A 115,343-nucleotide genomic window follows, 5' to 3' on the forward strand; every position below is an offset into this window, starting at 1 on the left:
CTGTCGTGCAGCCGTCGCAAGGCTTGTTGCTCAGCGCTCAGCTCTTCTGGCCATTCGTCTTCTGGGCCTCTCGCAGCGTGAGCTGCTTCTCCTGAGCGGCCTTCAGCTTGCGGAATTCCTTCACGACCTTGGCGGGGTAGCCGGCCATGAACTTCGTGCGCGCTTCCTTCTTGGCCAGGATGCGGCGGGCCAGCCCGGGGCCGGCGTTGTAGGCGACCAGGGCCTTCTCCACGGTGCCGAAGCGCTGGATGAGGTCCGCCAGGTACGCGGTCCCCAGCTCCACGTTGGTCTCCGAGTCGAAGAGGTTGCTGGCGCGGCCCAGCCGCAGGCCGGCCTTGTCCGCCAGCCAGGTGCCGGTGTCCGGCATCACCTGCATCAGGCCCATGGCCCCGACGTGGGACACCGCGTAGTTGTTGAAGGAGCTCTCGCAGCGGATCACCGCCACCACCAGGAGCGGGTCGATGTTGTTGCGAGCCGCCTCCCGGACGATGGCCACCGCCAGCCGGCGCTGCTGCCGGGCGGGGAGGCCAGAGGCCTTCACCATCTCCGTGATGCCCAGGGCCTCGGCCTCGGCGTAGTGGGCCTCATCCTCGTAGAGGTGCAGCTTCGCAAGGGTCGCCTTCAGCTCGGCGTCGCGCTCGGCCAGCTTCGCGCGCAGCTCCGTCACCTCCGACCCCTCGCCCTGGGCGCCTTCCGGCACCTGCACCGGAAACGCGACCGCCCCCGTCCCCACCATCCAAGCCGCCACCGCCACCGTCCAGCCCCTCATCCCACCCCTCCCGGCGCCGCAGTGCCGCTCGCGCCCCGTGCACTCCTACGGATGTACTGACCTGCCGACGGAGCAACGCCTAAGCAGCCCGCGTGCCAGAGGTCGCACGTGGCGTGTTTCTCCTTAAGAGCGCCAACGAAATTGCCGTTGCTGGCGCGCGGGATTCCCCGGTGGAGCTGAAAAAATGCCCGGGTGGGGAAGTGCCGTTCCCAACGGGAGACTGTGAAAAGGACCGGGTTGCCCGTCCGGGTTCCTGTTCCTAGGTTTGCCCGCGCCAGGCTGTGGTGCGTGGGGAGGTGCGGCGTGTACTGGACGATGGGAATCATCCTGTTGGTGTTGTGGGGGCTGGGGCTGACCACCGGCTCCACCGAGGGCTACTGGGTCCATCTGCTGCTGCTGTTCGCGATGGTGGCGCTCCTGCTGGCGGTGGTGTCTCAGGGCCGCCGGGCGGCCTCGGCGTGAGGCGCGGGGCGCCCGAGGTGACGGGGGTGGAGCTGCCCCGGGACTCCGTGGGCTTCACGCGCCGCGAGTGCCCGGAGTGTCAGCGGCCCTTCAAGACGCGTCCGGGGCCCATGGACTCGCGCGCGGTCCTGCACAAGCTCCTGGGCTTCTACCCCTTCGAGAACGCCCACGAGTGCGTGGAGGGCATTCCCGTCTGGGGCTGCCCGTACTGCGGCTACCGTGCGGAAGCGGACGCCTTTCTCACGCCCGCCCAGCAGGGGCACCTGGAGGCCGTGGCGCGCGGCTGGGCCAACCACGTGCGGTACGAGCAGCTGGCGCACGTGGCGCGCACGCTGTCCGTCAACCCCAGGCCGACGTTCGTGGCGGTGGAGCCGGAGGCCCTGCCGGGCCCCATGGAGCCAGAGCCGGACGAGCTGCTGCGCGTCATGCCCATGCTCTGCTGTGGCGAAGAGGTGAAGGTCATCTGGGAGTGGGACCAGGCACTCCACTGCTTCTCCTGCGGCGCGCGGCATGATCCGATGAGCGGCCGCCAGCAGGTGGAGCTGCGCTTCGTCTCGGAGTAGCGCCCGGGGTGGACGCGGGCGGGCGGTGACGGCAGGCTGGAGGGGACATGACGTGGGTCTCCCCCCGGGCCATGCTCGCGTGCCTGCTCCTGGCCGCGGGCGCCGCCGCCGCGCACGACGCCGACATCCTCTATATCGAAGCGCACCGCGCCCGGCCCGAAGCGCCCGAGGTCCGTCAGATCCTGACGATGACGCCGGAGACGCTGGCCCTGCTCCTGGGCGACGCGGATGGGGATTCGCTCCTCACGCGGACTGGACTGGACGCGCGGCGTGACGCCATCGCCACGGGCATCTGGGATGCGATGCCGCTGGCTTCTGGAGCCTTGCCGTGCGTGCGGACCGCGCACGCCGCGGCGCCGAGGCAGGCCTTCGTGGAGCTGTCCGCCACCTTCACGTGCCCGCCGGGTGGAATGCGCCAGCGCTTCCTGCTGCTGACGCGGCTGCCGCCAGAGTACCGGGTGATCCTGGGCAGTGTGAGGGAAGGGGAGGTTCCAGGTTCCGTGTTCGCGGATGCCACGCGGCCGGAAGTGGACGTCCCGGAGGGCGGACGCGGCACGCCGCTGCTGAGCCGCTTCGCGGGCTGGGTGGGCCTGGGCGTGCGCCACATCTTCGAGGGCGTGGACCACCTGGCCTTCCTGCTGGCCGTGCTGCTGGTGGGGGGCGGCTGGAGGCGGGTGTTGCTGCTGGTGACGTCCTTCACGGTGGCGCACTCGCTCACGCTGGGGGCCGCCGCGCTGGGCTGGGTGGTGTTGGACGGAGTCCAGGCCCGGTGGGTGGAGGCCGCCATCGCCGCGTCCATCATCTATGTGGCGGTGGAGAACCTGGTGCTGCGCGAGCACCGGCACCGGGTGCTCGTCACCTTCCTCTTCGGGCTGATCCACGGCTTCGGCTTCGCGGGCGTGCTGGCCGGCTACGGCCTGGGCGAGTCCGTGGTGACGGCGCTGCTGGGCTTCAACGTCGGCGTGGAATTGGGCCAGGCGGTGGTGGTGGCGGTGTTGCTGCCCATCCTCCGCATGGTCCAGCGCCGTCCGGCTTTGCACACGAGGGCCGTGAGGGGACTGTCCATCGGAATCCTCGCGGCTGGTGGGTACTGGATGGTTGAACGCGCCCTCGGTTGAATCCCGCGCTCGGCGTTCCTACGTTGGCGACTTGAAGGTAGGGAACAGGGGGACGTCAATGGGTGCGAGGCATACCCGGTTGGCCGCGGCGCTGGCCGCCGCGTGGGAGGCGGAGGTCGTCTCCGCCCGGCGGATGACGGCGCTGGCGGAGCGAATCGCGGATGCGAGGGTCCGGGCACGGCTGATGGTGTTGGCCGCGTTCTGCCGGGCTCACGCGTCGCGATTGCTCGCACGGCTGGCCGCGCTGGGCCGAGGTCCACTGCCGGTTCCTCCCGAGGACATCGAGCTGGATTCGGATACGTTGCTGGAACTGCGCCGCGAGGGGGCCTTCGCCCGCGCGTCGGCCGCCCGCTATGAGACGACCGCGGAGCTGGCCCGTCAGCAGGCGGATCTCTCCTCCGCGTGGGTCTGCGAGCTGAACCGCACCGAGGAGCAGGACCGCTCCCGGGAGCTGCTGTCCCTGGCCGAAGGGGCCCTGGGGCCCGTGGTCCACACCGACGCGCCGGCCAGCGCCGCCCCGGGTGACTCATGAGGGAATGACATGGGTTTCTCGCTCTGCCGGTGACAGTTACCGTGCATTGGGCGTAGAAATCCGTTCATGGCGAAGGAGAGCTACAACGACCTCATCTTCCAGCTGGGCGATCTGGCTCGGGACAGGTTGCCGGGCAAGCCCACCTGTCCCCGTTCCATGGACCGCGTCTACCGCGCCGAAGAGGCGGTGGTGGCGCGCCGGGATGAACTGGCGGCGCTCGAGCAGGAGATGAACGACGAGGACGCGGCGTATTCGGACTTTCTCGCCGAGCAGGGCGAGGAGCGGGCGAAGCACGCCGTCATCGTCAAGAAGTGGAAGAAGGCGGTGGACGCCATCGACGGCAAGGTGAAGGAGCTGCGCAAGACGCTCGCGTCTCGCAAGGCCGAACAGCGCTACGCCGAGGATGGTCTGGTCAAGCTCGAGAAGAAGATCAGCGACATGGAGCTGACCGGCGAGCCGCCCGACAAGATCGAACTGGCCCGCGGCAACCTCAAGAAGAACCGGCTCCAGCAGATGCGGCTCGGTCGGCAACTGGAGGATCTGGAGTCCAGCCTGGCCACCGCCCTCACGCCCGTGCCCGGTCAGCCCGGCGCGGCCGGCATCCTGGCGCACAAGCGCATGCTGGAGATGGAGGACGAGGCGGAGGAGCGGAAGCTCGACCACGAGCACCGCATGGCGGAGCTCGACCAGGCCATCGCCGCCAAGGAGGAACAGGTCCAGGCGGCGGAGGATTATCTGGATCAAGCACTGTTCCTCCTGGGCGAAGACGTGTATGCACAGCGCATCAACGATGCGCAGCTCGCACCGTTCTACCCGCGGTTGGATCGCGCGCAGTGAGAGAGGCACCCGCCCGTAGTGCTTGACGGCGGGGACCTGTCTGCTACATTGCGCCGCTTCCTGGCGACCGCGGGGACGCGTGCAGTCCAGGTCATTGAACTTATTGGGTTTTTCCGCGCCACCAGCGCGCTGGCAGTGAGGACGACGTGAAGGGTCTGATTGGCAAGAAGATCGGCATGACCCAGGTGTTCAACGATGAGGGCAACCTCGTCCCGGTCACGGTGATCGACGTGGGCACCTGCCAGGTCGTTGGCAAGCGCACCCCGGAGAAGGACAGCTACTCTGCGGTGACTCTGGGCTTTGGTGAGATCCGCGAGAAGATTCTCAACCTGGCCGAGCGCGGCTTCTTCAAGAAGGCCAACGCGCCTTACCGCCGCCACCTGAAGGAATTCCGCGTCACGCCGGAGGAGGCTGCCTCCTTCAACGTGGGTGACGCCGTCAAGGCGGACATGTTCGCCAAGGGCGAGCTGGTCGACGTGACCGGCATCACCAAGGGCCGCGGTTTCTCCGGCGTCATGCGCCGCTGGAACTTCAAGGGCTCGCAGACGAAGACGCACGGTACGCACGAGTACCAGCGTCACCCGGGCGCCATCGGTCAGCGTAAGACGCCGGGCCGCGTGTACCCGAACAAGAAGATGCCCGGTCACTACGGCGTGGATCAGGTCACCACCCAGAACCTGACCGTGGTGGACGTGGACGTGGAGAAGGGCCTGGTGCTCGTGAAGGGTGCCGTCGCCGGCCACAACAACGGCGTCGTCTACATCCGCCCCAGCATCAAGGCGGCCATGCGCGCGCAGCACAAGGCCGCGCGCGGCGCGTAGTTCGCTGCTGAGCGTCTGAACGCTCGAAGCGCCCCGCTTCCGGGCCCGATTCGTCGGGCATCCGGGCGGGGCGTTTGTCTTGCGGGGCAGGGTGCGTGCGGTTTCCGCAGGTGGGCAGGTGTCTGCCCCGCGTGACGACCCGGCTGCCTGCTTCATCACGTCCCGTGCCGTGGGATGCCCCGGAAACGTTGACCGGTGGGCGTCCGGTGGGGACGACCGTGAAAAGAATTCCGACTCCAGGCCACCTCGGCTTGTCGGTCGTGGAAGCCGTGCGCACATCCAGGCCCCACGGAGGAGTCTGAGCGTCAGGTGACGCGGACTCCGTGGCTCGGGGAGTTCCTTGCACTCCCGCTCATGGCGGCCCACCTCACGGGCCGGGCAGGATTATGATCGCACGCACGCTCTGCGCCTTTGCTTCGTTGACCGTCTCGCTGGCGGCGCCGGTTGCCGCGGCACAGGACGACGAGAACGTCCTGGACAACGTCGTCGTCCGCAACCGGCTGTACGAGCCGGGCGGCAAGTTGGAGCTGTCCTTCGGGGTCGGGCTGCCGCTCCAGACACACCTGACGGCGCACTACGTCTTCAACGCCGGGGTGGCCTACAACCTCTTCAACACCTTCGCGGTGGAGGCTCGGGCCGGCTACGCGGCCAGCCGTCACACGGGCCTGGCGCGCTCCATCTCCGAGAGCTTCCTCAACCGCGAGGACAAGCGCGTCACCGACGAACTCGAAGACCTCTGGCAGATGAACCTGCACGGGGTGGCCGGTGTCCGCTGGGCGCCCATCTACGGGAAGCTCAGCCTGCTGTCGGACCTGCCGGTCCACTTCCAGACCTACGTCTGGGGGGGCGGGGGCCTCGCCTCGTTCAAGCGCAACTCCGTGATCCAGTGCACGCAGGTGGTGAACCGCGAGCTGGGCATCTGCGACAACCGCACGTCGGTGGATGATCGCGGGTCGGCCACCCAGAACTTCTGGGTGAATGAGTCGCGGGTCGCCCCGGTGGTGTCGGCGGCGGTGGGCTTCCGCTTCTTCATCCTGGATACGCACGGCGTGCGCCTGGAGCTGCGCGACTGGGTCTTCCGGGACAACTACCGCGTCAACCTGGAGCGCGACGCGTGGGAGGCGGGGCAGGCGACGGGTGAGCCCGCGCGCAGCCCTGGCCTCACGCACCTGGTGCAGTTCGACCTTGGCTACACCTTCTCCTTCTAGGTCCACCTGACTATGCGACCGTTCCTGTCCCTCGCGCTCCTTGTCGCCACGGCCACGCAGGCCGCGCCACGCGTCCCGGCTCCGGCCTTCGCGTTGGCGCAGGTCCAGCAAGTGCCCGCGCCCGGTGCGGAGACGTCCGTGCCGCCACCGTCCATGCAGCCTCAGTCGCTCCCGGAGGCCCCTGTCGGGCCCGCGACCCGGCCTGAGCCGCTGGTGCCCGCCGAAGCCTCGGAAGCGTCCGCGCCGCCCGCGGGTGTCCGCCCCAACGCGGCCCCGGCACAGGGCACCGACGAGGTGCCCGTGAGCGAGCCTTCCCGTGTTGACGACACCGCGCCGGTGCCCGCCGCCGAGCCCGCGCCCACCGTGGAGACGGACTCCGCTCCCGCGACGACAGACATGGCGGGGCAGGAGGCGCCGCCGGTTCCCGATGATGCGCCGGTGCTGGCGTCCGACCTGGGCTCCGATGCGCCGCGCACCACGGATGCGCAGCAGCAGCGGCTGGTGAACGGAGCGCCGCTCTACAACCCCAACGTGTCGGTGCACATCGTCCAGAAGAAGCGCTTCGCGGACGAGGGCCGCCACGAGCTGACGGTGTACCCGGCCACGCTGCAGGTGAACGGGAAGTACACCCGCCACGCGGGCACGGCGGCGCACTACACCTACCACCTGCAGGAGAACTTCGCCCTCCAGGTGATGGGCCAGTACAACTGGTACTCGAACGAGAGCGACTTCAACCTGGAGCTCATCGACAAGGTCCGTGAGCAGGCGCAGGCGGCCTCGTCGCTGCTCCTGGTGTGGGGCGCCCACGCGGGCGTGGAGGTGACGCCGCTCTACGGCAAGTTCGCCTTCCTCAACAACTCGCTCGCGCAGTTCAGCGTGGTGCTCAGCGGCGGCGCGGGCATCGGCTCCACGCGCCACCTCATCCGCCCCGCGGTGACGAATGATGTGGAGGGCGAGTCGTTCCAGGTGCCCGCGCGCTTCGGTGACACGGGCACCAAGTTCATGGGCTCGGTGGGTGGGGGTTTCCGGCTCCAGTTCGGCGAGTCGTACGCGCTGCGCGTGGAGGTGCGGGACCTCATCTACACCGCGCGCGTGGACCGGGTGGACGGCTGCAACCTGGCGGACTTCGAGGCGCTCGAAGCGGCGCGTTCCACCAACCAGGACTTCGCCTCGCTGAACCTGAGCGGCAGCTGCCGCTACGAGAAGTTCGACGGCGTCGACCCGAAGACGAAGAAGAACTACCGCGAGGACATCATCCTGGGCCGGGACCTGGTGGCCGAGCCGTCCTCGGACGTCCTCAACAACGTGAGCTTCTACGCCGGCTTCTCAGTCCTCTTCTGATGCTCAGGAAGGCCCGAACCGCCATGAAACGACTGCTCAGTCTCTTCGTCGCCCTGGCGCCGCTCGCGGTGTCCGCCCAGCCTGATTCGGGTGGCTACAACCGCGCGCTGGCCGCCTTCAACGCCGGTGACATGGACACCGCCGCGCCCCTCTTCTTCGAACTCGCGGAGAGCGCCTCCGACGCGGAGGTGAAGGGCAAGGCGGAGTACTTCCTCGGACAGGCCCTGGCCCAGAAGGGCCTGCCCGTGGCCGCCTTCATCGCCTATGCGGCCATCGTCAATGCCGGACCCTCGCACCCCTCGTATCTCAAGGCGGTGGAGGGATTGGTGGACATGCAGCAGCAGCTGGATGAGCACAACCTCATCCCCAGCATCCTCAACCAGGCCTACACCGACGAGGTGCGCGACCGCTGGGTGACGCTGCCCAAGGAAGTGCTCGCGCGCATCAACTACCTGGTGGGCACGGTGAGCCAGCGCAAGAGCCGCTTCGAGGAAGCGCGCTCGCTGCTGGAGGCGGTCCCCCAGGACAGCCGCGTGTATGCGAAGTCCCGCTACTTGCTCGGCGTGGTGCTGGCGGACCCGCGCTTCCCGGGCCGTCCCGGCGAGTCCTCCGTGTTGGACAAGGACGCGCTGGCCGCCTTCAACGCGGTGCTGGCCGCGAAGGAGGGGCAACTGGACTTGCGCGCCACGCAGCACCTGGCGCTCATCGCCCTGGGCCGGCTCCACTACCGCCGCGGTGAGTACACCGACGCCAGCGCCGCTTATGAGCGGGTGCCGCGCTACTCGCGCTATTGGGACCAGGCCCTCTTCGAGAACGGCTTCGCGCGCTTTCAGAACGAGGACTTCGGCGGGGCGCTCGGCAGCCTCCAGGCGCTGCATGCGCCGCAGTTCGCCGGGGCCTTCCAGCCCGAGTCGTGGATTCTCAAGGCGACCGTCTATTACTACTCGTGCCTCTACGACGAGGTGAAGACGACGCTGGCGGCCTTCGACGAAATCTACGGGCCCATGGAGCGGCAACTGGAGCCTTTCACCGGGGAGGACGTGCCGCTGGTGCAGTCCTTCAACCTGGTGGCGGCGGAGAACCGCCGGTTGCCGCGCCCGGTATACCTGTGGCTGCGCAACAACGAGCGCATCCGCGAGGTGATGCGGATGCTGGAGCGCGTGGACAACGAGAAGCGTGCGCTGACGAACGGACGCTGGCGCGGCACGCCGCTGGCGGCGCAGTCCACCGCGTCGCTCGAGGAGGTGCGCGGGACGCTGCTTCAGGTGGGCGGCACGCTGGCGCAGAGCCGCATCCGTGAGGCAGCGGACAATCTGCGGACCTTCTCCGACCAGGCGGAAATCATCCGCGTGCAGACGGCATTGGATGAGAAGGACTTGCTGCAGGCCGGCGTGGACCAGAAGGCGCTGCTGACGCGGCAGTCGCTGTATCGCCCGAAGATGCCGGGCGCGGCCTGGAACTACTGGAAGTTCCAGGGCGAGTTCTGGATCGACGAGATTGGTTATTACCAATACACGCTGAAGCGTGGCTGCCCGGCGAAGACCGCTGAACAGCAGCCGTAGGTTCACGAGCGCCGCCGTCACGCATGCACGTACCTTGAGGGGCCGGCTCCACGCGACACCGCGTGGAAGCGGCCCCTCTGTCGTTGTTGACAGTGCGCAAGCACCATTCCACCGCCACTTCTCAATCCAGAAGTGCGCATCTACTTTCCGTCGTCCCTCGTCAGTGGGTGCTGGATTGCCCGCATGCCGGGGCGGCTTCACGGCAGGAGCTCGCATGAAGGTGGTTCTTCGTTTCGGTGCGCTGGCGGTGGGCGCGGTGCTCATCACTGGCGGGGTGGGAGAGGCGGCGGAAACGCAGGCCCGCAAGGGGGGGAAGAAGCCCGCCGCGGCGTCCGCGTCGAAGACCTCCGGTGCGTCCAGCAAGGCGGGCGGGAAGAAGAAGTCCGCGAAGGCCCAGGTCGACCGCAAGGCAGAGGAGAAGGCTCCGCCGCCGGGGGTTGCGCCGGAGGATGTGCGGCAGGGGCCGGCGCGCGTTCAGCCTGCGTCGGCGAAGTTCGCGGAGCTGCCCCGCATCCCGGACGCCAAGCGGGACGCGCTGGCGGACAAGAAGCGCGACGAGGCCATCGCCGCCTTCAAGCGCCTCATCCCCAAGCTGCGGGACGGCAATCCGCAGAAGGCGGAGATGCTCTACCGCCTGTCGGAGCTCTACTGGGAGAAGTCCAAGTACCTCTACCAGCTGGAGATGACGCGCTTCCTCGCGGCGGAGAAGGACTACGACGCGGCCGTGGCGCGCGGCGAGAAGGTGGAGCCGCCCAAGAAGAACCACGCGGACAGCGAGCGCTACCGCACCGAAACGATGGGCATCTACGAGGACATCCTCCGCGCGTACCCGGACTATCCGCAGCGCGACGAGGTCCTCTTCTCCATGGGGTACAACTACTACGAGCTGGGACGCCGCGAGGACGCGGTGGCCCGCTACGAGGAGTTGATCCGCGACTTCCCGAAGTCGCAGTTCGTGCCGGACGCGTACATCCAGCTCGGCAACCACTACTTCGAGAACAACAAGCTCATCCCCGCCAAGGAGAACTATGAGAAGGCGCGGGACTCGGGCGTGCCGAAGATCTACGGCTACGCCGTCTACAAGCTGTCCTGGTGCGACTACAACACCGGCGACTACGAGCTGGGGCTGAAGAAGCTCCACGAGGTGGTGGACTACGCCGCGAAGAGCCCCGAGCTGGGTGATCTGCGCACCGAGGCGCTCAACGACCTGACCGTCTTCTACGTCCAGTTGGACCAGCCGAAGGAAGCCATCGCCTACTTCAAGGCGAAGGCGCCGGCGCAGCGCGTGGGCCGCCTGCTGGCCAAGACGGCCGCGGGCCTGGTGGACGCGGGCCACTTCGACAGCGCCATCCTCACGTACCGCACGCTCGTGGACGACGAGCCCATGGGCGCCAGCGCGCCGGAGTACCAGCAGGCCATCGTCCGCGCCCACGAGGGGCTCCGCCAGCGCCAGCTGGTCCGCAAGGAAATGAAGCGGATGGTGGACCTCTACAGCCCCGGTGGCGAGTGGTGGAAGGCCAACGAGGGCAAGACGACCGTCCTCCGCAACGCCTTCAACGTCACCGAAGAGGCCATGCGCGTCATGGTCACCGAGTACCACCAGGAGGCGCAGAAGACGCGCCAGGTGGAGACCTACCGGCTGGCGCGTGACATCTACAAGCAGTACGTGGACGCGTTCGCCTCCAACGCGAACCCGGACTTCGTGGCGGACTCCGCCTTCAACCTCCGCTTCTTCTACGCGGAAATCCTCTGGGCCCTGGAGGAGTGGGAAGCGGCGGCGGCCGAGTACGACGCCGTGGTGGCCTTCAAGATTCCGGACCGCGACACCGCGCGCGAGGTCTCCAACGAGACGTACCGCAAGAGCGCTGGGTACAACGCCATCCTCGCCTACGACAAGTTGGTGAAGATCGAGCGCGGCCAGCTCGCCAGGAGCGACCTGCGCGACGGCCAGAAGGTTGACGAGAAGAAGGACAAGGGCGACGTCGCCAAGCAGAAGATCGTCAAGCGCGACGCGAAGGACCGCGAGGAAGAGGCGCTCACGAAGTTCGAGGACCGGCTGGTCGCCGCGTGCGACGTCTACGTGAAGCTGTATCCGAACACGCAGGACGAAATCGACCTGCGCTACCAGGCCGCCGTCATCCTCTATGACCGCAGCCACTTCGTGGACGCGGCCCGGCGCTTCGGCGAAATCATCGAGAAGTTCCCCGAGGAGCGCCGCTCGCGCGACGCGGCCGACCTCACCATGTACGTGCTGGAGAGCCGCGAGGAGTGGCTCGAGCTGAACACGCTGTCGAAGAAGTTCCTGGAGAACAAGAAGCTGGCCAAGCCCGGAACGGACTTCGCCGTGCGCGTCAGCCGCGTCGTCGAAGGCAGCCAGTACAAGTGGGTGGACGAGGTCGTCTACAAGAAGGAGAAGAACCCGAAGAAGGCCGCCGAGGAGTTCCTCCGCTTCGTGTCCGACTTCCCCAAGTCAGAGAACGCGGACCGTGCGCTCACCTACGCGATGGTCATCGCGCAGGAGGCGGGCGAAATCGACAAGGGCCTGGCCGCGGGTGAGCGCTTCCTCAAGGAGTACCCGCGCAGCCCCTTCGAGCTGAAGGCGCGTTACTCGCTGGCGGGCCTCTACGAGAAGGTCGCTGAGTACCGGAAGGCCGCCGTCATGGCGGAGTCCTTCGTGGCCAGCTACGACGCCGCGATGAAGGCGGACGATGCCAACGGCAAGCGCAAGGCGACCAAGACGGCCGCCAAGGCGAATGTCGCGCCGGGCGCCGAGGACGCGGAGTCCAAGCGCGAGCGGAAGGCCGCCGAGCGCAAGGCGCTGCTGGAGGAGGCCGGAGGCTGGCTGGCGGATGCGCAGTTCAATGCGGGCGTCTGGTGGGAAGGCGCGGGTGAGCCGCAGAAGGCCGTGGCCGCCTACAACACGTATGTCTCCCGCTTCAAGGACCGCAAGGACGTGCCGCAGGTGGCCTTCGCGGCGGCGCTCGCGTGGGAGAAGGAGAAGAAGTGGAGCGAGGCGGCCCGGGCGTTCGGCGCCTTCGCGGAGACGTACGGCCGTGACTCGCGCTCCAGCTCCGCGCAGGTGTACCAGGCGCGCTACCACGAGCTGCTGGCGTACGAGCAGCTGAAGAACGTACGCGAGCAGGAGCGCGTGCAGGGCGAGCTGGTGCGGGCGTGGAACCGGCTGCCGGAGAGCGCTCGCAAGGACGCGGCGGTGCTCAATGCCTACGGCCATGCGCGCTTCCTGTCGCTGGAGCCGGCGTGGAAGCGCTACGTGGGCATCCGCTTCTCGCGGGTGAGCACCATCCGACGGGACCTGGCGGCGAAGCAGAAGGAGATTCAACGGCTGGAGAAGGAGTACCTCGCCGTCCTGTCCACCGGCTCCGGTGACTGGGGCATCGCGGCGCTCACGCGCATCGGCCTGGCCTATGCCGACTTCGCGCGCAACATCATGGACTCGCCGGACCCATCCGGGCTCGATGAGGAGCAGCTCGCCATGTACCGCAGCGAGCTGGAGAACCTGGCGTTGCCGCTGGAGGACAAGGCCGCCGAGGCCCTGGAGAAGGCGCTGGAGAAGGCCTACGAGCTGGGCGTCTACAGCCCGTGGACCCTGGCCGCGCAGGACCAGGTGAACCGCCTGCGTCCGGGGGCCTACGCGCAGGTGCGACAGGTGAACTACCGCGGCAGCGACACACTCGTCCGCTCGGACCTGGTGCGCGTGCTGGAAGGCGCCACCGCGACGACGCCGGTCCCGGAGGATTCCTCGATGCCCTCGGATGACGAGGCGCAGGCACCCACGGCGGCGCGCGGGGAGGTGCTGCGATGAAGCCGTTTCGCATCGATTCCTTTCAGGTTGGGGCGGGGAAGACGCAGATGACCTGGTTCCGTTCGCTCCTCGTCGGCTCGCTGGCCTTGACGGCGGCGTGCGCCTCGGGGCCTCAGAAGAAGCAGACCGCCGCGCCGGAGGTGACGCCGCCCGCGGCGCAGCAGCCCGCGCCCGAGCAGAAGCCGGTGCCGCCTCCCGCGCAGAAGTCCGGCAGCGCGCAGTCCGCCTTCGCGGCGGCGCTCCAGTCCTATGAAGCAGGGGACCTGGACGGCGCGCGCAAGGGCTTCGAGGCGGTGGTGGATGAACTGCCGCAGAGCCTCAACGCGCAGTTCAACCTGGGCGTCATCGCGGAGCGCCAGGGCCGTCCGGATGACGCGCGCGTGGCCTACGAGAAGGTCCTCCTGCTGGACCCGGCGCACGTGCCCGCGGTGGTCAACCTGGGCGTCATGTACCGGGAGCAGGGGCGGCTGGACGAAGCCATCGCGTTGTTCCAGCGGGCGCTGAAGACGCCGGGGCGCGAGTACGACGCGTCGCTGCTCAACAGCCTGTCCGTCACCTATCGCGTCGCCGGAAAGCTGGACGAGTCCGAGGCCGCCGCGCGCCGCGTGCTGGTGCGCAACAAGGACAACCCGGGGGCGTACAAGAACCTGGCGCACGTGGCCTACGCACGGGAGAAGTACCGGCTGGCGGAGCTGCTGGCCGGCAACGCGCGCAAGCACTCGGAGAACGACCCGGCGCTCTACAACCTGCTGGGCATGGTCTACCTGAAGCTGGACGACCGGGCGCGCGCGCTGGTGCAGTTCCAGAAGGCCATCTCCCTGGATGCGAAGTTCACCCCGGGCTACCTCAACCTGGGCGCCCTGGCGCTGAGCTACCGCGACTACGTGGGCGCCGAGCGCTCCTTCGGCAAGGCCGTGGAGCTGGAGCCGGGTTCGCCGGACGCGACGCTGTACCTGGCCTGGGCGCTGGACGGGCAGAAGGGGCGCGACCCGAAGAAGGGCCTGGCCGCGGGCGAGGCGTTCGAGAAGGTGCTGGCCACGCGCTCGGACCTGCCGGAGGCCGTGTGCGGCGCGGGCTGGGCGTATGCGTCGGACCGCGCGGGCTGGCAGAAGGCCATCGCGTTCCTCGACCGCTGCAAGGGCCTGGAGACGACGACCGACAATGACAAGCAGATGATCACCGCCAAGGTCCAGGGCCTGCAGAACATGCTCAAGGCCCCACCGCCCGAGGCCGCGCCCGCCACCGCGGAAGGCGAAGGGGGTGGCGCTCCAGCGGATGAGGCCATTGGCGGCGGTGGTGCGCAGCCCGCGCAGGGCGCCGAGGGCGTGGCGCCTGGACAGGGCTCGGATGTGGCGCCGGCAGGCAACGCCACGGGCGGCGCGGGCGCCCAGCCTGGGCAGGGCACGGATGCGATGCCCGCGGACGGCGCGACCGGTGGCGCGGCCACCCAGCCCGAGCAAGGCATTGGCACGACGCCAGAGGATGACGCCACGGGGGGCTCGGGTTCCGAGCCCACTCCGGACGATGTTCCGCAGGGTGATGCCTCCAGTGGCAGTGGGGCGCCGATTGCTCCCGCTGGGGAAGGTACGCCCGCAGGCAAGTGAAGCGGCTTTCCTGGGGGCGCGGCGCTCGTCGCTCGCACAGTGGGCGGGGGCTGGGTTGGACAGGCGGGCTGGAGTTTTGACGAAGAGGGACGGAACTTTTTTCCCCTCTCCAGGCAGCAGTACCCGGATGAGCAGGCGAGCTCCTCTGGATTCAAGGACTTGAGGTTGGATCGCGCTGTGCATTGGGAGGTTGAGCATGAGGCGACTGGTATCAGCGGTGGTGGTGCTGGGCCTGTGGGCGGCACCCTCGGTGGCGATGTCACAGGAGCCGAGAGACACGGTGAAGGTCGTCCAGGAGGAGGACCGCACCGTCTTCCGGAAGAAGACGGTCATCGACTTCACGGATGTAGCGGTGGAAGGCGAGCTCACGAAGCCTGAGGGCTCGTACGTCCTCCACCGGAAGAAGACGGACTTCCAGAGCCTCATCAAGGTCCGGGACAACTTCGATCCAGAGCTACAGAAGTCAGTCGACAACCTCTAGCGGCAGCGGGCGGCGGCAGTCGTTCTAAGGGCGGAAGGGAAGAGGGAAAATCCTCATGGCGGCGGCGAAGAACAACGGCTTGACGCTTCGGATCACCGGGCCGGATGGCTCCACGGCGGAAGCCGTGTCGGAGGCCGAGAGCGTCATTGTGGGGTCGGGCGCTCAGGCGGCAGTGAAGATTCAGGACCCGCGGGTCTCGAATCTCCATGTGATGCTGAAGGTGGACAAGGATGGCTCGGTCACAGCCATCGACCTGGGCAGTGAGGGTGGCACGGAGGTGCGGGGACAGCGGCTCGTCCTCCCCACGGCGCTCAACCCCGGGGACGTGTTGATGGTGGGCGGCAGCCGGGTGGAGGTGCTCTTCGGAGCGACCCAGCCCGAGCGTCCACATCCCGCGGGGGCGCGCGTGGCGGGGCCGGTGTTCCAGGGGCCGGTGGCCACGCCACCGCCGCCGCCGCCGCGTGGCATGCAGCTGCAGACGCAGACGCAGACGCGCGCGGACCTGCCGAAACTGGTTCCCACGCCGCCGCCGCCCATGCGCCAGGTGTCCACGGCGCTGGGCAACCGCGTGGAGCGAGTGGCCTCTCCCGGTGTGATGCCGGTCGAGCCGCCCCGGCAGACGCCTCCGGGGCTCCAGCCTCGCACGACGCCCTCCACGGCGCGGATGCCCACGCCGAATGCGGCGAACACGGCCACGCCGCGGCGGACGGTGGCGCCGCACCTCCAGGAGCCGCTGCCTCCCGAGGCCATGCCCACGCCCGAGGCGCGCGTCCTCCAGGTCGCGCTGCTGTGGGGCGACACCCTGCTGGAGGTCCAGCACTTCAAGGACGGCGTGCCCGTCACCATCGGCGAGGCGAAGCAGAACTTCTTCAACGTCTTCGCGCCGTCAGTGGGCAAGAGCCACGTGCTGGCCGTCAGCAAGAAGGATGTGCTGGAGGTGCGCGCTCCCGCGGGCTCGCGCGCCTTCGTCACCAACCAGGGCAACGTGCGCACCAAGGACGCGCTGCGGGCCGCGGGCGCGCTCTCCGGCCAGGCCGGTGACGCCGCCGAGCAGCGCTTCACCCTGGGCCTGCACGACCGGGTGGAGGTGTCGCTGGGCACGGTGTCCTTCGTCGCGCGCTACGTGAAGCCGTCTCCGGTCATCACCGCCGCGTCGCTGAAGGACTCCGATTTCACGTTCTTCAAGATCACCAGCATCTGCATGCTGGCGGGCCTGGCGGTGGTGTTGGCCATGGTGCTGACGCCGCGCCAGGAGCTGCCGCAGAGCGCGGACATCTTCGAGTCCCAGCAGCGCGTGGCGAAGTTCCTCATCACCCCGGAGAAGCGGCTGGAGGCGAAGAAGCTCCAGCTGTCCGCGCCGGAAGAGGGCGCCAAGGCGAAGGACGAGGAAGGTAAGTTCGGCAAGGAGGATGCGAAGCAGCAGGAAGCGGCGCCCTCCAAGCCCGGCACGCCCGTGGTGGACAAGAGCAAGAAGGAGAAGGACCGCCAGGCGGTGGGCAAGGCCGGCCTGCTGGGCGCCTTCAAGGGCATGAAGGGTGGGGCATCCGACGTGTTCGGTCCCGGCGGCTTCGGCACCGGCATCAACGACGCGCTGGGCGGCCTCAAGGGCGGCGCGGCCATGGGTGACGCGCAGGGCGTGGGCGGCGTGGGCTCGCGTGGCACGGGCAAGGGCGGTGGTGGCACCGCGCTGGGCATCGGTGGGCTCGGGACGCAGGGCACCGGCCGTGGCACGGGCGGGTCGGGCGGCATCGACCTGGGCGGCCGTGGCAAGTCCATCACCAAGGTCATCCCCGGCAAGACGACGGTGGTGGGCGGCCTGGACAAGGACGTCATCGCCAAGGTCATCCGGCGGCACCAGGGGGAGATCAAGTACTGCTACGAGTCGGAGCTGAACAAGGACCCGAGCCTCGCCGGCAAGGTGGCGGTGGCCTTCGTCATCGACCCCACGGGCGCGGTGTCCGACGCGAGTGTCGCCGAGACGACGCTGAACAACGCCGCGGCGGAGCGCTGCATGCTGTCGCGAATCCGCCGCTGGAAGTTCCCGGAGCCCAAGGGCGGCGGCGTGGTGTCGGTGACGTACCCCTGGCTCTTCTCGCCCGCGGGCACGGGAGGGTGAGCGGCGGTCGCGGCCTGTGAAGGACCCAAGTGGCGTGGACGAAACGGTCCACGCCACTTTCGTTTTTCCCCCACTGCCGGTTCTGGGGGGCCGTCATTAACGTCTGCGGCGCTCCCGCGTTGCGCTGGGAGGGCACGTCTGTCGGGAGGACCCGTGAAGAAGTCTCAGTTGATTGCCGCGCTCGCGCTGCTGTCGTCTCCGGTTCTCGCGGCCACACCGCCGGAAGGGGTGGCGTTCGAGCCGCGCCGTGGTTTCTTCACCGAGACGGACATCGGCGTGTTCTTCACCGTGGGCGGAGAGAACGTCTACTCCAACGCCCAGACGTACCTTCAGCTCGGGGTGGGGTACGACCTCACGGAGAAGATGTCGCTGGGGGCGCACTTCGGGCTCGGCTCGTCCGCGCAGAACTGCTTCGCGGGCTACCTGCCCGGCACGGAGACGTGCGCGCTGTCGGACAACTTCACCATGGCCTTCTTCAACCTGTCGGCGGCCTACCACGTGCGTGTCATGGACCGGCTGTTCCTCACGCCCAAGGTGGTTGCGGGCTACACGCGGCTGGATCCGGCGCCCGTGGACCCCGACGAGGGCGACCCGGGACGCGCCGTCAGCGCGCCCAACGCGGGCCTGGGCTTCGGCGTGGAGTACGCCACGGGCATGGACCACTTCTCCGTCGGCGCGGACCTGCTGGCCCGCTACATCATCGGGCCCAACATCACCTCCTTCGCCATCTTCCCGAAGGTGAAGTACACGTTCTGAAGCCCGCATACACGAAGGGCCCGCCCCCAACGCAGTGGGAACGGGCCCTGGTGATGCGGAGCGCCCCGTGAGCGCTCCAGCAGAGCGAAGGCCTACTCGCCTTCGGCCGCGCGCTCCTCGCGCTTGCGGTCACGCTCGGCGCGGTAGCGCTCGCCCACCGCCAGCGCCTTCTTGCGCATGCGGATGGACTTGGGCGTCACCTCGACCAGCTCGTCGTCGGCGATCCACTCCAGCGCCTTCTCCAGGCTGATTTCCCGCGGCGGGGTGAGGATGACGTTCTCGTCGCGGCCGGCGGCGCGGATGTTGGTGAGCTTCTTCTCACGGCAGCAGTTCACGTTCAGCTCGGACGCGTGCGAGTGCTCGCCGATGATCATGCCCTCGTACACCGTGGTGCCGGCGCCGATGAAGAGCGAGCCACGCTCCTGGATGCTGAAGAGCGCGTAGGGCACGGTGTCGCCCAGGCGGTCGGAGACGATGGCGCCATTCTGCCGCTTGGGGATGTAGCCGAACCACGGCTCGTAGCCATCGAACTGGCTGCTCATGATGCCTTCGCCACGGGTGATGGTGAGGAACTCCGAGCGGAAGCCGATGAGGCCGCGCGCGGGGATGCGGAACTGGAGCCGCGTGCGGCCCGAGCCCAGGGTGCCCATGTCCACCATGCGGCCCTTGCGGGGCCCCAGGCGCTCCGTCACCGCGCCCACGCTGTTCTCCGGCACGTCGCAGAAGAGCAGCTCCATGGGCTCGTGGACCTGGCCGTCGATCTCCTTGGTGATCGGCTCCGGGTTGGAGGCCGTCAGCTCGTAGCCCTCGCGGCGCATGTTCTCGATGATGACGGCCAGGGCGAGCTCGCCGCGGCCCACCACGCGGAACGCGTCCGGCGTGTCGGTGTCCTCCACGCGGACGCCCACGTTGCGGTAGGCCTCGCGGTAGAGGCGCTCGCGCAGGTTGCGGGAGGTGACGAACTTGCCTTCCTTGCCCGCCAGCGGCCCGTCATTGACCTTGAAGACCATCATCATCGTGGGCTCGTCCACGGTGATGCGGGGCAGGGGCACCGGCTTCTCCGCGTCGGCGATGGTGTCGCCGATGGAGATCTCCTCGATGCCGGCGATGGAGACGATTTCACCCGGACCTGCGTCCGGAATCTCCACGCGCTTCAGGCCGGAGAAGCCGTACAGCTTGACGATTTTACCCGGCTGCACCTTGCCGCCCTCGCGGCAGACGGAGACGGGCATGTTGGCGGTGATGCGGCCGGACTGCACGCGGCCCACGGCCAGACGGCCGACGTAGTCGTCGTAGTCCAGGTTGGCGACGAGCAGCTGCAGCGACGTCTCCTCCGACTTCGGCGGAGGCGGGATGTGGTTGATGATGGCGTCGTACAGGGGCTCCAGCGTCTTGCCGGGGACCTCCAGCTGCGTGGACGCCTGACCCTGGCGGGCGATGGTGTAGAGGACGGGCATCTCCAGCTGCTGCTCGTCCGCGCCCAGGTCGATGTAGAGCGAGTACACTAGGTCCAGCACGTCCTTCGCGCGGGCGTCCTGGCGGTCGATCTTGTTGATGACCAGCACCGTCTTCAGGCCCATGGCCAGGGCCTTGCTGAGCACGAAGCGCGTCTGGGGCAGGGGGCCTTCGGCGGCGTCCACCAGCAGGATGACGCCCTCAACGAGGCGCAGACCCCGCTCCACCTCACCACCGAAGTCGGCGTGACCCGGGGTGTCGATGATGTTGATCTGCATGCCCTTGTAATTGACCGCGGTGTTCTTCGCGAGAATGGTGATGCCCTTCTCGCGCTCGAGGTCGTTCGAGTCCATCACCCGTTCGGCGACGTGCTCGTTGCTACGGAAAGTGCCCGCCTGGCGAAGCAGGTGATCGACGAGCGTGGTCTTGCCATGGTCGACGTGAGCGACAATGGCGACGTTACGAATATTTTCGCGAGGAATCATACGAACCGAACTGTGATGGCAGGTGGGGAACGCCCGAGGACGCCGGGGCTTCCGAACCCCACCGGAACCCGGGAGGTCGGCGCTTATATGCCGCGAGTGCGTCCCCTGCAATGCAGCCGGAAGCCCAGCGTTCGTGCGAGCGGGTTTTCACTCCTGTCACCCATGAACAACGGCAGGGGGCCGGCCCCTTCCGGAGGGCTCAGGGGCCAGCGGGAGGGCTCACCACCGGTGTAGGCGGGGGGGAGGGGGCGCCGGTACGCACGTTCAGTCGCTCCCGGAGGAAGCGCTCGACGCGGGCCTCCACCCGCCCGGGGGCTTCGAGTGGGGTGGTGTGGGTGCCTTCGGGGATGAGCTCCAGCTCGGCGCCGGGGATCCGGTCGGCCATTTCCTCGGAGATCCAACCCGGCGTGAACTTGTCCTGGCCGCCCGCCACCACCAGCGTGGGGACGTCCACATGAGGCAGGTGGTCCCACGCGTTGTGCTCCGCCATGGACTCCAGGGTGCGGACGAAGACGACGGGGTCCATCCGGGCCAGGTGGTCGAAGTAGGGGGCCAGGTCGTTGCGGGCGATGCGCTCCCGGTTCATCTCCAGGGTGATGGCCAGCTGCACGGCCAGCTCCGTGCGCAGCACCGTGTGGATGATGCGGGCGGACTGCTCCGGGTAGCGCTCCACCACGCCGCGGATGAGCGGGAACGCCCGCTTGAGCACGGTGGAGTCGTGGAAGGTGTCCAGCGGGTTGCCGTAGCTGCCGCACACCAGGACGAGCCCGCATACGCGCTGGGCGTAGCGGCGCTGGAACTCCAGCGCCACCTGGACGCCCATGGAGTGGCCGAAGAGGACGACGCGCTCCATCCCCACGGCGTCGAGCATCCGCCGCAGGTCATCGCAGGTGTACAGCATGCCGATGCGAGAGCGGTCCTCGGGGACGGTGGAGCGGCCGTGGCCCCGGTAGTGCCAGCGCAGCACGCGGTGGTTCCGGACCAGGTAGGGCGCCAGGTACTTCCAGGCGAAGCCGTCACAGCCCAGGCCGTCACAGAAGACCATGCCCGGAAGGCCGTCTCCCTGGACCTGGTAATACAGCTGCGCGCCATCCGGGACGCGCAGGCGGTCCTGGTGGAAGTACCGCGTGCCGGGGCTCATGCGTCGCCCATCTCCGCCTCGTCCTCGGGCAGGCCCTTGTCCAGGCCGTAGCGTGAAATCTTCAAGATGAGGTTGGAGCGGCTGATGCCCAGCTCGCGCGCCAGCCGGCTCTTGTTGTAGCGCGTGCGCATCAGTCCCTGCTGAATCATCTCCCGCTCCAGGGCTTCCACGGCCTCGTGCAGCTTGCCGTGGGCGCGCGGAGAGATGAAGGGGCCTCCTCCGGGCAACACGGCGTCGCGGATGCGGCTGGAGATGAGCTCTGCGGGGATGGTCTCCAAGTCGCCCCCCAGCACGAGCAGGCGTTCGATTTCGTTCTCCAACTCGCGGATGTTCCCCGGCCACGCGTACGCGCCCAGGATGGCCAGGGCCTCCGCGTCCAGCCCCCGCGCGCGCTGGCCCTCGCGGTGGTGCTTGCGCAGGAAGTGGTCGATGAGGACGGGCATGTCGTCGCGCCGCTCCCGCAGGGGCGGCAGCTGCACGCGGATGACGTTGATGCGGTAGTAGAGGTCCTCGCGGAACTCGCCCCGCTTCACCAGCTCGCTCAGGTCCTTGTGGGTGGCGGCGATGACGCGGACGTTGACCTCCTTGAGCTGCGTGCCGCCCACGGGCAGGAAGGTTCCCTCTTGGAGCACGCGCAGGAGCTTCACCTGCAGCGCGGCGGACATGTCGCCCACTTCATCCAGGAAGAACGTGCCGCTGTCGGCGACCTCGAAGAGGCCCTTCTTGTCGCGCAGCGCGCCGGTGAAGGCGCCGCGGGTGTGGCCGAAGAGGGCGCTCTCCAGCAGGTTGTCGTTGAAGGCGGAGCAGTTCTGCACCACGAAGGGCTGCTGCGCGCGCGGGCCGCTGAGGTGGATGGCGCGGGCCACCAGCTCCTTGCCGGTGCCGGACTCGCCATTGATGAGGACGGTGGAGTCGGAGTTGGCCACCTTCTCCATCAACCGGAACACCTCCATCATGGGCCCGGAGCGCCCGATGATCTTCTCGAAGCGGTAGCGGTCGCTCAGCTCACGGGACGACCCGGGCGTGCCGTCCTCCTGCCGGGAGGCCTCCGCCGCTTCGTGGTTGGCGATTTCATTCGCCGCGCACTCGAGCAGGTCGGACAGCTTGCTCAGCTCGGCGCCGTCCAGGACGGGAACCTGCTCGCTCCACCCGTCCAGGGCCACGTGCTGCGGGGCGAACTGGCGCACCTTCGACTTGAGGACGTCTGCTTCGCGCGCGTCAAGAGGCTGGCGGGCGAAGCCCTCGACGAAGAGGAACCCCTCGTATTCGTTGGCGATGTAGAGGGGCGCGCCCACGATGCTGAAGTTGAGGTGGCAGTCGTGGATGAGCGAGCGGCGCACCTTCTTGTTGGCCTTGAACTTCTCGTTCAGTACACGGACGGACTGGCCGCAGCGCCGCAAGCCCTCTTTTGAGGTCAGGGCGGCACGGCAGAAGGCGTTCGGCGGCGGGCTGACTTCCCCGCGCTGCCACTCATGCACCACGCCGTGGCGGTCCGCGAACGCCAGCTCGACCTGCCACCACTTGCGGATGACATCCCTGAGCATGATGATGGTGTGCAGGTTCAGATGCTTCCCGTAGTCCATCCCCACCTCCGTCGCGTCTCCCCACGCTCCGGAGCAGGGGATGCCGGGCCTGGCGGCAGCCAGATTCCCGGCCTCTCATACCTCATGACTGGGCATTAGCCGCACCCCTCACTCCCGTGACTACTTCCCCTTACACCCGCGGTGAATCCGGGCATGGCCACGAGCATGACCACGGCGACGGGCATGGCCACGGCCATCATCATCATCATGGCCATGGGCACGGCCATGGGCACGGTCCCCGGAGGGGCGGACTGGCGGAGGAGCGGAAGAAGGACAAGCGTCGGCTCATCTTCGCCCTGGTGCTGACGGCCACCATCGCGCTGGCGGAGGCGGTGGGCGGCTGGTTGACGAACTCGCTGGCCCTGATGTCCGACGCGGGCCACATGCTGACGGACGTGTCCGCGCTGGCGCTGAGCCTGGTGGCGCTGTGGTTCGCGGGCAAGCCGGCGGACGTGAAGAAGACGTACGGCTACTACCGGATGGAGATCCTCAGCGCGCTGCTCAACGGCGTGCTGCTGATGGGCATCACCGGCTTCATCCTCTATGAGGCCTGGGAGCGGGTGCGCTCGCCCGCGCAAGTGGACATCGGGCCCATGGCCATCGTGGCGTCGGTGGGCCTCTTGGCCAACCTGGGCGCGCTGGGGTTCCTGCACCGCTCCCACTCCATGAACGTGCGCGGGGCCTTCCTGCACGTGCTGGGGGATACGCTGTCATCGGTGGGCGTGCTCGTGGGCGCGGGCATCATGGCGTACACGGGCTGGTACGTCGTGGACCCCATCATCTCGGTGGTCATCTCCATCGTCATCGTCATCGGCGCGGTGCGGCTGGTGCGCGACGCGGTGGACGTGCTGATGGAGGCGGTGCCGGCGCACGTGGACCTGGCGCAAATCAAGGAGCTGATGCTGCGCGCGCAGGGCGTCACGGCGGTGCATGACCTGCACGTGTGGACCATCTCCAGCGGCGTGTACGCGCTGTCCGCGCACCTGGTGGTGCAGGACCCCATGGTCTGCAACAACGACGAGATTCTCTCCGCGGTGAAGCACGACCTGTACGACCGCTTCGGAATCGACCACACCACGATTCAAATCGAGAGCGAGACCTACTCCCACCTGGGCGAGGTCCACTGACGGCCCTGGGGCCCGGCCGGGGCACCCCGGCCGCGTGCCCCAGCGGACGCTCCCAGCAGCTTCGCCTTGCCTCGGGCGGCGCGGGCGGATGATTCTCCGCGCTCCATGAACGTGCTGGACAAGGTGCTGACGTTACGGCCGGGGAACACGGTGGCGCGGGTGGGCGCGGGTTCGCGCGTTCCGCTGCTCAATCCCCGGGAGCTGCTGCGTGCCCTGGCGGAGGCGCCGGTGGCGCTGCCATGTCTGCCGGTCCAAGCGAAGGGCGCCTTGCCGGGCCTGCTGCGCGCGGCCCGGTCGGAAGACGCCGTGCTGGGGCTGGCCTGCCCACACCCGCTGTCTGACCGGGGGGCGCCCGAGCGCTTCGTCATGGCCGCGCACCAGGCGGCCGCCGAGGCGGAACACGCGCGGCCCCTGTTCCTCCAGGCCGGGCCCATTCGGGTGGCCCGGGCGGACGCGGACACGCTGGACGCCCTGAAGGATGGCATCTACCGCGTGGTGGACGCCGGCTTCTCGCTGGTGTCGTTGGACCTGTCCCGGCTGGACTCCTACGAGGCCGTGGAGGCCGTGAATGCCCTGGTGGCGCCGGTGACCGAGCGCGAACTGGCGCTGGAGCTGACGGGACCGGCCGCTTCTGGCGGGTTCGTGGACGCGTACCGGACGCTGCTGGAGGGCCTCAGGCAGTGGAAGGTGCCAGTGGACTTCGTCCGTGTGCCGGAGTCCGCGCTAGGTGAGGGCGAGCCGGACGTGCGGCTGCTGCGGAGCCTGGTGGAACTGGCCGCGGAGTACGACGCCGTGCTGTCGGTGGGTGAGGCGGGCTCGGCGCTGGCCGGCGGGCTGCCCACCTACGTGGCGGCGGGCGTGCGCAAGGTGGACTGCGTGGGCGGCTTCGAGCGGCTCGCGCTGGGGGCGTGGCTCCCGGAAGTCCGCGCCAGCGTGGAGGAGAAGGCCACAGCCGCCGGGCTGCCCGCGGGCCAACTGCTGAGCGTGCTGGAGGAGCAACTGCCGCCGCTGGACGACGCCGCGCGGGAGAAGCTGGAGGCCCTGTCCTTCATGGAGACCACCGAGGTACTGGCCGCGCTGGGCGCCACGCGCACGGGGCAGGCGTCATTGCGCTTCCTCGCGGAGAAGCGGGGCGACTGAGGCCGGAGCGCGGTGTAGAAGGGGCCCATGCGAATCGTCGCAGGCACCGCCAAGGGCCGCGCCCTGGCCGGCCCCAAGTCCTCCTCCCTTCACATCCGTCCCACGGCCGACCGCGTCCGGGAGACGCTCTTCAACGTGCTGGGCCAGTTCCTGGACGGCCAGCGGGTGCTGGACCTCTACGCCGGCACTGGCGCGCTGGGCCTGGAGGCCGTGTCTCGCGGCGCGGGGCAGGCGGTGCTGGTGGACCAGGACCGCGAGGCGCTCACCCTGTGCCGTGAGAACGCGCAGGCCGTGGGGCTCGCCGGGCAGGTGGAGGTGCTGTCCGCGCCGGTGGCCCGGGCGTTGGAGACGCTGAAGCGGCGGGGCGACCGCTTCGAGCTCATCTTCGCGGACCCGCCGTATGCCGCGCGCGTGGTGGAGACGGTGCTGGACGGCATCGTGGCCGCCGGGCTGCTGACCCCCTCTGGCATGGTGGTGGTGGAGCACGACAAGCGCGAGGCGGCGCCGGACACACATGCCGGGCTTGACCGGGAAGACCAGCGCCGCTTCGGGGACACGTTGGTGAGCTTCTATCGGGCGCCGTGAGCAGTCCTTGACCGGCTCCCGGGGGCATCCGAGACTTCCCGGCACATGCTGGTCGCCATCTATCCTGGTTCTTTTGATCCGCTCACCAACGGGCACCTGAGCCTCATTCAGCGCAGCCTGAAGATGTTCGATCGGCTCATCGTGGCCATCGCGGTGAACCCGAAGAAGACACCGCTCTTCTCCGAGGAGGAGCGGCTCACGTTGATTCGAGAGGCCGTCCAGGACGACCGGGTGGAGGTCGACGCCTTCCACGGCCTGCTGGTGGACTACGTGCGGCGCCGCAACGCGGGCGTCATCGTCCGCGGGCTGCGGGCGGTGTCGGACTTCGAATACGAGTTCCAGCTCGCGAACATGAACCGCAAGCTGGCGCCCGACGTGGAGACCGTCTTCATGATGACGGGGGAGGACTACTTCTACATCTCCTCCAACCTCGTCCGGGAGGTGGCCTCCTTCGGTGGGGACGTCACCGGGCTGGTGCCGCCCAACGTGCACGAAGGTTTGAAGGCCAAGTTCGCTGGACGGAAGTAGCAGGCAGTCCCCTTGTCCGGCGTGGGGCTCCGCGTTAGGCAGGGGACATGAAACTCGCTCACCGGCTCCAGGCCATCAAGCCGTCTCCGACGCTCGCTCTCAACTCGCGCGCCAAGGCGCTCGTCGCCAAGGGTGTGGATGTAGTCGTCCTGGCCGCGGGGGAGCCGGACTTCGATACGCCGGATTACGTGAAGCAGGCCGCGGTGGACGCACTGCGAGCGGGCTTCACCAAGTACACCCCGACCAACGGCATCCCGGAGCTGCGCGAGGCCATCTGCGCCAAGCTCGAGCGGGACAACGGCTTGCGCTACACGCCGGACCAGGTGCTCGTCACGTCGGGTGGCAAGCAGGGCCTCTACAACTTCTGCCAGGCGGCGCTGGAGGAGGGGGACGAGGTCATCATCTTCGCGCCCTTCTGGGTCAGCTACCCGGACATGGTGCGGCTGGCGGGTGCCACGCCCGTCATCGTCCCCACGCGCGAGGAGGACGGCTTCGCGCCGGACCCGGACGCCATCCGCCGCGCGCTGACGCCGCGCACGCGCGCCGTCATCATCAACAGCCCAGGCAATCCCACCGGCGCCGTCTATTCGCGCGCGGCGCTGGAGCGCATCGCGGAGGTGCTGCGGCCCCACGATTGCCTCATCGTCACGGACGACATCTACGAGAAGCTGCTCTACACCGACGAACGCCTGGGCATCAGCGACGTGGCGCCGGACCTGGTGCCGCGGCTGGTGGTCGTGAACGGCATGAGCAAGGCGTACTCCATGACGGGCTGGCGCCTGGGCTACGTCGCTGGGCCCAAGCCGCTGTTGGCCGGCATGCAGATGGTGCAGGACCAGTCCACGTCCAACGCCTCCTCCATTGGCCAGAAGGCCGCGCTGGCGGCGTTGCAGGGGCCGCCGGACACCATCACCGCCATGGTGAAGGAGTACCGCGAGCGCCGTGACTTCTTCATCGCGGGACTGAACGCGCTGGACGGCGTGCGCTGCCGGATGCCCGAGGGCGCCTTCTACGCCTTCGCGGACGTGCGGGGCCTGCTGGGCCGGTCGTACAAGGGCAAGCCGGTGACGTCCGCGATGCAGCTGTCGGAGATCCTCCTCGACGACTTCCGCGTCGCCGCGGTGCCCGGCGAGCCGTTCGGCGCGGACGGCTACGTGCGCATGAGCTTCGTCACCTCGCGCGAGGTGCTGCAGAAGGGCCTTGCCCGGCTGGGTGAGCTGGTCAAGGCCCTGAGCTGACCGCTCAGTCGGTGTAGGCGAAGGCGCGGAACTCGTCGCGGTACTTGCGGTAGACGAGGACGGCGGGGCGGCCGGAGAGGTTACCCACGGCCGTCCACACGTCCTTGGGGTTGCGGAGGTCCAACCCCAGCCGCGCGGGCGCCTTGCCGTACTTCTTCTCCATGGCCTCCAGCGGCATCACCTCGATGTCATATAGGGTGATGAGGTCCGTGCGCTTCAGTCGCAGCTGCTTCACCCACGCCGACACCAGCTCCTCCGGCGTGGCGTAGCGCTCCGCCTCCAGGCTGAACGGGTAGAGCAGCTCGTTCGAAGCGGTGCGGACGTCCCCCGTCAGCAGGGACTGAAGGAGGAAGCGCGCGTCCGCCTGGATGTCCTTGCGGATCTGCTCCTCGGGGGACAGCGGCGGCGCCTCCGGGATGGCGTCGCGCTTGAAGTCGGCAAAGCCGGGAGGCAGTTCGACCGGCGGTGCGTCCGCAGGGGGCGGTGTGGGCGCCGCGCGGGGCGGCTCGGCGGTGGCTGCCGACTTCGGAGCGGCGGGGGCCTCGGCCTTCGGGGCCGCGGCCTCGGCCTTCTTGGCGGCGGCGGTGCCTCTCTTCTTGGCGGGTGCCTCAGAGGGAGCCGGCACAGCGGGCGCTTCAGCGGCCGGTGGCGTCGCGGGCGCCTCGGCTTGTTTGGGCTCCGCCTCGGCTTGTTTGGGCTCGGCCTCGGGCGTGGGCTCCGCGGGCGTGGGGGCCGTCACCGCGGCGGGTGGCGGGGGCTGGGCGCCTTCGGCCGCGGGGGCGGCGGCATCCTGGGCGAGGGCGGGGGACGCGAGCGAAACGAGCAGTGCCAGGGACCAGTGGCGCATGGAACCTCCGTGGGCGGCGGAGCCTAGCAGAGGACAGCGGGCGCGGGCCCGGCGTCCGTGCGAGCAGGCGGCTTCAACACAGTCCTCGCATGTGGGGGCGGAGGTTGGTATGGGGGCGCCCCGATGCCCAAGCGTACCGATATCCGCAAGGTTCTGGTGATTGGCTCGGGTCCGATTGTCATCGGGCAAGCCGTCGAGTTCGACTACTCCGGTACACAAGCCATCAAGGCACTCCGGGATGAAGGCGTGGAGGTGGTGCTGCTCAACAGCAACCCCGCCACCGTGATGACGGACCCTGAGTTCGCGCATCGCACCTACATCGAACCGATTACGGTGGAGGCGGCGGAGCGCATCCTCGCCTCGGAGCGGCCGGACTCACTCCTTCCCACCATGGGTGGCCAGACTGCGCTCAACCTCGCCAAGGCGCTGGCGGAGCAGGGCATCCTGGAGAAGTACGGCGTGCGCCTCATCGGCGCGTCCCTGGAAGCCATCAACAAGGCCGAGGACCGCCAGCTCTTCAAGGCGGCCATGCAGAAGATTGGCGTGGCCCTGCCCAAGAGCGGCTACGCGACGACGCTGGACCAGGCGATGAGCCTGGTGGAGGACATCGGCTTCCCGGCCATCATCCGCCCGTCCTTCACGCTGGGTGGCACCGGCGGTGGCATCGCGTACAACCGCGAGGAGTTCGAGACCATCTGCCGCTCGGGCCTGAAGGCCAGCCCCACCACCACCATCCTGGTGGAGGAGAGCGTGCTGGGCTGGAAGGAGTACGAGCTCGAGGTGGTCCGCGACACGGCGGACAACGTCATCATCGTCTGCTCCATTGAAAACCTGGACCCCATGGGCGTGCACACCGGTGACTCCATCACCGTGGCGCCCGCGCAGACGCTGACGGACCGCGAGTACCAGCGGATGCGGCAGGCGTCGCTGGCCATCATCCGGGAGATTGGCGTCGACACGGGTGGCTCCAACATCCAGTTCGGCATCAATCCGAAGGACGGCCGCATGGTCGTCATCGAGATGAACCCGCGCGTGTCGCGCTCCAGCGCGCTGGCGTCGAAGGCGACGGGCTACCCCATCGCGAAGATCGCCGCGAAGCTGGCGCTGGGCTACACGCTGGATGAGCTGCGCAACGACATCACCCGCGACACGCCGGCCTCCTTCGAGCCGACGCTGGACTACGTGGTGGTGAAGGTGCCGCGCTTCAACTTCGAGAAGTTCCCGCACGCGGACCGGACGCTGACCACGAGCATGCGCTCGGTGGGTGAGGTGATGGCCATTGGCCGCACCTTCCCTGAGGCGTACATGAAGGCGCTGCGCTCCATGGAGCTGGGCCGCGTGGGCCTGGAGTCCCCGGAGCTGCCGGCGGAGAAGGAGGAGCGGGAGAAGGTGCTGCGCGAGGCGCTGCGCATCCCTCGCCCGGAGCGTCCCTGGTTCGTGGCCCAGGCCTTCCGCGAAGGCATGACGGTGGAGGACGTGCACGCGCTCTCCGCCATCGACCCCTGGTTCCTTCGCTACATCCAGATGCTGGTGAACGAGGCGCAGTCGCTCCAGGAGTACGGGCGGCTGGACCAGCTCCCGGACGAGGTGCTCCGGCAGGCCAAGGCGCACGGCTTCTCCGACAAGTATCTGGGCCGGCTGCTCGGCTACCCGGCGGAAGAGGTGCGGGCGCACCGGCACGCGCGCAACATCCGGCCCGTCTACAAGCGGGTGGATACCTGCGCCGCGGAGTTCGAGGCGTACACGCCCTACCTGTACTCCACCTACGAGGAGGAGGACGAGGCGCCGCCCACGGACCGGCAGAAGGTGCTCATCCTGGGCAGCGGCCCCATCCGCATCGGCCAGGGCATCGAGTTCGACTACGCGTGCGTCCACGCTGCCTTCGCGCTGCGCGAGGCCGGGTACGAGACGGTGATGGTCAACTGCAACCCGGAGACGGTGTCCACCGACTACGACACGTCGGACCGCCTCTACTTCGAGCCGCTGACCATCGAGGATGTGCTCGAGGTGTCCCAGCGCGAGAAGCCGGTGGGCGCCATCGTCCAGTTCGGCGGCCAGACGCCGCTGCGCATCTCCGTGCCGCTGGAGAAGGCGGGCCTGCCCATCCTGGGCACGTCGCCGGACGCCATCGACCGTGCGGAGGACCGGGAGCGCTTCGCCGCGCTCATCGAGAAGCTGGGCCTGAAGCAGCCGGAGAACGGCGTCGCGCGCAGCCACGCGGAGGCCTTCAAGGTGGCCGAGCGCATCGGCTACCCCGTCATGGTGCGGCCCTCCTACGTGCTGGGCGGCCGGGCCATGGAGACCGTCTACGACGTGGCCAGCCTGGAGCGGTACATGCGCGAGGCGGTGAGCGCATCGCCCGAGCACCCGGTGCTCATCGACCGCTTCCTAAAGGAGGCCATCGAGGTGGACCTGGACCTGGTGGCGGACCGCACGGGCGCGGTGATGATTGGCGGCGTGCTGGAGCACATCCAGGAGGCGGGCGTGCACTCCGGTGACGCCGCCGCCACGCTGCCGCCGCACTCGCTGTCGCCGGACCTGGTGGAGCGGATGAAGGACCAGGCCATCGCCCTGGCGCGCGAGCTGGGCGTGGTGGGCCTGATGAACGTGCAGTTCGCCATCCAGGGGAAGACCATCTACATCCTGGAAGTGAATCCGCGCGCGAGCCGCACGGTGCCCTTCATCTCCAAGGCCACCGGCGTGGCGATGGCGAAGATCGCCGCGCTCTGCATGGTGGGCAAGACGCTCGAGGAGTTGGGCGTCACGCAGGAGCCGGAGTTCAAGCACGTGGCGGTGAAGGAGAGCGTGTTCCCCTTCGCGCGCTTCGCGGGCGTGGACGTCATCCTCGGGCCGGAGATGAAGTCCACCGGCGAGGTGATGGGCCTGGCGAACGATTACGCCTCCGCCTTCGCCAAGAGCCAGCTCGCCGCGGGCGTGAAGCTGCCCAAGAGCGGCAAGGTGTTCATCTCCGTCAAGGATGACGACAAGCCGGCGGTGGTGGACCTGGCGCGGCGCCTGCGGAGCATGGGCTTCTCCCTCGTCGTCACCTCCGGTACGCACAAATACCTGACGACGAAGGGCATCGAGGCGCAGGTGGTGCAGAAGGTGACGGAGGGCCGCCCGAACATCGTCGACAAGATTGTCGACGGCGAAATCGTGCTGGTCATCAACACCACCTTCGGCAAGCAGGAGATCGCCGACAGCTTCTCCATCCGCCGCGAGTCGCTGATGCACTCGGTGCCGTACTACACGACGGTGCAGGCGGCGCGGATGGCGGTGGGCGCGCTGGAGTCGCTCAAGTGCACGGAACTGGAAGTGAAGCCGCTCCAGGAGTACCTGGGCATCAACGCGGCGCCCCCGGGCACCCGGCGCTGAAACGCAGCGCTCGTTGGACGTGAGTCATGCGGCCCCGCTCCTCCTGGGAGTGGGGCCGTCTGCGTTTCAGGGCCGCCTCAGGCCGGTTGGTCCGTCACGAAGCCGCGCCAGTTGCGCATGTAGTTCACGAAGACGTCGGACAGGCCCTCGGCGTTGAGCGTGGAGGGGGACAGCGGCGGCACCTGGAGCGCGTCGCCTCGCTGCACGCGGCGCGGCCAGTCATGATTCGCGATGGCCGCTCGGCCCACGGCCACGGCATCCGCGCCGCGTGCGAGCTGTGCCTCTGCCTCCTCGCGCGTGCGCACCTCGCCCGCGACCACGATGCGGACACCGGTGCCCACGGCCTGCCGGAAGAGCGGCGTCGCGTGCTGGTCCGGCCGCTTCAGGGTGTTGTGGGCCGCCTTCCACAGGGACAGGTGGAGGATGTCCACGCCCTCGCGCGTGAGCATGCGCGCGACCTCCAGCGACTCGTCCAGGTCCAGGCCCCTGGCCTGCCTCGCGTCCTCCGGCGACAGGCGCACGGCGAGGACCAGGGCGGGCGCCGCGCGCCGCACCGCGCGGACGGTCTCCTGAAGCAGGCGCCAGCGGTTCTCCAGCGAGCCGCCCCATCGGTCCTGCCGGCGGTTGAAGACGGTGCTCAGGAACTGCGAGAACAAGTAGCCGTGTGCTCCATGGAGCTCCACGGCGTCGAACCCCGCCTCGGCGCAGCGGCGCGCCGCGCTCGCGAAGGCCGCGATGACGCCCTCGATGTCGGCCTCGGTGGCTTCGCGGCAGTGGAGGCCGTCCGCGTCATACGCGCTGGCGCTCCACACCTCGCGCTGGCTGACCTCGGCGTTGGCGCGAAGTCCACCGTGGAAGAGCTGCGCGGAGAGCAGGGCGCCCCCTTCATGGATGCGCGCGGCCATGCGCTTCAGTCCGGGTAGCATCGCGTCGTCGTGAACGCCCAGCTCGCCCGGCCACGTCTTGCCGTCCTGGGAAACGTAGGCGGCGCACGTCTCCACCACGCCGAACCCGCCATCGGCGCGCATCGCGAGGAAGCGAAGCTCCGCGTCGGAGAGCGTGCCATCGGGATGGCTCTGGGTGTTCGTCAGGGGCGCCAGCCAGATGCGGTTGGGTGCGATGACACCCTTTCGGAGCTCGAGGGGCGCGAACAGGTCGGTCATGACGGCATCTCGCTTTCGAAGTGGGCGGGTCCATTCGCTCGGGCTGATGGGGGCGCCAGGCCGCTTGCCTTGCCGCGCGGCGGCCTGCTTCCCCTTGACGTCGATGTCGCCCTGTGGGCCGGACTCGGGGCGCGGGTATAACCTGCGCCTCGGGGCTCCGCATGGCCTCGTTCGAAAGCAGGGGCCGAGGGCAAAGCGTGGCTGGACGCCCGCGGACCCTGGCGGCTACGGTTCGCGCCGAGCTGTTGCCCCCCTTCGCCCGTGTCCATCTCCGCGACCGAGGAGAGCCGTTCATGCCGTCCCAGGCTGCCCCCGACTTCGACATTTCTTCCGTGGACGTGGATGGGTTTCACCGTGAGTTGAAGGCGCTTCGTGAGCAACTGGACGCATCGCTGGGTGAGGCGGATGCGGCGCACCTCCGGAAAATCGAGCGCTGGGGTCGGGCGGCGACCGCGCTGGGGGCGGCGACCTGCTGGCTGGCGCCGAATCCGCTCAGCGCGGCGGCGCTCAGTGTCGGGCGGTCCACGCGTTGGCTGCTGATGCACCACGTGGGGCATCGGGGCTACGACCGGGTGCCGGGGCTTCCGGCGTCTCGCACGGGGAAGGGGTTCGCGAAGGGGAGCCGCCGCTATCTGGACTGGCTCGACTGGATGCTGCCGGAGGCCTGGGTGTTCGAGCACAACGTGCTGCACCACTCGCACACTGGCGAGGATGCGGACCCCGACCTCCTGGAGCGCAACGCGGAGGGGACGCTGCGCAACCCGGAGCGCCCGCTGGCGCTGCGGTACGCGCAGCTCGCGCTGCTCGCGCTGACGTGGCGGGCCAGCTACTACGCGCCGGAGACGCTCAGTTCGCTGCGCCGCAAGGGCCGGCGCAAGGGTGGAGAGCTGACGCGCGAGGAGCTGAAGGAGCTGCTGCTGAGCTGCTATCTGCCGTATTCGGCCGTGCAGTTCGGGCTCTTCCCGGCGCTCTACCTGGTGTTGGGGCCGTGGGCGTCGTTCAGCGCGTTCTGCAACTCCGTGATGGCGGACGTCCTCACCAGCCTGCACACGTTCCTGGTGGTGGGACCGAACCACACGGGCGAGGACCTGTACCGGTTCGACTCGAAGCCGGAGAGCCGCGGCGAGCGCTACGTGCAGCAGGTGATTGGCAGCGCGAACTACCGCACGGGCGGGGACTTGAACGACTTCGCCCACCTGTGGCTGAACTACCAGATTGAGCACCACATCTGGCCGGACCTGCCGATGCTGAAGTACCGCGAGGTGCAGCCGCAGGTGAAGGCGCTTTGCGAGAAGTACGGCATCCCCTACGTGCAGGAGAGCGTCTGGACCCGCGCGAAGAAGATGGTGGACGTCGTGGTGGGCAAGACGTCCATGCGGAAGCTTGCGCCGAAGCGCCAGGCCCATGACGCCGGAGTGTCTGCGGCGGCCGCTCCCGCGGCGTGAAGCGGGGACGTCCGGCGACTCGGTGTAGGCCGCGAGGTTCGCCAGGGGGGAGGTCCGCCCCGGCAGCCTGTTCGTGAGCGGCGCGGCTTACGCGCGCCGCGTGGTGCGTGTCAGCGTCTTCCGCGGCGGAGCTTCGGCGGCGTCGTGCCGGACGGCCTCGACATCCACCACGCGTGAGCCATCTGGCGGAACCGGTGGGCCCAGCGTCACCACGAGCACCCGGTAGGACTCCTCCAGCCGCTTGTGCAGCTTGGAGAAGATCAGCTGGGCGGTGCCGGGCATGTCCTCGGTGTACGTGAAGTACCAGCGCAGCTCGTCCAGGCGGCCGTAGAAGTGGTCCACCACGGCTTGTTCCTGTTCGGGCAGGTGGATGAGCTGGTCGAACGCGCCGTCGGCGTACCGTGACGCGATGGTGCCCAGGAGCGGTTCGCGGCTGCGCAGACGGGAGAAGAGGGCGAACATCTCATCCCGGCGGGCATCGAGCCTGCGCATGATGCCCGCGGCGTCCATCGCGAGCAGGTTTCGGACGCGGGAGGCCATCTCATCGGCCTTCTTGCGACGAGCCATGGCGCGTCAGCCTAGCATCAGTAGACGCGCAACAAGTGGGACCGGCACACGAACCGTGGGTTGCGGAAGTCGATGACCTCGATTTCGCCCGTCGTCTCCTCGAAGCGTCCGGCCAGGATGCCAGCAGCGCTCGTCGCGGCGATGTACCAGGCGTCCTGTCCCTTCAGTTCCTTGAGCTTGCGCAGGTACACGACGCGGCCTTCCACCGCCCACAAGGTACGGATGCCGTCGGCTCGGACACCTCGCGCGCCGGCGGGTGGCGCAGCGAGCTTCGCCAGTGACGCCGGAATGGCGTTCAGGACGTAGGCGTCGTAGGCCGGGTTGCCACTCAACGAGACGAGCTTCGCATCGCGCAGGGTGCCATCCACTTCCTGCGTCAGCTCCAGCGTCACGACGAGCTTCGAGCCGCCACCCGTGGCCAGATGTTGGAGCTCCTGACCCGCATGGGCCAAGAGGCGTGGACGCTCCATGGATTCGTCTCCGGCGCGCTGCTGGAGGTCGTAGAGCCGTTCGGTCGTGGTGGGCGCCTTCGGCGGTGGGCCGTCTCCTGGATTGCCAGCCGCTCCGAAGCTGCTGGCTCGGGAAGCCCAGGCGGTCCCTGCCTGATTCACCAGGCTGGTTCCAGGGAATACCGGCGCATCCTCGAGGCCCTTCTCAAGCGCCTCCCGAAGGCGGCTGAAATACGGGTCGATGAGACCGTTGGCGACGCGAAGCTGGGCCTGCTCGTCGACGATGAATTCCTCCACACGCCCCGCGACGATGGCCTCCTCCTGCGCGGCGAGCTGCTCACGGGAAGGGGCCGGGTCACCAGGGCGCAACGTGCGTCCACTCGGAGTCCTTGGACCGTCGAGCGGCGCTCCTCCTGGCACCAGGAACGAGGGCAGGGGCTCGGCGCCAACCTGGAGTTGTTGTGGCCTGCGCGGGGCGTCCGGCGGCGATGCGATGGTCTCCGGCGCAGCACCCGTGTCGGGTGCGTCGAGAGGGGCAGGGGATGGCGCTGCGACGAGGCCATCCCCGGCCGGTGTCTTTCTCACCTGCTTTCCCTTGGGACGAGGCGTGGACGCCGAAGGTGCAGGCTGCCGCGGGGGAGGTGGAGGCGTCAGCACAGGTGGCGTGGTGACGATGTCCACCGCGAGCGGCTTCGACGTGACGGCCCGGCGAGGTGCGCGCTCCGGCGGGTCGACAGACCCAAGCAGCAAGAGCAGCCCCACGTGGATGACGAGCGATGCCAGCGCGGCCCCGCCGAGTCGTCGCATCCTCCGCATCTCGACGCTCACGCTCCCTGGGACGGGTCACCACGTCCTACCAGCATACCCAGCACGGCCGTTGGTCTGGACACGCCTACGTCCCGCCGTGCGCGCCATTGCGTGCAGTCCCCATCAGGACACGGGGTGCGACCGTGCGGTGCCCAACGCAATGACTCACTGCGACAAGCGACTCCTTTACCGCCGTCTGTCTCGCGCGTCGGTTACGATCAGTGCTTCGAGGCCACCATGAACAACGCTCCTGATGATGGCTGTCCGGCTGACCCGCGCTTGCTGCGGAGGCCGGGTAGAACGATGCCAGACGCGCTCCGGCAGTTCGTCGCGGAGACCTGGGTCTTCCGCAGGCAGGAGGAGCTGGAGGCGGGGCTGCGCTTCGCCCGATTGGCGGGAGCGCTCGAGCAACTGGCCACGCCTGAGACGCTGGTGGAACTCGCGCGCCGCGCTGCGGAGGACGAACGGCGCCACGCGGGCATGTGCGAGCTGATGGCGCGCACCTACGGACAAGCGGTCATGCCCACTGTTCCCCTGGTCGCGCGGGAGACTGCTCCGCAAGCCCTCGGCTTCCGCGAGCGCGTGCTCTACGAAGTCGTCGCCGCCTGCTGCATCTCGGAGACGGAGAGCACGGCCGGGTTGACCTCGGTGCTGGCCGTGGATGGACCACCCCGGGTGCGCGCGGTGCTTCGAGACATCCTTCGGGACGAGGTCGCGCACAGCCGGCTGGGGTGGGCCTACCTCGCGCATGCAGCCCAATCGGGCTCCGTGGCGTTCCTGTCGCCGTACCTGCCTGCGATGCTGGAGGAAAGCGTGTCGCCCAGGCTCTTCGCGAAGGGCCTGTCCGATGCGGAGGGGGCCATGCTCCTGGCGCACGGCGTGTTGCCGCATGCGCGCAAGCTCGAGGTGTTCATCCAGGCCCTGCACGACGTCGTCTTTCCCGGGCTGGAACGGTGCGGAGTGGACACCACTCCTGGACGGCAGTGGGTGGAGCATTGTCGTCGGTCGGGAGCCTAGCGGGCCCTGCTACGCTGGCGGCATGGTGCTCAAGATTGTCCAGGCAGGGGACCCGGTGCTGCGTCGGAAGGCGCGCGATTTGACGCCGGAGGAGATTGCCAGTCCGGAGACGGCGCGGCTCATCGAGCAGATGCGCGACACGATGCGGGACGCCCCCGGCGTCGGGCTGGCGGCGCCCCAGGTGGGCGTGGGCCTGCGAGTCGTCGTCATCGAGGACCGGCCTGAGTATCAAGCAGGCCTCTCGGAGAGCGAGCGGGCGGCGCGAGGACGGAAGCCCGTTCCCTTCCACGTGCTCATCAATCCCCGGCTGGTGGTGGAGGACGCGGCACCCGCGGAGTTCCACGAAGGGTGTTTGAGCGTGTCGGGCTTCGCGGCCCTGGTGCCCCGCGCTTGCGCCGTGCGTGTGGATGCACTCGATGAGCACGGCCAGCCCGTGACCGTCCAGGCCCGGGGCTGGTACGCGCGCATTCTCCAACACGAGCTGGACCACCTGGACGGCACGCTCTACGTGGACCGGATGGAGACACGGAGCTTCACCACCGCGGAGAACCATCGCCGGTACCAGGCGGGGCGCAGCACCGCGGAGCTGCGCGCCGAGCTGGGGCTGCCAGTGCCCGACAAGGGGTAGGGCACGACGTCGTTCGCGTCAGCCTTCGCGGCCGTGCGCCGCGGCCTTCAACTGGGCCGTGTCGACGCGGACGAAGATGGAATCACCCACTGCGGTCAGCGTCTCACCCGCGAAGACTTCGCAGAGGACTCGGCTCTTGCGTCCGACTTCGCCCTCGACGCGTGCACGGAGGGTGAGCGGGACGCCCATGGGCGTGGGTTTGATGAACTTCACGCCCAGGCTTCCGGTGACGCATTCGATGACCGGCGAGCTGCCAGGTGAGCGGCCCTCGGCGCGGTAGTGGTACGCCATGGCCGTCCAGTTCGAATGGCAGTCGACCAGCATGGCAATCAGCCCGCCGTAGACGAGCTCCGGCCAGCCGCTGTACCGGGCATCGGGCGTGTGGCGTGCCACCACGTGGATGCCGTCCTCATCCCAGTAGCTTTGGATGTGCAGGCCGTGAGGGTTCTTGCTGCCGCAGCCGTAGCAGATACCTTCTGGCGCGACGACTTCCTGGAGAGATGAGGTTTCCATGGGGGGCCCTGATGGGAAGGGAGGCGCAACGATGCGCACATCCTGGCCCAGCAGGGGCCTTTCGTCGCGTGTCTCGTCCATGCCCAGGATAGTGTCCGTGCCGATGCTCACTGAAGTCCAGGCAGGTCCCTACACCGTCCGAGGCGTGTCCGTGGGCGGCGTGTACACGTCGCTCCAGGTCCCCGAACTGGACGTCGTGCTCGACGTGGGGCTACCCATTCGTTCCTTTTGTGGCTCGGACCGCATCTTCTTGAGCCACGCGCACCCGGACCATGCCAGCGGGCTCGGCTCGTTGCTCGGCATCCGTCGGCTCATCGGCAAGGGCGCACCCCAGCTCTTCCTGCCCGCGGAGATCGAGGCGAACGTCCAGGCGTCGCTCGCCGTGATGTCACGGCTGCACCACACCGCCATGGAGGTGCACACCGTGCCGATGTTGCCAGGGGACGTGCGGCCCCTGGGGCAAGGTCTGTTTGTCCGCGCGTTCCGGACGCATCACCCGGTGCCGTCGCTCGGCTACCAGTTCTTCCGCCGTGTCGCGAAGCTCCGCCCCGAGCACCAGTCACTCCCGCCTCAGGAAATCGCCAGGCGGCGGCAAGCAGGCGAAGCGCTCTTTGACGAAGTGGAGCGGCTGGAGCTGGCCTATGCCACCGACACCCTGTCCCGCGTCCTGGACACGGAGCCGGGCCTCTTCGACTCGCGCGTGCTCATCCTCGAGTGCACCTTCGTCGACGCGCGCCACTCCGTGCAGGACGCTCAGGCGAAGGCGCATCTCCACCTGGACGAACTCCTCGCGCGCGCGGACCAGTTCCGCAACGAGGCCCTGGTCCTCATGCACTTCAGCCAGGCGCTTCCCCCTGAATCCGTCCACGCCACGTTGCGCGCGCGACTGCCGCCGTCGCTGGCCGAACGCGTCCGCGTCTTCGCTCCCGAAGCGGGCCGCTGGTTCGGGTGAGCCGCGCCCGTGACGTCCGTGTCGGAGCGCCAGACCCGGTACGGCAACGACGTGGCGGTGGTGCAGCACGGACCTCTCGTTACTGTGTTGCACATGAATCGCGACTCGCCACGGCATACCTGTTAAAGCGCGGCGCATGAGCACGTCATCGCCCAGGCATGTTCTCGTGGCTGGGGCTGGAATTGGTGGACTCACGCTGGCTTGCGCGCTTCGGCGCGCGGGCCTCTCCGTCACTGTCTTCGAGCGCTCCGACACCTTGAAATGGGTGGGTGCGGGCCTCACGGTTCAGATGAACGCCTCGGCGGCCCTGCGCCGCGTCGGCCTGTGCGACGAGGTGGCCCAGGCCGGTGCGTGTCCCACGGACAGCGCGATTCTGAAGCCGTCGGGCTCGGCGCTCACGCGGCTTCCGGTGACTCGAATTCAGGAGGAGTTGGGGCTGCCGCTGGTGTGTATCCACAGGGCGCGGCTCCAGTCCGTGCTGCTGGCCCATGCCGGGGAGGAGAACGTCCGGATGGGGCTCACCGTGACGGCGTTTCACGACGACGGGCAGACGGTGACGGTGCGGTTGTCGGACGGCAGCTCGGTGACGGGCGATGCGCTGGTGGGCGCGGACGGGCTGCGTTCGGTGGTGCGCGGGGCGCTGCTGGGCGACGCGCCGTTGCGCTATTCGGGCTACACGAGCTGGCGGGGCGTGTGCTCAGACGTCCCGAGCGCGACGCCGGGACTTGTTTCAGAGACGTGGGGGCCTGGGGCGCGCTTCGGTGTGGTGCCCATTGGCTTCGGGCAAACGTACTGGTTCGCCACGCAGAATGCTCCGGCCGGAGGGCAGGATGCCCCCGGGGAGACACGGGCCCGGTTGCAGTCCCTCTTCGGCGGGTGGCACGCGCCCATCGCGGACCTGATTGCCGCGACGGAGGAAGCGAACATCATCCGCACGGACATCCACGACCGGCCGCCCGCCAGCCGCTGGAGCCGGGGCCGGGTGACCTTGTTGGGAGACGCCGCGCACCCGATGACGCCCAACATGGGGCAGGGCGGGTGTCAGGCCATCGAGGATGCCGTGGTGCTGGCCGAGCTGCTGGCCGCGGAGGGCCCCGTGGACGCGGCGCTGGCGGCCTACGAGCAACGCCGGCTCGAGCGTGCCAACAGCTTCGTGACGCGTTCCTGGAGCCTGGGGCGCGTGGCCCAGTGGGAGAGTTCAGCGGGGCGCTTCATTCGTAATGCGCTCTTCCAACTCGTGCCTCGAGGGCTCGCCGCCCGGCAGGTCCGCGCGTTGGTGCGCGACGCCGAGTAGGGCGCTCGAGGCGCGGTTTCTAGAGGTCCAGTCCAAGCAGCGCCCCCGCGAACGGGCCGTCGAGCGAAACCGTGAACGCGGCCGCATCAGGCGTCGGCTGGAGCCCGTCCGCCTGTTCGAAGTAGCGCGCATAGCCCCCATGGACGCGCGCATGGACGTAACGACTCAGCTTGACCTGGATCGCAGCCAGTCCGCCCGCGCCGAAGGCCCACTTGCGCATGCGGCCCTCATAGAAGTTGTTGCCGCCAATGGGCGTGTAGCCCGGCTCCCCTGGCTGCACCTGACCAATCTGCCCCGTGGGCAGTGAGACCTCCGCCGCGCTGCCGAACGCGCTCACCCCGAGCGTCACGTGTCGTGTCAGCGAGAACCGCTTCTCCAGCCCCGGCCGCAGCGCCAGCACCTGGACGTCACCACCCGCCAGGTACCAGTCGATGCCGTTCGTCCACCACCAGTCGCTCCGTTCGGAGCCACGGAGGAGGTTGAAGTGGAGTCCGCCGGAAAGGCGCGCGGCTCCGCTTCGGGCGTTCACCGTCTTCACCCGTGAACGCAGCGTTGGCACCTCCGTCGCGGGATGCCGCATCGGAGACAGCGTCCCACCGACCTCCACCGCGAGCTGTGGCGGCGGGAGCGTCGCTTCCTGCGCTGGGGGCGGCTCTGCTCCCAGGGCTGGAGAGGACAGGCAGGCAGACATCAGCAAGCCGATGGTGGACACCGCGCGAGTGACGCACATGGGGCTTCCTCCCGGGGGGATGAATGCTTCCGCCGGAACCACGGTGGAAGTCCCGGCCCCCCGGGGCTGTTTCGCGGTGGAACCCGGGCCTGCTCAGAGCCCGGCCACCTTCGCCGCGCTCGTCACCACGTAGTCCATCGCCAGCTCCTGCTGCGAGCGGGGCGACGCCGTCAGCTCGAAGCGGACGATGCCATCCTCGCTGACGCGCGCGGGCGCGGGCTTCGTGCTCTCCCGCTGCAACTGGATTTCCACCGACTCCACCTCGGAGACGGGAATCCGTTCCTCGATGGCCACCGGCACCGCCTTCGCGCCCATGTTGGAGAGGAACAGCCGCACCTTGTGCGTCGTCACCTTGCGGCCGGTGAGCCGGCTGGTCTCCCGCCCCACGTCCTCCGTTCGCGCCACGCGCAGCGCGTCCTCGCTGCCGAAGCCCAGCTTCACGCGCTCGCCCTTGCCGGTGAAGCGCAGCTGCGCACGCCCCACATAGCCGTGGGTCCGCACCAGCTTCACGGGGCCCGCGAGCAACACCGTGGGGCCCGTGTTGTCGAACCGGGCCACGCGGTGCACCAGGGGGGACTGCTCCGGCATGGCCACCAGCTCGGAGGTCGCGGGCGCGGTGAACTGGAACAGGGGCACGCGGTAGGGCTCGCCGTCCGGTGGCACACTGGCCCGATGCGGGGCCGTCACCGTCAGCGGTTCACCTCCGTCGTCCATGCCCGGTAGCGCGTCCTCCCGCCGGGCAGCGCCGGGCTCGCCCGCGGTCTGGATGACCTCCTCACGGATGGCCACCTCCACCACCTGCTTCTCGCGCTCCGTCTTGTCCCGCAGCCACAGCCGGTCCTCCTGGAGCCGCGGCGGCGTGGCGCCCAGCGTGGGCCGCGCGGTGGAGAACGCCAACTCCACGTCCTTCCACTCCTCGCCGGTGCGCTGCCAGACGACGGCCTCGCACTCCAGGGTGACGGACTCACCGGAGGCTTCGCGGGACAGCGTGGCGCGGTAGGACGGCCGCCAGGCCGTGCAGGGCACCAGGTACGTGACGGACAGCGTGGCGGGCCCGCCCGTGGGGTGGCCCACCTCCAGCTCGGCCTGCGTGTCGACCGTTGGCTCCAGGAGCTCGACAGCCGTCTGCGAGGCCCGTGCTTCGTCGAGCTGCTCCCGCAGTCGCAACGTCCGGCGCGCAGCCTCCCTGAGCGCCGAGTCCGCGGACAGCTGCTCGCGGCGCACCGTCTCCAACTGCTCCCGCCACGTCTCCGGCCGCGACTGTCCGGCGCCTGCCTGCTCGGAGATGGCGCGGTGGACATCGGCGCGCGCGGTGTCCAACAGCCGCAGCCGCGCCGCCAGCCGGGTTTCGTCCGCGACCACGCGCCGGAGCTCCTGCTCCAGCTCCGCGACGCGCTTTCCGAGCGCCGTGCGGTGTTCGCGCTCGGCCTCGGGTGGTTGCGGCTTCGTCGCCCGGCGGATGCGTGCCTGGGAGATGGTGCCACCCGCGACCTTCGCCTGGAGCGAACGGTCCACGGCGAGCGGGGACAGTCCCTGGATGACCAGTCGCTGCGTTCCCACCGACAGGGGAATCTCCCCCCGCCGCTCGACGAGCGCCCGGTCCTCGAGGACGGTGACCTTGACCACGGGCAGGGTGAAAGGGGTGCCCATCATGTCCTCCGGTTGCCGCCGCCGAGCATCTTGTTGCCCGGAATCTTGACGGTCCATGTCGCCTTCAGCGTCTGTGCTTCACCTGGCTGGAGCACCACGCGCCACGCGCGCTCGCCCTCCACCTTCGCTTCACCGGGCAAGGGCAGGCGCTTCTGCCAGAGCGGGGCCACTTCCAACTCCTCCACCTTGATGTCCTTCTCCGTGTGGACGGGAACGGTCGGCACGCGCTCGCACACCTCGACCAGGACGCGATTGCTCAGCCGGTTGGCCAGCTCCACCGACACGTGGTGCGTCAGCATCGTCGAGCCGCCGAACATGCCGCCCGTCGCCTCGTCGAACCGTGTGTTGCGCGCGACCTTGATGGACTCCTCCACACCGAGCCCCAGCCGCTGGGTCGAGCCCGGGGCCATGGTGGGCAAGGGGGACGTCATCAGGAACTCGTTCTCCAGCGTGACGTCCACGGGACCTGCCAGCAGCGGATACGGCGTCCGGTTCTCCACGCGCACCGTGCGGAACGCACGCGGCTCCACGGAGGGGACGCAGACGTATTCCGCGGACAGCCCCACGGGCACCGACAACACCGGCACGGTGTGCCACGCTCCATCCGAAGGCACGTCCGCGCGCGTCTCCACATCGAAGCGCGCATCGAAGTGCGGCGAGGACGTGCGTGGCGGCTGGGACCACGCTGGCGCGGGGGCGGCCCAGATGGAAGAGGTCTCCTGCAGACTCAGGGCGACTCGCACGGTGATGTCGATCTGCGCGTGGACCTCCGCCAGGGCCACCAGCTCCTGGGTGAGGTGCCCGGGGCGCGGTTGCAACCTGCCACGCGCGCCCAGGTCATCCGCGGGCGGCATGGTCAGGCGGTCGTAGTCCAGCAGTGCGTCGGAGGGCTCCTGCCTCGGAGGTGTTCGCTCGCCACCGCCACCGCCACCGCCCAGCGAGGCGGTATCCATGCTGAGCCCGTCTCCGTCATCGTCGAATGAACTCTCGGGCTCCTCCTCGAACTCGGCCGGAGGTGGCGGTCGGCGCGCGCGCGACATCAGGCCACCACCTCGCGATCGCGATCGCGTCTCCTCATCCTCGGGGGCAGCGGCACTGGGGCGCATCGGAGCACTTCGAGGGGCCGCCGCCGGCGGAGGCGGTGGCGCGGCCGCTTCCGGCATGGCGAAGTCGGGCTTGGGCGCGACGGGCACGGCACTGCGCTTGTTCTTCCGGGGCTGCTCGAGGCCGGCGGGCATGGGCTCGGGCTCGGCTGGGAGCTCGGGCTGAACCGGCGTGGGCGTCCGCGTGGCGTCGTAGCCCGCGAACAGCTCCTCGAGCCCCGGTGGCGCCTCCCTCCAGCCCGAACGCGCGGGAGCCGGTTGATGGCGGCCAATGCGCAGCGCCTTCAGCTCGGGGACTTCCGCATGCCGGGCGAGGTCCGCGGTGGAGACCGCGAGCTTCACCCCGGTCCAGTCCTCGCCGGTGCGCTGGAGCACGGAGGCGCGCATGCGCAGCGTTCCCTCTTCCAGCGTGCGCGGCAGGCGCAAGTCGTAGGTGGGCACCCAGCGCGCCCCCTGCACGGCGTATTCGAGCGCGAGCCGCGCCCCCAGGTCCGCGGGGAGGGGGCCCGACAGCGTCAGCACGACCGCGCGGTACACGCGGGCGCGCTGGCCTCGCACGGACGAAGAGGCTTCGGCGACGCGGTTGCGCCGCAAGCGCAGCTCGGCTTCGGCGTCACGCTGCTGCCGCTCCAGGTCCAGCTTCCGCGAATGCAGCGCGGCGAGCTCGGTGTCCACGAAGGACATGAGGGACAGCATCGCGGACACGGGGGCGTCCCGGGGCTCCTGCGCTTCCTTCGGCCGGGGCGGAAACCCGGGGGACAGCTTCGACAGCGCATCCAGTTCCTGCCCCACGCGCGCGAGCTGTTGGGTGAGGTCGGCGAGGCGGTGCTCGGCTTCTTCCAAGGCGCGGTGCTCCGCGGGCACGTCGACTTCAGGCGGAAGCTGGACGTCATAGGTGGGACGAAGGTCGCGCACGGCGAGTCCCGACGGGCCGTGCACCACGGACGCCCGGAGCGAGCCGGGTTGCAGCGACAGGGGCAGTCCATTGATTCGCACCTGCGTGGGCAGCATCCCCCCCGCCGTGGGAATCGTGGCGACCCGCGTACAAAGCGCCCCCTCCGCGTGGACGGTGACGGCTTCGAGGTTCGATGTGACGACGAGCATGGCTGCTCACCGTAATCGAGGTGTCTGATAAAAATCAGTCCCCCCAGACAAAAGGCACCAACCCGTGAGGTCGGGATGCCCTGGGGCCGGATTGACGACACGCTGCCATTGGAGCTAGCGCGCCTCAGCTCTTCTCGGTGCTCGCCACGGGCGGAGACTGGGGCCGCTGACGCTTCAAGGGGCGGCCCACGCAGTCACGTCCCGGCTTCGGCTCGCGGGTGCTGCGCGGGCGGTACTCCCAATGCCAGGGCTCGGAGCGCACCGTGCGCTTGAAGCCGAAGCGGCACGCATTCGACACGAGCCAGTCATAGGTCGGTGTCTTGACGCCGCCGATGACCAGGTCCACCGCGAGGCCTCGCTGATGGTTGGAGCGCCCGGGCCGTGCCGCCTGGGGCCCCTTGCCCTTGCGGTAGCGCTCATAGAGCCGGCGCTGCTTCGCGGGGGAGCGGTAGCCGCTGTGGACCCAGAGGTAGATGTTCTTCGAACGCGCTTCGGCCTTCATCCGCCGGTACGCGTCCGCGGCGTCGGCATGAAGCAACTGCCCGTTCTTGAGACGAACGAGCCGACTGCCCTTCGCCTCACTTCGCCGGGGCTTTGCGTCGCCGGCGACGGCTTGGGGCGCGAACAGACACAGGAGGATGAAGACTCCCCAGCGGAGCAGCGCGAGCGACATGTTTGGACGCCGGCCCCGTGGCCGGAATCCGAACTTTCGCGCGTCTGTGCCTCGACGCAAGCAGACGGGAAGGCGAGCGCCTGTTCAGAACAGTTTCAATTGCGCGTCCGGAGTCTTCACTTCACGCGGAGGCAACGGCTGGAATCCATGTGCGCGGGCCCACGCCTCACTGGGGCCCGTCCAATGGTGTGACGCCATCCGGACGTGGTCGCGCTCGTCGAAGGTGACGCCCTCCGCCTCCAGGGCCTCGCGCTGTCCGTAACCCGAGGTGCTGATCCCACCCGTGCGGTTGATGACGCGTTGCCAGGGCACGCTGTCCGCGCGGGCGCCCAACGCGCCCAGTGCATGTCCCACGACGCGGGCATCGCAGCCATCACCGACGATGGCGGCGATGTCCCCATATGTGGCCACCTGCCCATGCGGCACTTGCGAGGTGACGGTGTAGATGCGCTCGAAGTAGTCGCGCTCGTCGCGTGGCGGTGTGGACATGCGGGCTCCTGTCCCATTCGGAAACGGCGTGGGGGCGGCGTCAACCTTTGTATGTAGTGTGAAGGCTCAGCCGCTGCGCGAGCCCAGCCCGGTGGCCTCGCCCGCGCGCAGGCGCTCATGCAGGGTGCGGGTGAGCAGGTACCAGAACTGCACGTTGCCCACGCTCAGGATGTCGCCGTCGCGCAGCACGGCCTCGCGGCCACCCAGGGAGCGGGCGTTGAGGAAGGTGCCGTTGGTGGAGCCCAGGTCCTGCACGGTGCAGCGCTGGTCGGCTTCGTTCCACCGCAGCTCCGCGTGCATCTTGGACACGGACGCGTCATCGACGACCAGGTCGCAGTCCATGCGGCGGCCAATGCGCAGCCGGTCGGTGGCGTTGAGCGGCGGCAGGGTGGCCACGCGCAGGTGTTCGAACTCGAACAGCAAGGCCAGCATGCCCTGTTCGATTTCCGAGGGCGCCGCCATGCGGGTGGGGGCGAGCACGGCGGTCGAGGCCTCGGAAGGCGGGCGCTGGATGAGTGCGAAAGGCCCCAGTTGACGCTGGAAGGCACTGGAGGGCAGGGCGGCACCGAGCCCGCGCAATTCCTGGACGGACAGCACGGGGGGCAGACTAGCGGGTCAAAGGGCGCGCGCCCAGCCCATCCCCCCGTTCCCTGTACGGGTTTCATTGACCAACTTGTCAGTGGTTCCTTACATTGGGCTTTTGTTTGGTCGCGGGGGCCGGGCTCCGGAAGAGGAGCGCCGGCCCTCCATCTTATTTGAACCTGGGAGTGGTGGAAGGAGCTGTGTCGATGAGCAGCGGGAGCGACAACATCCCGATGACCCCGTCCGGACTGCGCAAGCTGAAGGAGGAACTGAAGCACCTCCAGTCCGTCGAGCGGGGGAAGATCTCGCGCGAGATCGAGGTCGCTCGCGCACACGGTGACCTGCGCGAGAACGCGGAGTACCACGCGGCGAAGGAGAAGCAGTCGCACATCGAGGGGCGCATCCTGACCCTCAACGACTGGATTGCGCGTGCGGAGGTCATCGACCCGGCGAAGCTGGGCGGCGACAAGGTCATTTTCGGGGCGACGGTGGACCTGCTCGATACCGAAACCGACAAGCCGGTGAGCTACCGGCTCGTGGGGGAGATCGAGGCAGACCTGAAGAAGCGGTGGATTGCCGTCACCTCACCGGTGGCGCGCGCGCTCATCGGCAAGAAGGTGGGTGACATCGCCACGGTTCAGAGCCCCGGCGGCGTGCGCGAGCTGGAAGTCCAGCAGATCCGCTTCGAGGAGCCCGAGGAAGAGGCCTCGGCGAGCCAGAGCTGAGCCTCGGAAGCCGCAGTGAGTTGCCGGGGGAGCGGGCCAGGGCTCGCTTCCCCGGTCTCGTTTTGTGGGAGACGTCATCCTCGTTCCGTAGGATGTACGGCGGAACCCCCGCGTGAACCACCCGCTCGCCAGCCTTGTTGGACCCCTCCGGTACGTGTGCCAGCGCGACTTCGCGATGCTGGCCACCGTGAAGTCGTTGCGCCCGGTGTTGGAGCGCGCGCTTGCCGGGGCCAGTGGCGTGGATGCACGGGCGCTGGACCACTTGAGGGCCGCGCTGCCCGACGTGGACCACGCCATGCCCGAGCGCCGCAAGGCCGCGCTGCGGCGCGTCGTGGCCGGGCTGAAGGTCAGCGGGGTGGAGCTGCCCGCGGAGCTGCACGGCGTGACGATGGAGGGCGCGGTTCCGGCTCGGCCGAGGTCCACGCAGGGCGCTCCGGTGGGCGCGGGAGGCACGACGCCCCCGGGGTATGTGCCGCCCTGGAAGTCGGCGGAGCCACTGCCCACGTCGGGCCCGCGGCCGGACGCGCCTCGAGGACCGGCCTCGCGTGGAGCCTCGGCCCCCGCGCGCGGAAGCGGCGTTGAGGGCCCCATGCCGCGCATGAGCCCTGATGGGCCTCGGGGACGGCAGGCCGGAATGGACTCGGACCTCCTGCCTGCCCGTCCACCGCGGATGGCGCCGGCGACGCGGCCACCGCAGTCGAACGTCGCCGCGCCGCAGCCCGCCACCGGGCGGCAGGGCGCGCCGTCGTCTCGGGCGAAGCCGGGGCTCCGTCAGGCCGCGCTCGACACGGGGCCAGAGGCGGTTCCCGGAGCGAAGACGCGCAAGGAGAAGGCGCAGCGAAAGAAGAAGCGGGCGGTCGCGGCGGAGGCCTCTCGCTCCGAGGCGAAGCTCCTCTCCATCGCGCCGCGCTCCGGGCCGCTGGCGTCGCCGCTGAAGACGCTGGGCAAGCGGCTGGGGCCCAGGCTCGTCTCGGCGCTCGACAAGAAGGGGCTGCGCCGCATGGGCGACATCCTCTTCATGCTGCCGCGCTGCTACGAGGACCGCCGCCAGCTGCGCACCATCGCCGAACTGGAGCCCGGCGAGCGAGGCGTCACGGTGGGCATCGTCAAGGTGGCCGACTTCGTGGCGGGCCGTCAGGGCCGGCGCATGTTCCGCGCCGTCGTGGGGGACCGCTCGGGCAGCATCGCCGCCACGTACTTCAACGCGGGCCCCTGGTTGAAGAGCCGGTTCACCGTGGGCAAGCGCATCGTCCTCTCCGGCGAGGTCCGCGCCACCATGTCGGGCCGGGAGATGCCCCATCCGGAAATCGAACCGGCGGAGGACCTCGAGTCCACGACGTCGGTCCACTTCAACCGCATCGTCCCCGTGTATCCGGGCTTCGAGCGCGGCGAGCAGCGCTCCTTCCGCGAGCTGACCTCCCGCGTGGGCGAGCAGTACGCGCACGAACTGGATGACCCGCTGCCCGCCGACCTGCGCCGCCGCTTGGACCTGATGGGCCTGCCGGACGCGCTGCGCTTCATCCACTTCCCGCCAGGGGACGCGGACCTGGAGGCGCTCGACGCGCACCAGAGCCCCGCGCACCGGCGGCTCGCCTTCGACGAGCTGTTCTTCCTCCAACTGGGCATGGCCCTCAAGCGGCAGGGTGTGAAGGCGGAGGTCGGCATCTCCTTCGACGTGTCCGAGCCCCGGCTGGCGAAGGCGCGCAACGCGCTGCCGTTCCAGCTCACCGGCGCGCAGGCGCGGGTGGTGGAGGAGCTCTGCTGGGACATGGCGCGCCCGGAGCCCATGAACCGGCTGGTCCAGGGAGACGTGGGCAGCGGCAAGACGGCGGTAGCCATGGTCTCCGCCCTCATCGCACTGCAGGCCGGCTACCAGGTGGCCGTCATGGCGCCCACGGAAATCCTCGCTGAGCAGCACGAGCGCAACTTCCGCAAGGTGATGGAGCCGCTGGGCTACCGCGTGGGCCTGGTGAGCGCGGCGGGCACGGCGAAGGCCAAGCGCCAGGTGCGCGAGGCCGTGGCCCGAGGCGAAATTCATCTGGCCGTGGGCACGCACGCGCTGCTTCAGGCAGACGTCTCCTTCGAACGCCTGGGCCTGGTCGTCATCGACGAACAGCACCGCTTCGGCGTGCTCCAGCGCCACACGCTGATGAGCAAGGGGCCCAAGCCGGATGTGCTGGTGATGACGGCCACGCCCATTCCCCGCACGCTGGCCATGACGCTGTACGGCGACCTGGACTTGTCCGTCATCGACCAGCTTCCGCCGGGCCGCACGCCCATTCAAACGCGGGTGTTCAACGACAAGCAGCGCGCGCTCGTCTACGAGTCCGTGGGCGCGCAGCTGGCCAAGGGGCACCAAGCCTACGTCGTCTACCCGCTGGTGGAGGAGTCGGAGAAGCTGGACCTGGAGGACGCCACGCGCGGCGTGGAGAAGCTCCGGAAGGTGTTCCCCGACGCGAAGGTGGGGCTGCTGCACGGACGGATGAAGGCGGAGGAGAAGGACTCCGTCATGGAGGACTTCCGCGAGAAGCGCCTGCACCTGCTCGTCTGCACCACGGTGGTGGAGGTGGGCGTGGACGTGCCCAACGCCTCCGTGATGGTGGTGGAATCCGCCGAGCGCTTCGGCCTGTCACAGCTTCACCAGCTCAGGGGCCGGGTGGGGCGCGGCGCGGCGGCGAGCTTCTGCCACCTGGTGGCCGGGAGCGCCCGCTCCTGGGAGTCCGCCGAGCGCCTGACGGTGATGGAGCAGAGCAGCGACGGCTTCGTCATCGCGGAGAAGGACCTGGAGATTCGAGGCCCGGGTGAATTCCTGGGCACGCGCCAGAGTGGCCTGCCCGAGCTGGCGGTGGCCAACCTGGCGCGGGATGGCGACCTGCTCTCCATGGCGCAGTCCGAGGCCCGGCGCATCCTGGAGAAGGACCCGGACATGAAGGCGAAGGAGAACCAGGGCCTCGTGAAGGCGCTCGAGGAACGCTGGGAAGGGCGGCTCGCGCTCGCGCGGGTGGGTTAGGGCGCCCGTCATGACTAGGCTAGGGGCATGGGTGACTGGGGAAGGGCCGACTACCTGTCGCGGCACGGCATCAAGGACGCGCGAGTCCTGGAGGCCATCGCTCGGCTGAGCCGCGCGGACTTCGTGCCGGAGGACCTGCGCGAAGAGGCGAGCGCGGACTCGCCGCTGCCCATCGGGCATGGGCAGACCATCAGCCAGCCCTATGTCGTGGCGCTGATGACGGAGGCGCTCCAACTGCAGGGGGACGAGCGGGTCCTCGAAATCGGCACTGGCTCGGGCTACCAGACGGCGCTGCTGTCCCTGCTGTGCAGAGAGGTCTACTCCGTGGAAATCGTCCCCGAGCTGGCCCAATCGGCGCGAGAGGTGTTGCGGCGGCAGGGCTTCGAAAATGTCTCGTTCCGGGAAGGAGACGGCTCACTGGGCTGGCCGGACCAGGCGCCCTTCGACGCCATCCTCGCCGCCGCGGCGCCACCAGACGTTCCGCTTCAGCTCCTTTCCCAGCTCAAGCCGGGCGGACGCATGCTCATTCCGGTGGGCCCCCAGGGGGGCACCCAGCAACTGCTGCGCATCCAGCGCGCCCTCCGGCCCGGAGAGGTGCCCCAGGTGGAGTCCCTGCTGCCGGTTCGCTTCGTTCCCATGACGGGGCAGCCGCTCTCGCAGGGGTGACCTCCTGGGCTCGGGTGGCTCCTGACCCAGCGAGGCGGGAGGCAGGCTCTCTATCCGCTTGCTCGCCATGTCGGCGGCGGCCCGCTAACGTTCGCACATCATGATCATCTGTCCGCTCTGCGACCACGTTCAGCCCGAAGGGACGGAGTGCGACGTCTGCGGCAAGCGGTTCCCCGCGGCCGTGGCGGAGACCGCGCCCATCGCGACGTTGCCGGAGCTGGAGGTGACACCGCATGCCGGAGGCCGCGCGCCGGTGGTCGCGGCCGTGTTGCCCGACCTGGACGTGACGCGGCTCCGTTCCGGGCCCGATCTGCCGGCGCAGGTGGTTCCCGACCTGCAACTGACACGCGCCCGGGACTTGGGGGCTGTTCCGGTGACGCCCATGCCCGAGCTGGACACCGGACGTGCCCCGGACGATGGCGTTCGCACCGCCGCGCCGCTGGGCGCCGTCGTCTGCCGTTACTGCCGCATCACCCAGGCCGAGGGCCTGCTCTGCGACAACTGCGGCATGCGCCTGCCTCGGGCGAAGCCCACCGTGGCAGCGGCGCCTGGACGGCCGTCTGGCGACGACGATGGCTGGCGCTCTTGTGCATCGTGTCATACTCGCGTGCGGCCCGGTAAGGCCTGTCCGGAGTGTGGCACGCGGGCACAGGAGGAGGCATGAGCGAGGAGTCGGCTTCGGATTTCCGCGCGGAGTACGCGTGCAGTGAGGGCTGTGACTTCCGCGCCTCGCTGATGGACGTGGTGTACCGGTGCCCGCGCTGCGGCGGCCTGCTGGAAGTCGCGCACGACGTGAAGGCCCTGCGCACGGTCTCCGCGGCGGAATGGAAGCGCCGTTTCGAGACGCGCTTCGGCTCCGCGCGCCTGCCGGATGGCTCGGGCGTGTGGGGCAAGCGGGAGTGGGCGTATCCGCAGCTGCCGGCGGAGGACATCGTCTCGCTCGGCGAGGGCCGCGTGCCGCTCAAGCCGCTGCCGCGCATGGCGGCGGAGCTGGGGCTGGCCGCGCTGGACCTGAAGGAGTGCGGCGTCTCGCCCACGGGCAGCTTCAAGGACTGGGGCATGACGGTCCTGGTCTCCGCGGTGAAGCACATGCGCGCCCGGGGCGTTCCGCTGCGCGCGGTGGCGTGTGCCTCCACGGGCGACACGTCCGCGGCGCTCTCCGCCTACTGCGCGGCGGCGGGGATTCCGGCGGTGGTGTTCCTGCCGCGCGACAAGGTGTCGCTCGCGCAGCTCGTGCAGCCCATTGCCAATGGGGCGCGGGTGCTGTCGCTGGACACGGACTTCGACGGCTGCATGAAGCTGGTGCAGGCGGTGACGGCGGACACGGGGCTGTACCTGGCCAACTCGATGAACTCGCTGCGCATCGAAGGCCAGAAGATGGTGGCCGTGGAGCTCTGCCAGGACCTGGGCTGGGAGCCGCCGGACTGGGTGGTGATTCCCGGCGGCAACCTGGGCAACGCCAGCGCCTTGGGCAAGGGCTTCGAGCTGATGCTGTCGCTGGGGCTCATCACCCGCCGGCCGCGCATCGCCGTGGCGCAGGCCCAGAAGGCCAACCCGCTGGCGCGCTCGTACCGGGGCGGCTTCCAGGAGCTGGTGCCCCTGCGGGCCGAGCCCACGCTGGCGTCGGCCATCCAGATTGGCAACCCGGTGTCATTCAAGCGCGCGGTGAAGGTGCTCAAGGCGTTCGACGGCGTGGTGGAGGACGCCAGCGAGTCCGAGCTGGCCAACGCCGCCGCGCGGGCGGACCGCGAGGGCACCTTCACCTGTCCGCACACGGGCGTGGCGCTGGCGGCCCTGGAGAAGCTGGTGGCGCAGGGCGTGATTGCCCGGGGTTCGCGCGTGGCGGTGGTGTCCACCGCGCACGGCCTGAAGTTCGCCGACTTCAAGGTGGGCTACCACCGCGGCTCGCTGGCGGAGGTGACGAGCCAGTTCGCCAACCCGCCCGTGGAACTGCCCGCGACGCTGGACGCGGTGAAGGGCGCGCTGGCGGACCTGGGCTGAACCACGGGCCCGGTCCGCCCGGCGAGGGGCGCGTCAGTCCGGCTGGAGCGGGACGCGCTTCTCGATGGTGAGACCGAAGCCCGCGAGCCCGCGGTAGGTGATGTCCGAGTTGGTCATCACCTGGAGCGTGTGGATGCCCAGGTCGGTGAGAATCTGGCAGCCCATGCCCAGGTCACGCGACTCCTGGGGGCCACGCGTGGGGCCGCTGCTGCCGTCGTTGTTGCGCTTGTGGTGGATGCCGAAGTCGTCCCCGTGCATGCCAGGCAGGTACACCAGCACGCCGGAGCCTTCGCGGGCGATGCGCGCCAGCGCCTGATCCAGCAGCACGTTGCAGTTGCACGTCGGGGAGCCGAACACGTCACCCAGGGCACAGGCCGCGTGCAGGCGCACCAGGGTGCTGGGCCGCGCCGCCGGGTCGCCCTTCACCAGGACCAGGGACTTCACACCGTCGGGCAGCCACGAATAGGTGAGGGCGGTGAACTCACCGTAGCGGGTGTTGACGGTCTGCTGGCCGGGCTCGCGGCGCACCAGCCGGTCCTTCCGGCGGCGGTACTCGATGAGGTCCGCGATGGTGATGAGCGACAGCTTGTGCTCGCGGGCGAAGACCTTGAGGTCCGGCATCCGCATCATGGTGCCGTCGTCCTTCACCAGCTCGCAGAGGATGCCGGAGGCGGACAGGCCGGCGAGGCGGGACAGGTCCACGGTGGCCTCGGTGTGGCCGGCCCGGCGGAGGACGCCGCCCTCACGGTAGCGGAGCGGGAAGATGTGCCCGGGGCGCAGGAAGTCATCGGCCTTGCTGGAAGGGTCCACCAGGGCACGGATGGTCTTCGCGCGGTCCGCCGCGGAGACGCCCGTGTGGGTGCCGTGGCGGTAGTCCACGGAGACGGTGAAGGCGGTGCGATGGGATTCGGTGTTGTCCGACACCATCTGCGGGAGGCGGAGCTCGTCCAGCCGCTCCGCCAGCATGGGCATGCAGACGATGCCGCTGGTGTGGCGCACCATGAAGGCCAGGTGCTCGGGCGTCACCTTCTCCGCGGCCATGATGAGGTCGCCCTCATTCTCGCGGTCCTCATCGTCGGCGACGATGACGAACTTGCCCTCCTGGATGTCACGGATGGCGTCGTCGATGGAGGAGATCTCGCTGGCGTGACTCATGGAGGTTTCGGTCCGGGCGGAGGGCTGCATGAGTCGCGCATGTAGCGTGGGCGACGGTGGCTCGCAAGCCAACCGGTAGCCGGGCGCATGTGGGGATGATGGCGGGGATGAGGTTGGCAGGGGGTCGTTGGAGGGCCTACGGCTGGCTGGTGGGTAGACGCCGACTCGACGTGACGGGCGCAGTGATGTAGGGTGCTTGGCGCCGTGATGACTTCCAATACCCAGGAACTCCGGGCTCGGCTCGACCAGCTCCAGGCCAGTCTTTCCACCCGCGAGAGCACGACACGCTTCGCCCGCGCGGGGGTGTCCACCGTCATTGCCCTCCTGGTGGGTGGGGCGTCGGGCAAGCTCTTCTACGATTCTCTTCGCACGCCCCTGCTGGCGTGGGCGGCGGCCCTGGTGTCCGTGTCGCTGCTCGTCTACGCCTTCATCAGCTACCGCTCGGGCCGGAAGTTCCTGGTGGATGAGCTGAAGCAATACGAGTCGATGCTGGCCCTTCGCAGCGAGCTGCGGCTGGACGACCCCTCGGCGCTGCTTCCCCGGTGAGCGCCGCCCGGAAGAAGGCCACCGCGCGCCGTCCTGGGCGTTTCATCGTCCTGGAAGGACTGGATGGGGCTGGTACCACGACGCAGGTGGAGCGGCTTGCCGCGGCCCTGCGCGCGGAGGGGCACTCGGTGCTGACCACGCGGGAGCCGTCTGACGGCCCCGTGGGGACGATGATTCGCCAGGCGCTCACGGGCCGGTTGGGACTGCCCGGTGGGGCGGGCCCGCTGGCGCCGGAGACGCTGGCGTTGCTGTTCGCCGCGGACCGGACGGACCACCTCACGGCCCGGGTGCTCCCGGCGCTGGCGGCGGGCCAGATTGTCCTGTGTGACCGCTACGTCCTGTCGTCCCTGGCCTACCAGGGCGCGTCGCTGCCCATGGAATGGGTGGAGGCGGTGAATGCGTGCGCGGTGTCGCCGGACCTGACGCTGTTCGTCGGCGTGGCGCCGGAGGTGGCGGCACGGCGCCGCAAGGCACGCGGCGGGACGGCGGAGCTGTTCGAGGCGGACGAGGCTCAGCGGCGGATTGCGAAGCAGTACGTAGCCGCCATCCGCCGCCGGGAGCAGCACGAGCGCATCGTCCACATCGACGGCGAGCAGGGCATCGAGGCCGTGACGACCGCGTCGTTGGTAGAGATTCGCAAGCTGCTGGCCCGCAAGCGCTGAGCGGTCTGGGGCGGTATTCCCGCCCGGCGGTTGCGGGATGACCGCGTGGCGGACCCAAGCCTCGCCACGCGGACAAATCCACCTCCTGCTGCTTCGTGTCGCTCGTCTCCAGCACGAGCGCCGCCCGGGCCGAGAATCCGGCGGGGCGGCGGTCAGAGGTCCAGCCGCCTCAGCCGCAGGGCGTTGCCGATGACGGAGACGGACGAGACGCTCATCGCCGCGCTGGCAATCATGGGGCTCAGCAGCAGTCCGAAGAACGGGTAGAGGACCCCCGCTGCGATGGGGACGCCGAGCACGTTGTAGATGAACGCGAAGAAGAGGTTCTGGCGGATGTTGTGCACGGTGCCCCGGCTCAGGTGCCGGGCGCGGACGATGCCGCGGAGGTCACCCTTCACCAGCGTGACGGCGGCGCTCTCCATGGCGATGTCAGTGCCCGTGCCCATGGCGATGCCCACGTTGGCCTGGGCGAGCGCAGGCGCGTCGTTCACCCCGTCTCCGGCCATGGCCACCACGTGCCCTTCGGCCTGGAGGCGCTTCACCATCTCGTTCTTCTCCTCGGGGCGCACCTCCGCGTGGACTTCGTCGATGCCCAGGCGCCGGGCCACCGCCTCCGCCGTCGTCCGGCTGTCACCCGTGAGCATCACGAGGCGCAGCCCATCGGCACGGAGCTGCTGAACGGCTTCGGGGGTGCTGGCCTTCACCGGGTCGGCCACGCCCAGCAGCCCGGCCGGCTTTCCGTCCACGGCGACGAACATCACCGTCTGCCCTTCTCGCCTCAGGGCCTCCGCCCTCTCCAGGAACGCCCCTGCCTCGATGCCGAGTCCCTCGAGCAGCCGGGCATTCCCGAGCGCCACCTGCGCACCATCCACACGCCCCGTCACGCCCTGGCCTGTCACGGACTTGAAGCCGTGTGTCTCCGTGAGGACGGCACCCCGTGCCTCTGCGCCCTTCACGATGGCGGACGCGAGCGGGTGCTCGCTCCCGCGCTCGATGCTGCCGGCGAGGTGAAGCAGCCGCGCCTCGTCGAAACCAGGGGCGGTCACCACCGTGGTGAGGCTCGGCCTGCCCTCGGTGAGGGTGCCCGTCTTGTCGACGACGAGGGTGTCCACCTTCGCCAGTTCCTCGAGCGCCGCCGCGTCCCGGATGAGGACGCCGGCCTGCGCACCACGCCCCATGCCCACCACGATGGAGATGGGCGTGGCCAGGCCCAGGGCACACGGGCACGCGATGATGAGGACGGCCACGGCGTTGACCAGCGCGTGGGCGAGCCGGGGCTCGGGTCCCCACATGCTCCAGATGAACGCCGTCAGGACGGCGATGACCACCACCGCGGGCACGAACCACCCGGAGACGGTGTCGGCCAGACGCTGGATGGGGGCCCGGCTGCGCTGGGCCTCGGCCACCCGCTGTACGATTTGGGAGAGGAGCGTGTCGCGGCCGACACGCTCGGCCCGCATCACGAAGCCGCCGGTGCCGTTGACCGTCCCTCCTGTTACGCGGCTGCCAGGTGTCTTCTCGGAGGGAATCGGCTCACCCGTCACCATGGACTCGTCCACGGCGCTCTCGCCCTCCAGGACCACGCCATCCACGGGAACCTTCTCTCCCGGTCGGACGCGGAGGCGGTCACCCACGTGGACCCTGTCCAGCGCCACGTCCTCTTCGCGCCCGTCCTCGCGCAGCAGCCGCGCCGTCTTCGGAGCCAGCCCGAGCAGCGCCTTCAAGGCTCCCGAGGTGGCATGACGGGCTCGGAGCTCCAGCACCTGCCCCAGCAGCACCAGCGTGGTGATGACCGCCGCGGCCTCGAAGTACAAGGGAACGTGGCCACCGTGGCCGGTGAAGGCGTGGGGCAGGAGGCCGGGGAAGAGGGTGGCGAAGACGCTGAAGCCGTAGGCGGCGCCCGTCCCAAGGGCAATCAGCGTGAACATGTTGAGGTGCCGGTTGCGCACCGACGCCCAGCCCCGCTGGAAGAAGGGCCAGCCCCCCCACAGCACCACGGGCGTCGCCAGGGCGAACTGCACCCAGGCCATGAGCGGCCCTGGGATGAGGCGCTGGATGGGCTGGCCCGGAATCATCTCGGACATGCCCAGGACGAACACAGGGAGCGAGAGGGCAACGCTCACCCAGAAGCGCCGCCGCATGTCGAGGTACTCCGGGTCGGGTGCGTCCTCGAGGGTGACGGTCCGTGGCTCCAGGGCCATGCCGCAGATGGGGCACGCCCCCGGCTCGGGACGCACGATCTCCGGGTGCATCGGGCAGACGTACTCGGTGCGCGTCTGGAGGACCGGCTGCTCGGGCTCGAGGGCCATGCCGCACTTGGGGCAGGTGCCGGGATGGTCCTGCCGCACCTCGGGGTCCATCGGGCAGATGTACAGGGTGCCCGCGGGGGCAGGCTCCGGCGGCTGGGGCTCGGGCGCGAGGTACTTTCGCGGCTCGGCCGTGAACTTCTCGCGGCACTTCGGGTTGCAGAAGAAGTACGTGTGCCCCTCGTGCACGTGGCTGCCGCCCTTCGGTGCCTGGGGATCCACGAACATGCCGCAGACGGGGTCCTTCGCCTTGCCCTCCGGCAGCTGCGGAGGGTGGTGTCCGGTGTGAGCTTCTGGGGGGAGATGAGTCGTCATCGTCGCGCTTCCTTTGCCGGGGATCACGAAGCACCCCGTTCCTTCTTACAGTTCCGAGCGAAGCGGCCTGCCGCCCGAAGCGGGCCCATGACTGCCTGTTAGGAAGGCTCTGAGGGCGAACCCGCGCGGCTCGTCAGCTCGGGTAACAAGCCAGAGGCGTCCGCCGCGCCGGACGCTGTGCATGGAGGGGGCCCGTGGCACCTGTGAGCGGCGGAGTTACAGGTCACCTCACAGGGGGCTTCCGAACGGTGTGCGAGGCTACGTCGACGATGCTGAGCGTTCCCGCGGTCTGGTTGGTGATGAAGCCCAGCGGTTAGGTACGCGGCACATCGAGGGTGCTGGCGTCAATGCCGGTCAGGCTCTTGCCGTCCTCGTTGTCCACGGACATGAGGCCGTCGTTCCCCGGCCTCCATAGGACGCATTCGGTTGTGAATGTCGCCTGATTGCATGTGTTGCTTAAGGTGACTCCTTGAAGTCATCGGAACGCAGGCCAAAGCGCTTGAGGAGGCGGTGGAGGCTCTCGCGCTCCATGCCCGCGCGCTCAGCGGCCCGCGTCACATTGCCCCCGAATTCCCGCAGCAGGGCGATGAGGTAATCGCGCGATGCACGGTCCCGCGCCAGGTCCACCGCCTCCCGGAAGGGCATCTTCACCAGAGGGTCGGCGGGCAGTGCTCCCTGTTGTCCGCCCGTGACTTCAGGGGGGAGTGCGTCAGGGCCCACCCGGGAGCCCGTGGTGATGGCCACCGCGCGTTCGATGGCATTCTCCAACTGGCGCACGTTGCCCGGCCAGCTGTACCCGGTGAGCGCACGCAGCGCGTCCGGCTCCAGGCCATCCACCGGCTGCCGGTAGGTCTTCGCCGCCTTCTGTACGAAGTGCATGGCCAGCAGGGGGATGTCCTCGCGCCGCTCCCGCAGGGACGGCAGATGTACCGGGAAGACATTGAGCCGGTAGTAGAGGTCTTCGCGGAAGCGGCCCGCAGTCACTTCGGCCTTGAGGTCGCGGTGGGTGGCGGTGATGACGCGTGCGTCGATGCGGCGCGCAACCGCGTCTCCGACACGGCGCACCTCCTTGTCCTGGAGCGTGCGGTTGAGCTTCACCTGGACGGACAGGGGCAGCTCTCCAATCTCGTCCAGGAAGATGGTCCCCCCGGAGGCTGCCTCGAAGAGACCGGCCTTGGTCTCTACCGCGCCGGTGAAGGCGCCCCGGGCGTGACCGAACAGCTCGCTCTCGATGAGTTCGGAGGGCAGCGCGCCGCAGTTGACCGCGATGAAGGGTCGGTTCTTGCGTGGGCCGTGGTGGTGGATGGCCCGCGCCACCAGCTCCTTGCCCGTCCCCGTCTCCCCGGTGATGAGGACCGTGATGTCCAGCTCGGAGGCGCGCTCCAGCAGGCCGTAGAGCGCACGCATGGGCGCGCTCCTGCCAATGATGTTCTGGAAGCTGTAGATGCCCTCCAGCTCGCGCCGCAGTGAGGCGGCCTGCTCCTTGAGCCGCTTGCGCTCGAGGGCGCGGGCTACCACCAGGGACGCCTCGTCCGGGTCGAAGGGCTTGGGCAGGTAGTCATAGGCCCCCTCCTTGATGGCCTCTACCGCCTTGGGGACGGAGGCGTACGCCGTCATCAGGATGACCTCGATGGTGGGCGCGTGCTGCTTGACTGCCTTGAGCACCTCGAAGCCGTCCGCTCCCGGCATTCGGATGTCCGTCACCACCACGTCGAACGACTGCGTCTGGATGAGGGAGAGTGCACGGCCTCCGTCTTCAGCCGTCCTCACGTGATACGCGTCACCGAGGATGCGGGTGATGAGGTGGCGCATGTTCTCCTTGTCGTCGACAACGAGAACACTCGGTCTGTCCGTCACGGCGTACTCCGGGGGAGATGCAGGGTGAATTCCGCACCACGTCCAGGCAGGTTGCGCGGCTGGATGCGGCCACCATGGGCCTGGGCGATGGCCTGCGACACCGCCAACCCCAGCCCGGTGCCGTGGGGCTTGGTGGTGAAGAAGGGCTCGAACATCCGCTTCTGTGCCTCGGGAGAGAGGCCGGGCCCGCTGTCGCGGAATGAAAGCGCCACCTCGTCTTCGTGGGCGTGGATGGCCACGGTCACCTGTCCCGAGGGGCCCGCGGCCTCCATGGCGTTCTTGACCAAATTTGTGACCACCTGCCGCAGCCGCTGCGGATGGCCTGCCACCCGGGCTTCGCCTTCCACCGTCAGGGAGGCCGCGGAGAGCTGGGCGGACTCCCGCTGCCGGGAGACGACTTCCTCCACCAGCTCTCGCAACTCCAGCGTCTCGCCCGGGACCTGGAGTGGCCGCGACAGGTCGAGCATCCCCTCCACGATGTCACGGCAGCGCAGCGTCTCCTCTTCGATGATGCGCAGGTCGTCCGCGAGCGCACCCTCCGCCTTGCGCTGAAGCAGGCGCACGTAGCCGAGGATGACCCCCAGGGGATTGTTGATTTCATGCGCCACGCCCGCCGCCAGGCGGCCGATGCCCGCCAGCCGCTCGCTTTGAACCAGGCGCTCCTGGTGCTCACGGAGCGCGGCGGTCATCCGGTTGAACTGCTGCGCCAACCTTCCGAACTCGTCCGGGCGGTCCAGCGCGATGCGCGTCATGAGGTCGCCCGCGGCGATACGGGCGGCGCCGGCCTCCAGCAGCGACACCGGGCGGGCCACCGAGCGTCCGATGTAGAGGCCTACGCCCGCCGCGAGCAGGGCTGCGGCGGCCAGGATGGCGACCGTCCACTGGAAGCTGGCGTGCTGGACCGTGCTCGCGTGCTCCTCGAACTTGCCAATGGCGCGCTCGTAGTGTGAGGCCAGAGTGTCCGCGCTCTCCTGGATGACGTCGACCAGTTCCAGGGCCCTGGCGTGCTCACGGGCCGCGGTGGCATGGTCCTCGCGCAGCACGGCTGGCACGAGCGCCTCGCGGAAAAGCCGGTCCAGCTCCATCGTGGTGCGGCGCATGGTCTCCACCTGGGCGCGTTCCTCGGAGGTGGTGGCCTGGGCCTGGACCGCTTCGAGGCGCTCCATGGCGCGGTGATAGGCGCTGTCGTAGAGCGGCAGGTGGCTGGCGTTGCCGAGGATGACGGTGTGCGCCTGGTGTGCGTAGAGGTCTCTGACCGAGGTCGCGAGCGACAGCGTGGTGCGCACGGCTGTTTCCTGCCGCCGCACGCTGTGCAGGGCCTCGTGGATCTCCGCCATGCCCTCGAGCGCGGCATAGGCTGCCGCGCCGAAGGTCAGGACGAGGAGCGAGAAGGCGTAGAAGAGCCTGCGAGCGGTTCCGGACACGACATCCCCTGGCGAACGAAGGTAGGGGTTTAGCAACAGGCAGGCCCATGTGGTGCGCGCTGCAAGTGGCTGAACTCATTCCTGGGCGGCGTTCCCTCATGTTGGCGAGAAGAGGGCCGGGTGTGACCAGGCTGGTCACACTGTCATGGGCCGGGGGCTGGCTTAGTGGGAGCCCTCCGCATGGACGTCCACGAGCGTCATCATCCCGGCCTCGGCGTGCTCTTGGATGTGGCAGTGGAGCATCCAGGCCCCCACGTCCTGCGGGAACATCGCCACATCCACCGTCTCCCTTGGACGAATCAGCACGGTGTCGCGCCAGTGCCCCTCGTCCACCGATGCACCATTGCGCGCCACCACGCGGAAGAACTGGCCATGCACGTGCATGGGGTGCAGGCGGGAGGACTCGTTGACGAAACGCAGCGTGGCCCATTGGTGGGCAGGGAGCCGGTAGACCTTGTGGTGCGCGGAGGCATGCTCCCCCTCGTGGTGGAACGCCTCGTCATTGATGGTCCACTCGATGCCGAAGGGGCCTCCCCGCCTAGCATTCAGTCGGAAGGTCTCCGCGGGTAGCAGTGCACGCGCTGGAGAGAGGTCAGGGCTCGGGGGCGGGGCAACTGCTGCCACTTCGGGCGGCCGCACGACGTCTCCAGAGACCACCAGCGTTGCGAGAGGGAACGGCCTGCGTGTGAAGTGGTCCATCACCTCCAGGCGCGGGTTGCTCAGCGCCTCGGGAACGGTGAAGTCCAGGTCGACGCGGTTCCCTGGAGCGAGCTCCAAGCGGGAGGCCGGCAGCGGCCGGTCCGTGGCCAGCCCGTCGATCGCGATGACAGATGCGCCCAGCCCTTCGAAGGAAGGTGCGAACACGCGCCCGTTTGCAACGTTGACCATTCGCAGGCGCACCCGCTCGCCGGGTTGCAGCGGGACTTCTGGCTGGACAGCGCCGTTCACCGTGGAGACCTGCCCCCAGCGGCCGTCGTGCGCGAGGTCGTGGCGCGTGTTGAATCGGCCGTCAATCTGGCCACCCGCGTCGAGTCGCCAGTCGTCGAGCACCCAGACGAGCTCGCGTGAGAAAGGGCCGGGCTTCGGGTCCTCCACGATGAGCACGCCGAACAGCCCTCGCTCGACTTGCTCGCTCCCGCGCAGGTGCGGGTGAAACCAGTAGGTTCCTGCGTCCTTCACCTTGAACTCATAGACGAAGGTTCCCCCAGGAGGGATGGGAGGCTGGGTCACTCCGGGAACGCCGTCCATTCCGTTCGGAAGCCGGATGCCGTGCCAGTGAATGGTCGTCGGCTGCGGCAGCTTGTTGGTGAATCGCACGCGGACCGTGTCGCCATGGGTGGCGCGAAGGGTGGGGCCGGGGACCTGGCCGTTGTAGGCCCAGACCTCCAGACTCCGGCCATCCAAAAGCGGGAGGGCTGTCGGGGCCGCGACGAGCTCGAACTCGCGCACGCGGCCCGTGGACGGGATGTCTTCAGGGTAGGGCGGTGCCACGCGCGGCTGCCGGAGCGTCGCCATGGCGGCATCATCCTCCTGGCCGAGGCCGAGTGCCGCGAGCATTGCGAGGAGGGCAACGAGCGCTGCCCCGATGAACCAGCGATTGCGATGCATGAAGTCTCTTCACGAATGATGGAAGGTGCGGGCGAGGAGGGGACCAGGCCGCCGTGGTGGCGTGGCCCGCAGGCGCGCGACCTCGGTGCGCAGCCTGCCCGGAACGGCGGTCTACTGGATGGTGACGAGCCCGCTGATGTGGTCCATCGCGCAGGCGTAGCGCAGCGTGCCCGACTTGCTGGGGGTGAACTCCACGGTCACCGGCGTGTCCATGGGGAGCGGCTTGTTGATGCCCAGGTCGGCCATGACAATCTCCGTGGCGCACGTCTTGGCCGTCTTGCGCGTGACCACGAGGCGGACGGGCTGCCCCGCCTTCACCTTCACGTCCGAGGGCTCGAAGCCCTTGGAGGTCACCGTGAGGTCCACGGTCTGGACGCCGTTCCTGGTGGCCGGGGCCGAGGCGGGCTTCTGTGCGGGCGCAGCGGCCTTCTTGGCCGCGCCTCCGTGCGCGGAATGCTCGCCGTGCCCGGCGTGCTCGCTCTGTTTGGCGTGCTCGTCACTCGCGACCGCGGGGGCCGCGGCAATCAGGGGGAGTGCAGCAAGGAGTCCCATCAGGCTCTTCTTCATCGCTTGGTTGCTCCCAGTGTGAGGATGCCCTCGGGGACGTCCGGCATCCTGTGGGTCCGGTCCGCCGGAGCACAACGCGTGCCGAGGACTGAACGCGCCTGTTCATGCGGGGTTGCCGTGTCGCGGCACCTGTCCTGAGTACCCAGATGGGTTTCGCTGTAACCGTCACGGTCACAGGTGGAACGTGAAGCGGCGTCGTTCCACGGAGCCGTGAAGTGCCGTTCATGGCCGACACGCTGCGGGTGGCGCGCGAGGCGCTGGCCACCGCGGCTGGACCTCTTCGCAGGTGTAAGCCTTTCGGGGGAGGCGCGTCAGTGGGGTGACCCGCTAGCTCGCGGGCAGGAGGAAGCCCCATGAATGCCGTTGAAGCAGCCTCGTCCCGGTCTCCCGCGGGCGCCCTGGAGCGGATGGACCTCGCCGTGTCGGGTATGACGTGCGCCGCATGCGCGCGCCGCGTGGAGCGCACTCTGAGCGAGGTGGAGGGGGTCCAGGAGTGCAGCGTCAACTTCGCCACCCGCCGGGCCAGTGTACTCTTCGACGCTCGGGCCACGTCCGTCAGCGCACTGGCCGATGCGGTGGCCGACGCTGGCTATCGCGCCGAGGTGCCGCAGGCTTCCACCGCGGAAGAGACGGACGCCGCGGAGGAGCGAGGGCTCCGGCGCCGGCTCGCCGTGGCCGTGCTCTTCGGCTTGCCGGTGGTTGTCCTCGCCATGTCCCACGGAGCGCTCGACTTCACCGGTTCCACCTGGGTGCAGCTCGGCCTGACGCTGCCAGTCATGGCGTACAGCGGTGGTCCCATCTTCCGGGCGGCGTGGGCCGCGTTGCGGCACAGGTCGGCGGACATGAACGTCCTGGTGGCGCTCGGGACCGGCGCGGCTTTCATCTACTCGGTGGTGGCCACCGTGTGGCCGACGTTCATGGTCACCGGGGACCACGGAAGTCATGGTGGGCACGGAGCCGCACCTCCCATCTACTTCGAGGCGGCGGCCGCGGTGATTGCCTTCGTGCTGCTCGGGCGCTTCCTGGAATCGCGAGCACGCACCCGGGCCGGGGATGCCATCCGGCGGCTTCAGGCGTTGGCCCCTTCCATCGCCACCGTGCTGGAGAATGGCGTCGAGCGAGAGGTTCCACTCGCCGAGGTGCGGGTGGGGGACCGTGTGGTGGTGCGTCCGGGACAGTCCATCCCCGTCGATGGCTCCGTCGTGGAGGGGGCCTCCTCGGTGGACGAATCCATGCTCACGGGGGAAAGCCTGCCGGTGGAGAAGGCCGCGGGCGCGGAGGTCTTCGCCGGGACGATGAACGGCACGGGCCGCCTGGTCTTCCGCGCGGCCAAGGTGGGGAGTGACACCGCGCTCCAGCAGATTGTCCAGGTGGTGGAGCGGGCCCAGGGCACCAAGGCGCCCATCGCGCGCCTCGCGGACGTGGTGAGCGGCGTATTCACTCCGGTGGTGCTGCTCATCGCCATCGCCACGTTCGCGGCCTGGTTCGTCCTGGCCCCCGAGGAGACGCGCCTGACGATGGCCCTGCTCAACGCGGTGGCCGTGTTGGTCATCGCTTGCCCGTGCGCCCTGGGCCTGGCCACGCCCGCGGCGCTCATGGTGGGGATGGGGCGGGGGGCGCAGCTCGGAGTGCTGGTGAAGAGCGCCGCTTCGTTGGAAGGAGCGAGCCGTATCGACACCGTGGTGCTCGACAAGACGGGCACGCTGACGCAGGGACGCCCGGCGGTGGTCCGCGTCCTCACCGCGAGCGGCATGACGGAGGAGGAAGTGCTGACCCTCGCCGCCGCCGCCGAATCGGCGAGCGAGCATCCGCTGGCCCGTGCCGTCGTGTCCGAGGCCTCCAACCGGGGCCTGAAGGTCGGCACGCCGGAGTCGTTCACCGCCACTCCGGGACATGGTGTGGAGGCCCAGGTTGGTGGGCGCAGGGTGCTCGTGGGCAGTCGTCGGATGCTGGACGGACAGGGCGTTTCCGGGAGCGAGGACGCCGAACGCGCGCTCACGGCGGACGGGCAGACGCCCGTGCTCATCGCGGTGGACGGGCGCTGGGTAGGCGCCATCGGCATCGCGGATCCAGAGCGGGAGGAGGCCGCCACGGTGGTCCAATCCCTGCGGAGCATGGGGCTGCACGTGGTGATGCTCACGGGCGATCATGAGGGACCGGCCGGACGGGTGGCGCGCGCGCTCGGCATCGACCGGGTCTTCGCTGGTGTACTGCCCTCCGGTAAGGCGCACGTGGTGCGTACGCTCCAGGCGGAGGGACGGCGCGTGGCCATGGTGGGGGATGGCATCAACGACGCGCCGGCCCTGGCGGAGGCGGACCTCGGAGTTGCCATGGGGACGGGGACGGACGTGGCCCGGGATGCCGCGGGCGTCGCGCTGCTTCGCTCCGATTTGCGAGGACTGCCGGCGGCACTCGGCCTGGCTCGCACCACGATGCGGGTCATCCGGCAGAACCTGTTCTGGGCCTTCCTCTACAACGTGCTTGGCATCCCGGTCGCGGCGGGGTTGCTCTACGGCCTGACAGGCTGGCTGTTGTCACCGATGCTGGCGAGCGTGGCCATGTCCCTGTCGAGTGTGTCGGTGCTGCTCAACAGCCTGCGTCTGCGGCGCCTGCGCCTGCCAGCGCCCCAGGCGGCCTGAGCCAGACCTTCCTCCCGAAGTCCCCACGGCGCCACGGTCCTCCATTCGGGACCGTGGCGTTCGTGCATTCACGGCACCTGTAAGAGCCCGGCTCCTGGCCCGTCAACAGGGGTGAACGCGGTGGACATGAGGGCGCGACCTGCTCCCTGGCCCGCTGCGTGGAACCTGCGTCCAGGGAGAGCGCGTCATGTTGGATTCTATCGAAGTGGGAGTCGTCTCTGGCAGCGTGCTGGCCGCGGCGGCCACCGTCCTGTTCTTCTTCGGCCCGCGCCAGCGCACCCGGGCCCGGAGCGAGGTCGGCGGCGCGCAGGAAGTGGACCTGATGGTGGACGGCGGCTACCGCCCCGACCGCATCGTGGTGCGCGCGGGCGTGCCGGTGAAGCTCAACGTCCTGCGCACGGACCGCTCCGCGTGCTCGGAGCAGATCGTGCTCGGCGACCTCGGCGTCACGCGCACGCTGCCCACCGGGCGCGTGGTGACCATCGACCTGCCCGCGCTCACGCCCGGCGCGTACGACTTCACCTGCGGGATGAGCATGCTGCGCGGCCGCCTCATCGCAGAGGTCTGAGCCCCGGGCCTGTAAGTCGCCGGCCCCTGCCACGTCCAAGGGGCCGAAGCCGGTCACCTGCTCCGAAAGGAATCCCATCATGAAGAAGCTCCTCGTCCTCTCCTTGTTGTCTCCTCTCACCGCCTGCGCCGCCGCTCCCTGGAGCGCGCTCGACGAGGATTCCACGTCGCCCACTTCGCTGCGTGCGCCGGAGGCCCCCCGTCCGAATCTGGTCGCAGTGCTGACAGATGCTGATCCGCTGCGCGCGCCGTCGGGGATTGCCTCCGAGAACGGAGTCAAGGGGAGCGACCACGCGGGCCATCAAGGGCACCCAGGCGGTCATGGCGGCACCGCTCGGCAAGGCGACGCGACGGGGCATACCTCTGGGCACGCGGGCCATGGCGGGCACGCGGGCCATGGCGGGCACGCGGGCCATGGCGGGCACGCGGGCCATGTTGGACACACGGGGCATGGCGCGAAGCAGGGGAGCGCTCACGATGGACACGGGGGGCACTCCGATAGCGCCCCGGATGCCGGCAGTCCCGCCCCCAGCCACCACCATCACCAGCACTAGCCGCCCGCGACGGAGAGAGGCACCATGAATACCTGGTCATCGTCACGCTGGAAGCGGCCCGCCGCAGGCACCCTCGTTGCGTCCATGCTCACATTGGGGGGATGCGTCACCGTCCCCCTGGCGAATGATGCGCGTGACGTGCACACGACGCTCAGCGCTCGTTGGACGCCTGGGGACCCGATGGTCGGGCTCACCAGCGAGGCCCTCCGGGGAGAGGACGCGGACGCGGCCGTGCAGGCGCTGCTGGCCCAGCCGCTCACCGCCGACACGGCCGTCCGCATCGCCCTGCTGAACAACCGCGACCTGCGCGCCGCGATGCACGCGCTGGGCGTCGCCACTGGCAACCTGGTGCAGATGAGCCTTCCTCCCAATCCAGAGGTGGAGCTGGAGGTGCGAAATCCCACCCGTGGCGGGCAGCCTCTGCAAGGGGACATCGGGCTCGAGTACGACCTGTCCGAGCTCATCCTCCTGCCGCAGCGTCGCGGGGTGGCCCAGGCCGAGCGCGCGGCCGAGCGCGCACTCACGGCGGGCGAGGTGCTGCACCTTGCCTACCGCACGCGCCTGGGCTTCTACGAGGTCCAGGCCCGGCACCAGCAACTGGAGCTGCGCAACCGGGCGCTGCAAGTCGCACAGGCGGGCTACGGCACGGCGGTGGAGTTGGAGAAGGCAGGCAACGTCCGCGCACTGGAGGTGGCCACCGAGCGCTCCGCCGTGGAGTCCGCGCGCCTGGCCGTGGCAGAAGCCGAGAACGCCCTGCTGGACTCGCGCGAGGCCCTCAACGTGTTGCTGGGTCTCTTCGGTCCCCGCACGCAGTGGACGGTGGATTCGCCGCTGGCCGACCCAGCCAACGACCTGGATTCGGGGGAGGGGCTGGAGGCGCGCGCCATCGAGGCGAGCCTCGACCTGGCCGAGCTGCGCGGCCGCATGGAGGCCGCCGACCGGCGCCACAGGCTCGCGCGGACGGAGGGGTTTCTGCCCCACCTGTCCGGCGGCTTCCACGGGGAGAAGGACGAGGACCGGTGGGAGATGGGGGCGCACCTCACGGTGGGGCTGCCGCTGTTCGACCGCAAGCAGGGCGTGCGCATGGCGGCCCTTTCTTCGCGTGAGTCCCTGAAGGCCCGGTACGAGGCCACGGCCACCGCCATCCGCGCCTCGCTGCGTCAGGCCCGCGGCCGAGTGGAGTCCACGGGGCGACGAGCGCGGCACGTCCGTGACGTGCTCCTGCCGGCCCGGCGCCAGGTGCTCGACGAGACGGTGCTCCAGTACAACGCCATGCAGGTGGGCGTCTTCGAGGTGCTGCGTGCCCAGGCCGCCGTGACGGACACGGCCAGCACCTACGTGGAGACGCTGCTCGACCACCACCGCGCCCGCTCGGCGCTGGAGCAGCTTCTGGCGGGCCGTCACCAAGGCCTGGAGTTGGGCTCCATCCGCGTTTCGTCGACGAGCGCGAGCTCCGGTCCGGCCGCCGCGGCGGACGCGCACTGACCTTCGCATTCACGGCACTTCGACATTGAGAGGACACACCACCATGGACCGCAGGCAGTTCATTCAGCTCGGCGCACTCGCGGGGGGCACGCTGGTCGCAAGCCAGGCCCTCGCGCAAGGACAGTCCCACGCCGTGCCTTCCGCTCCCGCCAGCGCACGCACCAGGACGCGGAGCATCGTCGCTCCGGGTGGGCAGGTGGCCGTCACCACACCCAACGGCTCCACGCTGCCCTGGAGGAAGGTGGGGGGCGTGAAGGTGGGCCATCTGGTGGCCATGCCTGTGAAGCACACCTTCGCCCCTGGGCTGGAGGTGGACGCGTGGGGCTACAACGGCTCGACGCCAGGGCCCACCATCGAGGCGGTGGAGGGAGACCGCCTTCGCATCTACGTCACCAACCGGCTGCCCGAGCCGACCACCGTGCACTGGCACGGGCTCATCATTCCCAATGGCATGGATGGCGTGTCCGGGCTGAACCAGCGCCCCATCGCCCCCGGAGAAACCTTCGCCTACGAGTTCACGCTGAACCAGCCGGGCACGTACATGTATCACCCGCACTATGACGAGATGACCCAGATGGCGCTGGGGATGATGGGCATGTTCATCGTCCATCCGAAGCGTCCGCGCGGCCCGAGAGTGGTCCGCGACTTCGCGCTGATGACGCACGAGTGGAAGGTGCTTCCAGGCATGCGCCGGCCGGACCCCAACGCGATGAGCGACTTCAATGTCCTCACGTTCAACTCCAAGGCCTTCCCGGCCACCGAGCCGCTCGTCATCGGACGCGGGGAGCGCGTGCGCATCCGCCTGGGGAATCTGTCCGCCATGGACCACCACCCCATTCACCTGCACGGCCTGTCCTTCGAAATGACGGGGACGGATGGGGGCTTCGTCCCCGAGTCCGCCCGCTACCCGGAAACGTCGATCCTGGTGCCGGTGGGGAGCACCCGGGTCATCGAGTTCGTCGCGGACGAACCGGGTGACTGGGCCATGCACTGCCACATGACCCACCACGTGATGAACCAGATGGGACACGCGGCTCCGGTGACGCTGGGCGCTGACGCACGGGCCATCGACCGGCGGGTGCAGGCGCTGGTGCCGGGGTACATGACGATGGGGCAGGATGGCATGGGCGGCATGGAAGAGATGGGCATGCCAATGCCGGCCAACAGCATTCCCATGAAGGGCGGCAAGGGGCCCTTCGGCCCCATCGACATGGGCGGCATGTTCACGCTCCTCAAGGTGCGCGAGAACCCGGACACCGAAGATGGGAGCGGCTGGTACGTGCACCCGAAGGGGACGGTGGCGGAAAAGGCCGACCCGGTGCGCATGGACGCGGACGGCATCAATCCGGACGTGCGCTTTGGTTGATGGCGAAGGGGCAGAGGACGGCTTGCACCAGGTCCTCCGTCCCTGTACCTGAACGGCATGAGTGACATGAATCAGGGAGCGGGCACGGAGACCGATGGCGTGGTGCGGCCCCTGTCCGCCGACGTCATTTCCAGCCTGGTGGAGAACCACCGGGAGTTCTTGCGCTTCCTCGAGCGTCGGGTTGGGAGCCGCGCGGTGGCGGAGGACATCCTTCAGGATGCGTTCGTCCGCGGCATGGGCAAGGCGAAGACGCTCCGCGAAGATGAGTCGCTGATGGCGTGGTTCTACAGCGTGCTGCGCAACGCGGTCATCGACCACTACCGGCGTCGCGGCACGACGGAGCGCGCGCTGGCTTCGCTGGCCAGCGAGCTCGAGGAGGGCCATGCCCCGGAAGCGGAACTGGCGCAGGCTGTTTGCCAGTGCGTGGGGCGGCTGGCCGGCACCCTCAAGCCCGAGTATGCCGAGGCGCTGCGGCGTGTGGAGGTGGAGGGCGTCAGCGTCCCGGCTTTCGCCCTGGAGGCGGGCATCACGTCCAACAACGCGGCGGTGCGACTGCACCGTGCTCGCAAGGCGCTCAAGAAACAGTTGGAGGTTTCGTGCGGTACGTGCGCCTCGCACGGCTGTCTGGACTGCACGTGCGCGACGCCGGGCGCCGAGAAGAAGGCCGGGGGCTGCGGGAGCGCGAAGGCATGACCTGACCGCGGCTTCAACGCGACCTGCCCGGCTGTTCCAATCGATGGGCACAGCCAGGCCGCGCGGAGCCCGAGTCCTTCTGGGCTTCACGCGCATGTTGGCTGTCATTGCCGCGACGGCGGCTCACACGAGGGGATTGGTGGTGCGGACGGGCAAGGGGGCCCGTCCGCACGCGGGGGCAGCTCATGCGGTAGGGGCGGACTCGTACCCGGCGTCGCGGAGCGCCTCGATGAGGCTGTTGACGTTCGCGGTCGCGGCGTCGTGTTTCACGAGGACCTGGCCGTGCTCGAACCGCACGTTGACGTCCTGCACGCCTTCGACTTTCCGCAGCGCGGTGTTGACGTGGCTGACGCAGGACCGGCAGGACATCCCCTCGACCTTCAGGAGGGTCTCATCATTCGGGTTCATCGGGTGGCTCCATCATCGAGCGGCGTTCATCGCCGGCTCGAAGAGGGAGACGCAGACCGTCGCGGGGACTTACAGTCGCGCGGTGGAGCCTCGCAGCTCCAATGCAACCTCGGCGCAGACTGGATGGAGCCTTTTCAGAATGATCCTACGCAACGTCGCAGATGAGGACCTTCCCATCTTCTTCGAACACCAGCGCGACCCAGAAGCGCTGCGAATGGCGGCATTTTCATCGCGGGAGCGCGATGCGTTCATGACCCACTGGCGCACAACGGTTCTCCGCCCTGAAAACGTCACCCGCACCATCGTCATGGGCCGCGAGGTCGTTGGGAACATCGGCAGTTGGGAACAGGATGCCATGCGCCTCGTCGGCTATTGGATTGGTCGCGAGCATTGGGGCAAAGGCATCGCCACTCGGGCCCTCTCTGAGTTTCTCATGCTCGAGCCCGCCCGGCCGCTTCATGCGTGGGTCGCTCTCCACAACCTCGCGTCGATCCGCGTCCTCGAGAAGTGTGGCTTCAACACGATGAGCAACGAGAACCCGCATCACCTGGATGGCGTTGCCGAAGTCCTCATGCGGCTTGGTTCGACGTAGTGATTGTGGCTCGCGCTACGACGACGCCCGGTCCAAATTCCGGCGCTTCGTCGTGCCCGCCAACACCGACTGCTCGCCATCGCCGGAATACACATCCAGACGAGGCGACCTCAGTTCTTGAACAGCGTGCTCTGTGTTCTCGGCCCAAACAGCGTATTCCTGACAGTCTCAATGTCTTGGAGAGTCAGAGCGCCACCGATGGCTTTCGGCATGCGGATGCAGGTGGTACGGCACCCCCATCGAGGGCCCCATGTGCCGAAACCGATGGCTGCTGGCGAGCATCGTTTCCTTCGTTGCTTGTGTCTCCGAGCCGAAGAGGCTGCCCGCCTCCATGGACCCGTCGAATCCAGATGCGCCCGAGGCCCCGCCTGCGCCCCAGTTGACCGCATTCGCGGCCTCCACTCCGGAAGTGCCTGCGCCTGACATGTCGCAAGGACAGATGGGGCACTCCCATCACGGTGCATCCTCGGATGGAGGCGTTGTCGGCTACACGTGCCCAATGCACCCTGAAGTGCAGTCCAGCCAGCCAGGAAGGTGCCCGAAGTGCGGCATGAAGCTGGTTCCGGAGATGCCTGGAGGCACGGAGGAAGGGGACGCAGGGGCGCCCGGCGCTGCACCGGCCGACCATGACCATGCCCCGGGGCACGGAGGGCATCCGTGAGGCTGTCCTGGCTCGTGGGTGCGGCACTGCTAGCAGGAGGGTGCGCGTCCATCCAGAAGGAGCGAGGCCACGCGGAGGTTGCGGCGCTCGTCGAGGAGCGGCTGGGCCGCAAGACGCGTTGGAACCAGGGCACTCCGGAGGACGCCGAGGTCGCGCGCCATCTCGACGCGCTCCTGAAGGAGGACCTCACCTCGGACCATTCAGTGGAGGTGGCCCTGCTCAACAATCCGGCGCTCCAGGCCACGTACGAGGACCTGGGAGTCTCGCAGGCCGACATGGTTCAGGCCGGCCTGCTCTCCAACCCGACTTTGGACGGGAGCATCGGCTTTCCCATCTCCGGGCGTGGCGTGTCAGAGCACGAGGTCTCGCTGGTGCAGGACTTCGTGGATCTCTTCACGCTGCCGCTGCGCAAGCGCGTCGCCCGGGAGCAGTTCATGGCGGACACGCTACGGGTGGCGCACGAGACGCTGGCCACCGCGGCCAAGGTGCGCAAGGCCTTCAGCGAAGTGCAGGCCCTCCAACAGCTCACGGAGCTGCGCCGCATGGCGCTTCAGGCGGCCGTGGCGGCGGCGGACCTCTCCGCCCGGCTGCGGACAGCGGGCAACATCACCGAGCTGGAGCTTGCGAGTGAGCAGGCCGCCGCCGAGGGAGTCCGGCTCGAACTGGCGGAGGGTGAGCTCGCCTTGGTCGAGGCACGGGAGAACCTCAACCGCCTCATGGGGCTGTGGGGGCCCCGTACGCAATGGACGCTCTCCGAGAAGCTCCCGCCGCTGCCTGACCAGGAGGTCTCACTGGCGCACCTGGAGTCGCTCGCCATCCGTCAACGGCTGGACATCGCCGCCGCCCGAAAGCAGGTCATGCTGCTCTGGAATGCGCTGGAGCTCGCGCGGAGTGCTCGCTTCTTCGGGCGCGTGGAAGTGGGCGTTCACGAGCACCAGGACGCGGACGGCCCCAGGCTCTTTGGCCCGACGCTGTCTCTGGAGTTGCCCATCTTCGACCAGCGACAGGCCCTCATCGCCCGGCTGGAAGCGCAGCACCGCCAGGGGGAGCGGCGGCTGATGGAGCTGTCCGTCAACACCCGCTCGGAAGTGCGCGCCGCCCGCGCCCGGCTGCTGGCGCTTCGTCTGGTGGCCGACCGCTACCGGCGAGTGGTGTTGCCCCTTCGTGAGAAGGTCGTCGAGCAGTCGCAACTCCAATACAACGCCATGCAGATAGGCCTCTTTCAACTGCTCTCCGCCAAGCGCGACCAGGTGGAGGCGTATCAGGGCTACATCGAGGCCGTCCGCGACTACTGGATGGCGCGGGCAGACCTCGAGCAACTCGTGGGTGGCCGGCTGCGGGAGGGCAGTGCGGCACCCACGTCATCGCCCTCGCAGCCTTCTCAACACGTACCACCTGGGCCGCCCGGCCCACCCGCGCAGCCAGCACAACCCGGGACGCCCTCCGGGAACGGTCAGGACGTCACCCATGGCACGGAGAGCCCCCATGAGCACCCGCACGACTGACGCCGAGGGCGCACCGGGCCGTGAGGATGACGCCCCTGGACCTCTGGAGCGTAGGGGAGGCCCTGGAAACGCTCCGGCGATTGACGCCGAGGGAACGCTGACGCGGCGGAGCATGCTGGTCACGGCGGGAGCCACGCTCACGGGAGGCACGCTGCTGCTGAGTGGCTCCGCGGCGCGCGCCCAGTCACCCGTCCCAGGCGCATGCGGGCCTCGCGAGAGCTCCGCGGCTGACTGCGGACAGCAGTATGCGCGGCAGGACTGGCTGCGCCCCGGAATGCCCCGCCGGGACTACCGGCCCGTGGTGGTGCCCAATGGCTCGAAGCTGCCGTGGAAGGTCGTGAACAACGTGAAGGTCTTCCACCTGGTGGCCGAGGAGGTGGGGCATGAGTTTGCCCCGGGACTGAAAGCCTCCTGCTGGGGCTACAACGGCCGAGTCCACGGGCCCACCATCGAAGCGGTGGAGGGTGACCGGGTGCGCATCTACGTCACGAACCGGCTACCCGCGGCCACCACCGTTCACTGGCACGGACTCCTGCTTCCCAGCGGTATGGATGGCGTGGGCGGCCTCAGCCAGAAGTCCATCGCTCCGGGCGAGACGTTCCGGTACGAGTTCACCCTGCGCCAGGCGAGTACGAACATGTACCACTCGCACCATGACGAGATGACGCAGATTGGTCTCGGGATGACGGGCATGTTCATCATCCACCCACGCCGACCCGTGGGGCCCCGCGTCGACAGGGACTTCGTCATCCTCCTGCATGAATGGCGCATCGATGTCGGCACGGAGCGGCCCAATCCGAATGAGATGACGGACTTCAACGTGCTCACCATGAACGCGAAGGCGTTCCCGGGCACGGAGCCGCTCGTGGTGCGCCAGGGCGAGCGGGTGCGCATCCGGCTGGGCAACCTGAGCCCGCAGAACCACCACCCCATCCACCTGCACGGCTTCCACTTCCGTATCACCGAGACGGATGGCGGGCGCGTCCCCGAGTCCGCCCAGCAGCCGGAGGGAACGGTGCTCGTCCCCGTGGGTAGCACACGCGTCATCGAGTTCGTGGCGGACGTGCCCGGGGACTGGGCCCTGCACTGTCACATGACGCACCACATGATGAATCAGATGGGCCATGAGTTCCCCAACATGATTGGCGTGAAGCCGGGGGGCCTGGACGCGAAGGTCCGCACGCTGCTGCCGGGCTACATGACGATGGGCCAGACGGGGATGGCGGAGATGGGCGAGATGGGGATGCCCATTCCGCCCAACTCCATTCCCATGCTGGGGGCCCAGGGCAAGCACGACTACATCACGGCGGGAGGCATGTTCACCGTGCTCAAGGTTCGCGAACGGTTGGAGAGCTACGCGGACCCAGGCTGGTACGACAACCCGCCCGGCACGTTGGCGGTGGCGGCCACCTCGGACGAACTGCGCCGGGACGGTATCGACGTGAACGCCCCGGCCGTGGTCGATCCCGGCGCCCCGGCCTGACTTGAGCCCAGCGCTGGAGGTCTTCAGTGCGCCCGGGTGTCGCTAGAGCATTGCCTCGAGGGCCGACTGAAGTTCAGAGTCGCCATAGAGCTGGTCTGAGTAGCCGTAGAAGCTCTCACGCACGAAGAGGGTTTGGTCTTTGATTTCAATACTCTTCGTGCCCGGGTCGTCGGGACTCTTGGCGACATTCAGGAAGACAATCCTGTTGAACTTGGCTTTGACGGCCTCACGGCCCATGTCATCCTTGCAGATTTCCTTCATCACATTGACGACGAGGCCCGGGCCATATGACTCGTAGTAGCTGTCGTAGCAGTCAAGGATCGTCTTGTCCTCGGGGAAGCTCGCAACATCAATCTCAAACGGCAACTCGAATCCAATCGCCGCGTTGAGCTCCGACTGAAATCGAGCGGAGTGAGAGTCTTTGATGGCGGCGATGCGCCGACGCTCGGCGAGTCCCATGGTGTAGTCCTTCTTGTAGAAATGCCTGATTGTTACTCCGAGTATTCTCGGGGGGATTTTGTGCGTCAACCTGTTTCTTGCCGCCCCCATGTTGAGACAGCACGCGTGGCCTACTCGAGATTCGAGCGCACGAATCGCACCCGCTCCGGGAGCGATGCCAGGGGAAGGGGGAGCAACTCGTAGCCAAGGCTCGTGTAGACCTCGACCATCGAACGATAGGTCGCCTCCGCTTCGTCGGGGGCCTGTTTGCGCTCGGCGTCTTGCGCGAAGATTTCGGGCCAATGCGGCGCGATGAAGACACGTCGATTGTAGCGAAACAGCTCCGCGGCCTTCCAGAGATGTGGCGGCACTGGAAGACCACATACCCGAAGGTATCCGATGACGTCGGGAACGCCGCGATCCAGGATGACAGGACGGCGTAGTTCGCAGGCCTCCTTGTGGGTTCGCATCTCCCATCCAAGCATCAGCTCGGCGAAGGCCGTCCGATCAGCCCATGGGAGGGCATGGCCGCCGATTGCGACCTGATGCTGAATGATGGCACGGCCCGCTTCGGGCATGTGCGCGAGTCCCTCCACCGCCAGCGCCTCGATGAGACTGCTCTTACCGGAGCCGGGGCCGCCTGTGATGACATGAAGATTAACGGTCATGGTCTCCTTCGAATTGGCGGTTATTTACCGCACCGGATTGTCGAGACACCAGGTCGGTCGCAATCAGGCCGCTTGCTTCGACAGGTGCGCTTCACCGCCGGGGAGGAAGCTGCCGATGGGGCGGGGCTCCTCCCCGGCGCAGTTTCTCTGTAGGGCGCGTCAGCGTGCAGCCGCGGCGCGACTCACGCTCTGGGAGGGCATTCGCGAGAGGGCGCCCAGCCACCGTTTGAACATCTTCTGGAGTGCGGCCCGGGAGCCTTCGGAAACCAGCGATTGGACACCAAAGAGGATTTGATAGGCCTCCAGGTGCTGGTACGCGACTTCGGCCCAGAATTGGTCTTCGGTCGTGATGGGATTGGAGCCGTGGAAGGTGCCCGGCACCTTGATGTTGGGGAGTTGCGTGTAGGGGCCGGGAAGGGCGCCGCCAGCTTCCGAGGCCAGGACGGCGAGGTTGACCAGTTTCGTGATGTCCGCGGGGACCTGTCCACCATCCCAGTTCGCGGGATAGAGGGTGGGAATCTCCTTGAGGCTGTCGACGACCCACGCGTGTGGCACGGCGTCGAGGCTGTTCCAGATGTTCTGGTTCCAGGCGTATTGGGGCTGGGGCAGGTTCAGGCTGACCGGCGGGAACACCTGCTCGAAGAACTCGGAGAGTCCCTGGTTGCCAGGGGTGGGACCGGCGGCCGGGAGCACGTAGACGTGGTCCCAGTCCCCGGTGCTGAGTGGCCCACCTGATGGATTGAACAGGGCCAGTGCGAGCGTCGGCGCCAGCGCGCCGCCCAGACTGTGGCCACTGAAGATGAGCGTCTTCGAACCCGTCGCGCTCACCGAGCGTAGAAATTCCACCAAGGTTTGCTGGGTCGTCAGCGTGTCGGTCATGCCCAGCAGGGCGTTGACGCCCAGCGCGGTCCCCGTCGAGACAACGGGCCAGGGGTTGATTCCCCAAGGCACTCCGTAGGACGGCAGGCTCGGGAACGCAGCCGTCCAGAGCTGGGTGGTGTTGACGCTGTTGTCCTCTTCATTCTTGTCATAGTTGGAAGACGCGTTGGTTCCGGCGATGGCGACGACGTAGACGGACTGGTCGGGGCTCGCCGCGACGTACATGACATTGTCCGCGTAGCTCAGTGGGCTTTCCTCGTCCACGAACACCGCTGGACCCCAGACGAGCGACCATTGCCCCTCCATGGCCTTCTGGACGTCCGGCAGGGCCAGGAAGGTGGTGAGCTTGGTTTGCAGTGCCTTGGCCAGCCTCTTGGCGTCGCCTGGGAAATGACGTGTCAGCCCTCTGCTTTGACGTGTCTGTTCTCTCAGCGATTCCTATTGCATCAGCGGAAAGTGGGAACGCCCGTGAGGAGTTGGCCGTTGATGCGTCGTCTCGGAGCGCGCCTGCCGATGATGTTCCCGGGCCGAGGCAATCGCGACGCCCGTCAGGCGTAGTCGATGCAGGCCATTGCCATGGAGTGCTCCCATGTTCCGCCGCCCGTTGCCATTCGTGCTGCTCGTCCTCCTGCCCGCGATGGCTTCCGCCGCCGCGTCTCCAGAAGCGGAGCGCTGGTGGAGTCACGTTCGCGTGCTCGCGGATGACGCGATGCAGGGGCGGGAGACGGGCAGCGAGGGTTATCAGAAGGCCGCGACCTACGTGGTGGAGCAGCTCTCCGCGATGGGAATCAAGCCGGGCGCAGGGGATGACTACGCTCAGGCGGTGGAGCTGGTCTCGCGGCGACTGGTGGATGCGAGCTCGCGGCTGGCCCTCGTGCGGGGTGACCGGCGCATGCCGCTGGTCATCGGCCGCGATGCCATCATCGCCTCCTCCCTGGGAGAGTCGGGGCAGGTGGATGCCCCGTTGGTGTTCGTGGGGTACGGCCTTTCGATTCCCGAGGCGGGACATGACGACTTCGCAGGGCTGGATCTCCAAGGGAAGGTGGTCGTCATCCTCTACGGCGGGCCCGACCATATCCCCGGTGCGCTCCGGGCCCACCACAGCTCGCTCGAGGAGCGGGTCAAGGTGCTCCGGAAGGCAGGCGTGGTGGGGGTCATGGTGTTGTGGAATCCGAAGAGCGAGGAGCTGCCCTGGGCGCGCATCGCCTCGTCGCGGTTCGAGCCGGCCATGACCTTCGCCGACCCGTCACTGGTCGAAAATCAGGGCCTGAAGGTGGGTGTCATCTTCAATTCCCGCCACGCTGAGAAGCTGTTCGCTGGCGCTCAGCACTCCTTCAAGGAGGTGCTGGCGATGGCGGATGCGAACCGGCCGCTGCCACGCTTCGAGCTGCCCACCCGGCTCGAGGCGCGGGCCGAGTGGAAGGAATCTCCGGTGAAGTCCGCCAACGTCGTGGGCGTGCTGCCCGGCAGTGATGCCACTTTGGCGAAGGAATACGTCGTGCTCACCGCCCACCTGGACCACGTCGGCGTCGGGGTGCCGGTGAAGGGCGACGCCATCTACAACGGCGCCATGGACAATGCGACGGGCGTGGCCGCGGTGCTGGAGATGGCACGGACCCTCCAGGCACTGAAGCCGAAGCGCTCTGTGCTCTTCCTGCTGGTGACGGGAGAGGAAAAGGGGCTTTTGGGGGCCCACTACTTCGCGGCGAAGCCGACGGTGCCCATGTCCTCCATCGTCGCCAACTTCAACATGGACATGTTCCTTCCGCTGTTCCCACTCCGCCACCTCTTGGCCCTGGGGCAGGAGGAGTCCTCCTTGAAGGCGCCGCTCCAGCAGGTGGCCACGGCCCATGGGGTGACGCTGGTGCCGGACCCCGAGCCCAACAGCATGCTGTTCATCCGCAGCGACCAGTACGCCTTCATCCGGAAGGGCGTGCCCGCCCTGTTCTTCAAGTTCGGCCATGCGCCGGGCTCTCCCGAGGAGCGCACGATGAAGGCCTGGCACACTCGGCACTATCACGCGCCCTCCGATGACCTGCGCCAGCCGATGGACCGGGAGGCAGCGGCGAAGTTCGTTCGGCTGCTCTCGGACCTCACCCTCACCGTGGCCAACAACCCCGAGCGTCCGCGTTGGAACGGCGACAGCTTCTTCCGGAGGTTCGCTTCAACGCCGGTGGAGGAGGCTCACCAGCGAATGCCGTGAGCACGGTGAAGCGGCCGGTCTCCAGGCCTGCCCCCTTTTGCGAGGCGCGGAGTGCGTGCAGAGTTCCGCGAAGCGCTGCTCGCGGAGGCCCAGACGGCCATGCCCATGCCCCAGGTTCCCAGTCCCATGCGCCGACGTTTGGGCGCCATCCTCGCCCTCGCCGCCGTCGTGCTGCTCAGCGGAGCCGCGCCGGAGAGCGCCCAGGAGCAGGTGCTGGGTTCAGCGGGAAGCGACCCGCGCATCGAGGCCGTGGCGATGCCGTGCAAGAAGGGCCAGCGCGCGCTGCGCGTTCGCCGCGGAGACGCGAAGCGCACGGCGACACTGTCCGAGTCGTATGATGCGCTCACGTGCGACGTGGCGAAGGCCACGGCGCCTGGATGGAACTGGACCGGTGGCGATGAGTCGACCTCCTGGGCCCTCCATCTCCGGGCCGTGGACCTCCAGGGCGGGCCGACGGCGCTTCTCATCACCCACGCGGCCGGCTACGAACATGTGCACCGCCAGCATGCCCTGTTCCTCGCAGACGCGAAGGGCGTAACCCGGGCCTGGGAAGGGACCGAGGGGCAGGGCCCCACCTCCTCCAGCGTGGAGGTCCAGGACGACCGGCTCCTCTTCTCACGCACGCTCGACATCGGCGTGGGCGATTCGGCGGACAGCTGGGCCCTCTCCGAGCTGCGCTGGGACGTGGGACGGAAGAAGGTGGTGGAGCGGCCTGCCGAAGCCTGGGCCGTCATCCTCCGTACGGAGGACTCGGCGCCGGCGGCCCGCGCGGCCGAGGCGCAGCTGGAAGCGGACTGCAAGGGCTCGACGCTGCTCATGGTGGACACCAACGACTTCGCGCGGCTCACCCGGGACAAGTGGGTGGTGGCCAGCTTCCTGCCATCAAGGCAGGGCGCCGAGGCTGCGCTCAGCCGGCTGCGGCCCTGCGCACCGGACGCGTACCTCAAGCGCGTCCAATGAGTGCCGCCGCACGCGGTGGGCGCTCTGCAATCGGAGTGGACTGACCGGGGCCCGAGCTCGTTCGGGAATCGCAAACTGCGGCTGGCATGGCGCGCGTATTGACGCGTCACCATCCCCGGTCGGATTCGACTAGAATCCCGCCCCTTATGGAGCGGACCGGCGCAGCGGCAGTCATCATCGGCAACGAGGTCTTGACGGCGAAGGTCCATGACCTGAACGGGCCGCACCTCATCAAACGCCTGCGCGAGGTGGGCATCCCGCTGCACTCGGTGGAGACGGTCCTCGACGACGTGGATGCCATCGTGGACGCAGTGGCCCGGGCCCGGCGCAAGGCGCGGTACGTCTTCACCAGCGGCGGCATCGGTCCCACCCATGACGACGTCACCGTGCGCGCGGTGGCCTTGGCCATGGGGCGGAACGTGGTTCGGCTGCAGGAGATGCTGGACCTCATCATGTCCCGTGCCACCGAGGAGCGGCCGGTGACGGCGGAGGGACTGCGGCTCGCCGATGCCCCGGAGGGCGCCGTGCTGCTTCCCCAGGCCGACATGTGGTTCCCCGTGCTCACGGTGGATGACATCTTCCTGCTGCCCGGTGTGCCGCAGTTGTTCCGGATGCAGTTGGAGACGGTGCTCGCGCGGCTGAGCGGGTCGCCCGTGGCCGTGAGCTGCCTCTACCTCCGGCTGGGGGAAAGCGACATCGCCGCCGTGCTGGACCGGGTGGCGCTCGACATGCCGCACGTGGCCATCGGCTCCTACCCGGAGTTCGACTCGGACAAGGACTACCGGGTGAAGGTGACGGTGGAGTCCGCCCAGCGCGGGCCCGTGGATGACGCCCTGACGCGCATCCTCACGGGCCTGCCGGAAGGCGCGGTGGTGCGGCGGGAGTAGGGCTCCCGCCGCGTTCCGAAAGCGCCTACAGCCCCAGTCCCAGCCGCTGGCGCAGCCGGAAGAAGTCGTCCGTGAAGGTCCACGCCAGAATCGTGCGCAGGCGCTCACCTTCGCGCACGGCCTGGATCATGGGCTCGGGCGTATCCAGCCGGGCACCCGCGAAGTTCGGGTCCTCGCGCAGCACCATGCCCAGGCCCACCGCCACATCGCCGCACATCAGCAGGCCCGCGCGGTCCGCCGAGTAGTCGAGGGCCTCCAGCCAGGGCGCCAGGTCCACCTTCTGCGCGTCGCCCAGCGACATCGCTGGCATCTCCAGCGCCTTGAGCGCCTTGCGCGGGAAGGCCCGCTTGAGCTGCTTCACCGACTCGTCGTTGCGCCGCCCCAGCGCGCCGAACTGCGGCGCGTGCAGGCGGATGGCGCTGCCGAAGAGGTCCGCCGTTTCGCCCTGGGACAGCTTCTCCAGCACCGCGGTCTTGTTGAGCAGCCCCAGCGCCGCGCGGCCCAGGAGGAACTTCTGCTCGCGCGCGTTGAAGCGCCGCACCACGTCCTGGCCAATGCACACCGACATGGGCTCCGTGGTCTCCAGCACCGTCAGCCCGCGCCGCGCCTGGTAGGCCTCGAAGGTTTCCACGCCGAACACCTGGGCGACGGCGCGGATGGCCTTGTACACGGCCGAGTCCGGCTTGAGCCGGTCCGCCTTCGGATTGACGCCCACGATTTCGAAGTTGGGCGGGTACACCTTCTCCAGGTGCTCGCCCATCGCGCGCAGCACCTCGAGCAGCGGGCCCCGGGCCCCCGGGTGCATCAGCACCGAGTCCACATCCGTCTGCGTCAGCGCCTCGCGCGCCTCCTGCGCCAGCCGCGTGCGGGCCTCCATGTAGAAGGCCAGCTCCACCTCGTTGGCGGAGCGCAGGAAGTGCAGCGCCGCCGCCGCGCAGAACGCCTTGTCGAGCTGCTTCAGGCCCTCCCAGAGCTTGAACAGCGCGTGCAGGCTGTCCACCCGCGTCGGGTCCTGCCGGAGAATCTGCCGGTGCTCCTCGATGGCCATCGGCACCGATGACGAGTCCCGCGCGTACAGCTCCGCGAGCACCGCGCGGGCCTGGAGGTTCGTGCCATCACCATCCACCACCTGCCGGTACAGCGCGGTGGCGCGAGCAGGCTCGGACAGCGGACCCGCGTACAGGTCCGCGGCCCGCATCCGCAGCGTCGCGGCGCGCTTGGGCTCCACGGCCAGCTGGCCCGCGGCCTGGGCCTCCAGCAATTGCGCCAGCTCCGGCAGGTTCCGAGCGCGCTCGTAGAGGACCACCAACCGGTCCACCAGGGCGGGGTTGCCCGGAGACAGCTCCAGCGCGCGGCGGTAGAGCGGGGTGGCCGCGCCCGCGTCGCCCAGCCCTTCGTCATACGTGCGCGCCAGCTCCAGCGTGAAGCGGGCCCGCGGCTCCGGCGGCAGCTCCTGCTGGAGCAGCTTGTGCAAGCAGTCCACCGCGCCCGCCCAGTTGCGCGCCTGCGTGTGAAGCCCGGCCAGGCGCTCCAGCGCCTCCAGGTGACGGGGCAGGGTGGCCAGCACCGTCTGGTAGTGCGCCGCGGCCCGGCTCGGGTCATTGAGGTGCGACGCGTACAGGTTCCCCAGCGTCATGTGGAACTGCGCCAGGACGCGCGGGTCGCCGCCGAGCTGCACGCGCTGGCTCAGCATGGCCGCGGCCTCGGGGTACTGCTGCGCCTCCAGCAGCAGCGCCCCACGCAGCTCCAGCGCCTCCGGGTGCCCCGGCTGCGCGGACAGGGCCTTCTCCAGCAGGGCCAGCGCCCGCGCGCGGTCATTCAGCGCGGTGTGGTGCAGCCGCGCCGCGCTGACGAACGCCGTGGCCGCCGCCAGTCCGTCCCGTTGCGCGAGCTTCGCTTCGGCGCGCCGCTCCTGCAGGGCCGCCAGGTCCGCGGAGCCACCGCGCTGCGCCAGCAGTTCCTCCAAGCCCGCCTGAGCGCCCGCGTGCAGCGGATCCTTCTCCAGCGCCTGCCGGTACAGCGCCGTGGCGCCGTCCGCGTCATTCAGCCGGCCCACGGCCAGCTTCGCCGCGCCGATGAGCGCCTCGATGGCGCCACGCGGATCGCGCGACACCTGGGCCTCGGCCTCCAGGGCGGCGCGGGCTCCCGCGAAGTCGCCCCGCTTCAAGGCCACGCGGCGAGCTCCCTGCATCGCGGGCAGGCACTGCGGCTGGAGCTCCAGGGCCTGCCGGTACAGCGCCGCCGCCCTCTCCAAGTCGTTGAAGCGCGTGTCCGCCAGCTCGGCGGTGCGCAGCAGCATCTCCAGGGCCTCGTCGGCGTCCTGCGCGGATGCCAGCCGCATGGTGTACAGGCGCGCCAGCCCCGCGGCGTCACCCGCCTGCCGCAAGCCGCGCTCCAGCACGAAGGCCAGCCGCGCATCGCCCGGGTCGGCCTCGAATGCGCGCTTGTAGGCCTCCAGCGTGCCCTCGGCGGGGCTCTTGTCCAGGTCCACCGCGGCGGACAGCCGCAGGGCCATGGCCAGCCGCGGGTCATTCACCCGGTCGGCGATGCGCTGGCGCAGCTCGGCGCGGCGCGGCCGGTCCGAGGCGCGGATGCGCTCCAGCAGTGTGAGGGCGGTGAGGTTGCCGGCGTCCAGCGTCAGCACGGCCTCGCAGCACTGGGCCGCGCGGGAGGGCTCCTGGAAGCGGTCCAGGTACAGCCGCGCCAGCTTCAGGTACGCCGTCACCTTCGCCGCGGGCGTGCTGCCCACCTGCGTCTCGCGGTCCAGGATGCCGACCAGCTCCTTCACGTTGTCCTGCGCCAGGTACAGCCGCTCCAGCGCGCGAAGCGTGGCGGCATGGGCCGGCGTCAGGCGCAGCACCTCTTGATACGTGTCGATGGCCAGCTCGGGCCGAAGCAGCTGCTCCTCCCAGATGGCCGCCGCCTGGTAGAGGGCGTTGGCGCGCTCCAGCGGGTCGGTGCGGTTGGCGGCTTCGGCGCGCAGCACCTCCACCAGGCTCTCCCACGCGGCCTGCGCGCGGTAGATGCGGGCCAGCGCGCGCAGCGCCGGGAAGTAGCTGGGCGCCAGCATCAGCGCCTCGTTGTACGAGGCGATGGCCTCGTTGTCCTGGTTCAGCCGCTGCTCGTACAGCTCGCCAATCTTGTAGATGAGCGCGGCGGCCTGCTCGGTGGAGGCGGAGCTCTCCGACTCCGCCCGGTACATGTCCACCAGCTTCTCCCACCGGCCATCCTGCGCGTACAGCCGGCCCAGCGCCTTGAGCGCGGGGAGGTAGGACGGGGACAGCGCCAGCACGCGCTCATACGCGGAGATGGCGCCCGCGCGGTCCTTGAGGTTCTCGTCGAGAATCTCCGCGTTGCGGTGCAGCAGCGACAGCACCTGCTTGGTGTCACCCGCGAGCGACGCCTCCAGGTCGTGCGTCTCCAGCAGCTCGCGGAAGCGGCTGGCCCGCTCATAGAGCCGCGCGAGGTTGCGGATGGTGGGCAGGTGGTCCGACGCCAGGTCGAGGATGCGCTTCATGCACTCGATGGCATGGTCCAGGTCGCCCAGGCGGTCCTCGTACACCACCGCCATCTTGTTCAACGTGGTGATGAGCTGATCCCGGTCGCTCGTCTGGAGCAGGTCCTGCTCATACATCGCCACCAGCTCCGCGAAGCGGCCCTGGCGCTCGTAGAGGCGCGTGAGGGCCTTCTGCGCGGGGAGGTAGCCCGGCTGCAACTGGAGGCAGGCGTTGTAGCGGGAGATGGCGTCCTCCTGCCGTCCCAGCCGCTCCTCCAGGATTTCGGCCGCCTTGTACATGCGCGCGGCCTTCTGCTTCGCGTCCTCGGCGGCGGCGACCTCCGCGTCGAAGACGGCGACCAGCCGCTCCCAGTCCTGCATGCGGTAGTACAGCTTGCCCAGGCCCGCCAGCGCGGCCGCGTGGCCGGGAATGCGGGCGACAATGGCTTGATACCGCGCCGCCGCGTCCGACTCGCGCTTGAGGACCTCCTCGTACAGCGCCGCCAGCCGGAGGTTGGTGGCCACCAGCTCGCTCTCGTCGTTGAGCGAGCCCACGCGCGCCAGCAGCACGTCCGACAGCTCCTCGAAGCGGCCTTGCGTCTCGTAGATGCCGGCCAGCTCGCTCAGCACCAGGGGCTCGTTGGGCGACACCTGCCGCGCGGCGAGCAGCGCGGCCAGCGCGTCGTCCTTGCGGTCGTTGCGCTCGTAGACCTTGGCAATCTGCAGGTACGCGGGCGCCGCCTGCGCGCCCAGCGCGGCCGCCTCCGCACCCAGCGCGGCGAGCAGCTCATCCACGCGGCCCTCGCGCTCGGCCAGCCGCTTCATGGCCGCCAGGAGCTGGAGGTCCGACCGGTCCAGCGCGAAGGCCTCACGGAACAGGGCCGCGGCGCCTTCCTTCTGCTTCAGCCGCTCTTCCAGCAGCAGGCCCGCGGCGGTGAGGTAGTGCGCGCGCAGCGAAGGCTGCTGCACGGTGGCGGCGATCAGCCGGTACACCTCCACCAGCGCAAGTGCGTCGTTGCGCGCGGCGTAGACGGACTCGAGCTGGGTGAGGACGACGACGTCCGTGGGCCGGCGCTCCAGGCACTGCTTCAGGCACGCGGCGGACTCCTCGTCCCGCGACAGGCGCTCCTGGAGGATGATGCCCTTCTCGAAGAGCAGCGCGGCCTGATGGCGCGCGTCGTCGGTGGCCGCCAGCTCCGCGTCCATCAACTGGAGCACCATCTGCCAGTTGCCCACGTCCGCGAAGAGCCGGCGGGCGGCGCGGATGTTGACGAGGTAGCGCGGCGCCAGCTTGTACGCGTTCTGGAACGCCACCGCGGCGTTGCGCGGATTCTTGAGCGGCTCCTCCCAGAGCAGGCCCACCTCGTGGAAGAGCAGCGCCGCCGTGTGGGGCTCCGCGGTGCTGAGGGCCTTGGCCTCGCGCTCCAGGGATGCGATGCGCTCGCGCGCTTCATCCTCGGCGCGGGTGTTGGCGGCAGCCGAGGGGGCGGTGGTCGCGGCCTGGGCCTGCGTCTCCGTGACCGGAGCGTTCGGGCTCGCGGGCGCGCCAGACACAGGCAGGGGGGCCACGGGAACAGTGGTCCTCGGGACGTCGTTGCGCTCGCTCATGGAAAGCCGGCTCCGAATGGCCAATGCGGGGGAGGAGGGACTGGCCGTCGCCGGTCGTAACATGCGCTTGGGCGGTCCCTCAACTTCCCGTCTTTCCTGGCGATTTGGGTGCCAGCCACCCCAGGGGACGGACAGGCGAACCCTGCTTTGGAGCAACGCGGCGCCTACCTCCGCCGAGCACGCCACTCATCGCGGCTCTGCCCCCAGCGGTCGACGCGGAGTGTGTCGTGCGGCGGTGGCAGGTGTGCTTGTCCCAGCACGCGCGACCCCAGCCGGAGCGCGACCTGCTGGGACGGGGTGTTCTCCGGCACGATGCAGTGGATGACGTCGGTCCAGCCGAGGTGGTCGAAGGCCCAGTCCATGGTCGCCGCCGTCGCCTCCGTGGCGTAGCCCCGGCCCCAGTGCTCGCGGAGCAGGCCCCAGCCAATCTCCGTTCCAGGCCAGCCCTCCGGCTTCCACGGGCCCACTCGACCCACCCACGCGCCCGTGGACTTCTCCAGCACGGAGAACATCGCGAAGCCCTGGAGCGACCACGAGCCCGCCATCACACACAGGGTGCGCCACGCCATCGAGCGCGGCTGGACCCCTCCGATGAAACGCGCCGACTCCGGGTCGGCCGACAGCGCCGCGAAGCCATCCAGGTCCTCGGCTCGGGGAGGCCGGAGGATGAGACGCTGTGTTTCGAGCACGGGGCCATTGCTTGCCAGGAGCGACATTTCAAACGCCTTCATGTGTGGCATTGAATTCGAACCGCCAGGCGGCCGCGAATGAGACCGCCTGGCGGGGGTGAGGGCATCTCAGTCCTTCTCCCCAGGAGATGTCGTCAAATGACGTCTACCAGATGCGGACGCGCTGCTCGGGAGACAGGAACAGCGTCTGCCCGGGCTGGACATCGAACGCGCCATACCAGGCATCGAGGTTGCGCACGGTGGCGGTGCGGTACGGGCCCGGCGCGTGGCCGTCCGTCATGATGATGCGGCGCAGGTACGGCTCGCGGTACTTGGCGCGCCACACCTGACCGAAGCCGAGGAAGAAGCGCTGGTCACCCGTGTAGCCGTCGATGACAGGCGCGGGCTTTCCGCCCAGGGAGAGCTGGTAGGCGTCATAGGACACCGCCACCCCCGCCATGTCCGCGATGTTCTCGCCCAGCGTCAGCTCGCCATTCACAGACAGGTCCGGCAGCGGGCGGTATTCGTTGTACTGGGCCGCCAGGGCCTTCCCCGCGGCCTGGAACTTCGCTTCGTCCTCCTTCGTCCACCAGTTCTCCAGCTTGCCGCGCGCGTCGAACTTGGCGCCCACGTCGTCGAAGCTGTGGACGATTTCGTGACCGATGACCGCGCCGATGCCGCCGTAGTTGACGGCCGGGTCCGCGTTCGCGTCGAAGAAGGGCGGCTGCAGGATGGCGGCCGGGAAGATGATGGAGTTCTGCTGCGGTGAGTTCAGCGCGTTCACCAGCTGCGGGACCATGTACCACTCCTTCCGGTCCACGGGCTGGCCCAGCTTGGCGACGTTGCGCTGGTACTCGAAGCGGACGGCGCGCTCGGCGTTGCCGTAGGCGTCACCGGCCACGATGTCGAGCCCCGAGTAGTCACGCCACTTCTCCGGGTGGCCGATGCTTGCCTGGAGCGTGCCCACCTTCTCCTTGGCGCGGGTCCGCGTCTCGGGCGACATCCACGTCAGCGCGTCGATGCGCTTCTCGAACGCGGTGATGATGTTGCGGACCATGGCCTCCGCTTCCGCCTTCACCTCCGGCGGGAAGTACTTCGCGACGTAAAGCTTGCCCACCGCCTCGCCCATGGAGAGGTTGGTGGCGTCCACGCCACGCTTCCAGCGCTCCTTCTGGGCGGGCGTTCCGCTCAGCGTCTTGCCGTTGAAGGCGAAGCTCTCGTCAACGAAGGCCTTGGGCAGGTACGGGGCCGCGCGGGCCACCGCGTGGAAGGCCAGGTAGTCCTTCCACGCCTGCAGGGGCTCGCTCTGGGCGAGCTTCGACAGGGCCGTCAGCGCGCTCGGCTGCCAGACGATGACCTGCTCCTGCGTGCCCAGGCCCGCGGCGTCGAAGAACTCCTTCCAGGCGAGGCCGGGCGCGCGCTTCCCGAACTCCGCGCGCGGCCAGGGGTTGTTCGCCTTGGAGATGTCCCGCGTGTCGACCTGCGACACGTGCGCCTGGGCCATCTTCCGCTCCAGGGCGAAGACGCGGCCCGCGCGGGTCTCCACGTCGTCGAAGCCGGCCAGCTTCAGCATGGCCGCGATGTGCGCCTGGTAGCTCTTGCGCAGCTCCGTGAAGCGCGGGTTGTCGACCAGGTAGTAGTCCCGGTCGGGCAGCCACAGGCCGCCTTGCAGCAGGTAGGGGGCGTAACGCGATGGCTCGTTCAGGTCCTCGGCCACCCAGAGGCCGAAGAGACGGTCCGTGGTGACGTCGCCCATGTTGAGCGCGTCCACGTCCGCGCGGAGGGTGGCGCCCAGCACCGTGGCCAGTTGCTTGCGCTGCCCGATGGCGGCGATGCGCTCCAGCTCCGGCTTGAGCGGCGCCACGCCCTTGGCCTCGATGGCCGCCTCATCCATGAAGCTGGCGAAGATGTCGCCCACCTTCCGGGCTTCGCTGCCCTCGGGGGCCTGGCGCTGCGCCTCGATGAGCTCGCGGTTGCGCTGGTCCGCCTGCTCCGCCAGCGTGGTGAACATGTTGTAGCTGGAGCGGTCCGGCGGAATCTCTGTCCGCTTCACCCAGGTGCCGTTGGCGAAGCCGTAGAAGTCGTTGCCCGGCACGATGTCGCGGTCCATGCCCGGGGTGTCGAAGCCGAAGGTCCCATACGTGGGCTTCGGCTTGGACGCGGGCGCCTCGGCGGGCGCCGTGGCGACAGGCGCGGGCGGTTCTGCTTTCTCCGCGGAGGTGGAAGACGCGCAGGAGGTGAGCAGCGCAGTGGTGCACGCGGAGACCAGCACATGCCTGGCGCCGGGGAAACGTCGATGGGGATGTGTCAAGGATTGCTCCTGAAACAGAGGGCTGCGAGCCGAAAACCGGGGATATAGACGGTCTGGCGTGCGAAGGCGCGGACCGAACAACGGATTCGGCGGTTTCATCCCGAGCGGGCGGACCTTTCGCCCGGACCGGCTCCGCCACAGCCGCCGAACGGCCGGGCCGTACCCGAGGGGCGTGTGACGGACGCCTAGGTTTGCAGGGAGCCGGGGCCGCGATGTGTCCGCGCCCCGACATCCAGGAGGCTCCCATGCGGCTGTTGTTCCGAATCACCCCCGTGCTGTTGGGGCTGGCGCTGGCGGCCTGCTCGGGCATCCGCGTCAATACCAACTATGACCCCACGGCCGTCGAGCGCATCGAAGACTTCCGCCGGTACGCCTGGCTGCCGCAGCCCCAGGGCAAGGACGCCCGCGTCTACAACGACATCATCGACGTGCGCGTGCGCATGGCGGTGGACCAGGAGCTGAAGGCTCGTGGCTACCAGAGGGTGGACATGAGCGAGGACCCGGACTTTCTCGTGGGGTGGCAGGGCGCCATCGACACCAAGGTGTCTGTCGACACGGTGGACTCCTTCTATGGCTACCCCTGGGGCCCATACTGGAGCCCCTGGAGTTCCTTCTACGGACCCTACGGCTATCCGTACGGCATGGGGGGCCCGCGCACCTATGTCCGCGAATACGACGTGGGCACGCTCATCCTCGACGGCGTGGATGCCCGGGAGCAGCGGCTGGTCTGGCGCGGCACGGCCCAGGCGGAGCTCCACCGCAACCTGTCGCCCGATGCACTCCAGAAGAAGATCAACGACGCCGTGCACAAGCTGCTGTCGCGCTTCCCGCCCCGCCCGGAAGCGTCCTGAGCCGGCCAGGCAGCCACGCCCACGCGTTTTCGGTTGCGAGCCCCCATGTCGGCCGTCAGTATTAGACCAGTGGTCCAACCATCGGTCTAGGCTGGGTGTTCGATGAACGAGGCGACAGGCTCGAAGCACGCCGAGCAGTGGGCGGCGCATTGGTACGCGGTGGCGCGGTCACCGGCGCTCGGGACGGGACGGCCCTTGGGAATCCAGCGCCTGGGGCGGCGGCTCGTGCTCTGGCGGGACGCCGCGGGCGAGGCCCACTGCGCGGATGCGGCCTGTCCTCACCGGGGCGCGGACCTCGGGCTCGGACGCGTGCGGCAGGGGGCGCTCGAATGCCCCTACCACGGCTTCCGTTACGAGGGTGGCGGCGCCTGTCTGGCCATGCCCTGTGAGGGGCGTGACGCGAAGCCCTCGCGAGGCCTCGCGCTGCGCATGCATCCGGTGCGAGAGGCGCATGGGTTCATCTGGGCGTGGCTGGGGGGCAGGGTGCCCGCGTCCCTTCCTCCGCTGCCCTGGCTCGCAGACGCGCCGGAGCCTGATTCGAGCAGCGCCGCGGTGGAGGAGGTCTGGAACGCACGCTTCACCCGGGTCATGGAGGGGATGATGGACCTCCATCACTTTCCCTTCGCGCACCGGCGTTACGTCCCGCCGGGCTACACGCGGTTGGACCCCTATGAGGTCCACGTGGACGCGGGGGCCATTCGCACCGTCGGCTGGCTGCGCAAGGAGACACGTCCGCCTGGGACGGGGTTCCGTTTCGCCATCGACGTGGGCTACCCGGGCGTCATTCACCTGCGCTTCACGCCCCGGCTGGTCGCCGCCGTCGTCTGCACGCCCGTGGATGCCGAGCACACGTGGATCGCGGCGCGCTTCCGCCAGCAATACGTCCGGCTGCCGGGGCTCCGGTGGCTCGCTGCCCGGCTGGCGATTGCGTTCGAGTTCCGCTTCATCCAGCCGGACGACTACCGGATGGTCCGCTCCAGCCTGCCTCGCTCCGGTGCGCTGACCCACGGCACGCTCATCCGGGCGGACCGTGCCATCGTCGCGTGGCATCAACTGCATCGCGCGGCGCTCGGCGACACTCCTGGCGCATCCTGATAGAAGCGCTGCGTCCAATGCCCCGTCCCCGCGCCAGCAGGCTCGACCCCGAGCGCAGACAGACACTCCTCGCCGTGGCCGCGGAGGAGTTCGCGGAGCACGGCTTCGATGGGGCCTCCTACAACCGCATCCTGGAGCGCGCGGGCTTCTCGAAGGGCGTCGCGTACTACTACTTCGAGGGCAAGGACGACCTTTATGCCGCCGTGCTGGCCCTCACGTTGGACACGCTCGCGCAGCGATTCGGGGCCTGGCAGCGTCCCGCGGACGCGGACGGCTTCTGGCGCACCCTGCGTGAGCGGTACTTCGCGCTGACGACGCACATCGTGAACGACGAGCGCTCGGCCCGGCTTCTCCGGAGCATGTCGCAAGCGCGCACCCATCCGAAGCTCCAGGAGGCGTGGCTGCGCTTCGAAGGGCCGCTGGTGGGGTGGTTCCAACGCGTCCTGGCGGACGGGCGCGCGCTGGGCGCGGTGCGTGGCGATGTGCCGGAGTCCCTGCTGCTGGCATCCCTCATGGGCATCGGACAGGCCACGGATGGGTGGCTGCTCGAACAGTGGGCGCACAGCGGCGTGCCGGCGCTCCAGCGCGGGGCGGAGCAGGTGTTCTCCCTCTTCGAGGACCTGCTGGTCCCCAGGCCCGTGGGCCCGCCTCCCGCGAAGCGGCGCTGAGGCGGACCCTGGCGGGCAGGGCGTCTTGATAGGCGCAGGCCCGGTTCGCGCAGGCCCCCCTGGACGCCGCGGCAGGGCCGGATGCGAAACCTGTTTCCCTGGCGGGCGGGGCCGTCAATCATCTGGCGCATGCCCCCGCCATCATGGACTTCTCCCGTGCCCCGGAACGTGCAGCGACGGGTACGGGCGCTCGTCTTCGTCACGGTGTTCCTGGACCTGGTCGGCTTCGGCCTCATCATCCCGTTGCTGCCGTTCTACGTGGAGTCCATGGGCGGGACGGCCACGACGGCGGGTGTGCTGCTGGCGTTGTTCTCCCTCGCACAACTCGTCGCCTCGCCGGTGCTGGGGCGGCTGTCGGACCGGGTGGGGCGCCGCCCCGTCATCCTGCTGAGCCTGCTGGGCAACGCGATCTCCATGGCCCTGTTCGCGTACTCCACCCACGTCCAATGGCTGCCGTGGTTGTTCGCGTCGCGGCTGCTCGCGGGCGCCACCGCGGGCAACCTGGCGGCGTGTCAGGCGGCGGTGGCGGACGTCACGGACGAGCGAGGGCGGGCCGCGGGCATGGGGCTCGTCGGCGCGGGCATTGGCCTGGGCATGGTGCTGGGGCCCGTCATCGGCAGCTTCCTCCATGTGCATGGCGCCTGGGCGCCACCGCTGGCGGGCGCGGTGATGGCGGCGGCGGCGATGCTCGGCGTGCTCTTCTTCTTTCCGGAGACACACCGCCCGCGGGCGGAGCGGCACGAGGCGCCAGGCCGTCCCCGGGTCCGGCTGTCCGACGTCCTGGCCCGGCCCGGGCTGGGCGCGGTGCTGGCGTTGACGTTCCTGGTGTTCATCGGGATGACGAACCTCCAGGTGTCGCTGGGGCTGCTGGCCCAGGCGCGCTTCGGCTGGGGCGAACAGGAGATCGGGCGGCTCTTCGCGTTGATGGGCCTGGTCACCTTCGTGCTTCAGGCCTTCGTCATCGGCTGGCTGACGCGCCGGGTCCGGGACACGACATTGGTGCTGGTGGGCGCCGCGTGCATGGGGGCCGGGCTCACGTGCATCGCCGCCGCGGGCCACGGTGCCATGTTGGTGCTGGCCATGGTGCTGGTGGGCTCGGGGACGGGCTTGTTGCAGCCGCTGATGGCCAGCCTGGCCTCCGGGTTCGCGGGGAGCGAGTTGCGCGGCGGAGTGCTGGGCGTGGTGCAGTCGGCGGGCGGGCTCGCGCGCGTGGTGGGGCCGGTGTGGAGCGGCTTCCTCTACTCGCGGCTGGGGCCTGGTGCGCCCTTCACCAGTGGGGCGGTGGCGGCGGGCGTCGCGCTGTTGGTGGGAGCTTCGCTCCTGCGGCGGCGCGTTCCGGACGCGCCGCCGCAGTCGAGCTTGAAGGTCTGAGCGCGGGGCCGCTTACAGGCAGTAGCGCGCGAACGTCGGGCTGCTGCACAGGCTCTGGAAGGCCGTCAGGTTGCAGGTGTCGGCGCCGGGACCGACGTTGCACGGATTGCCATGCGGGCTGCCGTAGTCGCTGCAGGTGAACTCGACGCGTTCGCCGAACAGGTAGGTGACGGCCACGGTGTTGTTCGCGTACTGGCCGTTGACGACGCAGCGGTCCAGGTCGCCCGAGTGGTCCACGGTGTAGACGCCGTGGGACAGGAAGCCGGGGCACTCCACCGTGCAACTCGTCGGCGACTCCGGCGGGCGGAAGCCATACATGAAGGTGTTCGGCTGGCCGGTGGTCGCGCCGAACGTCCCCGCGGGCGCGCCGGTGGGGCTCAGCGGGTCTCCGGTGCCGTTCCAATTTCCCTTGGCCAGCGAGTACGTGCTCGCGCCCACGGCGGACAGGGCGTTGAGCGCGTCAGCCTGGTTGCCCGCGGCGCCGTAGAACGTCCGGAAGGAGCGGACCTGTCCGACGGCGAGCGAGCCCAGCCGGAAGTCGAGCTGCGCGCCCAGGTCACCCGGGCCCACGTTGGTGAAGTCACCCGTGCCGCCCATGAGCGAGTAGTTGATGGCCAGCGGGTCCAGTGACACGAAGTTGTTGTCGACCGCGCTCACCACCCAGGGGTTGCCCGCAGTGCCCGCGACGGTGACGTATTCGGAGAAGGTGTTGGGCAGGATGTCGTAGTCGATGCCGCGCGTGTAGCGCAGGTCGGAGATGAAGGCCGTGCCGATGTTCTCGATGAGGACGTCCACCTGGTACAGATGGTTCGTCACCGGCGACGGCGTGTAGATGTGCGTCACCCGGAACGTGTTCCCCACGCGCACCACCGACATGGTGGAGATGGGCGATGGCGCGTTGATCTCCACCGTGAGGTTGGAGGACGCGCCGCAGTCCGCGGAGCTGTAGCCGGAGATGCCCAGGTCGGCGCTCGCGACGCCCCAGCCCTCACACGCGCTCCCGGGCGCGGCGGCCTCGCCGTTGGTGGGCAGGTAGCGCAAGCCAATCGTGCGGGTGCCGAAGGTGCCGCTGGAGACCGTGTTGGTGGGGCAGGGGAGGTTCAGGTGCCCCGCGGGCGCGACGCCGAGCCGGACGACGCCGTGGTCGATCATCCCGGGACAGTCGGGCAGGGGCGGGGGGAGGAAGTGGGGCTCGGACGCGAGGAGGCGCTCCGCGCGCAACAGGGCCCTCGCGTTCTGGGGATGGATCCGTGCCTTCGCGTCGGTGGGGGCAAGCTCCTCCGCGCCGGAGGCCATCGCCTGGCCGCTCCAGGACAGGGCGCAGAGGAGTGCCGCGTGCAGAAAGCGCTGGGGATTCTTCGATGTGAGCATCCAGGTTCTCCTGTACCCGGCGAGACCGGGCAGTGAGAGGGCCATGACCGGCCCGCCGTGCAGCCGCGGGGCCTGACCTGGATGCGCTGCCACTGGCGGCGGCGCCCGGTGGGCCCGAGGCGTCCGCAGCCTAGCCAGTTACGGAGCGTACGTGTGCGTTGTGCTCGCTGTGACACAGACTGCGTGTAGGGGGACGGCGATGTGGCCGTGGGGATTCCTTGGAGGGGGGAACCCTGCGTGTGGGCGCTGGGCCCGCTCTGTCGGAATGGGTTATGGACAGTGTGGAATCCTCCATTGAGGGCATCCTCAACGGCCCACCTGACCCGAGAACCCTTCAAGCCGACCTTCGTCCACATGAATCGCAGACCCGAGCTCGACATCCTGCGCGGAATCCTGCTCGTGTTGATGACGCTGACGCACCTGCCGACGCGACTGAACACGTTCAGCAACCAGCCATTCGGATTCGTCTCCGCGGCCGAGGGTTTCGTCTTCCTGTCCGCTTTTCTCGTGGGCGTGGTGTACGCCAACAAGATTGAAGCGGCGGATCCGAACGTGCTGTGGCGCAGCCTCTGGCAGCGGGCGCTCAAGGTCTACGGCTACCACGTGGCGCTGCTGGCCTTCGCGTTCGCGGTCATCGGGACGTTGGGCATGGCGACGCACCGTCCCGCCATCCACAACCTGCTGGGCTTCTTCCACGAGGACCCGTTCACCGCGCTGTGGAGCAGCTTGTTCCTGCTCTACTGTCCACCGCTGCTCGACATCCTCCCGCTCTACGTCGTCCTGCTGTTGCTGACACCCTTCATCCTGCTGGGAGCGCGCAAGGCGGGGTGGACGCGCATCCTGTGTCTGAGCGGGTTGGTGTGGTTGTCGGCGCAGCTGGGCTTGAAGCGCGCGCTCTACGATTTGCTGGTGTTCATCCCGGTGCTGCCGTGGCCGCCGCTGCGCATCGAGCTGTCGGGGGCCTTCGACTTCTTCGCCTGGCAGTTCCTGTGGGTGCTGGGCGTGTGGCTGGGCGTGGGCCGTGCCACGGCGCCGGAGAAGCGCGAGGTCGTCTCGCCCGTACTGCTCAGCGGGGCGCTGGTGGTGAGCGTGGCGTTGCTGCTGATGCGCTACCAGGTGGGCATCTTCAGCATCGACCTGGACCTGTATGGCGCACTCGTCGACAAGTGGACCCTGGCGCCCGTGCGGCTGGTGAACTTCCTGGCCGTGGCGCTGCTGGCGAGCTGGCTGAGCCCCAAGGTGTTCCGCTGGCTGCGCCCCCGCGTGCTGGAGGCGCTGGGTCGTGCGTCCCTGCCCGTGTTCTCCGTGCACCTGGTGCTGTGCCTGCTCAGTCTGGCGCTGCTCAATGAGAACGAGGACCCGCTGGCCGACTGGGAAGAGGTCTTCGTGCTGGTGGCCACGTTCACCGTGATGCTGCTGGTGGCGTGCAGACAGGCGGCGGCGCTGCGCAACAGTCAGACCCCATAGGGCTTCTCTGAGAATTCTCTCAGGATGCCCTCAAGCGGCATGCGCGCGCCCTCCTTAGGGTGCGCGGCATGTGGGTCCTTCTCGTCACACTCCTCGCCGCGGCGCCGGCGCGAGAGTCCCCTCCACTCACCTTCGCCGAGTCCCAGGCGCTGGCCGCGAAAGCCGCGCTGCCCGCGAGCCTGGCACGCGCCGTGGAAACGCGGCGGGCGTGGGACGCGCGGTTGCCGTGGCTCGCCGCCAACCCCACGCTCAGCGTGATGCCGGGGCGGCGCGCCCAGCCCGAGGGTCCAGGCTTCGAGCTGACGGTGTCGGTGGAGCAACCGCTTTTCCTGTCGAACCTTGCGGGGGCCCAGCGCGACGCGGCGAGCGCGGAGACCCGGGCGCTGGAGCGGGAAGCCGTGGCCGCGCTGCTGAACCGTCGGCTGGAGGTGGCGCGGGCGTGGCTGACGCTCTGGTCGGCCCAGCAGGCCGCGGCGACGGCCGAGCAGGAAGCGACGTTGGCGGGTGCGCTGCGCACCTCCGTCGCGGATGCGCTGGCGCTCGGCGGCGCCACCCGGTTGGAGCTGGCCGAAGCGGAAGGGTTCGAGGCCGAGGCTCAGTTGGCGCTCCTGGCTCGCGAGGCGGAGGTGACCCACGCGCGGCTGTCGTTGGCGGCACTGGTGGGCCGTCAGCCCGATGCGCACCTGGTGGTCGCGGAGGCCCTGCCGGAAGTTGCATTGCCGCCGCCTTCCGAAGAAGCGCGGTGGCTGGCGCGCGCCTCCGAGCTTCCAGAGGCGGAGGCCCGGCGCCTGCTGGGGGTGGCGGAGCGGGCCCGCGCGGCGGAGGTCCGGGCCGCGCGGGGCTGGCAGGTGACGGTGGGCGCGCAGGGCGTGCGTGAGTACTACGGCGGGCTCAGTGGCCTGCTGATGGTGGGCGTGACGCCGCCGATGTTCGACACGGGGCAGCGCGAGCGTGGCGCGCTCCTCGCCGCCGCTGAACGTCTGGAGGGCGAGGCCCAGGAAGCCGCGCTGCGCGCCGCCGCGGAGCTGGCCCTGGCGTTCCGTGAGCGCGAGCACACCGCGGCGCAGCTCTCCGTCGTCGAGAAGTCCCTGGCGCCCAAGGCCGAAGAGGCCGCGCGGCTGGCCGACGTGTTGCTGCGCGCGGGCCAGAGCACGCTGCCTGACGTCCTGCGCGCCCGCCGCGCCCGGGCCGCCGCCAACATCCGGCTCGCGCTCGCCCGCGGCGAAGCCTCGCTCGCCGCCGCGCGGCTCCACCTCCTGCTCTCCGCCCTGCCATGACGCCCTTCGTCCGTCGTTTCGTCGCTGTGCCGATGCTCGTCCTGTCCGGGGCGTGCACGTCCGGTTCCTCCACCGCGGAGGTTCCTCCACCGCCGCCCCCCGCGCGCGCCTCCGCGGCTTCGGCGTGGGTGCCCGTGCGCGCGGCGTCTCGCGTGGCCCTGGCGGAGGCCCCCGCGCTGGTGCTGTCCAGCCCGGACGCCGTCGCCGCGCTCTCCGCGCCGTTCCGCGCCCGAGTGCAGCAGGTGCGCGCGCGGCCGGGTCAGCAGGTCAAGGCGGGAGACCCGCTGGTGGAGGTGTTGATGCCGGAGGTGGTGGAGGCGGCGGGGGCCGCCAGCGCCGCCTCGCTGCGACTGGAGGCCTATTCGCGGCAGGTGGAACGCCTGGAGGCGCTTCATGCCCAGGGCCTGGCGAAGCTGCCCGACCTGGCCGATGCCCAGACGCAACAGGCCGAGGCCCGCGCCGCCCTGGTCGCGGCGCACGCGGTGTTGCGCGTAGCGGGCATCGCTCCCGGGGAAGCCCGGGGCGTGGCGGAGCGCGGCACCGTCTGGCTCAAGAGCCCCATCGGAGGAATCGTCACCGAGGTGCGCGCGGTGCTGGGGGAGACGCAGCCCGAGGCCAGCGCCGCCTTGGTGCGGGTGGCCGCCGACGGTCCCGCGCGCCTGGAGGCCCGGCTGTCCGTGCGTCCTCCCGAGGGCGCCAGCTTCGCCTTCGTGTCCTCCCAGGGCATCGCTGTTCCGGTGCGGTGGGTGGGCCAGTCCCCGGTCGTGGACGCCGCGGATGGAACGTGGCGCGCGTGGTTCGAGCCAGAGGACTCCGCCGCCGTGCTGCGCGCGGGGCAGGGCGGCCGGTTGCGCATCCAGGCCGCGGCGGGCGAGGACACGGTGCTGGTCCCCGCGCGCGCCCTGGCCTTCGACAGTGCGCGCACGGTCGTCTTCACGCGCGGCGGTGAGGGGCAGCCCGTGCGCCGGGAGGTGGAGGTGCTGGCCACCTCCGGCGCGGAGGCCTTGGTGAAAGGGCCGCTGTCTGCCCGGGACGCGGTGGCCGCTGACGGCGCGGCGCTGCTGTTGGAGTCTCAGGCGGGTGCCGGCGATGAGGTGACGCCGTGATTGAAGCCCTCGTGCGCTGGTCGGTGCGTCACCGGGTCTGGGTCCTGGCCCTCACGGGCGTGCTCGCGCTGGCGGGCGTCGCGGTGTCGCTCCGCCTGGAACTGGACGCGATGCCGGACATCACCACCAACCAGGTGCTCGTTCTCACGCGTGCGCCCGGCCTGACGCCCGAGGAGGTGGAGCGGCTGGTGACGCGGCCGGTGGAGGTGGCCCTGGGCGGCATGCCCGGACTCGAGGAGCAGCGCAGCCTGTCCCGCTATGGCCTTTCCTCTGTCACCGCCGTGTTCGAGGACGGCGTGGACCCGTACCGGGCCCGGCAGCAGGTGCAGGAGCGCCTCAACGTGCTCGGCTCCACGCTGCCCCCGGGCGTGGACCCACCGGAGCTGGGGCCGCTCACCGGTGGGTTGGGCGAAGTCTTCCACTTCACGCTGTCCTCGCCGGAGCGCACGGGCGCGCAGTTGCTCGAGCTGACGCAGATTCGCGTGGCGCCCCGTCTGCGTACGGTGCCGGGCGTGGTGGAGGTCAACAGCTGGGGCGGCCACCAGCGCACGCTGGAGGTGCGCGCGGACGCCGTGCGGCTGGCCCAGCGGGGCGTGACGCTCGCGCAGTTGCGTGACGCGCTGGAGCGAGCCACCGGCAGCGCTCCGGGCGCGAGCCTTCCGGTCGGAGAGCGCCACGTCCTGATTCGCGCCGTGGCGCGGCCTCGGGCGCCGGCTGACCTGGCGGAGGCGTTGATTCCCCGGCCTGGGGCCATGGCCGTGCGCCTGGGCGACGTGGCCGAGGTCACCGAAGGCGCGCTGCCTCGCATTGGCAGCGCCACCTCCAATGGGCGCGGCGAGACGGTCTACGTCATGGTGCAGATGCTCCGGGATGCCAATGCGCTCGCCGTGACGGGCGCCATCTCCGACGCGCTCCCCGATGTGCGAGCGCTGCTGCCCGAGGACGTGCGGTTGGACGTCGTCTACGACCGTGCCACGTTGGTGCGCGGCACGGTGCGCACCGTGGGCAAGAACCTGCTGGAAGGAGGGCTGCTCGTCGTGGGCGTCCTCTTCCTGTTGCTCGGCAGCGTGCGCGCGGGCCTGCTCGTCGCCTCGGCCATTCCGTTGTCCATGCTGGGCGCGACCACCGCCATGGTGGCGCTGGACATCCCGGGCAACCTGATGAGCCTGGGAGCCATCGACTTCGGCCTGCTGGTGGATGGCGCGGTGGTGATGGTGGAGGGCCTGTTCCACCGGCTGGCGCATCTGTCGCCGGAGGAGAAGAAGCGGCCGCCCCGTGAGCACGTCGAGGAGACGGCCGTGTCCCTGGCCCGCCCCGTCTTCTTCTCCGTGCTCATCATCCTGCTCGTGTACCTGCCCATCCTGTCCCTGCGAGGCGTGGACGGGAAGATGTTCCGGCCCATGGCGATGACCGTCGTCTTCGCGCTGGCCACCGCGCTGCTGCTGTCGTTGACCTTCATCCCCGCCGCCGCGAGTTGGCTCATCCGCCCCGAGCACGTCCCCGCGCGTGAGCCACTGCTGGTCCGCTGGTTCGAGCGTCTCTACGCCCCGGCGTTGCGTCAGAGCGTGCGCAGGCGCGTGCCCGTGGCCGCCGTGGCCGTGTTCCTGTTGGCCGTGGGTGGGTGGATCTTCGCTCGCGCGGGCACGGAGTTCACGCCGCAGTTGGACGAAGGCGACATGGTGATTCAAACCACGCGTGTCCCTGACATCAGCCTGGACGCGGCGGTGAGCGAAGCGGGCCGGATGGAGCGAGTCCTGCTCGAAGCGATTCCGGAGGTGCGCCAGGTCGTCTCGCGCGTGGGCAGCCCCGCGGTGGCCACGGACATCATGGGCTTGGAGATGGCGGACGTCTTCGTGTCGTTGGCGCCGAGGGACGCGTGGCGGCCCGGGCTCACCCGTGAGTCGCTCATCGAGGAGATGGGGCAGGTGCTGGAAGCCCGTGTCCCAGGTGGAGACCCGGCCTTCACGCAGCCCATCCAGATGCGCTTCAACGAGCTGCTCGGGGGCGCGGTGACGGACGTGGCGCTCAGCATCTACGGCGAGGACCTGACCGAACTCGGGCTCCTGGCTCGCCGGGCCGCGGCGCTGCTGAGCCAGGAACCGGGTGCGGTGGACGTGCGTGTGCTCGCTCCGCCGGAGGTGCCGCTCTTCGAGGTGACGCCTCGCCCTCTCGATTCGGCCCGCGCGGGCCTGGGCGCGGTCGATGTGCTGGAGGCGGTGAGCGCGGTGCGCAGTGGCGTGGAGGTGGGCGCCACCTGGGATGGGGCGGTGCGCGTGCCCATCGTCCTGCGGTTGACGGGTGCGTCCGATGCCTTCTCCCTGGCCGAGCTGCCCCTCCCCACGGAGACGGGAGGCCTGGTGCCGCTCTCCCGCGTGGCGGACGTGCGGTTGACCTCCTCGCCCGGGCTGGTGAGCCGGGAAGGGGGCCAGCGCCGGCTGGTGGTGGGCTTCAACGTGCGAGGCGCGGACCTGGGGACGGTGGTGGAGCGGGCACGGAGCCGCGCGGAGCAGGCGCTTACTCCGCCTGATGGCTATCGGCTCGAGTGGGGCGGTCAGTACGAGACCTTGACGGAGGCACGGCAAAGGCTTTCGCTGGTGCTTCCCGCCGTGGCCCTCCTCATCTTCGCCGTGCTGCTGTTCGCCTTCCGCCGCATGCGTCCCGCTTTGGCCATCTTCGCCAACGTCCCCTTCGCGTGCGTGGGCGGGATGATGGCGCTGGCGGCTCGGGACCTGCCCGTGTCCATCTCCGCGGCGGTGGGCTTCATCGCGCTGTCCGGCATCGCGGTGCTCAACGGCGTCGTGCTGATGTCGCGCGAACAGCGGCTCGAAGCGGACGGCCATGCTCCCGGTGAGGCGGTGGTGATGGCGGCCCGCGAGCGGGCCCGGCCCGTGCTGATGACGGCGCTGGTGGCGGCGCTGGGCTTCATCCCGATGATGCTCGCTCGCGGGGTGGGCGCCGAGGTGCAGCGGCCCCTGGCCACGGTGGTGGTGGGTGGGCTCGTCACCTCCACGCTGCTGACCCTGGTCATCCTCCCCACACTCTACCCATGGTTCGCGGGTAGGACGCGCACGCAGGCGCGTGCATGATGAGGTGAAGGAGGCCGGTGCCGTGAGGCTGCTGCTGGTGGAAGACGAGGAGCGGATGGCGAACCTGCTCCGGCGGGGGCTCGGGGAAGAGGGCCACCTCGTGGACACCTGCCGCACGGCGGAGGACGCGCTCGACCAGGCAGGCGAGGTGGCCTACGACGCCATCATCCTCGACTGGGCCCTGCCCGGCATGGATGGCGTGGCGCTGCTTCGGCGCTGGCGCGAACGCGGCTTGATGACGCCGGTGCTGATGCTCACCGCCCGCGGCACGGTGGGGGAGCGGGTGACGGGCCTGCGCGCTGGCGCGGATGACTACCTGGTGAAGCCCTTTGCCTTCGAGGAACTGCTCGCGCGCCTGGAGGCACTGCACCGCCGCTCCGAGGGCCAGACGCAGTCCTGGGGCGGAGGGGCCATCCACATCGATGCCCGGCGGCGGATGTTGACGTGTGGCGACCGTGAGGTGGCCTTGACGGGCCGTGAGTTCGCCCTGCTGGGGGAATTGGCTTCGCGCGCGGGCGAAGTCCACACCCGCTCCAGCCTGCTGGCGAAGGTGTGGGGCCCCAGCTTCGATGGGCCTCCCAACATCGTGGACGTCTACGTGGGCTACGTGCGCACGAAGCTGACCGAGGTGGGCGCGGAAGGGGTGACCATCCAGGCGGTGCGTGGGGTGGGCTTCCGGTTGGTGATTGAGGGCGCTCGGTGAGGTTGGTCCGGCGGATGTGGCTGTGGGGCGCGGTGGTGCCCGTGGTGGCGGTGGTCGCCGCGCTGGGCGTGGCCGTCCAGGTGTTCCGCGTGGTGCTCGAGCGGACCCTGGACGAAGCCCTGCTGTCGCAAGCCGCGGCGGAGAGTGTGAGCCTCTTCGACGCTCCGGATGGGCGCCCGCATCTGCACGTGGAGCCCTCCCCGTTGGCGGGAGAGGTGCGTACCTTCGTCCCCGCGACCCGGCTCTATGGCCCGGATGGGACGCTGCTCTCCGTCTTCCCACCCGAGTCACCCACCGTCTACGAACGGGTGCTGCCCGAGGACGGGCCCACGTCGCGGCTGGAGACGCAGCGCCTGGGCACGGGCCTGCGGCTTCGCGTGCTGACGGTGCAGGTACGCTCTCCGAAGGGCGTGCCCCATGTCCTGCAGTTGGTGGCGTCCCTGGGGACGGTGGACCAGGCGGTGGGCACCTTCACCTCCGTCGCCACCGTGCTGGCGCTGCTCCTGGGCGGGGTGCTGATTGGCATCCAGGGCTGGCAGGCGAGGGGGCTGGCGCGACGGCTTCACGGCATCGCGGACCAGGTGGCCCGCTCGCGCGACGGAGGCATGGTGGCTCCCGTGCCCGTGGATGAGCCCCGGGACGAAATCATGGAGGTGCGCCTGGCGCTGACCGAGGCCGCGGTGCGCGTGCGCGCGGCGCGTGAAGCGCAAGAACGCCTCATCGCGCGCGCCGCGCACGAGCTGCGCACGCCACTGGCCCTCATGCGCACCGGCTTGGACCTGGCGCTGCGGCGCGAGCGTGGCGCGGAGGAGTTGCGCACCGTGCTGGAGGAGAACCGGCGCGAGGTGGACCGGCTGGCCAGCGTCGCCGGTGCGCTGCTGGAGCTGTCGGCGGCGGGCGGCGCCCTCGACTTGCAGCAGGGGGATTTGCGCGGGCTGCTCGACGAAGCCGCCGCGGGGGCATGGGCGGAGGCGGACCGGCGCGGTGTGTCGCTGCGCGTGGTGGGCCCCGACGAGGCCGACTGCCGGATGGATGCGATGGCCGTTCGTCGAGCGGTGGACAACCTGCTGGCCAACGCCCTCCGCTACGCGCCTCGTGGGTCCGAGGTGCGGCTGGAGCTGGCGCTCCGGGACGCGCATTGGGAAGTCGCTGTCCAGGACGAGGGGCGCGGCATCCCGGAGACGCACCGAGAGGACGTCTTCACGCCCTTCCACCGCCTGGAGCGGGACGCGGGGGGCGTGGGGCTGGGACTCAGTCTCGTGCGCGAGGTGGCGCGCGGCCATGGCGGCGACGCGCGCGTGGTGGAGAGCCCGGGCCCGGGCGCGCGGGTGCTGCTGACACTGCCTGGCCGGTGAGTCAGGGAGCGTTCGTCGAGCCCGGGACCGTGGCCCGTGTTCGCGCGTGTCTCCCACATCCGCCTCGGGTACAACGCCGCCGGATTTCATCCCTTCCGACAACTCAGCGTGGGGCCTATGGCCAGGGCTCGTCGTTCGAAGCAGCACCCAGATGCAACCGGTTCCGCCGAGCAGGGCTTCGTGGAGGTGCGCGGCGCCCGCCAGCACAACCTGAAGAACGTCGACGTCCGGATTCCGCGCGACGCGTTCGTCGTGTTCACCGGCGTGTCGGGCTCGGGCAAGTCGTCGCTGGCCTTCGGCACGCTCTACGCGGAAGCGCAGCGGCGGTACTTCGAATCCGTGGCCCCCTATGCGCGCCGTCTCATCGACCAGGCGGGTGTGCCGGAGGTCGACGCCATCGACGGGCTGCCCCCTGCCGTGGCGCTCCAGCAGCACCGGGGCGCGCCCACCACGCGTTCGTCCGTGGGGAGCGTGACGACGTTGGCGAACTCGTTGCGGCTGCTGTACTCGCGCGCGGGCACGTATCCACGCGGCCAGCCGCACCTGGATTCGGATGCCTTTTCGCCCAACACGCCCGCGGGCGCGTGCCCCAAGTGCCACGGGCTGGGCCGCATCTACGACGCCACCGAGAAGTCGATGGTGCCGGATGACGCGCTCACCATCCGGGAGCGGGCGATTGCCGCCTGGCCGCCCGCGTGGCACGGCCAGAACCTGCGCGACATCCTGGTGACGCTCGGCTACGACGTCGACCGGCCGTGGCGGGAGCTGCCGAAGAAGGACCGCGACTGGATTCTCTTCACGGACGAGCAGCCCACGGTGCCCGTCTACGCGGGCTTCACCCCGGCCGAGACGCAGCGGGCCCTCAAGCGCAAGGAGCCGCCCAGCTACATGGGCACCTTCACGGGCGCCCGGCGCTACGTGCTCCAGACCTTCGCCACCACGCAGAGCGCGCTGATGAAGCGGCGCGTCTCGCAGTACATGGTGAGCGGCGACTGCCCCGAATGTCACGGCAAGCGCCTGCGCCGCGAGTCCCTGTCCGTCACCTTCGCGGGGCTCGACATCGGCGAGCTGTCGCGTCTGCCGCTCAGTGAGCTCACGGACCTGCTCGCGCCCGTGGCGGATGGGACGGCCAAGGACGTGGCGGCGCTTGCCCGTGCCCATCCGGAGAAGGCGCTGGTGGCCCAGCGAATCGCCCACGACGTGTTGGCGCGCGTCAACGTCCTGACGGAGCTGGGCCTGGGCTACCTGTCGCTCGAGCGCGGCACGCCGACGCTGTCTCCTGGCGAGCTCCAGCGCTTGCGGCTGGCCACGCAGGTGCGCTCCAACCTGTTCGGCGTGGTGTACGTGCTCGATGAGCCGTCCGCTGGGCTGCACCCCGCGGACACCGCGGCGCTGCTGAAGGCCCTGGACCAGCTCAAGGGCTCAGGCAACTCGCTGTTCGTGGTGGAGCACGAGGTGGATGTCATCCGCCACGCGGACTGGATTGTCGACGTGGGGCCCGACGCGGGTGAGCAGGGCGGGCAGATTCTCTACAGCGGCCCGCTCGAGGGCCTGAAGGCGGTGAAGGCGTCCCGGACGCGGCGCTATCTCTTCGGCGACGCGGAGAAGCACCGCGGCACGCGGCGTTCGCCCAAGGGGTGGCTGCGCCTGCAGGGCGTGTCGCGCAACAACCTGAAGGAACTGGACGTCGACTTTCCGCTGGGCGTCCTCACCACGGTGACGGGCGTCTCCGGCTCGGGGAAGTCGAGCCTCGTGAGCCAGGTCCTGGTGGATCTGGTGGCCGGACACCTGGGCCACGCGGTGCCGGAGAACGAGGACGAGGGAGAGGCGCTGGAGCGCACGGTCATCCACACCACCGGCGGCAGGATTGCCTCCGGCATGGAGGGCATCAAGCGCCTGGTGCAGGTGGACCAGAAGCCCATTGGACGCACGCCGCGCTCCAACCTGGCGACGTACACGGGGCTGTTCGACAACGTCCGCAAACTCTTCGCCGCGACGCCCGCCGCACGCTCCCGGCGTTATGACGTGGGACGCTTCTCCTTCAACGTGGCCAAGGGCCGCTGCGAGACGTGCGAAGGCGAGGGCTTCGTCAGCGTGGAGCTGCTCTTCCTGCCCAGCGTCTACGCGCCGTGCCCCACGTGTCAGGGGGCTCGCTACAACGCCAAGACGCTGGAGATTCAGTACCGGGGCAAGAACATCGCCGAGGTGCTGGGCATGACGGTGGACGCGGCCCACGACTTCTTCAGCGAGGACCCGCTGGTGCAGCGGCCGCTCGCGGTCCTGCGGGAGGTGGGGTTGGGATACCTGCGGCTGGGGCAGCCCGCGACGGAGTTGTCCGGCGGCGAGGCCCAACGCATCAAGCTGGCCACGGAGCTTCAGCGGGCCCAGCGCGGCAGCTCGCTGTACGTGCTGGACGAACCCACCACGGGCCTGCACCCCTCCGACGTGGACACGCTGATGACGCAGCTGGAGGGGCTGGTGGCCTCCGGCAACACCGTCATCCTCGTCGAACACGACATGCGCGTGGTGGCCGCGAGCGACTGGGTCATCGACATGGGCCCGGGCGCTGGGGACAAGGGCGGGCGGGTGGTGGTGGCGGGCCCACCAGAGGACGTGGTGGGCCTGCCCTTCAGTCAGACCGCGCCCTTCCTGGAGGAGGCGCTGGGCTGAGCTTCCAGCGCCCGCCGGAGCCTCCGAGCCGTGGCCGTGAGGGCCGCCGGGCTCGGAGGTGAAGGCCGCGGAATCAGCGCGCCTGCGCCTGCGCCGCGGGCACGGACAGGCCTTCCGCCTTGAGCGTCTGGCTGGCCATGCCGGACATGCTCTCCGCGAGCGACTGCACGGAGCGGGTGGCTTCCTGCGTCTCCTGCACCGTCTTCAGCGTGCGCTGCATCTGCCCGGACAGCTCCTGGATGGCCTGGGCCATCTGGTGGGTGCCCGCATCCTGCGCGCTGACGGCGGCGGTGATCTGCCGCACGCTGGAGCTGGTGTCGCCGATGATGTCGGCCAGCTGCTGGAACTGCGCGCTGGAGGTCCGCACGGCGTCGAGGCTCATCCGCACGCGCTCGTCGCCCTTCTCACTGGAGCGGGCCGCCTCACGCATGCTGTTGCTGACGCCGTCGAGCACCTCGCGGATGCGGTGCGTGGCCTGGATGGACTGATCCGCCAGGCCGCGCATCTCCCGGGCCACCACGCCGAAGCCACGGCCGCTCTCCCCACTGCGCGCCGCCTCGATGGCGGCGTTGATGGCCAGCATGTTGGACTGGTCCGCCAGGTCCTTCACGGAGTCCACGATGCCGGAGACCTCGCGGGTGCGCTCGTCGAGCGCGAAGATGCGCCGGGCCATGTCGGAGACCTCGGTGCGGATGGCCGCCAGGTCCGACAGCGTGCGCTCCAATGCGGCCGTTCCCTCGCGGCCCACCTGTTCGGCGCTCTCCGCGGAAGCCGCGAGCGCGCTGGCCTTCTCCGCCGTCATCTGCGAGCTGCGGCGGATCTCCTTCACCGTCTGCTCCGCCTCCTGGAGCGCCACGGCCTGACGGCTGACGCCCTCGGTCTGCTCATCGCTGGACGAGCGGAGCTGCTGCACCACCGTGGCGAGCTCGCCGGCGCCGTTGCCCATGCGCTCGGCCAGGTTGCGCACTTCCTGCGCGCGCGCCTCCAACTGGTGGGTGTGCGCTTCGAGCGTGCGCACCACCATGATGGAGCGGCGGGTGACGATGCCCAGCAGCGACAGCGTCAGCGCGACGTAGCCCCAGTGCGTGACGTTGCCCAGCGACCAGCCCACCAGGCCGATGACGGGGAGGATGGTGAGGACGATGGAGAGGACGAGCCCCGCGAAGCCTCCGACGAAGAGGCGCGCGTCCGGGTTGCCCAACCACGCCTGGGTGATGGCCACCGAGAGCACCACCAGCAGCACCACCATCGCCACGGGGAGGAAGGGCACGAGGATGCGCTGCCCGATGCCCAGGTCCAGGAGCGTCGCCAGGGCGCACACGCCCGCCACGGGCGAGAACACCATGGCCGCCTTCTGGAACCAGCCGCGCCGGTTGTCGAGCAGCGCGTCCGAGACGAACTCCATCAGACCGGCGACGAGCAGGAAGATGCCCACCGTGGTGCCCAGCGTGGCGGCGGCGGACGAGCCCCACAGCGCCGTGGGCATGCCGCTCAGGCCCAGGAGGATCAGGCCGCCGCTGGCCGCGGAGACCGCCAGGCCCGCCAGCATCCGGCGCCGCCAGTGGAGCGCGAAGGCGCCACCCGCGCCGAGCGCCACCGCCAGCAGCAGGCAGCAGATGACGAAGGGCGCCTGGCCCTGGCGCGTCACGTAGACCAGCAGGTCATACTTCGAGCCCACCTGCGCGGCCTGGGACACGCCGATGTTGGGATTGCTGGACTGGATGCGCAGCAGCACGCGCTTGCCCTGCGCGTCGCGCGGCAGGGGCACGATGTGCCAGGACAGGTTCTCGCCAACCTCGTAGCTGTCCGGCCGGATCTTGCCGCTCGTGTAGATGCGCTGGCCGTCCGCGTACACCTCGAGCGCGTGGGTGATTTCGCCCAGGTACAGCGCGGGGTCCGTCCAGCCGCCGTCGGGGATGGGGATGCTGAGCCACATGAACTTGTGGTCGCCGCGGCCCTCCGGCGCCGTGAGCGCGGGCGTGGTCCGCCACTCCTTCGAATCCCCCGTTTCCTTCGCCCACAGGGGCGTGCCATCCGAGCCCACGGGGGAGTCACCCCATCGGAAGCGCCACCCGTCGAGCACGTTGACAGGAGGTCCCGCCTCGGCCGCGTGGGCCGAGGACGTGAGGGCAAACATCAGCAAGAGGGCGGAACAAAAGCGGAAGCCAGCCATGGAGTGCGTATGGTCTTCCGCCCGGGCACCGAATGTAAATGGGTCTTCCCGACCTCTCCCGAGAATCGATTGGCGTTGCTTGGAATTGACGTCCACGGAGAGCGTGGCAGGCAATGAATGCCGCGAATTTTATACTTCCGGTGAATTCCTCGCTCCGGCAGCCCGTGGGGAGAGCGGCCCACCGGCAGGGTTGTTCCTGAAAAGCCGGATGAGCCTCCGCGTCCGGACCCCGTTCCGATCGGGTTTGAACGGCGACCCGGTGCGTCATGTTGAGTCCGCGGCGGGCGGAGGCGTCAGCCGGGGGACCCGCCCTTCCCTTGGGGTGGGCCAAGCGGCGACACTGGGGCCATGGCGCATCTGGAGTTGATCCCCAAGCGGGACCTGTCGAGCTTTCGCAAGCTTGCGATTGGAAGTTGGAAGACGGCGTACGACCCCACCGTCTACGGAACGCTGACCGTCCGCATGGACAAGGCGATGGCCTACATCGAGGCCTTCCGTCAGCGCACGGGTGTGCGGCTCACGGTGACGCACCTGGTGGCCAAGGCCATGGGCGAGGCGCTGCGGCGTTGCCCGGACGCGAACGCCATCCTCCGCTTCAACCGCATCTACCTGCGCCAGCGCGTGACGCTGTCCACGCTCGTCGTCCAGACGGACGGCGGAAAGGTGGACCTCACGTCGGCTCGCATCGAGGACGCGGACAAGAAGAACCTGAAGGAGATCGCCAACGACCTGGAGGAGGCGGTGCGCCGCGTCCGCGAGCGTCGGGACGTGGCCCTGGAGAAGGGCAAGGGCACCATCCAGAAGATTCCCTACCTGTTCCTCAACACCTTCACGTGGCTGCTGTCCTTCTTCATGTACACGCTGAACCTGGACATGAGCCGGTTCGGCATGCCGAAGGACGCCTTCGGGTCCGCCATCATCACCAACGTGGGCTCGCTGGGGCTGGACACGGCCTATGTCCCGCTGGCGCCGTACACGCGCGTGCCCATCTTCGTCGCGCCCGGCGCGGTGAAGGAGGTGCCCGTGGTGGAGGACGGCAAGGTGGTGCCGGGCAAGGTGATGAACATCAACGCGACGTTCGACCACCGCTTCATCGACGGGTTCCACGCGGGCGTGCTCGCCAACACGCTCCGGGAGATGTTGGAGAACCCGTTCGAGAGCTTCGACGCGCTTCCGGAGACCGCCGACGCGGCGCCGGTCGCCGCCGTGGGGTAGGGCGGCTCACAAGCCGCTGGCCTCACCTCCGCGAGGGAACCCGGACCAGGCGGAAGCCGATGTTGGGCGTCGCCCCGGTGTCGCTCGCGGAGCGGAAGCTGACCCGCAGCGCGTCCGCGCAGTCCGCCCACGAGCCGCCTCGCAGGACGTGGACGCGCTCGGGGATGTCCTCGCCCAGCACGCAGACAGGGGACGTCTTCGGCGAGCGCCGGTAGTAGTCGGCGTCGTAGTGGTCCTGGCACCACTGGCTCACGCCGCCCGCCATGCCGAAGAGGCCGTAGTCGTTGGGCGGGAAGGCGCGCATGGGGCGGAGCGAGAAGTCATTGAAGCGGTCGAAGTCCGCGCGACTCGCATCGGGAGGTTCGTTCCCCCATGGGTAAGCCGCGCCCCGGAAGCAGCCCCGCGCCGCGCGCTCCCATTCGGCTTCGGTGGGCAGGCGATAGGTGACGGAAGGCGTGCTCAAGCGCCGCGCGAACCGTTCCGCGAGTGATGGGGAGACCGCGACCATCGGCTTCCGGTCAAAGCGCAGCGGGCCCTCGCCCGCGCGCGTTGGCGTGCCGAACAATTCCTGTGAGGTCTTGATGACGCCGTCGCCGGTTTCCCATCGCGTGTGGCTGGCGTGGGCGTGCCAGTCACTGGCCTGCAGGGTGTCGTTCTCGCAGTACTGCAGACGAATCTTCGAGTCGTTGAAGTACGCGAAGCTGTCGGCGAATCCGTCGAGTTGTTCGTCCGGGGGGAACTCGGGCGGTTCGGGCCAATCCAGGAGGCGAGCGAAGGCGCTCCAGGACAGCGGCGTGTCGCTCATCCAGAACGCGGACAACGTCACCGCGTGGGCGGGGCGCTCGTCGGGTTCTCCGTCGTCGTTGCCCATGATGAACGTGCCCGCGGGGACATAGCGGAACACGAAGCCGTTCTCGATGACGGTGAGCTGCTCCAACACGTCCTGGAGCAGCGGCAGGACGTCCTCGCGTGCCTGCCAGGCCACCGCGTCCAGCGTCGCGGCGGCGCCTTCCAGGTCTCCACTGGCGCGCTGGACCCGGGCTTTCCCCAGCGCGGCTTGGATTACCGACATGCGCCCCCCTGGCCCCGCTCCGCGCCGAGCACGGGCAGTGGATGTGACTCCGTGGCAGCTCCCAGGGACTGGGCCTGCCAGGGGTCCTCCGCGAACGCGGAGCCTTTGTAGAACTGCGCACGCGCGCGGCAGCCCCCGGTGAAGCGGTCTCCCGTCTGCTTCGCGCGGAGGCGCTGGAAGGCCTGGCCGTTACGCCAGATGTCCTCGAAGGGCCGCGTTCGGATGTTGCCGGACTCGAAGGCCCGCCCCAGGAAGCTGCACGGATTCACGTTGCCCTGGACGGAGACGGAGGCCACCGTGTTCGCGGCCCCGCAGCCCGGGCCCTCCGTCACGACGCCGCGCAGCTCCTCGCGCGCCGAAGGACTGAAGGGGTCCAACGCGAAGAGGTCCGAATTGGCTTCGACGCGCTCCAGCCGCGCGAGTGCGTCCACGTAGCCGTCGAACGTGGGCATCAGCTCTGGGTGCCGGGTGGCGGTGCCGACGGGGTACAGCGGGCGGAAGACGGCGGTATGCGCGCCCACCCGCCGGGCCAGTTCGACGCAGGCCTCGACTTCCGCCACGTTGTCGCGCGTCAGCGTGAAGGCGAGGGTGAAGCGCGCATGCTGGCCGAGCAGCGCGAGCTTCTCCATCACCCGGTCGAAGACACCAGCGCCCCGCACGGCATCGTTCGTCCCCGCCTGGGCGCCTTCCAGCGACACGTTCAGCCACACCAGCTCGCGCTTGCCGAGCTCACGCGCCCACCGTTCGTCGATGAGCAGCGCGTTGGTGGTGATGCAGGGATGGAGGCCGTGGCCCGTCGCCGCGTCGAGGATGTCCAGCAGGTCCTTGCGCATCAGCGGCTCGCCGCCGGTGAGTCCCAGCCGGAAGCTGCCCAGTCCGGCGAGCTGCGCGAAGAGCGCGTCCATCTCCTTCACGGAGAGCGGGGACTGATTGCGCGGCAGCTCCCCCGCGAAGCAGTGCGTGCACGTGAGGTTGCACGCGCCAATGACCTCCAGGTGGACGGCGAGCGGGCCCAGCAGGTGGTCGGGTGGGGGCGCCCGGTCGATGCGAGCCGCCGCGAGCCGGCCGTCCATCCGGAGGTAGCCCTTCATCGACAGGTGCTGGATGAGCCCGATGACGGCGTCCCGGTCGTCAGCCTCCGCATCACCGATGACGTCGTCCGCGGTGTGCTCGGTGAGCCGGGTGAGCACGGCCGCCGCGGGGGCGTCGAACGGCATGTAGCGAGAGGAGCGCCGGTCGAAGAGGAGGGCGCCGAAGTGCTGCGGGATGAGCACCAGGGAAGGGCGGCTCATTTGAAGCCCTCGTCGTCCACGTGGAAGGACCACCGCACCCAGGCCTTCGTGGCGCTCGAGGCCAGGCCCAGGCCCGTGGCGTCGTCCTTGATCATCTGCCACCGCCAGCGCTCGTTCGTCTTCGGTTCGGGAACGGGCCGTTGCACCAACGGCGCGAAGCCCGCGTCGGCGAAGTCCGGTAGGCGCCAGCCTTCGGGAGGTGGCCGTGTCGTGGCCTTCCATCGGCCATCCGGAGCGGATGCCAGTTTCGGGTGGACCGCGCTGGCGATCTCCGGATCCAGCCGGGCCTGCATCAGGACGAAGCCCTTGTCTCCGGGACGGTTCACTTCAAATGACAGGACGTGGGCACCCGGGGTGACGAGCACCCGTTGCTCCACGAGGGGAGTCCCATCGAGGAACAGGCCGCCGTCCGGGACGCCATTCACGTAGGAGAACAGCGACAGGCCGATGGATGCACCGGGCCTTCGCCAGCGAAGCACCACACCGCCACAGCCCGCGGGCACCTCGCAATGGCTGTGGACCTCCAGCGCGAGCTGGCTCGACGTCTTGCGGTAGCGCGCCAACGCATTGAGGCGGAAGTCGTCCGAGTCCGACATGCCGGCGTTCTACCGCGCGCCGCGCAGCTCCGCGAAGCGCGCCAGAGCCGAGCATTCACGGCATTCCTGGAAGGTGTCGGGTCAAATGTCGGACATCAGCGGAAAATTGCGCCACGTGCTGCTGGGATGCTCCGGTGACTTCGGCCATGCCGAGCGCTTCGTCGTGGGCGGCGGGTGGAACGGCAAGGACGGCATGCCGGCCCGCGGCGCGCTGAATAGCTTGGAGCCGTAGCGCGTGCTCATTCTCTCCGAGGACCCGTGATGAAGCTCGAAGGCTCCTGCCACTGTCGCGGCGTGCGGTTCAGCGTGGAGACGCATCACCCGTCTCCCTTCATGCGGTGCTACTGCTCCGTGTGCCGCAAGACACAAGGGGGCGGAGGCTTCGCCATCAACCTGTCGGGGGACGCGCGCTCGCTCAAGGTGCGCGGCCAGCAGCACGTCAAGGTGTACCGGGCGCGCATCCAGAATCCGGAGGACGCGAAGGCGCACCAGAGCAAGGGGCAGCGCCACTTCTGTGGCCGCTGCGGCTCCGCGCTGTGGCTGTATGACCCGACGTGGCCGGAGCTCATCCATCCGTTCGCGTCGGCCATCGACACGCCGCTTCCCCAGGCGCCCGAGCTGGTCCACATCATGCTCGAGTTCAAGCCGGACTGGGTGCCCGTCCATGCGGGCAAGAAGGACAAGAAGTTCCAGCGCTACCCGAAGGAGTCCATCGCGGAGTGGCATCAGCGCCACGACGCGGAAGTGGACTGAAGCGGCTCGGGGGGCCGCCTGCTGTCCGGACGGGCGGCACGACGTTGCCCGGAGCGTGGGTTGTGGCGGGTGCCTTGGGGGGCCAGCGTGTCTCTCATACGCGGAGGCAATCGATGGCACAGGGCAGCTCGCGGCGAATCCGGTATGCGGTGGTGGGCGCGGGGAATATCGCGCAGGTGGCTGTACTTCCGGCCTTCCAGCACGCCCGTGAGAACTCGGAGTTGGTGGCGCTCATTTCCTCCGACGCGGAGAAGCGCGACGTGCTGGGGAAGATGTACGGCGTGCGCCACACCGCGAGCTACGACGACCTTGAACAGGTGCTGCGCGACGCGGACGTGGACGCGGTGTACATCGCGCTGCCCAACACCCAGCATCGCGCCTTCACCGAGCGGGCCGCTCGCGCGGGCGTGCACGTCCTCTGCGAGAAGCCCATGGCGACCTCGGTGGAGGACTGTGAGGCGATGATTCGCGTCACGGACGAGCATCATGTCAAGCTGATGATCGCCTACCGGCTCCACTTCGAGGAGGCGAACCTGCGGGCCATCGACCTGCTGCGCTCGGGGCGCCTGGGTGAGCCGCTGATGATGTCGGCCCTGCTGACGCAGCAGGTGCGGACCGGGGACATCCGGACGCGCGTGGACGTGGGCGGAGGCGCGCTGCTCGACGAAGGGCCGTACCCCATCAACGCCGCGCGCTACCTCTTCCGTGACGAGCCCACCGAGGTGTTCTGCTACACCAACGAGGAGCAGGACCCTCGCTTCAAGGGCGTGGATGCCACGGCCTTCGCGTTGATGCGCTTCTCGAATGGGCGCATCGCGCAGTTCGGCGTCAGCCACGCCGCGTCGGCGGTCTCCAGCTACCGGGTGGTGGGGGAGAAGGGCGATCTGCTCGTCGAGTCCGCGTTCGGCTACGAGAAGGAGCGCAAGCATGTCCTCACGCTGGAGGGCAAGACGGAGGAGCGCGTCTTCGCGACGAACGACCAGTTCGCGCCGGAGTTGCTCTACTTCTCGAAGTGCGTGCTGGAGGACCAGGAGCCCGAGCCGTCCGGCCGGGAAGGGCTCGCGGACGTGCGCGTCATCATCGCGATGAAGGAGTCCGCGAGGACGGGGCGCCCGGTGAAGCTGGATGCATTCCCGATGAAGCGGCGGCCATCCTTGGACCAGCTCATCGTCCGCCCCGCGGCCAGGCCGCCAGCGCCGGTGAACGCGCCCGCGCCAGCGCAAGGATGAACTTGCGTCCACTGGAAATATTTCCCGTGTGCGAGCTTCTTCGTGCGCTGAATGTGTGGCGACATCCGCCTCCGCAAGTCGTGTCAGACCCTTGATGCATTCATTGCCGCGAACCGGGAAACCAGGGGTCGGCAATGACATCACACGCAGCTCATCAGGGCACCTACGCGGTCGAGCATGTTCTCCAGCGGATTCGCCGTTGTGCCGCTGACGTCACGCGGTATCCCATGGACATCTTGACGGCGGACGCGCAGCTCGAGGACGAGCTCGGCATTGACTCCGTCAAGCTGGCGGAGATCGCGGCCGTGGTCGGGCGCGAGTTCAACATCCCGTCCGAGCGACTGCCACGGGGCGCTCAGGCGCGCACGTTGAGCGCGATGGCGGACGTGGTGGCGCGGCTGCTCGCGGACACGCAGCCCG

93 protein-coding genes (1 of these 93 only partly in view) are annotated in these 115,343 nt (G+C 69.2%); 60 read left to right on the plus strand and 33 right to left on the minus strand.

Annotated elements, in window-relative coordinates; all coding sequences use genetic code 11:
- Window positions 1-37: 37 nt before the first annotated feature.
- Window positions 38-769: a lytic transglycosylase domain-containing protein gene (locus BLU09_RS21010; protein ID WP_090491310.1), complete on the minus strand. Its 732-nt coding sequence runs from the start codon at window positions 767-769 to the stop codon at window positions 38-40.
- A gap of 303 nt (window positions 770-1,072) precedes the next feature.
- On the opposite strand from BLU09_RS21010, the gene BLU09_RS38270 reads away from it, so the two are divergent.
- The 14 genes from BLU09_RS38270 (at window position 1,073) to cglE (ending at window position 17,993) form a co-directional block, all read left to right on the plus strand.
- Entirely contained in the window at window positions 1,073-1,231 is a 159-nt protein-coding gene (locus BLU09_RS38270; protein ID WP_020478757.1) for a lmo0937 family membrane protein, read from the plus strand.
- Entirely contained in the window at window positions 1,228-1,794 is a 567-nt protein-coding gene (locus BLU09_RS21015; RefSeq protein ID WP_011553398.1) for a hypothetical protein, read from the plus strand. The genes BLU09_RS38270 and BLU09_RS21015 overlap by 4 nt, the downstream gene beginning before the upstream one ends.
- 47 nt (window positions 1,795-1,841) lie before the next feature.
- Window positions 1,842-2,912, plus strand: coding sequence for a HupE/UreJ family protein (locus BLU09_RS21020; protein ID WP_090491311.1), 1,071 nt, complete (start codon window positions 1,842-1,844; stop codon window positions 2,910-2,912).
- 58 nt (window positions 2,913-2,970) lie between these two features.
- Entirely contained in the window at window positions 2,971-3,444 is a 474-nt protein-coding gene (locus BLU09_RS21025; protein WP_090491312.1) for a hypothetical protein, read from the plus strand.
- A gap of 66 nt (window positions 3,445-3,510) precedes the next feature.
- Window positions 3,511-4,281, plus strand: a complete 771-nt coding sequence (locus BLU09_RS21030; RefSeq protein ID WP_090491313.1) for a hypothetical protein — start codon at window positions 3,511-3,513, stop codon at window positions 4,279-4,281.
- A gap of 146 nt (window positions 4,282-4,427) precedes the next feature.
- Window positions 4,428-5,102, plus strand: coding sequence for a 50S ribosomal protein L3 (gene rplC, locus BLU09_RS21035; RefSeq protein WP_090491314.1), 675 nt, complete (start codon window positions 4,428-4,430; stop codon window positions 5,100-5,102).
- A 386-nt stretch (window positions 5,103-5,488) separates the two neighbouring features.
- On the plus strand, window positions 5,489-6,310 hold the full coding sequence (locus BLU09_RS21040; protein ID WP_186817661.1) for an outer membrane beta-barrel domain-containing protein: 822 nt from the start codon (window positions 5,489-5,491) through the stop codon (window positions 6,308-6,310).
- Window positions 6,311-6,322: 12 nt separating this feature from the next.
- Window positions 6,323-7,651, plus strand: a complete 1,329-nt coding sequence (locus BLU09_RS21045) for an outer membrane beta-barrel domain-containing protein (protein ID WP_090491316.1) — start codon at window positions 6,323-6,325, stop codon at window positions 7,649-7,651.
- A gap of 23 nt (window positions 7,652-7,674) precedes the next feature.
- Entirely contained in the window at window positions 7,675-9,213 is a 1,539-nt protein-coding gene (locus BLU09_RS21050) for a tol-pal system YbgF family protein (RefSeq protein WP_090491317.1), read from the plus strand.
- A 214-nt stretch (window positions 9,214-9,427) separates the two neighbouring features.
- The gene (locus BLU09_RS21055; RefSeq protein WP_167371124.1) at window positions 9,428-13,036 is read left to right on the plus strand and encodes a tetratricopeptide repeat protein; all 3,609 of its coding nucleotides are present in this window, start codon (window positions 9,428-9,430) and stop codon (window positions 13,034-13,036) included.
- Entirely contained in the window at window positions 13,033-14,640 is a 1,608-nt protein-coding gene (locus tag BLU09_RS21060; protein ID WP_244171907.1) for a tetratricopeptide repeat protein, read from the plus strand. The genes BLU09_RS21055 and BLU09_RS21060 overlap by 4 nt, the downstream gene beginning before the upstream one ends.
- 196 nt (window positions 14,641-14,836) lie before the next feature.
- The gene (locus BLU09_RS21065) at window positions 14,837-15,121 is read left to right on the plus strand and encodes a hypothetical protein (RefSeq protein ID WP_143043159.1); all 285 of its coding nucleotides are present in this window, start codon (window positions 14,837-14,839) and stop codon (window positions 15,119-15,121) included.
- Between the two features lie 55 nt (window positions 15,122-15,176).
- Window positions 15,177-17,237 (plus strand): TonB family protein, encoded by a 2,061-nt coding sequence (locus BLU09_RS21070; protein WP_090491320.1) that lies wholly within the window; start codon window positions 15,177-15,179, stop codon window positions 17,235-17,237.
- A 153-nt stretch (window positions 17,238-17,390) separates the two neighbouring features.
- Entirely contained in the window at window positions 17,391-17,993 is a 603-nt protein-coding gene (gene cglE / locus BLU09_RS21075) for an adventurous gliding motility protein CglE (protein WP_090491321.1), read from the plus strand.
- Between the two features lie 92 nt (window positions 17,994-18,085).
- Here the strand turns inward: cglE and typA are convergent, their stop codons facing one another.
- The 3 genes from typA to BLU09_RS21090 all read right to left on the minus strand — a co-directional run bounded on the left by typA (window position 18,086) and on the right by BLU09_RS21090 (window position 22,657).
- Entirely contained in the window at window positions 18,086-19,933 is a 1,848-nt protein-coding gene (gene typA, locus BLU09_RS21080) for a translational GTPase TypA (RefSeq protein ID WP_090491322.1), read from the minus strand.
- Window positions 19,934-20,132: 199 nt separating this feature from the next.
- Window positions 20,133-21,074 carry an alpha/beta fold hydrolase gene (locus BLU09_RS21085; protein ID WP_090491323.1) on the minus strand — a complete coding sequence of 314 codons (942 nt, stop codon included), beginning with the start codon at window positions 21,072-21,074 and terminating at the stop codon, window positions 20,133-20,135.
- Window positions 21,071-22,657, minus strand: coding sequence for a sigma 54-interacting transcriptional regulator (locus BLU09_RS21090; protein ID WP_090491324.1), 1,587 nt, complete (start codon window positions 22,655-22,657; stop codon window positions 21,071-21,073). Before BLU09_RS21090 ends, BLU09_RS21085 begins: the two co-directional genes overlap by 4 nt.
- A 116-nt stretch (window positions 22,658-22,773) precedes the next feature.
- Between BLU09_RS21090 and BLU09_RS21095 the strand changes: the two genes are divergently transcribed.
- From BLU09_RS21095 to BLU09_RS21115, 5 genes are all read left to right on the plus strand, one after another.
- Complete coding sequence (locus BLU09_RS21095; RefSeq protein ID WP_090491325.1) at window positions 22,774-23,784, plus strand: cation diffusion facilitator family transporter; 1,011 nt, start codon at window positions 22,774-22,776, stop codon at window positions 23,782-23,784.
- A gap of 105 nt (window positions 23,785-23,889) precedes the next feature.
- Window positions 23,890-24,924, plus strand: coding sequence for a hypothetical protein (locus tag BLU09_RS21100; RefSeq protein ID WP_167371125.1), 1,035 nt, complete (start codon window positions 23,890-23,892; stop codon window positions 24,922-24,924).
- A 27-nt stretch (window positions 24,925-24,951) separates the two neighbouring features.
- Window positions 24,952-25,509, plus strand: coding sequence for a 16S rRNA (guanine(966)-N(2))-methyltransferase RsmD (rsmD, locus tag BLU09_RS21105; protein WP_090491327.1), 558 nt, complete (start codon window positions 24,952-24,954; stop codon window positions 25,507-25,509).
- Window positions 25,510-25,554: 45 nt separating this feature from the next.
- Window positions 25,555-26,037: a pantetheine-phosphate adenylyltransferase gene (coaD, locus tag BLU09_RS21110; protein WP_011553418.1), complete on the plus strand. Its 483-nt coding sequence runs from the start codon at window positions 25,555-25,557 to the stop codon at window positions 26,035-26,037.
- A gap of 47 nt (window positions 26,038-26,084) precedes the next feature.
- The gene (locus tag BLU09_RS21115; RefSeq protein WP_090491328.1) at window positions 26,085-27,275 is read left to right on the plus strand and encodes a pyridoxal phosphate-dependent aminotransferase; all 1,191 of its coding nucleotides are present in this window, start codon (window positions 26,085-26,087) and stop codon (window positions 27,273-27,275) included.
- A gap of 4 nt (window positions 27,276-27,279) precedes the next feature.
- Here BLU09_RS21115 and BLU09_RS21120 read toward each other — a convergent pair whose 3' ends face one another.
- On the minus strand, window positions 27,280-28,122 hold the full coding sequence (locus BLU09_RS21120) for a hypothetical protein (protein ID WP_090491329.1): 843 nt from the start codon (window positions 28,120-28,122) through the stop codon (window positions 27,280-27,282).
- Window positions 28,123-28,245: 123 nt separating this feature from the next.
- Here BLU09_RS21120 and carB point away from each other — a divergent pair, with 123 nt between their 5' ends.
- Window positions 28,246-31,497 carry a carbamoyl-phosphate synthase large subunit gene (gene carB, locus BLU09_RS21125; RefSeq protein WP_090491330.1) on the plus strand — a complete coding sequence of 1,084 codons (3,252 nt, stop codon included), beginning with the start codon at window positions 28,246-28,248 and terminating at the stop codon, window positions 31,495-31,497.
- Window positions 31,498-31,574: 77 nt separating this feature from the next.
- Here carB and BLU09_RS21130 read toward each other — a convergent pair whose 3' ends face one another.
- Window positions 31,575-32,660 carry an NADH:flavin oxidoreductase gene (locus tag BLU09_RS21130; RefSeq protein WP_090491331.1) on the minus strand — a complete coding sequence of 362 codons (1,086 nt, stop codon included), beginning with the start codon at window positions 32,658-32,660 and terminating at the stop codon, window positions 31,575-31,577.
- A 293-nt stretch (window positions 32,661-32,953) separates the two neighbouring features.
- Here BLU09_RS21130 and BLU09_RS21135 point away from each other — a divergent pair, with 293 nt between their 5' ends.
- Window positions 32,954-34,105: a fatty acid desaturase family protein gene (locus tag BLU09_RS21135; protein ID WP_090491332.1), complete on the plus strand. Its 1,152-nt coding sequence runs from the start codon at window positions 32,954-32,956 to the stop codon at window positions 34,103-34,105.
- Window positions 34,106-34,192: 87 nt separating this feature from the next.
- Here BLU09_RS21135 and BLU09_RS21140 read toward each other — a convergent pair whose 3' ends face one another.
- Window positions 34,193-34,672 (minus strand): hypothetical protein, encoded by a 480-nt coding sequence (locus BLU09_RS21140; protein WP_011553425.1) that lies wholly within the window; start codon window positions 34,670-34,672, stop codon window positions 34,193-34,195.
- A gap of 17 nt (window positions 34,673-34,689) precedes the next feature.
- Window positions 34,690-35,928, minus strand: a complete 1,239-nt coding sequence (locus BLU09_RS39445) for a TonB C-terminal domain-containing protein (RefSeq protein WP_244171908.1) — start codon at window positions 35,926-35,928, stop codon at window positions 34,690-34,692.
- A 303-nt stretch (window positions 35,929-36,231) separates the two neighbouring features.
- Here BLU09_RS39445 and BLU09_RS21150 point away from each other — a divergent pair, with 303 nt between their 5' ends.
- The gene (locus tag BLU09_RS21150; protein ID WP_244171909.1) at window positions 36,232-36,945 is read left to right on the plus strand and encodes a ferritin-like domain-containing protein; all 714 of its coding nucleotides are present in this window, start codon (window positions 36,232-36,234) and stop codon (window positions 36,943-36,945) included.
- A gap of 22 nt (window positions 36,946-36,967) precedes the next feature.
- Complete coding sequence (gene def, locus BLU09_RS21155) at window positions 36,968-37,573, plus strand: peptide deformylase (RefSeq protein WP_090491335.1); 606 nt, start codon at window positions 36,968-36,970, stop codon at window positions 37,571-37,573.
- Window positions 37,574-37,591: 18 nt separating this feature from the next.
- Here def and BLU09_RS21160 read toward each other — a convergent pair whose 3' ends face one another.
- Window positions 37,592-38,086, minus strand: a complete 495-nt coding sequence (locus BLU09_RS21160) for a PaaI family thioesterase (protein WP_090491336.1) — start codon at window positions 38,084-38,086, stop codon at window positions 37,592-37,594.
- 103 nt (window positions 38,087-38,189) lie between these two features.
- On the opposite strand from BLU09_RS21160, the gene BLU09_RS21165 reads away from it, so the two are divergent.
- Together BLU09_RS21165 and BLU09_RS21170 are read left to right on the plus strand one after the other, a co-directional pair.
- Entirely contained in the window at window positions 38,190-39,038 is an 849-nt protein-coding gene (locus tag BLU09_RS21165) for an MBL fold metallo-hydrolase (RefSeq protein WP_186817666.1), read from the plus strand.
- Between the two features lie 166 nt (window positions 39,039-39,204).
- Complete coding sequence (locus tag BLU09_RS21170) at window positions 39,205-40,332, plus strand: FAD-dependent monooxygenase (RefSeq protein ID WP_244171910.1); 1,128 nt, start codon at window positions 39,205-39,207, stop codon at window positions 40,330-40,332.
- A gap of 19 nt (window positions 40,333-40,351) precedes the next feature.
- On the opposite strand, the gene BLU09_RS21175 is transcribed toward BLU09_RS21170, so the two are convergent.
- The 6 genes from BLU09_RS21175 to BLU09_RS21200 all read right to left on the minus strand — a co-directional run bounded on the left by BLU09_RS21175 (window position 40,352) and on the right by BLU09_RS21200 (window position 46,678).
- The gene (locus BLU09_RS21175) at window positions 40,352-41,062 is read right to left on the minus strand and encodes a hypothetical protein (RefSeq protein WP_244171911.1); all 711 of its coding nucleotides are present in this window, start codon (window positions 41,060-41,062) and stop codon (window positions 40,352-40,354) included.
- 93 nt (window positions 41,063-41,155) lie between these two features.
- Window positions 41,156-42,712, minus strand: coding sequence for a DUF4139 domain-containing protein (locus BLU09_RS21180; RefSeq protein WP_090491340.1), 1,557 nt, complete (start codon window positions 42,710-42,712; stop codon window positions 41,156-41,158).
- Entirely contained in the window at window positions 42,712-44,919 is a 2,208-nt protein-coding gene (locus tag BLU09_RS21185) for a mucoidy inhibitor MuiA family protein (RefSeq protein ID WP_090491341.1), read from the minus strand. The genes BLU09_RS21180 and BLU09_RS21185 overlap by 1 nt, the downstream gene beginning before the upstream one ends.
- 124 nt (window positions 44,920-45,043) lie before the next feature.
- Window positions 45,044-45,592, minus strand: a complete 549-nt coding sequence (locus tag BLU09_RS21190; RefSeq protein WP_186817660.1) for a M15 family metallopeptidase — start codon at window positions 45,590-45,592, stop codon at window positions 45,044-45,046.
- Between the two features lie 84 nt (window positions 45,593-45,676).
- Window positions 45,677-46,081: an MGMT family protein gene (locus tag BLU09_RS21195; RefSeq protein ID WP_090491343.1), complete on the minus strand. Its 405-nt coding sequence runs from the start codon at window positions 46,079-46,081 to the stop codon at window positions 45,677-45,679.
- A 66-nt stretch (window positions 46,082-46,147) separates the two neighbouring features.
- Window positions 46,148-46,678 (minus strand): FHA domain-containing protein, encoded by a 531-nt coding sequence (locus tag BLU09_RS21200; protein WP_090491344.1) that lies wholly within the window; start codon window positions 46,676-46,678, stop codon window positions 46,148-46,150.
- Window positions 46,679-46,869: 191 nt separating this feature from the next.
- On the opposite strand from BLU09_RS21200, the gene greA reads away from it, so the two are divergent.
- The 5 genes from greA (at window position 46,870) to thrC (ending at window position 53,065) form a co-directional block, all read left to right on the plus strand.
- Window positions 46,870-47,388 (plus strand): transcription elongation factor GreA, encoded by a 519-nt coding sequence (gene greA, locus BLU09_RS21205; RefSeq protein WP_090491345.1) that lies wholly within the window; start codon window positions 46,870-46,872, stop codon window positions 47,386-47,388.
- 112 nt (window positions 47,389-47,500) lie between these two features.
- A complete protein-coding gene (gene recG, locus BLU09_RS21210) occupies window positions 47,501-50,398 on the plus strand; it encodes an ATP-dependent DNA helicase RecG (protein WP_244171912.1) in 2,898 nt (965 codons plus the stop codon).
- A 27-nt stretch (window positions 50,399-50,425) separates the two neighbouring features.
- Complete coding sequence (locus tag BLU09_RS21215) at window positions 50,426-51,064, plus strand: protein-L-isoaspartate(D-aspartate) O-methyltransferase (protein WP_090491346.1); 639 nt, start codon at window positions 50,426-50,428, stop codon at window positions 51,062-51,064.
- Between the two features lie 100 nt (window positions 51,065-51,164).
- Window positions 51,165-51,728, plus strand: a complete 564-nt coding sequence (locus BLU09_RS21220; RefSeq protein ID WP_090491347.1) for a hypothetical protein — start codon at window positions 51,165-51,167, stop codon at window positions 51,726-51,728.
- Entirely contained in the window at window positions 51,725-53,065 is a 1,341-nt protein-coding gene (gene thrC, locus BLU09_RS21225; RefSeq protein ID WP_090491348.1) for a threonine synthase, read from the plus strand. Before BLU09_RS21220 ends, thrC begins: the two co-directional genes overlap by 4 nt.
- A 33-nt stretch (window positions 53,066-53,098) precedes the next feature.
- On the opposite strand, the gene ribB is transcribed toward thrC, so the two are convergent.
- Window positions 53,099-54,250, minus strand: coding sequence for a 3,4-dihydroxy-2-butanone-4-phosphate synthase (gene ribB, locus BLU09_RS21230; protein ID WP_090491349.1), 1,152 nt, complete (start codon window positions 54,248-54,250; stop codon window positions 53,099-53,101).
- Window positions 54,251-54,427: 177 nt separating this feature from the next.
- On the opposite strand from ribB, the gene BLU09_RS21235 reads away from it, so the two are divergent.
- Both BLU09_RS21235 and tmk read left to right on the plus strand, forming a co-directional pair.
- Window positions 54,428-54,766 carry a hypothetical protein gene (locus BLU09_RS21235; protein ID WP_244171945.1) on the plus strand — a complete coding sequence of 113 codons (339 nt, stop codon included), beginning with the start codon at window positions 54,428-54,430 and terminating at the stop codon, window positions 54,764-54,766.
- Window positions 54,763-55,428, plus strand: a complete 666-nt coding sequence (gene tmk, locus BLU09_RS21240; protein WP_090491351.1) for a dTMP kinase — start codon at window positions 54,763-54,765, stop codon at window positions 55,426-55,428. The genes BLU09_RS21235 and tmk overlap by 4 nt, the downstream gene beginning before the upstream one ends.
- A 152-nt stretch (window positions 55,429-55,580) precedes the next feature.
- On the opposite strand, the gene BLU09_RS21245 is transcribed toward tmk, so the two are convergent.
- The 5 genes from BLU09_RS21245 to BLU09_RS21270 all read right to left on the minus strand — a co-directional run bounded on the left by BLU09_RS21245 (window position 55,581) and on the right by BLU09_RS21270 (window position 63,502).
- Window positions 55,581-58,046 carry a heavy metal translocating P-type ATPase gene (locus BLU09_RS21245; RefSeq protein ID WP_090491352.1) on the minus strand — a complete coding sequence of 822 codons (2,466 nt, stop codon included), beginning with the start codon at window positions 58,044-58,046 and terminating at the stop codon, window positions 55,581-55,583.
- 456 nt (window positions 58,047-58,502) lie between these two features.
- Window positions 58,503-59,903, minus strand: a complete 1,401-nt coding sequence (locus BLU09_RS21255; RefSeq protein ID WP_090491353.1) for a sigma-54-dependent transcriptional regulator — start codon at window positions 59,901-59,903, stop codon at window positions 58,503-58,505.
- Entirely contained in the window at window positions 59,900-61,327 is a 1,428-nt protein-coding gene (locus BLU09_RS21260) for a sensor histidine kinase (protein ID WP_090491354.1), read from the minus strand. The genes BLU09_RS21255 and BLU09_RS21260 overlap by 4 nt, the downstream gene beginning before the upstream one ends.
- A 162-nt stretch (window positions 61,328-61,489) precedes the next feature.
- Window positions 61,490-62,935 carry a multicopper oxidase family protein gene (locus tag BLU09_RS21265; RefSeq protein WP_090491355.1) on the minus strand — a complete coding sequence of 482 codons (1,446 nt, stop codon included), beginning with the start codon at window positions 62,933-62,935 and terminating at the stop codon, window positions 61,490-61,492.
- A 111-nt stretch (window positions 62,936-63,046) separates the two neighbouring features.
- Window positions 63,047-63,502 (minus strand): cupredoxin domain-containing protein, encoded by a 456-nt coding sequence (locus BLU09_RS21270; RefSeq protein ID WP_090491356.1) that lies wholly within the window; start codon window positions 63,500-63,502, stop codon window positions 63,047-63,049.
- A 353-nt stretch (window positions 63,503-63,855) separates the two neighbouring features.
- Between BLU09_RS21270 and BLU09_RS21275 the strand changes: the two genes are divergently transcribed.
- From BLU09_RS21275 to BLU09_RS21295, 5 genes are all read left to right on the plus strand, one after another.
- Entirely contained in the window at window positions 63,856-66,141 is a 2,286-nt protein-coding gene (locus BLU09_RS21275) for a heavy metal translocating P-type ATPase (protein WP_090491357.1), read from the plus strand.
- 187 nt (window positions 66,142-66,328) lie between these two features.
- Entirely contained in the window at window positions 66,329-66,709 is a 381-nt protein-coding gene (locus BLU09_RS21280; RefSeq protein ID WP_090491358.1) for a cupredoxin domain-containing protein, read from the plus strand.
- Window positions 66,710-67,286: 577 nt separating this feature from the next.
- Entirely contained in the window at window positions 67,287-68,747 is a 1,461-nt protein-coding gene (locus tag BLU09_RS21285; protein ID WP_090491359.1) for a TolC family protein, read from the plus strand.
- Between the two features lie 43 nt (window positions 68,748-68,790).
- Window positions 68,791-70,113, plus strand: coding sequence for a multicopper oxidase family protein (locus BLU09_RS21290; RefSeq protein WP_090491360.1), 1,323 nt, complete (start codon window positions 68,791-68,793; stop codon window positions 70,111-70,113).
- A gap of 57 nt (window positions 70,114-70,170) precedes the next feature.
- Window positions 70,171-70,806: an RNA polymerase sigma factor gene (locus BLU09_RS21295; protein WP_090491361.1), complete on the plus strand. Its 636-nt coding sequence runs from the start codon at window positions 70,171-70,173 to the stop codon at window positions 70,804-70,806.
- Window positions 70,807-70,989: 183 nt separating this feature from the next.
- On the opposite strand, the gene BLU09_RS21300 is transcribed toward BLU09_RS21295, so the two are convergent.
- Window positions 70,990-71,214, minus strand: coding sequence for a heavy-metal-associated domain-containing protein (locus tag BLU09_RS21300; protein ID WP_090491362.1), 225 nt, complete (start codon window positions 71,212-71,214; stop codon window positions 70,990-70,992).
- A 139-nt stretch (window positions 71,215-71,353) separates the two neighbouring features.
- On the opposite strand from BLU09_RS21300, the gene BLU09_RS21305 reads away from it, so the two are divergent.
- From BLU09_RS21305 to BLU09_RS21315, 4 genes are all read left to right on the plus strand, one after another.
- The gene (locus tag BLU09_RS21305; RefSeq protein WP_090491363.1) at window positions 71,354-71,806 is read left to right on the plus strand and encodes a GNAT family N-acetyltransferase; all 453 of its coding nucleotides are present in this window, start codon (window positions 71,354-71,356) and stop codon (window positions 71,804-71,806) included.
- A gap of 499 nt (window positions 71,807-72,305) precedes the next feature.
- Complete coding sequence (locus BLU09_RS39450; RefSeq protein WP_244171914.1) at window positions 72,306-72,467, plus strand: heavy metal-binding domain-containing protein; 162 nt, start codon at window positions 72,306-72,308, stop codon at window positions 72,465-72,467.
- Window positions 72,464-73,972, plus strand: coding sequence for a TolC family protein (locus BLU09_RS21310; protein ID WP_090491364.1), 1,509 nt, complete (start codon window positions 72,464-72,466; stop codon window positions 73,970-73,972). Before BLU09_RS39450 ends, BLU09_RS21310 begins: the two co-directional genes overlap by 4 nt.
- Window positions 73,953-75,455, plus strand: a complete 1,503-nt coding sequence (locus tag BLU09_RS21315; protein ID WP_373283988.1) for a multicopper oxidase family protein — start codon at window positions 73,953-73,955, stop codon at window positions 75,453-75,455. Before BLU09_RS21310 ends, BLU09_RS21315 begins: the two co-directional genes overlap by 20 nt.
- A 42-nt stretch (window positions 75,456-75,497) precedes the next feature.
- On the opposite strand, the gene BLU09_RS21320 is transcribed toward BLU09_RS21315, so the two are convergent.
- The 3 genes from BLU09_RS21320 to BLU09_RS21330 form a co-directional block, all read right to left on the minus strand.
- The gene (locus BLU09_RS21320) at window positions 75,498-75,983 is read right to left on the minus strand and encodes a hypothetical protein (protein WP_244171915.1); all 486 of its coding nucleotides are present in this window, start codon (window positions 75,981-75,983) and stop codon (window positions 75,498-75,500) included.
- A gap of 41 nt (window positions 75,984-76,024) precedes the next feature.
- Window positions 76,025-76,561 carry an AAA family ATPase gene (locus BLU09_RS21325; RefSeq protein WP_090491367.1) on the minus strand — a complete coding sequence of 179 codons (537 nt, stop codon included), beginning with the start codon at window positions 76,559-76,561 and terminating at the stop codon, window positions 76,025-76,027.
- Window positions 76,562-76,720: 159 nt separating this feature from the next.
- Entirely contained in the window at window positions 76,721-77,746 is a 1,026-nt protein-coding gene (locus BLU09_RS21330; protein ID WP_244171916.1) for a lipase family protein, read from the minus strand.
- A 283-nt stretch (window positions 77,747-78,029) separates the two neighbouring features.
- On the opposite strand from BLU09_RS21330, the gene BLU09_RS21335 reads away from it, so the two are divergent.
- The 3 genes from BLU09_RS21335 (at window position 78,030) to BLU09_RS21345 (ending at window position 81,490) form a co-directional block, all read left to right on the plus strand.
- Window positions 78,030-79,643, plus strand: coding sequence for a M28 family metallopeptidase (locus BLU09_RS21335; RefSeq protein ID WP_090491368.1), 1,614 nt, complete (start codon window positions 78,030-78,032; stop codon window positions 79,641-79,643).
- A gap of 51 nt (window positions 79,644-79,694) precedes the next feature.
- Window positions 79,695-80,603, plus strand: a complete 909-nt coding sequence (locus tag BLU09_RS21340; protein WP_244171917.1) for a hypothetical protein — start codon at window positions 79,695-79,697, stop codon at window positions 80,601-80,603.
- A 146-nt stretch (window positions 80,604-80,749) separates the two neighbouring features.
- Window positions 80,750-81,490, plus strand: coding sequence for a competence/damage-inducible protein A (locus tag BLU09_RS21345; RefSeq protein ID WP_090491369.1), 741 nt, complete (start codon window positions 80,750-80,752; stop codon window positions 81,488-81,490).
- A 25-nt stretch (window positions 81,491-81,515) separates the two neighbouring features.
- On the opposite strand, the gene BLU09_RS21350 is transcribed toward BLU09_RS21345, so the two are convergent.
- From BLU09_RS21350 to BLU09_RS21360, 3 genes are all read right to left on the minus strand, one after another.
- Window positions 81,516-86,594: a tetratricopeptide repeat protein gene (locus BLU09_RS21350; RefSeq protein ID WP_090491370.1), complete on the minus strand. Its 5,079-nt coding sequence runs from the start codon at window positions 86,592-86,594 to the stop codon at window positions 81,516-81,518.
- A 164-nt stretch (window positions 86,595-86,758) separates the two neighbouring features.
- A complete protein-coding gene (locus tag BLU09_RS21355) occupies window positions 86,759-87,334 on the minus strand; it encodes a GNAT family N-acetyltransferase (RefSeq protein WP_090491371.1) in 576 nt (191 codons plus the stop codon).
- Between the two features lie 94 nt (window positions 87,335-87,428).
- Entirely contained in the window at window positions 87,429-89,573 is a 2,145-nt protein-coding gene (locus tag BLU09_RS21360) for a M13 family metallopeptidase (RefSeq protein WP_090491372.1), read from the minus strand.
- Window positions 89,574-89,818: 245 nt separating this feature from the next.
- On the opposite strand from BLU09_RS21360, the gene BLU09_RS21365 reads away from it, so the two are divergent.
- From BLU09_RS21365 to BLU09_RS21380, 4 genes are all read left to right on the plus strand, one after another.
- Entirely contained in the window at window positions 89,819-90,424 is a 606-nt protein-coding gene (locus tag BLU09_RS21365; protein WP_090491373.1) for a DUF4136 domain-containing protein, read from the plus strand.
- Between the two features lie 102 nt (window positions 90,425-90,526).
- Window positions 90,527-91,519, plus strand: a complete 993-nt coding sequence (locus tag BLU09_RS21370) for an aromatic ring-hydroxylating oxygenase subunit alpha (RefSeq protein ID WP_090491374.1) — start codon at window positions 90,527-90,529, stop codon at window positions 91,517-91,519.
- A 17-nt stretch (window positions 91,520-91,536) separates the two neighbouring features.
- Complete coding sequence (locus BLU09_RS21375; protein WP_090491375.1) at window positions 91,537-92,187, plus strand: TetR/AcrR family transcriptional regulator; 651 nt, start codon at window positions 91,537-91,539, stop codon at window positions 92,185-92,187.
- Window positions 92,188-92,343: 156 nt separating this feature from the next.
- The gene (locus BLU09_RS21380; protein WP_090491376.1) at window positions 92,344-93,558 is read left to right on the plus strand and encodes an MFS transporter; all 1,215 of its coding nucleotides are present in this window, start codon (window positions 92,344-92,346) and stop codon (window positions 93,556-93,558) included.
- A 12-nt stretch (window positions 93,559-93,570) separates the two neighbouring features.
- Here BLU09_RS21380 and BLU09_RS21385 read toward each other — a convergent pair whose 3' ends face one another.
- A complete protein-coding gene (locus BLU09_RS21385; protein ID WP_244171918.1) occupies window positions 93,571-94,929 on the minus strand; it encodes a hypothetical protein in 1,359 nt (452 codons plus the stop codon).
- Window positions 94,930-95,283: 354 nt separating this feature from the next.
- Between BLU09_RS21385 and opgC the strand changes: the two genes are divergently transcribed.
- The 7 genes from opgC (at window position 95,284) to uvrA (ending at window position 106,593) form a co-directional block, all read left to right on the plus strand.
- The gene (opgC, locus tag BLU09_RS21390; protein ID WP_244171919.1) at window positions 95,284-96,396 is read left to right on the plus strand and encodes an OpgC domain-containing protein; all 1,113 of its coding nucleotides are present in this window, start codon (window positions 95,284-95,286) and stop codon (window positions 96,394-96,396) included.
- Between the two features lie 68 nt (window positions 96,397-96,464).
- A complete protein-coding gene (locus BLU09_RS21395; RefSeq protein ID WP_244171920.1) occupies window positions 96,465-97,673 on the plus strand; it encodes a TolC family protein in 1,209 nt (402 codons plus the stop codon).
- Window positions 97,670-98,779: an efflux RND transporter periplasmic adaptor subunit gene (locus BLU09_RS21400; protein WP_090491380.1), complete on the plus strand. Its 1,110-nt coding sequence runs from the start codon at window positions 97,670-97,672 to the stop codon at window positions 98,777-98,779. The genes BLU09_RS21395 and BLU09_RS21400 overlap by 4 nt, the downstream gene beginning before the upstream one ends.
- Window positions 98,776-101,865, plus strand: a complete 3,090-nt coding sequence (locus tag BLU09_RS21405) for an efflux RND transporter permease subunit (RefSeq protein ID WP_090491381.1) — start codon at window positions 98,776-98,778, stop codon at window positions 101,863-101,865. The genes BLU09_RS21400 and BLU09_RS21405 overlap by 4 nt, the downstream gene beginning before the upstream one ends.
- A 22-nt stretch (window positions 101,866-101,887) precedes the next feature.
- Complete coding sequence (locus BLU09_RS21410) at window positions 101,888-102,568, plus strand: response regulator transcription factor (RefSeq protein ID WP_011553483.1); 681 nt, start codon at window positions 101,888-101,890, stop codon at window positions 102,566-102,568.
- A complete protein-coding gene (locus BLU09_RS21415; protein ID WP_090491383.1) occupies window positions 102,565-103,923 on the plus strand; it encodes a sensor histidine kinase in 1,359 nt (452 codons plus the stop codon). The genes BLU09_RS21410 and BLU09_RS21415 overlap by 4 nt, the downstream gene beginning before the upstream one ends.
- Before the next feature lie 117 nt (window positions 103,924-104,040).
- Complete coding sequence (gene uvrA, locus BLU09_RS21420) at window positions 104,041-106,593, plus strand: excinuclease ABC subunit UvrA (protein WP_090491384.1); 2,553 nt, start codon at window positions 104,041-104,043, stop codon at window positions 106,591-106,593.
- Between the two features lie 73 nt (window positions 106,594-106,666).
- Here the strand turns inward: uvrA and BLU09_RS21425 are convergent, their stop codons facing one another.
- Window positions 106,667-108,766 carry a methyl-accepting chemotaxis protein gene (locus tag BLU09_RS21425; RefSeq protein ID WP_373283986.1) on the minus strand — a complete coding sequence of 700 codons (2,100 nt, stop codon included), beginning with the start codon at window positions 108,764-108,766 and terminating at the stop codon, window positions 106,667-106,669.
- A gap of 348 nt (window positions 108,767-109,114) precedes the next feature.
- On the opposite strand from BLU09_RS21425, the gene BLU09_RS21430 reads away from it, so the two are divergent.
- Entirely contained in the window at window positions 109,115-109,981 is an 867-nt protein-coding gene (locus tag BLU09_RS21430) for a 2-oxo acid dehydrogenase subunit E2 (RefSeq protein WP_011553487.1), read from the plus strand.
- Window positions 109,982-110,003: 22 nt separating this feature from the next.
- On the opposite strand, the gene BLU09_RS21435 is transcribed toward BLU09_RS21430, so the two are convergent.
- From BLU09_RS21435 to BLU09_RS21445, 3 genes are read right to left on the minus strand one after another with little or no spacing between them, the layout of a single operon-like run.
- The gene (locus tag BLU09_RS21435) at window positions 110,004-111,053 is read right to left on the minus strand and encodes a formylglycine-generating enzyme family protein (RefSeq protein ID WP_090491386.1); all 1,050 of its coding nucleotides are present in this window, start codon (window positions 111,051-111,053) and stop codon (window positions 110,004-110,006) included.
- On the minus strand, window positions 111,044-112,345 hold the full coding sequence (locus tag BLU09_RS21440; RefSeq protein ID WP_090491387.1) for a radical SAM protein: 1,302 nt from the start codon (window positions 112,343-112,345) through the stop codon (window positions 111,044-111,046). Before BLU09_RS21440 ends, BLU09_RS21435 begins: the two co-directional genes overlap by 10 nt.
- Entirely contained in the window at window positions 112,342-112,941 is a 600-nt protein-coding gene (locus BLU09_RS21445) for a hypothetical protein (RefSeq protein ID WP_244171921.1), read from the minus strand. Before BLU09_RS21445 ends, BLU09_RS21440 begins: the two co-directional genes overlap by 4 nt.
- Between BLU09_RS21445 and BLU09_RS38830 the strand changes: the two genes are divergently transcribed.
- From BLU09_RS38830 to BLU09_RS21465, 4 genes are all read left to right on the plus strand, one after another.
- The gene (locus tag BLU09_RS38830; protein WP_090491388.1) at window positions 112,940-113,173 is read left to right on the plus strand and encodes a hypothetical protein; all 234 of its coding nucleotides are present in this window, start codon (window positions 112,940-112,942) and stop codon (window positions 113,171-113,173) included. The genes BLU09_RS21445 and BLU09_RS38830 overlap by 2 nt on opposite strands.
- 29 nt (window positions 113,174-113,202) lie before the next feature.
- Window positions 113,203-113,694, plus strand: a complete 492-nt coding sequence (locus tag BLU09_RS21455; protein WP_186817658.1) for a GFA family protein — start codon at window positions 113,203-113,205, stop codon at window positions 113,692-113,694.
- Window positions 113,695-113,807: 113 nt separating this feature from the next.
- A complete protein-coding gene (locus tag BLU09_RS21460) occupies window positions 113,808-114,923 on the plus strand; it encodes a Gfo/Idh/MocA family protein (protein WP_186817657.1) in 1,116 nt (371 codons plus the stop codon).
- A gap of 134 nt (window positions 114,924-115,057) precedes the next feature.
- Window positions 115,058-115,343 carry the start of an SDR family oxidoreductase gene (locus tag BLU09_RS21465; RefSeq protein ID WP_090491391.1) on the plus strand. Its footprint extends 1,220 nt past the window's final position, so the window shows 286 of its 1,506 coding nt (coding positions 1-286); it begins with the start codon at window positions 115,058-115,060; its stop codon lies off the right edge, out of view.

The sequence above is a fragment of the Myxococcus virescens genome, assembly GCF_900101905.1.
Taxonomy (GTDB): Bacteria; Myxococcota; Myxococcia; order Myxococcales; family Myxococcaceae; genus Myxococcus; species Myxococcus virescens.

Bases quoted from the DNA above. Each gene is read 5' to 3' on its own strand.
- BLU09_RS21065 (WP_143043159.1), top strand. From the start codon at position 14,837: ATGAGGCGACTGGTATCAGCGGTGGTGGTGCTGGGCCTGTGGGCGGCA.
- BLU09_RS21135 (WP_090491332.1), top strand. From the start codon at position 32,954: ATGCCGTCCCAGGCTGCCCCCGACTTCGACATTTCTTCCGTGGACGTG.
- BLU09_RS21270 (WP_090491356.1), bottom strand. From the start codon at position 63,502: ATGAAGAAGAGCCTGATGGGACTCCTTGCTGCACTCCCCCTGATTGCC.
- BLU09_RS21265 (WP_090491355.1), bottom strand. From the start codon at position 62,935: ATGCATCGCAATCGCTGGTTCATCGGGGCAGCGCTCGTTGCCCTCCTC.
- BLU09_RS21185 (WP_090491341.1), bottom strand. From the start codon at position 44,919: ATGCTCGTCGTCACATCGAACCTCGAAGCCGTCACCGTCCACGCGGAG.
- BLU09_RS21190 (WP_186817660.1), bottom strand. From the start codon at position 45,592: ATGTCGCTCGCGCTGCTCCGCTGGGGAGTCTTCATCCTCCTGTGTCTG.
- BLU09_RS21130 (WP_090491331.1), bottom strand. From the start codon at position 32,660: ATGACCGACCTGTTCGCGCCCCTCGAGCTCCGAAAGGGTGTCATCGCA.
- BLU09_RS21435 (WP_090491386.1), bottom strand. From the start codon at position 111,053: ATGTCGGTAATCCAAGCCGCGCTGGGGAAAGCCCGGGTCCAGCGCGCC.
- BLU09_RS21120 (WP_090491329.1), bottom strand. From the start codon at position 28,122: ATGCGCCACTGGTCCCTGGCACTGCTCGTTTCGCTCGCGTCCCCCGCC.
- uvrA (WP_090491384.1), top strand. From the start codon at position 104,041: ATGGCCAGGGCTCGTCGTTCGAAGCAGCACCCAGATGCAACCGGTTCC.
- BLU09_RS21295 (WP_090491361.1), top strand. From the start codon at position 70,171: ATGAGTGACATGAATCAGGGAGCGGGCACGGAGACCGATGGCGTGGTG.
- BLU09_RS21445 (WP_244171921.1), bottom strand. From the start codon at position 112,941: ATGTCGGACTCGGACGACTTCCGCCTCAATGCGTTGGCGCGCTACCGC.
- ribB (WP_090491349.1), bottom strand. From the start codon at position 54,250: ATGCAGCCCTCCGCCCGGACCGAAACCTCCATGAGTCACGCCAGCGAG.
- BLU09_RS21220 (WP_090491347.1), top strand. From the start codon at position 51,165: ATGATCATCTGTCCGCTCTGCGACCACGTTCAGCCCGAAGGGACGGAG.
- BLU09_RS21140 (WP_011553425.1), bottom strand. From the start codon at position 34,672: ATGGCTCGTCGCAAGAAGGCCGATGAGATGGCCTCCCGCGTCCGAAAC.
- BLU09_RS21025 (WP_090491312.1), top strand. From the start codon at position 2,971: ATGGGTGCGAGGCATACCCGGTTGGCCGCGGCGCTGGCCGCCGCGTGG.
- BLU09_RS21245 (WP_090491352.1), bottom strand. From the start codon at position 58,046: ATGACGACTCATCTCCCCCCAGAAGCTCACACCGGACACCACCCTCCG.
- BLU09_RS21290 (WP_090491360.1), top strand. From the start codon at position 68,791: ATGGACCGCAGGCAGTTCATTCAGCTCGGCGCACTCGCGGGGGGCACG.
- BLU09_RS21300 (WP_090491362.1), bottom strand. From the start codon at position 71,214: ATGAACCCGAATGATGAGACCCTCCTGAAGGTCGAGGGGATGTCCTGC.
- BLU09_RS21430 (WP_011553487.1), top strand. From the start codon at position 109,115: ATGGCGCATCTGGAGTTGATCCCCAAGCGGGACCTGTCGAGCTTTCGC.
- coaD (WP_011553418.1), top strand. From the start codon at position 25,555: ATGCTGGTCGCCATCTATCCTGGTTCTTTTGATCCGCTCACCAACGGG.
- thrC (WP_090491348.1), top strand. From the start codon at position 51,725: ATGAGCGAGGAGTCGGCTTCGGATTTCCGCGCGGAGTACGCGTGCAGT.
- BLU09_RS21355 (WP_090491371.1), bottom strand. From the start codon at position 87,334: ATGCCACACATGAAGGCGTTTGAAATGTCGCTCCTGGCAAGCAATGGC.
- BLU09_RS21100 (WP_167371125.1), top strand. From the start codon at position 23,890: ATGAACGTGCTGGACAAGGTGCTGACGTTACGGCCGGGGAACACGGTG.
- greA (WP_090491345.1), top strand. From the start codon at position 46,870: ATGAGCAGCGGGAGCGACAACATCCCGATGACCCCGTCCGGACTGCGC.
- BLU09_RS21385 (WP_244171918.1), bottom strand. From the start codon at position 94,929: ATGCTCACATCGAAGAATCCCCAGCGCTTTCTGCACGCGGCACTCCTC.
- BLU09_RS21070 (WP_090491320.1), top strand. From the start codon at position 15,177: ATGGCGGCGGCGAAGAACAACGGCTTGACGCTTCGGATCACCGGGCCG.
- BLU09_RS21345 (WP_090491369.1), top strand. From the start codon at position 80,750: ATGGAGCGGACCGGCGCAGCGGCAGTCATCATCGGCAACGAGGTCTTG.
- BLU09_RS21285 (WP_090491359.1), top strand. From the start codon at position 67,287: ATGAATACCTGGTCATCGTCACGCTGGAAGCGGCCCGCCGCAGGCACC.
- BLU09_RS21275 (WP_090491357.1), top strand. From the start codon at position 63,856: ATGAATGCCGTTGAAGCAGCCTCGTCCCGGTCTCCCGCGGGCGCCCTG.
- BLU09_RS21175 (WP_244171911.1), bottom strand. From the start codon at position 41,062: ATGTGCGTCACTCGCGCGGTGTCCACCATCGGCTTGCTGATGTCTGCC.
- BLU09_RS21315 (WP_373283988.1), top strand. From the start codon at position 73,953: ATGAGCACCCGCACGACTGACGCCGAGGGCGCACCGGGCCGTGAGGAT.
- BLU09_RS21010 (WP_090491310.1), bottom strand. From the start codon at position 769: ATGAGGGGCTGGACGGTGGCGGTGGCGGCTTGGATGGTGGGGACGGGG.
- BLU09_RS21365 (WP_090491373.1), top strand. From the start codon at position 89,819: ATGCGGCTGTTGTTCCGAATCACCCCCGTGCTGTTGGGGCTGGCGCTG.
- BLU09_RS21215 (WP_090491346.1), top strand. From the start codon at position 50,426: ATGGGTGACTGGGGAAGGGCCGACTACCTGTCGCGGCACGGCATCAAG.
- BLU09_RS21375 (WP_090491375.1), top strand. From the start codon at position 91,537: ATGCCCCGTCCCCGCGCCAGCAGGCTCGACCCCGAGCGCAGACAGACA.
- BLU09_RS21330 (WP_244171916.1), bottom strand. From the start codon at position 77,746: ATGGAGGGGCAATGGTCGCTCGTCTGGGGTCCAGCGGTGTTCGTGGAC.
- opgC (WP_244171919.1), top strand. From the start codon at position 95,284: ATGAATCGCAGACCCGAGCTCGACATCCTGCGCGGAATCCTGCTCGTG.
- BLU09_RS21280 (WP_090491358.1), top strand. From the start codon at position 66,329: ATGTTGGATTCTATCGAAGTGGGAGTCGTCTCTGGCAGCGTGCTGGCC.
- BLU09_RS21045 (WP_090491316.1), top strand. From the start codon at position 6,323: ATGCGACCGTTCCTGTCCCTCGCGCTCCTTGTCGCCACGGCCACGCAG.
- rsmD (WP_090491327.1), top strand. From the start codon at position 24,952: ATGCGAATCGTCGCAGGCACCGCCAAGGGCCGCGCCCTGGCCGGCCCC.
- BLU09_RS21400 (WP_090491380.1), top strand. From the start codon at position 97,670: ATGACGCCCTTCGTCCGTCGTTTCGTCGCTGTGCCGATGCTCGTCCTG.
- BLU09_RS21160 (WP_090491336.1), bottom strand. From the start codon at position 38,086: ATGGAAACCTCATCTCTCCAGGAAGTCGTCGCGCCAGAAGGTATCTGC.
- BLU09_RS21460 (WP_186817657.1), top strand. From the start codon at position 113,808: ATGGCACAGGGCAGCTCGCGGCGAATCCGGTATGCGGTGGTGGGCGCG.
- BLU09_RS21350 (WP_090491370.1), bottom strand. From the start codon at position 86,594: ATGAGCGAGCGCAACGACGTCCCGAGGACCACTGTTCCCGTGGCCCCC.
- BLU09_RS21195 (WP_090491343.1), bottom strand. From the start codon at position 46,081: ATGTCCACACCGCCACGCGACGAGCGCGACTACTTCGAGCGCATCTAC.
- BLU09_RS21440 (WP_090491387.1), bottom strand. From the start codon at position 112,345: ATGAGCCGCCCTTCCCTGGTGCTCATCCCGCAGCACTTCGGCGCCCTC.
- BLU09_RS21235 (WP_244171945.1), top strand. From the start codon at position 54,428: ATGACTTCCAATACCCAGGAACTCCGGGCTCGGCTCGACCAGCTCCAG.
- BLU09_RS39445 (WP_244171908.1), bottom strand. From the start codon at position 35,928: ATGCGACGACTCGGCGGGGCCGCGCTGGCATCGCTCGTCATCCACGTG.
- BLU09_RS21050 (WP_090491317.1), top strand. From the start codon at position 7,675: ATGAAACGACTGCTCAGTCTCTTCGTCGCCCTGGCGCCGCTCGCGGTG.
- BLU09_RS21115 (WP_090491328.1), top strand. From the start codon at position 26,085: ATGAAACTCGCTCACCGGCTCCAGGCCATCAAGCCGTCTCCGACGCTC.
- def (WP_090491335.1), top strand. From the start codon at position 36,968: ATGGTGCTCAAGATTGTCCAGGCAGGGGACCCGGTGCTGCGTCGGAAG.
- BLU09_RS21325 (WP_090491367.1), bottom strand. From the start codon at position 76,561: ATGACCGTTAATCTTCATGTCATCACAGGCGGCCCCGGCTCCGGTAAG.
- BLU09_RS21085 (WP_090491323.1), bottom strand. From the start codon at position 21,074: ATGAGCCCCGGCACGCGGTACTTCCACCAGGACCGCCTGCGCGTCCCG.
- BLU09_RS21335 (WP_090491368.1), top strand. From the start codon at position 78,030: ATGTTCCGCCGCCCGTTGCCATTCGTGCTGCTCGTCCTCCTGCCCGCG.
- BLU09_RS21020 (WP_090491311.1), top strand. From the start codon at position 1,842: ATGACGTGGGTCTCCCCCCGGGCCATGCTCGCGTGCCTGCTCCTGGCC.
- carB (WP_090491330.1), top strand. From the start codon at position 28,246: ATGCCCAAGCGTACCGATATCCGCAAGGTTCTGGTGATTGGCTCGGGT.
- BLU09_RS21040 (WP_186817661.1), top strand. From the start codon at position 5,489: ATGATCGCACGCACGCTCTGCGCCTTTGCTTCGTTGACCGTCTCGCTG.
- BLU09_RS21165 (WP_186817666.1), top strand. From the start codon at position 38,190: ATGCTCACTGAAGTCCAGGCAGGTCCCTACACCGTCCGAGGCGTGTCC.
- BLU09_RS21455 (WP_186817658.1), top strand. From the start codon at position 113,203: ATGAAGCTCGAAGGCTCCTGCCACTGTCGCGGCGTGCGGTTCAGCGTG.
- BLU09_RS21055 (WP_167371124.1), top strand. From the start codon at position 9,428: ATGAAGGTGGTTCTTCGTTTCGGTGCGCTGGCGGTGGGCGCGGTGCTC.
- BLU09_RS38830 (WP_090491388.1), top strand. From the start codon at position 112,940: ATGCCGGCGTTCTACCGCGCGCCGCGCAGCTCCGCGAAGCGCGCCAGA.
- BLU09_RS21180 (WP_090491340.1), bottom strand. From the start codon at position 42,712: ATGGGCACCCCTTTCACCCTGCCCGTGGTCAAGGTCACCGTCCTCGAG.
- BLU09_RS21150 (WP_244171909.1), top strand. From the start codon at position 36,232: ATGCCAGACGCGCTCCGGCAGTTCGTCGCGGAGACCTGGGTCTTCCGC.
- BLU09_RS21090 (WP_090491324.1), bottom strand. From the start codon at position 22,657: ATGGACTACGGGAAGCATCTGAACCTGCACACCATCATCATGCTCAGG.
- BLU09_RS21030 (WP_090491313.1), top strand. From the start codon at position 3,511: ATGGCGAAGGAGAGCTACAACGACCTCATCTTCCAGCTGGGCGATCTG.
- BLU09_RS21425 (WP_373283986.1), bottom strand. From the start codon at position 108,766: ATGGCTGGCTTCCGCTTTTGTTCCGCCCTCTTGCTGATGTTTGCCCTC.
- BLU09_RS21060 (WP_244171907.1), top strand. From the start codon at position 13,033: ATGAAGCCGTTTCGCATCGATTCCTTTCAGGTTGGGGCGGGGAAGACG.
- BLU09_RS21370 (WP_090491374.1), top strand. From the start codon at position 90,527: ATGAACGAGGCGACAGGCTCGAAGCACGCCGAGCAGTGGGCGGCGCAT.
- BLU09_RS21395 (WP_244171920.1), top strand. From the start codon at position 96,465: ATGTGGGTCCTTCTCGTCACACTCCTCGCCGCGGCGCCGGCGCGAGAG.
- typA (WP_090491322.1), bottom strand. From the start codon at position 19,933: ATGATTCCTCGCGAAAATATTCGTAACGTCGCCATTGTCGCTCACGTC.
- BLU09_RS21305 (WP_090491363.1), top strand. From the start codon at position 71,354: ATGATCCTACGCAACGTCGCAGATGAGGACCTTCCCATCTTCTTCGAA.
- BLU09_RS39450 (WP_244171914.1), top strand. From the start codon at position 72,306: ATGCACCCTGAAGTGCAGTCCAGCCAGCCAGGAAGGTGCCCGAAGTGC.